Annotated in this window: 63 protein-coding genes, 1 other RNA gene and 1 pseudogene; 30 read left to right on the plus strand and 35 right to left on the minus strand. The window is 32.9% G+C overall.

Features of this window, described 5'->3' with window-relative positions:
• Positions 1–131 precede the first annotated feature (131 nt).
• Positions 132–1,049 carry an AraC family transcriptional regulator gene (locus PW52_RS13060; RefSeq protein ID WP_044633416.1) on the plus strand — a complete coding sequence of 306 codons (918 nt, stop codon included), beginning with the start codon at positions 132–134 and terminating at the stop codon, positions 1,047–1,049.
• A gap of 38 nt (positions 1,050–1,087) precedes the next feature.
• Here PW52_RS13060 and PW52_RS13065 read toward each other — a convergent pair whose 3' ends face one another.
• The 3 genes from PW52_RS13065 to PW52_RS13075 are packed head-to-tail and all read right to left on the minus strand — an operon-like array spanning position 1,088 to position 4,437.
• On the minus strand, positions 1,088–2,788 hold the full coding sequence (locus PW52_RS13065) for a sodium:solute symporter family protein (protein WP_044633472.1): 1,701 nt from the start codon (positions 2,786–2,788) through the stop codon (positions 1,088–1,090).
• A gap of 19 nt (positions 2,789–2,807) precedes the next feature.
• The gene (locus PW52_RS13070; RefSeq protein WP_044633417.1) at positions 2,808–3,062 is read right to left on the minus strand and encodes a DUF4212 domain-containing protein; all 255 of its coding nucleotides are present in this window, start codon (positions 3,060–3,062) and stop codon (positions 2,808–2,810) included.
• Complete coding sequence (locus PW52_RS13075) at positions 3,019–4,437, minus strand: alanine/glycine:cation symporter family protein (protein WP_044633418.1); 1,419 nt, start codon at positions 4,435–4,437, stop codon at positions 3,019–3,021. Before PW52_RS13075 ends, PW52_RS13070 begins: the two co-directional genes overlap by 44 nt.
• Positions 4,438–4,535: 98 nt before the next feature.
• Here PW52_RS13075 and PW52_RS13080 point away from each other — a divergent pair, with 98 nt between their 5' ends.
• Positions 4,536–5,624: a heparan-alpha-glucosaminide N-acetyltransferase domain-containing protein gene (locus PW52_RS13080; protein WP_052823506.1), complete on the plus strand. Its 1,089-nt coding sequence runs from the start codon at positions 4,536–4,538 to the stop codon at positions 5,622–5,624.
• Between the two features lie 319 nt (positions 5,625–5,943).
• On the opposite strand, the gene PW52_RS13085 is transcribed toward PW52_RS13080, so the two are convergent.
• Complete coding sequence (locus tag PW52_RS13085) at positions 5,944–6,441, minus strand: CAP domain-containing protein (RefSeq protein ID WP_044633420.1); 498 nt, start codon at positions 6,439–6,441, stop codon at positions 5,944–5,946.
• A 169-nt stretch (positions 6,442–6,610) separates the two neighbouring features.
• Positions 6,611–7,258 (minus strand): pyridoxamine 5'-phosphate oxidase, encoded by a 648-nt coding sequence (pdxH, locus tag PW52_RS13090; protein ID WP_044633421.1) that lies wholly within the window; start codon positions 7,256–7,258, stop codon positions 6,611–6,613.
• An 85-nt stretch (positions 7,259–7,343) separates the two neighbouring features.
• On the opposite strand from pdxH, the gene PW52_RS13095 reads away from it, so the two are divergent.
• Positions 7,344–7,757: a hypothetical protein gene (locus tag PW52_RS13095; RefSeq protein WP_044633422.1), complete on the plus strand. Its 414-nt coding sequence runs from the start codon at positions 7,344–7,346 to the stop codon at positions 7,755–7,757.
• A 6-nt stretch (positions 7,758–7,763) separates the two neighbouring features.
• On the opposite strand, the gene PW52_RS13100 is transcribed toward PW52_RS13095, so the two are convergent.
• From PW52_RS13100 to rpsA, 7 genes are all read right to left on the minus strand, one after another.
• Positions 7,764–8,669 (minus strand): ribonuclease Z, encoded by a 906-nt coding sequence (locus PW52_RS13100; RefSeq protein WP_044633423.1) that lies wholly within the window; start codon positions 8,667–8,669, stop codon positions 7,764–7,766.
• Positions 8,666–9,142, minus strand: a complete 477-nt coding sequence (locus PW52_RS13105; protein WP_044633424.1) for a DUF3291 domain-containing protein — start codon at positions 9,140–9,142, stop codon at positions 8,666–8,668. Before PW52_RS13105 ends, PW52_RS13100 begins: the two co-directional genes overlap by 4 nt.
• Before the next feature lie 2 nt (positions 9,143–9,144).
• On the minus strand, positions 9,145–9,477 hold the full coding sequence (locus PW52_RS13110; RefSeq protein WP_044633425.1) for a hypothetical protein: 333 nt from the start codon (positions 9,475–9,477) through the stop codon (positions 9,145–9,147).
• Between the two features lie 4 nt (positions 9,478–9,481).
• A complete protein-coding gene (locus PW52_RS13115) occupies positions 9,482–10,411 on the minus strand; it encodes an aspartate carbamoyltransferase catalytic subunit (RefSeq protein WP_044633426.1) in 930 nt (309 codons plus the stop codon).
• A gap of 50 nt (positions 10,412–10,461) precedes the next feature.
• The gene (pyrR, locus tag PW52_RS13120) at positions 10,462–11,001 is read right to left on the minus strand and encodes a bifunctional pyr operon transcriptional regulator/uracil phosphoribosyltransferase PyrR (RefSeq protein ID WP_044633473.1); all 540 of its coding nucleotides are present in this window, start codon (positions 10,999–11,001) and stop codon (positions 10,462–10,464) included.
• Between the two features lie 855 nt (positions 11,002–11,856).
• Entirely contained in the window at positions 11,857–11,964 is a 108-nt protein-coding gene (locus PW52_RS17865; RefSeq protein ID WP_394331361.1) for a hypothetical protein, read from the minus strand.
• Between the two features lie 191 nt (positions 11,965–12,155).
• Positions 12,156–13,988: a 30S ribosomal protein S1 gene (gene rpsA, locus PW52_RS13125; RefSeq protein ID WP_044633427.1), complete on the minus strand. Its 1,833-nt coding sequence runs from the start codon at positions 13,986–13,988 to the stop codon at positions 12,156–12,158.
• 329 nt (positions 13,989–14,317) lie between these two features.
• On the opposite strand from rpsA, the gene PW52_RS13130 reads away from it, so the two are divergent.
• On the plus strand, positions 14,318–14,698 hold the full coding sequence (locus tag PW52_RS13130) for a LysM peptidoglycan-binding domain-containing protein (RefSeq protein WP_044633428.1): 381 nt from the start codon (positions 14,318–14,320) through the stop codon (positions 14,696–14,698).
• A gap of 58 nt (positions 14,699–14,756) precedes the next feature.
• On the opposite strand, the gene cmk is transcribed toward PW52_RS13130, so the two are convergent.
• From cmk to PW52_RS13155, 5 genes are all read right to left on the minus strand, one after another.
• Complete coding sequence (cmk, locus tag PW52_RS13135; RefSeq protein WP_044633429.1) at positions 14,757–15,452, minus strand: (d)CMP kinase; 696 nt, start codon at positions 15,450–15,452, stop codon at positions 14,757–14,759.
• A gap of 37 nt (positions 15,453–15,489) precedes the next feature.
• Positions 15,490–16,509 carry a type IX secretion system protein PorQ gene (gene porQ, locus PW52_RS13140; protein ID WP_044633430.1) on the minus strand — a complete coding sequence of 340 codons (1,020 nt, stop codon included), beginning with the start codon at positions 16,507–16,509 and terminating at the stop codon, positions 15,490–15,492.
• Positions 16,510–16,585: 76 nt separating this feature from the next.
• Positions 16,586–17,140 (minus strand): LysM peptidoglycan-binding domain-containing protein, encoded by a 555-nt coding sequence (locus PW52_RS13145; protein WP_044633431.1) that lies wholly within the window; start codon positions 17,138–17,140, stop codon positions 16,586–16,588.
• On the minus strand, positions 17,124–19,574 hold the full coding sequence (gene lon, locus PW52_RS13150; RefSeq protein WP_044633432.1) for an endopeptidase La: 2,451 nt from the start codon (positions 19,572–19,574) through the stop codon (positions 17,124–17,126). The genes PW52_RS13145 and lon overlap by 17 nt, the downstream gene beginning before the upstream one ends.
• 177 nt (positions 19,575–19,751) lie before the next feature.
• Positions 19,752–20,402 (minus strand): rhomboid family intramembrane serine protease, encoded by a 651-nt coding sequence (locus PW52_RS13155; protein ID WP_044633433.1) that lies wholly within the window; start codon positions 20,400–20,402, stop codon positions 19,752–19,754.
• A gap of 100 nt (positions 20,403–20,502) precedes the next feature.
• On the opposite strand from PW52_RS13155, the gene PW52_RS13160 reads away from it, so the two are divergent.
• The 5 genes from PW52_RS13160 to PW52_RS13180 all read left to right on the plus strand — a co-directional run bounded on the left by PW52_RS13160 (position 20,503) and on the right by PW52_RS13180 (position 27,694).
• On the plus strand, positions 20,503–21,378 hold the full coding sequence (locus PW52_RS13160) for a lysophospholipid acyltransferase family protein (protein WP_044633434.1): 876 nt from the start codon (positions 20,503–20,505) through the stop codon (positions 21,376–21,378).
• 215 nt (positions 21,379–21,593) lie between these two features.
• On the plus strand, positions 21,594–22,196 hold the full coding sequence (locus tag PW52_RS13165) for a TetR/AcrR family transcriptional regulator (RefSeq protein ID WP_044633435.1): 603 nt from the start codon (positions 21,594–21,596) through the stop codon (positions 22,194–22,196).
• A 4-nt stretch (positions 22,197–22,200) separates the two neighbouring features.
• The gene (locus PW52_RS13170; protein WP_044633436.1) at positions 22,201–23,253 is read left to right on the plus strand and encodes an efflux RND transporter periplasmic adaptor subunit; all 1,053 of its coding nucleotides are present in this window, start codon (positions 22,201–22,203) and stop codon (positions 23,251–23,253) included.
• A 3-nt stretch (positions 23,254–23,256) separates the two neighbouring features.
• Positions 23,257–26,373: an efflux RND transporter permease subunit gene (locus PW52_RS13175; RefSeq protein WP_044633437.1), complete on the plus strand. Its 3,117-nt coding sequence runs from the start codon at positions 23,257–23,259 to the stop codon at positions 26,371–26,373.
• Positions 26,366–27,694 carry a TolC family protein gene (locus PW52_RS13180; RefSeq protein ID WP_082050916.1) on the plus strand — a complete coding sequence of 443 codons (1,329 nt, stop codon included), beginning with the start codon at positions 26,366–26,368 and terminating at the stop codon, positions 27,692–27,694. The genes PW52_RS13175 and PW52_RS13180 overlap by 8 nt, the downstream gene beginning before the upstream one ends.
• A 71-nt stretch (positions 27,695–27,765) precedes the next feature.
• Here the strand turns inward: PW52_RS13180 and glmM are convergent, their stop codons facing one another.
• Entirely contained in the window at positions 27,766–29,154 is a 1,389-nt protein-coding gene (glmM, locus tag PW52_RS13185) for a phosphoglucosamine mutase (RefSeq protein WP_044633438.1), read from the minus strand.
• 77 nt (positions 29,155–29,231) lie between these two features.
• Here glmM and PW52_RS13190 point away from each other — a divergent pair, with 77 nt between their 5' ends.
• Genes PW52_RS13190 through PW52_RS13200 form a run of 3 tightly spaced genes read left to right on the plus strand, consistent with a single transcriptional unit; the run spans position 29,232 to position 32,300 of the window.
• Positions 29,232–29,831, plus strand: a complete 600-nt coding sequence (locus PW52_RS13190) for an acyl carrier protein phosphodiesterase (protein ID WP_044633439.1) — start codon at positions 29,232–29,234, stop codon at positions 29,829–29,831.
• Entirely contained in the window at positions 29,828–31,519 is a 1,692-nt protein-coding gene (ggt, locus tag PW52_RS13195) for a gamma-glutamyltransferase (protein WP_044633440.1), read from the plus strand. The genes PW52_RS13190 and ggt overlap by 4 nt, the downstream gene beginning before the upstream one ends.
• 58 nt (positions 31,520–31,577) lie before the next feature.
• A complete protein-coding gene (locus tag PW52_RS13200) occupies positions 31,578–32,300 on the plus strand; it encodes a hypothetical protein (protein ID WP_044633441.1) in 723 nt (240 codons plus the stop codon).
• A 4-nt stretch (positions 32,301–32,304) separates the two neighbouring features.
• On the opposite strand, the gene PW52_RS13205 is transcribed toward PW52_RS13200, so the two are convergent.
• A complete protein-coding gene (locus PW52_RS13205; protein WP_044633475.1) occupies positions 32,305–32,829 on the minus strand; it encodes a hypothetical protein in 525 nt (174 codons plus the stop codon).
• Between the two features lie 97 nt (positions 32,830–32,926).
• On the opposite strand from PW52_RS13205, the gene uvrA reads away from it, so the two are divergent.
• The 12 genes from uvrA (at position 32,927) to PW52_RS13265 (ending at position 48,209) form a co-directional block, all read left to right on the plus strand.
• Complete coding sequence (gene uvrA / locus PW52_RS13210) at positions 32,927–35,758, plus strand: excinuclease ABC subunit UvrA (protein ID WP_044633442.1); 2,832 nt, start codon at positions 32,927–32,929, stop codon at positions 35,756–35,758.
• Positions 35,759–35,814: 56 nt separating this feature from the next.
• Complete coding sequence (locus tag PW52_RS13215; RefSeq protein WP_044633443.1) at positions 35,815–36,504, plus strand: LOG family protein; 690 nt, start codon at positions 35,815–35,817, stop codon at positions 36,502–36,504.
• A 171-nt stretch (positions 36,505–36,675) separates the two neighbouring features.
• Entirely contained in the window at positions 36,676–39,426 is a 2,751-nt protein-coding gene (locus PW52_RS13220; RefSeq protein ID WP_240475186.1) for a gluzincin family metallopeptidase, read from the plus strand.
• 165 nt (positions 39,427–39,591) lie between these two features.
• Positions 39,592–42,003 carry an alpha-ketoacid dehydrogenase subunit alpha/beta gene (locus PW52_RS13225; RefSeq protein ID WP_044633445.1) on the plus strand — a complete coding sequence of 804 codons (2,412 nt, stop codon included), beginning with the start codon at positions 39,592–39,594 and terminating at the stop codon, positions 42,001–42,003.
• Between the two features lie 74 nt (positions 42,004–42,077).
• Positions 42,078–42,341: a DUF202 domain-containing protein gene (locus PW52_RS13230; RefSeq protein WP_044633476.1), complete on the plus strand. Its 264-nt coding sequence runs from the start codon at positions 42,078–42,080 to the stop codon at positions 42,339–42,341.
• Positions 42,342–42,812 carry a hypothetical protein gene (locus tag PW52_RS13235; RefSeq protein ID WP_044633446.1) on the plus strand — a complete coding sequence of 157 codons (471 nt, stop codon included), beginning with the start codon at positions 42,342–42,344 and terminating at the stop codon, positions 42,810–42,812.
• 93 nt (positions 42,813–42,905) lie between these two features.
• The gene (locus PW52_RS13240; RefSeq protein WP_044633447.1) at positions 42,906–43,331 is read left to right on the plus strand and encodes a MarR family winged helix-turn-helix transcriptional regulator; all 426 of its coding nucleotides are present in this window, start codon (positions 42,906–42,908) and stop codon (positions 43,329–43,331) included.
• Positions 43,328–43,753, plus strand: a complete 426-nt coding sequence (locus PW52_RS13245) for an organic hydroperoxide resistance protein (RefSeq protein WP_044633448.1) — start codon at positions 43,328–43,330, stop codon at positions 43,751–43,753. Before PW52_RS13240 ends, PW52_RS13245 begins: the two co-directional genes overlap by 4 nt.
• 15 nt (positions 43,754–43,768) lie before the next feature.
• Positions 43,769–44,404, plus strand: coding sequence for an NAD(P)H-dependent oxidoreductase (locus PW52_RS13250; protein WP_044633449.1), 636 nt, complete (start codon positions 43,769–43,771; stop codon positions 44,402–44,404).
• A gap of 192 nt (positions 44,405–44,596) precedes the next feature.
• The gene (gene pheT, locus PW52_RS13255; RefSeq protein ID WP_044633450.1) at positions 44,597–47,023 is read left to right on the plus strand and encodes a phenylalanine--tRNA ligase subunit beta; all 2,427 of its coding nucleotides are present in this window, start codon (positions 44,597–44,599) and stop codon (positions 47,021–47,023) included.
• Between the two features lie 6 nt (positions 47,024–47,029).
• The gene (locus PW52_RS13260) at positions 47,030–47,887 is read left to right on the plus strand and encodes a phosphatase PAP2 family protein (protein WP_044633451.1); all 858 of its coding nucleotides are present in this window, start codon (positions 47,030–47,032) and stop codon (positions 47,885–47,887) included.
• Between the two features lie 88 nt (positions 47,888–47,975).
• Positions 47,976–48,209 carry a putative signal transducing protein gene (locus tag PW52_RS13265; protein ID WP_044633452.1) on the plus strand — a complete coding sequence of 78 codons (234 nt, stop codon included), beginning with the start codon at positions 47,976–47,978 and terminating at the stop codon, positions 48,207–48,209.
• 15 nt (positions 48,210–48,224) lie between these two features.
• Here PW52_RS13265 and PW52_RS13270 read toward each other — a convergent pair whose 3' ends face one another.
• Entirely contained in the window at positions 48,225–49,844 is a 1,620-nt protein-coding gene (locus PW52_RS13270; RefSeq protein WP_044633453.1) for an ABC-F family ATP-binding cassette domain-containing protein, read from the minus strand.
• Positions 49,845–50,046: 202 nt separating this feature from the next.
• On the opposite strand from PW52_RS13270, the gene PW52_RS13275 reads away from it, so the two are divergent.
• Entirely contained in the window at positions 50,047–51,462 is a 1,416-nt protein-coding gene (locus tag PW52_RS13275; protein WP_044633454.1) for a TlpA family protein disulfide reductase, read from the plus strand.
• A gap of 4 nt (positions 51,463–51,466) precedes the next feature.
• Here PW52_RS13275 and PW52_RS13280 read toward each other — a convergent pair whose 3' ends face one another.
• Positions 51,467–52,267, minus strand: a complete 801-nt coding sequence (locus tag PW52_RS13280) for an SDR family oxidoreductase (RefSeq protein WP_044633455.1) — start codon at positions 52,265–52,267, stop codon at positions 51,467–51,469.
• Between the two features lie 56 nt (positions 52,268–52,323).
• Positions 52,324–52,422, minus strand: an RNA gene (ffs, locus tag PW52_RS17405) — signal recognition particle sRNA small type.
• Positions 52,423–52,510: 88 nt separating this feature from the next.
• On the opposite strand from ffs, the gene PW52_RS13285 reads away from it, so the two are divergent.
• Both PW52_RS13285 and PW52_RS13290 read left to right on the plus strand, forming a co-directional pair.
• A complete protein-coding gene (locus PW52_RS13285) occupies positions 52,511–53,542 on the plus strand; it encodes a glutaminyl-peptide cyclotransferase (protein ID WP_044633456.1) in 1,032 nt (343 codons plus the stop codon).
• Between the two features lie 22 nt (positions 53,543–53,564).
• Complete coding sequence (locus PW52_RS13290; protein ID WP_165586778.1) at positions 53,565–54,038, plus strand: hypothetical protein; 474 nt, start codon at positions 53,565–53,567, stop codon at positions 54,036–54,038.
• On the opposite strand, the gene PW52_RS13295 is transcribed toward PW52_RS13290, so the two are convergent.
• From PW52_RS13295 to PW52_RS13340, 10 genes are all read right to left on the minus strand, one after another.
• Positions 54,028–55,527 (minus strand): aminotransferase class V-fold PLP-dependent enzyme, encoded by a 1,500-nt coding sequence (locus PW52_RS13295; protein WP_044633458.1) that lies wholly within the window; start codon positions 55,525–55,527, stop codon positions 54,028–54,030. The two genes, PW52_RS13290 and PW52_RS13295, sit on opposite strands and share 11 nt — an antisense overlap.
• Before the next feature lie 43 nt (positions 55,528–55,570).
• A complete protein-coding gene (locus PW52_RS13300; RefSeq protein WP_044633459.1) occupies positions 55,571–57,577 on the minus strand; it encodes a protein-disulfide reductase DsbD family protein in 2,007 nt (668 codons plus the stop codon).
• A 12-nt stretch (positions 57,578–57,589) separates the two neighbouring features.
• A complete protein-coding gene (locus PW52_RS13305; RefSeq protein ID WP_044633460.1) occupies positions 57,590–58,051 on the minus strand; it encodes a protein-disulfide reductase DsbD domain-containing protein in 462 nt (153 codons plus the stop codon).
• Positions 58,052–58,146: 95 nt separating this feature from the next.
• A complete protein-coding gene (locus PW52_RS13310; protein ID WP_044633461.1) occupies positions 58,147–60,948 on the minus strand; it encodes a M16 family metallopeptidase in 2,802 nt (933 codons plus the stop codon).
• 263 nt (positions 60,949–61,211) lie between these two features.
• On the minus strand, positions 61,212–62,417 hold the full coding sequence (locus PW52_RS13315) for a TlpA disulfide reductase family protein (RefSeq protein ID WP_082050917.1): 1,206 nt from the start codon (positions 62,415–62,417) through the stop codon (positions 61,212–61,214).
• A 98-nt stretch (positions 62,418–62,515) separates the two neighbouring features.
• Complete coding sequence (locus PW52_RS17725; RefSeq protein WP_052823507.1) at positions 62,516–63,898, minus strand: TlpA family protein disulfide reductase; 1,383 nt, start codon at positions 63,896–63,898, stop codon at positions 62,516–62,518.
• 169 nt (positions 63,899–64,067) lie between these two features.
• On the minus strand, positions 64,068–65,594 hold the full coding sequence (locus PW52_RS13325) for a RagB/SusD family nutrient uptake outer membrane protein (protein ID WP_044633463.1): 1,527 nt from the start codon (positions 65,592–65,594) through the stop codon (positions 64,068–64,070).
• Between the two features lie 9 nt (positions 65,595–65,603).
• Positions 65,604–69,137, minus strand: coding sequence for a SusC/RagA family TonB-linked outer membrane protein (locus PW52_RS13330; protein ID WP_240475187.1), 3,534 nt, complete (start codon positions 69,135–69,137; stop codon positions 65,604–65,606).
• A 158-nt stretch (positions 69,138–69,295) separates the two neighbouring features.
• Entirely contained in the window at positions 69,296–70,456 is a 1,161-nt protein-coding gene (locus PW52_RS13335; protein WP_052823508.1) for a FecR family protein, read from the minus strand.
• 184 nt (positions 70,457–70,640) lie between these two features.
• Positions 70,641–71,207 (minus strand): RNA polymerase sigma factor, encoded by a 567-nt coding sequence (locus tag PW52_RS13340; protein ID WP_044633465.1) that lies wholly within the window; start codon positions 71,205–71,207, stop codon positions 70,641–70,643.
• Positions 71,208–71,439: 232 nt separating this feature from the next.
• Here PW52_RS13340 and PW52_RS13345 point away from each other — a divergent pair, with 232 nt between their 5' ends.
• The 3 genes from PW52_RS13345 to PW52_RS13355 all read left to right on the plus strand — a co-directional run bounded on the left by PW52_RS13345 (position 71,440) and on the right by PW52_RS13355 (position 73,995).
• Positions 71,440–72,018, plus strand: a complete 579-nt coding sequence (locus PW52_RS13345; protein WP_044633466.1) for a YceI family protein — start codon at positions 71,440–71,442, stop codon at positions 72,016–72,018.
• A gap of 39 nt (positions 72,019–72,057) precedes the next feature.
• The gene (locus tag PW52_RS13350) at positions 72,058–73,323 is read left to right on the plus strand and encodes a porin family protein (RefSeq protein ID WP_044633467.1); all 1,266 of its coding nucleotides are present in this window, start codon (positions 72,058–72,060) and stop codon (positions 73,321–73,323) included.
• Between the two features lie 93 nt (positions 73,324–73,416).
• Complete coding sequence (locus PW52_RS13355) at positions 73,417–73,995, plus strand: YceI family protein (protein WP_044633468.1); 579 nt, start codon at positions 73,417–73,419, stop codon at positions 73,993–73,995.
• Here PW52_RS13355 and PW52_RS13360 read toward each other — a convergent pair whose 3' ends face one another.
• The 3 genes and pseudogenes from PW52_RS13360 to PW52_RS17560 all read right to left on the minus strand — a co-directional run.
• Positions 73,996–74,973 (minus strand): PorP/SprF family type IX secretion system membrane protein, encoded by a 978-nt coding sequence (locus tag PW52_RS13360; RefSeq protein ID WP_044633469.1) that lies wholly within the window; start codon positions 74,971–74,973, stop codon positions 73,996–73,998.
• A gap of 6 nt (positions 74,974–74,979) precedes the next feature.
• Complete coding sequence (locus tag PW52_RS13365; RefSeq protein ID WP_044633470.1) at positions 74,980–88,860, minus strand: T9SS type B sorting domain-containing protein; 13,881 nt, start codon at positions 88,858–88,860, stop codon at positions 74,980–74,982.
• Between the two features lie 243 nt (positions 88,861–89,103).
• A pseudogene (locus tag PW52_RS17560) lies at positions 89,104–90,168 on the minus strand (hypothetical protein); the annotation flags it as partial.

Consider the following 90,168-nt stretch of genomic DNA (forward strand, 5'->3'; position numbering starts at 1 on the left):
AGGATTATGACTAATAACGGATATGCAAAAAGGTATTTTATTAAATTGTAAAAAATTTGAACAGAATTATTATTGAATTGAACATATCTATTATTTAAAAATAAGACCATACTAAAACTTGCACATTAGTTATGAACCAATTACTAAACCACCACATTAGCAACCGAAAAATAACCACACTTGTAGAAAATAAAACCACGTACAACGCCGATTATGCGGAGTTAAATATTTACGAAACCCATAAATATGCCGAAAAAATATCGTTAACGTTTGACTTTCCTGTAATTGCTAGTATGTTAACAGGAAAAAAAGTAATGCATTTAGAAAACATGGCTTCGTTTGATTTCTTTCCTGGTGAATCGGTTGTTATGCCAACAAATAAAGAAATAGTAATCGATTTTCCGGTGGCAACCTTAAAAAACCCAACACAATGTTTAGCACTAGGAATAGACAGTACAAAAATTGACGAAGTTGTCGATAAATTTAATAACCACGTTGCCATTGAACGTGAAAACAATAACTGGAAACTTAGTAATAATGCCTCGCATTTAATAAACAACACCGATGTTAATCATCTTGTGGAGCGTTTAGTTTATACGTTTACAAAAAACACAAGTTCTAAAGATGTTTTATTAGACTTAATGATCCAGGAACTTATTGTGCGCTTATTGCAAACCAAAGCGAAAGCGTTTTTACTTAACGACACCGATGGCGTTTTTAACGATACGCGCATTGGATATGTTATTAAATACATAAAACAAAACTTAACCAATAAAGACATAACGGTTGATTTGCTTGCTAAAAAAGCATGTATGAGTGCATCACATTTTCACAAAAAATTTAAAAACACCCTTGGCGTTTCGCCTATAGATTATATAAATTCTGAAAAAATTAAATTTTCGAAAAAGCTTATAAAAGAAACTAAAAATTTACGCATTTCTGAAATTGCATACAAATCTGGTTTTAATAATACAAGTTATTTTAACAGACAGTTTAAAAAAATGGAATTGATGACCCCTCAACAATTTAAAGCATCTGTCTCGAAATAACAGATGCTTTTTAATTTTAAAGTGAAGCTTAATTAATGTTAATGGTTCACTGCCTCTCCTGCTCCACTTGGTATTCGAATATTTTCTACAATCTCTTGAACATCCTCTGGTGGACTTTTGGTAAATTTCATAACAACAAATGAAACCACAAAGTTTAACACCATAGCTACGGTGCCAAAACCTTCAGGCGAAATACCAAACCACCATGCGCTTTTATCTGGTAATTCAGCATCAAACCAACCCAGTTTATATTTTATCATATATAACAACATTGCAGTAATACCTACAATCATTCCTGCTATGGCGCCTTCTTTATTCATTCGTTTATAAAATATTCCTAAAATAATGGCTGGAAAAAACGATGCTGCCGCCAAACCAAAAGCTAGTGCAACAACAGCCGCAACAAACCCAGGCGGATTAATACCAAAATACCCAGAAACACAAACTGCACCAACGGCAGATAAACGTGCAGCTATAAGTTCGCCTTTTTCGCTAATATCTGGTTTTATTATTTTCTTTACTAAATCGTGAGATACCGATGCCGAAATTACCAACAATAAACCGGCAGCTGTAGACAATGCAGCTGCTAAACCTCCAGCGGCAACCAATGCAATAACCCAATTTGGTAATTTAGCAATTTCGGGGTTGGCTAAAACCATAATATCTCGATCTACAATTAATTCGTTTTGAGATTCGTTGGCTACATATTTTATGAGTCCGTCGTTATTTTTATCGGTAAACGAAATTAACCCAGTAGTTTCCCATTTTTTAAACCATTCGGGAGCGTCTGCATAGGGCTGATTTGAAACCGTTTCAATTAAATTTGTTCTTGCAAAAACCGAGACAGCTGGTGCCGTTGTATACAGAATGACAATAAGTAATAAAGCTAATCCTGCCGATTTTCTGGCATCCTTTACCCGTTTCACTGTAAAAAACCTCACAATAACATGAGGTAAGCCTGCGGTTCCAACCATTAAAGCCAAGGTAATTGCAAATACATCGATGGTTGTTTTTGAGCCTTCGGTGTATTCGTTAAAACCAAGCTGAGTACTTAAGCCATCTAATTTATCTAATAAATACGTACCAGAACCATCGGCCAAAGTACTACCAAATCCTAATTGCGGAATAGGATTACCCGTCATTTGAATAGAAATAAAAATAGCGGGAACCATAAAGGCAAAAATGAGCACACAATATTGCGCCACTTGGGTATAAGTAATCCCTTTCATACCACCTAAAACGGCATAAAATAGTACAATAATCATCCCAATGATTACACCTGTATTAATATCGACCTCTAAAAATCTAGAAAAAACAATGCCAACGCCACGCATTTGTCCTGCTACATAGGTAAACGACACTAAAAGTGCACAAAATACAGCAACTAAACGTGCGGTTTTAGAGTAGTAACGATCGCCAATAAAATCGGGTACAGTAAACTTGCCAAATTTGCGCAAATAAGGCGCTAAAAGTAAAGCGAGTAGCACGTAACCACCAGTCCATCCCATTAAATACACAGCGCCATCGTAACCCGAAAAGGAAATAATACCCGCCATTGAAATAAAGGAAGCTGCACTCATCCAATCGGCTGCAGTTGCCATACCATTGGCCAATGGTGAAACACCACCACCAGCAACATAAAACTCTTTTGTAGAACCTGCTCTAGACCAAATGGCAATACCAATGTACAACGCAAAGGTAATGCCTACTAAAATATACGTCCAGTTTTGCACGTCGATGCCTTCTGCAAATAAGAAACTATTCATCATAGCCGTATTTTTTATCAAGCTTGTTCATAAGGCGTACGTATACAAATATCAATATTACAAACACGTACATTGACCCTTGTTGTGCAAACCAAAACCCGAGTTTAAATCCGCCAAGGCGAATTTGGTTGAGTTCATCTTTAAATAAAATTCCGGCGCCATAAGACACAATAAACCATATGGCTAATAAAATAATGAGATACCTAATGTTTTCTTTCCAATAGGCTTTTGCTTTTTGTTTTGTCATGATTATTTAGTTGTTGTTGGTTGATGGTTTTTATGTAGCGTTTAAACTCCTGAACTACTTTTGGAGTAAGTATAATAGTCGCTAACATGGTTGGTATAGCCATGAGCGCAAAAACACCATCGATTAAATTTAACATGGTGGCAAACGGTGTTGTTGCTGCTAAAATGATACTTAAAATATAAATGTAATTATAAAAATGTTTTTTGTTGGCTCCAATTAAAAATGATAAACATTTAGAGCCATAATAAGCGTAGGAAAACAAAGAAGACACACTAAACACCAAAACGCAAATCATTAGCAAATATTTACCATAAACAGGAATCGCATAATCGAAAGCATTGGCTGTTAAACTAACGCCATTACTTTCTGTCGTTTCCCAAACTCCTGTTACTAAAATCGCTAATGCAGTTAAGGTACAAACAATTAAAGTGTCTATTGCTGGTCCAAGCATAGCGACTAAACCTTCGCGAATAGGCTCGCTTGTTTTTGCAGCGCCATGTGCTAACGGTGCAGTACCAATACCGGCTTCGTTAGAAAAAGCTCCACGACGAATACCTAACAGAATTAATCCGCCTAAAACTCCTCCATAAAAAGCATCGCCATTATAATTTTTTCCCGAAAAGGCATTTTCAAAAATCATGAGGAAATATTTTGGTACTTCTTGGTAATTCGATATTAAAATAAAAAGTACAAATGCAAAATAAAGTAGCACCATACTCGGCACCATTTTGGATGCAGCATTACTAATGCGCTGTAAACCACCAAGAATAATTAAAGATGTAAAAACCACCAAAATTATAGCTAAAATTAAATTTGATTTTAAACCTACTTCTACGCCATTAGGAGTTAAAACAATATCGTTTATAGCTTGTGTTAACTGATTTACATTTACAACAGGTAATGCGCCTAACATTCCGAAAAGACAAAACATAACAGCCAAGGGTTTCCAGTTTTTCCCTAAACCTTCTGTAATAAAATACATGGGGCCACCTTGAACAGTTCCGTTAGAATCTTTTCCTCTGTACATTACAGCTAAAGTACAAGTGAAAAACTTGGTAGACATTCCAACAATAGCACTTACCCACATCCAAAACATGGCTCCAGGTCCGCCCACAGAAATAGCGACTGCAACACCTGCAATATTACCCATGCCAATTGTAGAAGCCAAAGCGGTTGTTAATGCTTTAAAATGGCTAATTTCTCCAGCATCTTCAGGGTTATCGTACTTACCTCTTAATACTTGAATCGCATGTCCTAAATATCGAAAAGGTAGAAGCTTTGAACGAATAATTAAATACAAACCACCACCAATAAGTAAAATTATTAGAGGTAATCCCCAAGCATAATTAGAGAATGCTCTTATGATATTATCCATGTAAAAAATCTAAATTCGTAAAAAAAAGCATTTTGTAGTACCAATATAAAGTTTTTAATTTTTAAAAAGTATATTTAGAGTTAATAAACTAACTAACTTTGCAAACTACTCGGTTATATTTTATTGATGCTGTGCGCGCATTCGCAATTATTATGATGTTGCAAGGGCATTTTATAGACACACTGTTAAACCCAATTTATAGAAACGCCAATAACATTTATTATAACACCTGGAGTTATTTTAGAGGTATAACAGCTCCTGTATTTTTTACAATTTCGGGTTTAGTTTTTGCATATTTATTACTTCTAGCTTATCAAAAGGGAGATGACAAGCCTCGAATAAAAAAAGGACTTTTTAGAGGATTACTTTTAATTGTAATTGGTTATAGTTTAAGAATAAATGTTTTAAACTGGCTTAGCGGTAATTTTAATTCATATGTGTTAGTTATTGATGTCTTGCAATGTATAGGCTTGTCTTTAATTATACTTGTACTTTTACACATTCTATTCAAACGGTTTCAATTAATATATGCCTTTGTTTTACTGCTTTTAGGAATATCAATTTTTGTTACAGAACCACTGTACAGAACCTTAGAATTGAACAACGTCCCTCTTATATTTTCAAATTACTTATCAAAATCAAACGGATCGGTTTTTACTATGCTTCCCTGGTTTGGTTATACGGCTTTTGGAGCATTTTTATCGGTAATATTCTTTAATTATGCACATAAAAGAAAGTTTAAAACAATTGCTACTATAGCCTTTTTTATTATTGGTTTTGCCCTTATTTATTTATCGACTTTTGTTCTATTAAAAGTGAGTTATTTTACTGGTATTGAAATTTTTAAAAGAAGTGCTAATTACAACTATTTATTTACGCGTTTAGGCGATGTATTTATACTTTTTGGATTGCTTTATACACTAGAAAAATACCTAAAGCAATCTTTAATTACTAATATTGGAAAAAAAACATTATCCATTTACGTTATTCATTTTATAATATTGTACGGTAGTTTTACTGGCTATGGATTAAAACGTTATTTATATAAAAGTTTAGATCCAGTTGAAGTAGTTTGTGGTGCTTTAATTTTTATAGTTTGTGTATGTTTTATTGCTTTTTACTACGTGAGAACCAATACATTTATTTACACCTTAATAAGAAAATTGGTAGACAAACTAAAAGGTTAATAGTTATTAATAATACTCTTAATTGGTAAGCCATGGTACAAACAATAGATTTATAAGGAAATGTAACCTTAACAAATCAATTAATTTTAAACCATCGGAAAACAGAAACAAAAATATCCCTAAAAAAACCACCATAAAACTGAGTGTTAGCAAAATATTTTCGTAAAAAAACTCTCTCAAATAATTATGAGAGAGTTTTTAATCCCAAAGCTAAATTTGTAATAACTTAAAAAGCTATTAACTAAATAACCTTCTAATTCCCTAATTATTAAAAATTAGTTAATCAAAAAGGTTATGCTGCTATACTGCAAAGGCAATATTATTTTTTTATGAAAATATTTGTAAAATACCAACGACCATCTGCATTAGCTTCGGCCGAAACATCGAAGTCTGTAAAATCTCCTTCTAAATTTTCCTTATGAGATTCGCTATTTAACCAAGCTCTAACAACAGCCGCTGCAGAACTATACCCGTAGGCCACATTTTCGGTTACTTTTGTAGCTCCGGCATGTTGTTTTAAATAGTTACTTCTGGTATAGAAATTAGCGTGAGAAACCACATCGTTAACAATCATATAATCGGTATGGCTATATGCCACCGATTTTACAAGTTCCATTTCATTTAAGGTATTTAGCCCTAAAGAAACGCGATGATCGTTAATTAAATTTAAAATTTCAATTTCAATATCTTTCGCATCAAGAGCGGTTTGGGGTAACTCTAGTGACACGTTTTCGGAATCCATACTATCTGTTGTACAAGACGACAACGTAATAATAGCCATAAACACCAAAACTGGTAGTTTGTTAAACAATTTCATTTCTAGGTTAAGTTTGTAGGTTTGGGATTATAAAACTACAAGCCTTTCGTAAAAGAAAACGTTAACAAAATGTTAAAATCGACAACAAACATGCATTTAAACGATAATTTGTGTTTTTAATCGTTAAAAAGCATTTAAAATACAATTAAAAAAGTGTTTCATCGATGATTTAAGGAGATAATCGATTTTTAACCCAATTATAATCTGGTTGTAGTTTATAGCAAACACGATCGTGTAATCGGTTTGGGCGACCTTGCCAAAATTCAATTTCAACTGGTTTTACAATGTACCCACCCCAATGCTTAGGTCTTGGTATTTCTTTTCCTTCAAAATCTTTTTCCAATGTTTCGAGTTTTCTTTCTATGAAATTTCTACTTTCGATAATTTCACTTTGATTAGACACCACAGCACCTAACTGACTTCCTCTTGGTCTCGACTCGAAATAACCATCGCTTAAGTTTTCTGAAATTTTTTCTGCTTTTCCTTTAATTATAACTTGCCGTTCGGCCCCATGCCAAAAAAAAGACAGACAAACATGAGGATTTTTAGCAATAGATTTTCCTTTTTCACTATTATAATTCGTGTAAAATATAAAACCTTCATAAGTGTATTTTTTTAATAACACGACTCTATTTTTTGGAAAACCATCTAAACCAATAGTTGAAACAGTCATGGCATTAGTTTCATCTTCAGAAAAAAATTTGTCAACCTCATAAAACCACTTTTGAAATAACTCCATAGGGTTTTCTGGAGTATCTGATAATAATAAAGCCCCTTTTTCGTATGATTTTCTGTAATTGCTTAAATCTTTATTCATACTACAAAATAAATAAAATTATAAGATAAAGCGTTTTATTTAATGAACAGAATTTCTATTTTTAACACCCCTAAGAAAATTATATATGAAATTTGAAGATTCCTCCATTTATAAAGAGTTGAATCCAGAAAAACTTGTTTTACCTTTCGGTGAATTTTATTTAACGGATAAATTTATAGTCGCAGAAATTTATGATGGAGAGCATGTAGATTGGAGTAAAATTGAACTTCTTCTTACTAAAATTGAATCATTCTATAAAAAAAACACTAAACTAGCCTACATTTCACATAGAATAAATGACTACTCTGTAAACCCACAAATTTGGTCACATTGGGAAAATACATTTGATTTTATTGTTGCGAGTGCCATTGTTATTTACAAAAGTACAACCTTAATGAATGCATCTATTGAAAAAGTTTTTGCAAACAAAAGCTTGAAGCGTTGCAGAAGTTTAGAAGAAGGTATAAACTGGGTTAATAATTTAAAAGAGTTTGCTTAATATAGATTAAAAGTTAAATACCTTACCGTCTTTGGCTAATTTAACATTGTTAAACACTTCACTTGCTTCATTTTTAAACAAAGATAAATCGTCGTACCTCGTAGAATAATGTCCTAATATTAAAGTTTTAACTTCAGCCTGTCTAGCTATGTTTGCTGCTTGTTTTGCCGTTGCATGTTTTGTTTTTTCGGCATAGTGTGCATGCTTTTCTAAAAAAGTAGACTCATGATATAGCACATTAACATTCTTGATTAAGGGTATAATATCTTCTTTGTATTTAGTATCACTGCAAAAAGCATAGCTTTTTGGGGTTTCGGAAGGAAAAGTTACCGCTTTATTATCTATAAGAACACCATCTTCATTTTCAACATCATACCCTTGCTTTAATTTACGGTAGTAAGCAACATCTATATTTGCTTCATGCGCTGCTTCTATATTTAATTTACGTTCGCCTTCCTTTTCTTTAAACAAGTATCCATTGGTATAAATTCTATGATCCAACGGAATAGTATAAACTTCTACTTTATCATCATGGAAAATTAATTCTGATTTTTTTGAAGTTAATTCATGGAAACATAACTTATAATTAGTCCAAGAATCTGATAATTTAAGTTGCAACGTAATAGCTTCTTTTATGCCTTTTGGACCATAAATATGTAAATCAGCTTCTCGTGTTAACAACCTAAAGGTCGAAATTAAACCAACCAGACCAAAAAAATGATCGCCATGTAAATGTGAAATAAAAATATGTTTAATTCTATTAAACTTTATTTTGTGTTTTCGCAATTGTACTTGTGTACCTTCACCGCAATCTATTAAAAACATATGATTGTTTATTTCTAATACCTGCGAGGTGGTATTATTTAAAGTTCGTGGTGTTGCGCTATAACAGCCTAAAATGGTTAACCTCATAATTGTTTTAGAGGTTTATAGTTAAGAAAATCGCTTACCGAAAATTTATCTTTAAACGTAAAAGCATATGGCGAACTCCCAAATTCGTTTAAATAATCTAGTTTATGTTTTGCTTCTTGTAAGGTTGGTAACGCACTTTCAGGAATATACCAAAATGCCATATGACTTAATTCTATTTTAGAAAACCACTCCTTCTTTCGTTTAAAAATATCGACATGAGCTGATTTGTAGATATAATTGAATAAACTTTCTAGATTTTTCCAAAGCGATATATTTACAATTAAAGATGCATCTTGAAAAATTTGAGCTACTTCATTTTTTTCTTCACCTTCTAAACGCCAAATAAATCCTTCGCTTTGATCGGCAATAGCATTAATTCTATTAACATTATTTACAAAATCTTGCATAATGGGATCGTCCAATGGTGCTTTACATTTAGCTACATTAACTTGCGCCAGATAAAATTGTTGCATGCTTAAAACCCTAAATCACGTTCCATTTCTTCCATATCAATAATATCGTAAGCTTCTTGAAGGGTTGGAACAATAACTATTTCGTCTGGGGTTTTATCGACATCAATCCCTTGATTTACAATTACAAATGAATGTTTAGCTCTACGATGCTTATTAGAAAGCTGTAAAAATTCAATAATTTGTCCTAAAGGAATTGTTTTTAACGTATTTAAATTAACAATTATATTATCGTTTTTAAATTTGGGGTACAAACTTTCTATTTTTTTTACCAATTCTATAACCGACGCATTTTCTTGGGTTATTAAAGTAGTATTTTCATTTTTATCTATAATCATTGTCTTATTGTTTAATTTTTGAAGCTAACAAATAAATAACAGCCATCCTAACTGCTACACCATTTTGTACTTGGTCTAAAATTATAGATTGACTAGAATCAGCCACATCGCTGGTAATTTCCACTCCACGATTTATTGGCCCTGGATGCATAATAGTTATCTCTTTATCTAAACTATCTAGCAACGCTTTATTAACTCCAAATTGTTGGGTATATTCTCTAGTTGTTGGAAAATAACTAATATCCATGCGCTCATTTTGTACACGAAGCATATTCGCTACGTCACACCAATTTAAAGCTTTTCGTAAATTGGTTTCTACTTTTACACCTAATTTATCGATGTATTTTGGTATTAATGTTTTAGGCCCGCAGACCATAACTTCGGCTCCTTGTAATTGTAACGCAAAAATATTTGATAAAGCTACCCGACTATGTAAAATATCGCCTACAATTACTACCTTTTTACCTTTTACGTTTCCTAATTTTTCACGAATAGAATATGAATCGAGTAAGGCTTGAGTTGGATGTTCATGAGCACCATCGCCTGCATTTACAATACTTGCACTAACATGCTTGGATAAAAAAACGCCTGCTCCGGGGTTTGGATGTCTCATTACTACCATATCGACTTTCATTGATAAAATATTGTTTACCGTATCGATTAAAGTTTCTCCTTTTTTAACAGACGATTGCGCAGATGAAAAGTTTATTACATCAGCAGATAACCGTTTCTGTGCCAGCTCAAACGATAATTTTGTTCGGGTAGAATTTTCGAAAAACAAATTAGCAATGGTAATATCGCGAAGCGAAGGGACTTTTTTAATTGGCCGATTTATGACTTCTTTAAAATGATCGGCAGTTTCAAAAATAAGTTTTATATCTTCTTTGTTAAGATATTTTATTCCTAATAAGTGATTTACACTTAATTCGCTCATTTTTATTATTTAAGTTTTAAGTTATTTAATCTCTATATCTTGATTAAATTTTATTTTTCAATTAGGTAAACCGAATCTTCTTTATCACGTTCTTTCCAGTTTACTCGAACTTTTTCATCGTTAATTACATCTACTTGCCTTCCTCTATAATTAGGTTGAATTGGTAAATGCCTACTAAAACGCCTATCGATTAATGTTAACAGTTCTATTTCGTTTGGTCTACCAAAAGATTGAATTGCAGTTAATGCGGCACGAATACTGCGCCCAGTGTATAAAACATCGTCAATAAACACAATATTTTTATCTTCAACAATAAAATTAATTTTAGTTTTATTAGCTTCTAGTGGTTTATCTCCACGGCGAAAATCGTCTCTAAAAAACGTAATATCTAAATAACCTAATTGAATGTTTTTAATTTTATAATGCTCTGATAAAATTTTAGCCAATCTATCGGCTAAAAAAACACCTCTAGGTTGTAAACCTATTAAAACAGTATTCTGAAATTTATGATGTTTTTCAATAAGTTGACAAGCCAATCGATGAAGAATGATGTTTACCTCTTTTTCGTTAAGTAACACTTTTTGACTCATAATATTTCCAAACATATTTGGACAACAAAGGTAATGTAAAAATTAAAAAATTAAAGCATTAAATTAAGTTTCCTAAAACTTCCATCCTCTTATTTATTTTGCTTTAAAATTTTAAATATTTCAAAACTACCATCAAATCCTTCTATTTTTTAAAAAAATAAACAAAATTTAATTTTGAGATATCAAGTTTATTAACTTTTAGATTACTCAGAATTAATTGACTTAATTTAGAATACAAATTTATATGTAATATTGGTTTATCTGTTTTAATATTAATTTCTTTCTTTGCTGGATTAGGATATACAATTAAGTTCCATTTTTATTCTTTGCTGCATCTAATTCTGAATCTAAAATAAAAGTATAAGATGCTCCAACTAAACCCATACCTGAGATTCTTGTAAATCAACACCCCTTGCTCCTACCATTATTTGAGATGAATGAATTGCTGCCGAGTCTCCCCAAAAAACCACTTGAAGTTCTATCAGAAGGAACGATTTTTTGTACCTCACTCCATTGACATTTTCTTTAAATACATAAATTGCCCCAGCACTAGTTAATGTATTACTCCCATTTTCATCATCATCTTGTCCGGTACCAACAACAATCTAATTATTATCCATGTCTATGGTAGAGCCCAAAAAGCCATTTACACTTCTTTGCGATGATACTATCTTTTAATTTTGAGTCCATGCTCCACTAACTTCTTTTTTGGAAATTTAACAGGAACCAGCATTGCTAATAGTATTATCAAGGTTATTACCCTCATCTTCTTGCACAGCACCAATAACGGTATAAGAACCATTAATAGCTACATCTGACCTCAAAAATGATTATTCTCGGATCTATATGTTGCCACTACTTTTTGTTGATTTCGTCAATTCCCTTTAGTATAATGGACAAATCACCACCTAAATCAACTGACCAACCAAATAAATCACCAATATTAAAATCTTGAGCTATAATATTATTTCATTCTATCCAATTTTGAGCATCGGTAGAAATAAGTATATAAAAAACAATAAATGTAAGATAGACTTTTCTCATTTTGAAGTAAACAACTAAAATTCTTGTACAAATGAATATAAAAAAAGCCTCGCAAATTGCGAGGCTTTAAAATTTTACCAAACGCATTTAAGCGCTTAGTGAGACAAAAATTATTTCTTTCCGTCCATTTTATCTTTTAATGCTTGTAAAGCATCGTTAGCATCACCTAAAGTTGGTTTAGCTTCTGCAGCTGCAGCTTCGGCTTTTCTTACCGCTTGCTTAACTATTTTAGCTTCTTCAGCTTTGAATACAGCTGTGTGAGATGCTACAACACGTTTAAATTCTTTGTTAAATTCAATGATTTTAAACTCTGCGCTTTCACCCTTTTTAAGTTTGCTTCCGTCTTCTTTTTCTAAGTGACGAGAAGGAATAAATGCAACAATATCTTCGTTAAACTCAACAGTTGCTCCTTTGTCTACTATTTCAGAGATTTCAGCAGTATGAATCGATTCTAAAGCGAATTCAGTTTCATACTTATCCCAAGGGTTTTCAGTTGTTTGTTTGTGACCTAAACTTAATTTACGTCCTTCAACATCTAACTCAAGTACCACAACGTCTAATTTATCACCTACAGAACAGAATTCTGATGGATGCTTAATTTTCTTAGTCCAAGATAAATCAGAGATGTAAATTAATCCATCAATACCTTCTTCTAATTCAACAAAAACACCAAAGTTTGTAAAGTTACGTACAACACCTGTGTGCTTAGAACCTAGTGGGTATTTAGTTGTAATATCTGTCCATGGGTCTGGGTGTAATTGCTTAATACCTAAAGACATTTTACGATCTTCTCTATCTAAAGTTAAGATTACCGCTTCAACCTCATCACCAACAGCTACGAAATCTTGAGCAGAACGTAAGTGTGTAGACCAAGACATTTCAGAAACGTGAATTAATCCTTCAACACCATCAGCAACTTCAATAAATGCACCGTAATCTGCGATTACAACGACTTTACCTTTTACTTTATCGCCAACAGCAACAGTATCAGCTAAAGCTTCCCAAGGGTGTTTACTTAATTGTTTTAAACCTAACTGGATTCTTGATTTATCTTCATCAAAATCAAGGATTACAACGTTAAGTTTTTGATCTAATTCTACGATTTCGTTAGGGTGGTTAATACGAGACCATGAAAGATCTGTAATATGTACTAAACCATCTACGCCACCAAGGTCGATAAATACACCGTAAGAAGTAATGTTTTTAACAATACCTTCTAATACTTGACCTTTTTCTAACTGACCAATAATTTCTTTCTTTTGCTCTTCAATATCAGCCTCAATAAGTGCTTTATGAGAAACAACAACGTTTTTAAATTCGTGGTTAATTTTAACAACTTTGAATTCCATTGTTTTATTTACGTACTGGTCGTAATCTCTAATTGGTTTAACATCAATTTGAGAACCTGGTAAGAATGCTTCGATACCGAAAACATCTACAATCATACCACCTTTAGTTCTACATTTAACAAAACCATTAACGATTTCGCCAGTTTCGTGTGCTTTATTAACTCTATCCCAAGCCTTAATTACACGAGCCTTACGGTGAGATAATACTAATTGTCCTGTAGCATCTTCACGTACATCTATTAATACTTCTACCTTATCACCAACTGCTAAGCCAGGGTTGTAACGAAATTCGTTTAATGAAATTACACCTTCAGATTTTGCGTTAATATCAATAATAGCATCGCGATCTGTAATGTGAATTACTGTACCTTCAACAACTTCATCATCTAAAGTGTCTACAAAGTTTTCAGCAACTAACTTTTCGAATTCTTTTAATTGTAAATCATCAACCTCATCAATACCTTCTTGGTAATTGTGCCAGTTAAACTCTTTTAAGAATTTTTCTGGGTTTGCTTGAGCTTCAGATACAACAGGAGTTTCTTCTTTTTGAGCTTCAGTAGATTCTACTTGAGCTTCTTGTGCTTTTTCAGCCATTTAATTAAATTTTGCAAGTTTTACTTTTAACTTTAAAATATAACTTACATTTTGTATTCTGCATGCTACGGAAGATTTAAGCGACTGACACACAGAAGTGTTATTACTTATTTTTCATCTAAATTCCTTTTATCTTTTCCGTTGATTCGCTAAAAGGAGTGCAAAAATACAAACATTTAACTTAAATACCTAATTATGAGGCTTTAAATTAAATGTGACTTTTTCTGTCTTTTTGTATCTTAATAATGAAGATATTCTTAATATATATTTTAAGATGTTCTTTTAAAAAATCATTATATTTAAACATAAATTAATTAAAAACTTTCACAATGGCAGTTAAACAAAAATACCAACCTGTACTAGATTTAGGAGAAGAATTAAGCATTAAAAATGGAGACGTTTCTGTTGAAGGAGATGTATTAAAAATTAAAGGTACAGCGAATACGCAATACGAAAAAAACCTACTTTGGGATAAAATTAAAGAAATTGGCGGGCAAGAACCATCCGATATTATGGCTAACATTAGTGTTGCAGATGATAGCATTTACCATAAGCACACTGTAAAAAGCGGTGAGACTTTAGGTAAAATTGCGAAGCATTACTATGGAGATGCCATGAAGTACAAAGCTATTTTTGAAGCTAACACGTCTATTTTAAGCAACCCAGATGTTATTCATCCAGATCAAGAGTTAGTAATTCCTAACTTATAATAAAGTTTTATATTACAAAAAAAGCGAACCTAATTGGTTCGCTTTTTTTATATCTTTTTTACTTAAAACGTTTCATCGTTCTTTCTACTAATTTTAAAATTTCGTCAAACTGTTCGGTTAATGTCATATTAGAGTTATCAAATTCAATGGCTTCGTCTGCTTTTACTAATGGAGAATCTTTTCTATTAGAATCGATATAATCACGGTCTTGCACATTTTTTAACACCTCTACATACTCAATTTTATCCCCACGTTCTATAAGTTCGTCATATCGTCTTTGCGCTCTTGTTTCGGCCGAAGCTGTCATAAACAACTTTAATTCTGCATCTGGAAAAACAACGGTTCCAATATCGCGACCATCCATAACCACGCCTTTATCTTTCCCCATGTTTTGCTGTTGTTCTACTAACTTTTTTCGAACTTGAGACACAGCCGCTACTTGGCTAACAAAACTTGAAACTTGGAGTGTTCTAATTTGCTTTTCAACATTTTCATTATTTAAATAAACCTCTGCAAAACCTTTGCTTTCGCTAAACTTAAAACTAATTGTAATTTTAGGTAAATCGTTTATTAAAGCTTCGGTATCAAAACCTGCTTTATTTATAAACCCCTTTTGCATGGCATAATAAGTTACCGCACGATACATGGCTCCTGTATCTACATACACATAACCTAAATGTTTTGCTAATTGTTTTGCAACTGTACTTTTTCCTGTAGATGAAAACCCGTCGATTGCAATTGTAATTTTTTTCATAATGATTAATAGTAAGACAAAAATACAATAAGATATTTTATTGTAAATCTATTTGAAGTCCAAAAAAGTTAGCATTCGCCTCTCCGGTATATTTGGCATGTGTATAGTTAAAACGCATTCTATTCATTTTCAAACCAAAACCTACAGCAATACCCGAAAAGTTGCGTTGTTCCACAACACGAAGCTCCTCGCCTCTTCTAAAATTATAACCAACACGAATATTAAAACCACCTTCTGGAAAAATTTCGGCTCCTACAATAGTATGACGAATAACCTCGGCTAAAAATCCAACTTTTTCTTTGGTTTCATTTCCATTTAAATCGCTAGATGTTCTAGAAGGATTAGAAAAAGCAATAGGCCATTGTTGCAAATTCTCGAAAGTAACATGCCAACGAATAGGCACATTTTCTAGTTTTTGAGACAGCCCCAAGGCAACCTCAAATGGCAAAGATTCTTGCAAGCCTGCATAAGTTGTAATTTGCGAACCTAAATTTCTAACTACTAGTGCCGCATTAAAATCTAAATTATGGTCAATATAAATTAAACCTAAATCTACCGCGGCCCCAAACGATGTATATTCTTCGAGTTTAGAGGTAATTAATTTTAAATTTCCACCAAAATAAAAATCGGAATAACCAATTTGAGTGGCATAACCTAAAGACAAAGCTGTTTCGCCTCCCGAAAAGGCTCCTGTGGAATTACCATCTTCGTCGTAACCATCAAATTTTCCGTAATTAATATAAGTTACACCGGCATGAAATGTTTGCGTTCGCCTATCTACTGTGTAAGCATAAGCAGCAGTACCGTAACCAATACCGCCTAAATAACTCACGTAGTTTAAAGCTAATTGATTATCCATATCGGCATTAATAGTTGCCGGATTATAAAGCGCTTGGGTAACATCGTAATCTACATTTGTTAAAACCTTACCTCCTAAAGCCGCTTGACGTGGCGCAGAAATTAAATTTAAAAATTCATAGGTATGCTCGCCTCCTATTTGAGAATAAGACACCGCACTAACAACTAACAAACAATGTAGAACTACTTTTTTAAGCATATTAAGGTCGCAAAGTAACTAAAACTATACTAAAACGTTGTTATGCTTTTTTTATTTTTTTTGAAGACTACTAAAACTAATTTAACTTTAACTTTTGACCAACAAAAATATTATTGTCCTTTAAATTATTTAAGCGTTTTAACTCTTTTACACTAACACCAGAGTTAACCGAAATTCGATATAATGTTTCTCCCGGTTTAACTACCCAAACATCACTTTTAATATTTGTTTTAACTGAAGGCTTCGAAGTTTCAACCTGGTTTTGTTGCTCAAAATTACGAACGCGTAGTTTTTGCCCTGGTTGCACAAGTGTTGTTTCTAATTGGTTAGCTACTTTTATTTCTTGTAAGCTTAACCCATATTGGTTTGCAATATCCAACAACTTCTCTCCAGATGCGACAACATGATAATTCAAGCTTTCTAAAGAAAAATCTTTGTTTTTTAATTTCGCATCAACTATTGAATCTTGCCCTTTTGAACCTACTAAAGTAAACTCGCCAGTTGCTAAATTAAGTCGTGCTGGTTTTCCGTTTAGTAGCACATCTTTATACGATGTTCTTGTTTGTGCTTGTAAACAAACACAAGCACAAACAAGAACAATAAAAATTTGAAACCTACAGTTTTTTAGCATTTTTTACTTTTTGATTTGTTAATGCTAATTTAATAACATCGCTCATATCTGTAACATAATGGAAGGTTAAACCTTTTAAATATTCTGGTTTTATTTCTTCTATATCTCTTCGGTTATCTTCACAAAGTAAAATTTCTTTTATTCTGGCACGTTTAGCCGCTAGAATTTTTTCTTTAATTCCTCCAACTGGCAATACCTTTCCGCGAAGCGTAATTTCGCCTGTCATAGCTAAGCTTTTCTTCACCTTTCGCTGTGTATACAACGATACTAGAGATGTTAACATGGTAACTCCTGCGCTTGGTCCGTCTTTTGGGGTAGCTCCTTCTGGCACGTGAATATGCACATTATATTTATCGAAAACTGTTGGATCTATCCCAAACGTTTCGGCATTTGCTTTAATGTATTCCATCGCGATGGTAGACGACTCTTTCATTACCTTACCAAGGTTTCCTGTAATTGTTAAAGCGCCTTTTCCTTTTGATAGAATAGATTCTATAAATAAAATATCGCCACCAACACGTGTCCAAGCTAATCCTGTAACAACACCGGCAACATTATTATTTTCATATTTATCGCGCTCTAATTTTGGTCCGCCTAAAACTTCAATAACGTCTTCGTTTGTAACTTTTACGTTATAATCTTCTTCCATAGCAATATTTTTGGCCGCAAAACGCACCATTTTTGCTATTTGCTTATCTAAACCTCGAACACCAGATTCGCGTGTATATCCTTCAACAATTTTTTCTAATTGCGATTTCCCAATTTTTAAATCTTTAGAAGATAAACCGTGTTCTTTTAACTGCTTTGGTAACAAATGGCGTTTAGCTATTTCCACCTTTTCTTCAATAGTATAACCCGTTACGTTTATAATTTCCATACGGTCTAACAACGCTGGTTGAATGGTTGACAAACTGTTTGAAGTTGCGATAAACATAACTTTAGAAAGGTCGTAACCCATTTCTAAAAAGTTATCGTAAAACTCGCTATTTTGCTCAGGATCTAAAACTTCTAACATAGCAGAAGATGGATCGCCTTGATGTGAATTTGATAATTTATCTATCTCATCTAAAACAAAAACTGGGTTTGATGTTCCTGCCTTTTTTAAACTTTGAATAATACGCCCTGGCATAGCTCCAATATAGGTTTTTCTATGTCCACGAATTTCTGCTTCGTCACGCAAACCGCCAAGCGATATACGTACATACTCACGCCCTAAAGCTTCCGCTATAGATTTTCCTAAAGAGGTTTTACCAACTCCTGGAGGGCCGTAAAGACATAATATTGGCGATTTCATATCGTTTCGCAGTTTTAAAACAGCTAAATATTCAATTATTCTGCGCTTCACATCTTCTAAACCAAAATGATCGCGATCTAGAATTTTCATAGCGCGTTTTAAATCGAATTTATCTTTGCTAAACTCATTCCAAGGTAAATCTAAAAAGAGTTCTAAATAATTTCTTTGAATAGAATATTCGGCAACTTGCGGATTCATACGTTGCATTTTTGCAATTTCTTTTTCGAAATGCTTTTCAATTTTTTCGTCCCATTGCTTTTCTTTAGCCTTTGCCTTCATTTCATCAATTTCTTGATCGTGGCTAACGCCTCCCAATTCTTCTTGAATGGTTTTCATTTGCTGATGCAAGAAATACTCGCGCTGTTGCTGGTTCATATCCATTTGAACCTTAGATTGAATATCGTTTTTCAATTCTAATTTTTGAAACTCAACATTCATATATTTTAAAGTAGCTAATGCACGACGCTTAAGATCGTCCATTTCTAGCAACGACTGTTTTTCCTCGACCGATAAATTCATGTTAGACGATACAAAATTTACTAAAAACGAATTGCTTTCAATATTTTTAATAGCAAATGATGCTTCGCTAGGTATGTTCGGGCTTTCCTTTATAATTTCTAAAGCTAAATCTTTAATAGAATCTATTATTGCCGTAAATTCCTTGTTTTTTACTGCAGGTTTAGCCTCAGGTAAATCGCGAATGGTAGCATTCATGTATGGTTCTTCGGTTAAAACCTCGGCTACTTTAAATCGTTTTTTACCTTGAATAATAACTGTAACGTTACCATCAGGCATTTTTAAAACGCGCAATATTCTGGCAACAGTACCTGTTTCGTGGATTTCTTTTGCTGATGGGTTTTCAACAGCTTCATCTTTTTGAGCTACAACACCAATAACTTTTCCGCCTTTATTGGCATCATTTATTAGTTTTATAGATTTATCGCGTCCTGCAGTAATTGGAATAACCACACCTGGAAATAACACCGTATTTCTTAACGAAAGAATAGGTAAAGTTTCAGGTAATTCCTCATTATTTATTGCTTCCTCATCTTCTGGGGTCATTAAAGGAATTAATTCTGAATTTTCATCGAATTCCTGAAGTGACAAACTGTCAAGGGTTGTAAATTTAGATTTTTTCATATATTCATAGTAGGTCAATCTGTCATTAAAAACTAAATTGATCGTAAATTTTATTTCTTATAAAACAATTAAAATTACTGAATTTCAAGCACTTAAGCAGCGCTATTTGTTCAATATTAGAACTATAAAGTCAATTGCTGTGCCAATTTTAAGAATAGGTAACAAAATTCGCATCTACTACATGTTCCCTGTTTTCTTTAAAAGAAATAAAATAAGAATAGGGATAGCCAAAAGAACAACCATAAATAGATTAGTGCTAAAAAGCCATGGTGATAAAATTAAGGTAATTAAATAACCACCAACAGCGCCACCAAAATGCGCGTCGTGACCAATATTACCTAATTGTTTTTTCATACCGTAAATTGAATACAACAAATACCCAACACCAAAAATGTACGCAGGAATAGGTATAGGAACTAGAAAAAACATCAGCTTCATTCCTGGTTGCAATAAAATTGCAGAATAAATAATACCAGAAACCGCACCACTGGCTCCAACGGCACTATAATTATATTCGTTTTTATGAAAATAAACCGACAGTAAACTACCTAAAACTAAACTCCCGAAATAAATAATTAAAAATTTTATGCTACCTAAATTTCCTAAAACCACATCGGCAAAAAAGTACAACGACAACATATTAAACAATAAATGCTGAGTATTGGCATGTAAAAAACCAGAACTTACTAATCGGAGTTTCTCTCCGCGGTTAATAGGCCCTACTTGAAGTTTATACTTCTCAAAAAAACTATAATCGTTAAAACCTTTATATGATATTAATGCGTTTGCACCTATTAAAATTATCGTGATTAAATCTATATTCCCCATGTTTTGTTATGGTTTTATGTTATAAGTTTTCGTTAGAATAAAGCACAATTCAAATAAAAAAATTGCTGTACTTTTGCATTCACAAATCTAAAACTAATTCATGCACTTTTTAGCATATATTTTTATTTATCCGTTTTTATGGCTAACTTCTATTTTACCATTTAGACTTCTTTATTTATTTTCAGACGGATTATATATTTTACTTTTTCGCGTTTTTGGATATAGAAAAAAGGTAGTTTCTTCTAATTTAAAACTTGTTTTTCCTGAAAAAACCGAAAAAGAAATTAAAAGAATTACCAAGGTGTTTTATCACCATTTGTGTGATATGATTGTAGAATCGATAAAATCTCTAACAATTTCTGAAGCTGAGATGAAAAAGCGATTTAAATTTACAAATGTAGAATTAATTCAAGATATAGAATCTAACAACCGTAGTATAATTTTAATGTGTGCGCATTACGGAAGCTGGGAATGGATTTTTATATTGCAAACCTATATTAAAGCTAGAGGAAATGCCGTTTACAAACAGCTAGCTAATAAGTATTTCGACAAACTAGTAAAACGAATAAGAGCAAAATATAATAGTTATTTAATAACTACAAAAGATATTATACCTACCTTAATTGAACAAAAAAAGCAAGGCATTTTATCTGTTAACGGTTTTGTTTCAGATCAATCTCCAAGACGAAATAAAGCTTACCACTGGCAGGATTTTATGGGTATTCATGTTCCTGTCCATACAGGAGCAGAAATGCTTGCTAAAAAATTAAATATGGCTGTAGTTTTTTTTAAAGTAAAAAAAGTTAAACGCGGTTTTTACGAATGCACTTTTGAAACCATTACAGAAACACCTGCTGATTTTAAGAACTACGAAATTACTGATATCTTCCTAAAACTTGTTGAACAACAAATACATGAAGCTCCAGAATATTATTTATGGACACATAAACGCTGGAAGCACGCGCGTAAACACTAATATCCTTCAATGTAATTACTCTTCTACTTTAATTACAAAATAACATTAAAATACAAATAATCAGATAATTACAAAATTTAGTATGAGCTAAAATTAAACTTAACAAAAGTATTAAGGCTCTATTAAAAAAATATTTTTTTGTTAAATAAACTATTTATGTCTCATATTTAGACAAATTCTATATTTTTGTCGAAAATTAAACACTTTTAAATAAAATGTCGAAAAATCAAAAAGACGAATTTGTAAAAAGTCAAATTATGGAAGCCTCTAAAACTGTGTTTCAAAAACATGGCTTTCGTAAAGCTAACATGGGGCTTATTGCGAAAGCATCTGGAAAAGGCAGAAGCACACTTTATTACTATTACAAAAATAAAGAAGATGTTTTTCAAGCATTCATGGAAGATTTCAATGAAACACTAATAAAAAGCTGTAAAACAAGAATTACCAAAAACAATTCAATTGAAGAAAACCTATCTATATACGCTAATGAGCATATAACACATTTAAAAAATGCTGCAAAAACTTATGAAGCCATTTTAAACGATTTAAAACAAGGTGAAGATTTTGTATCTGCAATTGCAATTAAATTAAGAAAACAAGATATAGAAATTATAAAAACATGTTTAAAATGGGCTATAGAAAAAGAAGAAATAATTGCTATCGATGAAGAAAATTTAAACTTTTTAGCAACCGTAATTGTTACAACAAGCGACAATACAAAAAGAGAGTTTTTCATATATGAAACGTTTAAAGGAGATATGGAAACAAAAATAAACTGGATAAATCAACTTTTAATAAAATCGTTAAAAACCAAATAACAAAATGATAAATAAACCATTTTTATACACTATTCTTTTGGGGCTTATTCTAACCTCTTGTAAAGAAGAAAAAACAACTAACACCATAAACCCAATTGGGGTTAGCATAATTACAATTACACCCGGAACTAATAGTAATAACACCGAAAAGTACCCAGGAATTATAAAACCCATTAAAACATCAAACGTTAGTTTTCAAGTTGCTGGAGATATAACTAAACTAAATGTTAACCTAGGCGACTATGTAAAAAAGGGACAACTTTTAGCGACTATAGATCCATCAATTTATAAAGCTCAATTTGAAGCGAATAAAGCACAAGCTAACTTAGCTAAAGAAAACTTTACACGTATAAATAGTGTGTATCAAAAAGGAAGTATTGCAGAAATACGAATGATTGAAGCAAAATCTAATTACGAGCAAGCACAATCTGCTTTAAACGCTTCAAGTAAAAACCTAAGCCACACAAGTTTAGTAGCTCCTTTTAGTGGCTATATAACCAAAAAGGAAATGGAAACTGGAGATATAGCTTCTCCAGGAATGCCTGTTCTTGAATTAGTTGATCTATCTAAGGTTCAAGCCATAATTTCATTATCAGATAAAGAAATAAACTTATATAAAACAGGTAGCGAAGCAAAAATTTATGTACCTAACCTTAACAAAGAATTTACGGGTAAACTTACAGAAATTGCTGTACAAGCAGAAACCTCAACTCCTGTATACACAGCAAAAATAACTATTAATAATCCTAATAGCATCTTAAAGCCTGGAATGACATGTACTAACGTAATTCAAAATTTATCTAAAGATATTGATAACGCTGTAAATCAATTCATCAAACTACCTGTAGATGTAGTTTCTATAACCAACGAAGGCAAAAATTTTGTATATGTTGTAAATAATGAAAATAATTCTGCAGAACGCAAATTGGTTGAAGTTGGCAAATTATATAATGATGGTATTGAAATTAAAAAGGGCCTAAAATTAGGCGATAAAGTAATTACTTCTGGCTACCATAAATTAACCAACAACACTCCTATTAAAATTTTAACGCAATAAAAAATGAAACAAAAAGGTTCACTTATTGAATGGGGAATGAAAAACACGGCTTTCCCCATAGCGCTTGCTTTGGTGTTTTTATTTATAGGTATTCTTGGACTAGCCAACATGTCTAGAAATGAGTTTCCAGATTTTACTATTAGAACAGGGCTTGTTGTTGGTATATATCCGGGAGCCAGTGCCGAAGAAGTAGAAGAACAACTTACCACTAAGTTAGAAGAATATTTATTTAGCTACAACCAAATTGATAAAGCAAAAACCTACTCGTATTCGCAAGAAGGCAGAAGCTATGTTTATGTTGAAGTTGCTAACAGAGTCGATAAATACGAAACACAACAGTTCTGGAACAGATTAAAAAACGATTTATTTGTATTTCAGCAAACATCGTTACCTCCAGAAGTTCAAGGTGTTGTAGTAAATAGCGATTTTGGTAATACAGCTGCCATGATTTTGGCTGTAGAGTCTAAAGACAGACCATACAAAGACTTACAACGTCATGCCGAAGAAATTATAGACGATTTAAGAGGCATTGATGAAATGGCTAAAATTAGTTTTTCCGGAAGTATAAAGGAGCAAATAGCTGTATATGTTGACCAAAATAAATTAGCAGAATACGCCATAAGTTCTGGCATGCTAACGCAAAGTTTAAATGCTCAAGGCGCTATAAAACCTGCAGGCGATTTAGAGTCGGAAACCATAGATTACCCAATACACATTAATCCATCGTTCAATAATATTGCAGATATTGCTCAACATATTATTACTTCAGATGAAAACGGAAACGTTATAAGAATAAGCGATATTGCCGATGTAAAACGTGAGTATAACGATCCGGACTCCTACATTCAAAGCAATGGTACAAAAAGCATTATTATTACTTTAGAAATGGCTAAAGGCAATAACATTGTACAATTTGGAGATGAAATTGAAGAACATATTTCTAAACTTAAGCAAGATTTACCTCAAGACATTAAAATAAATGTAATTGCAGATCAACCTGAAGCTGTAAACCACTCCATTGCACATTTTATGAAAGAGTTTGGTTATGCCCTTATGGGGGTAATTTTAGTAAGTATGCTTTTGCTACCTTTTCGTGTGGCATCTTTAGCTGCTGCTACAATTCCTATTACCATTGCATCAACGCTTGCCGTTATGTATTTGCTAAATATGGAACTAAACACAGTTACCCTAGCCGCTTTAATTGTAGTTTTAGGTATTGTGGTAGATGATCCTATTGTGGTTATAGATAATTACATTGAAAAACTAGACGAAGGTAAAACACGCTGGGAAGCTGCCTTAGAAAGTGCTACCGAACTGTTTCCATCTGTATTTACTGCTACCCTAGCAATTTCAGCTACCTTTTTCCCGCTTATGTTTTTTATGAGCGGAACAGCGAAAGACTTTTTAAGTACATTTCCATGGACAATATCTATAGCGCTATTCCTTTCATTAACCATATCTATTTTATTAGTACCGCATTTAAATACTGTTTTTATTAAAAAAGGACTTCATGCCGATAAAAAAGAAGGCGAAGAACATAAAAAATCGATGCTAGATCGTATTCAAACTTTCTTCAACAATAGCGTTAATAAAGCTATGGAGCATTACAGAATTACGGTTTTAGCTGGTGTTCTTTCTATTGTTTTAGGATTAGTATTATTTTCTAACGTAAGCCAAGAATTATTTCCCATAGTTGAAAGAAATCAATTCGCTGTAGAAGTTAATTTAAATAAAGCTAGCAACTTAGAAGAAACAGCTAAAGTTGTAAATGAATTCGAAAAAGTACTCGCTAAAGATGAACGTGTGGTTAACTACACAAGTTTTATAGGCGAAAGTTCTCCAAGATTCCACATGGTTTATGCACCTAATTTACCAGCAAAAAACTATGCACAAATTTTGGTAACAACTACCTCTGATGATGCTACAGAAGAAGTTTTAAAAGAATACGACCAAAAATATGCAAACATGTTCCCGAATGCATATTTACGAATGAAACAATTAAACATGGTTGGTAAACCTGCACCTATTGAAATTAAACTATATGGTGATAACATTGCGGAAATTAAAAAGTATGGCGATTCCATAATAAACTTAGCAAGACAAACACCACAAACCATTTGGTCTAGAACCGATTTTGGAGAAGTGTACAATAAAGTTGGTATAAAAATAAAAGAACAACAATTAGCACAAGCCGGATTAACCAAAACCGATATAGCAAATACTATTGCTATGAATACCGAAGGTTTACAGGCTACACAAATTTACGATGATAATTACGCTATAAATGTAAAAGTAAAATCTAAAACAGATAAAGCGCAAACTATATCAGAGTTAGATCAACTTTCTGTTATTGTACCTTCTACTGGTAAAAACATTCCGTTAACTCAAGTAGCAGAAATAAAAGCAGACTGGGGACAAGAGCAAATTGTAAGGCAAAATGGTATGCGCTGCTTAACCGTAAGAGTAGACATTGAAAAAGGTGCCGTTGCTAACGTAGTATTAGAAAAAATTAAACCAAAATTAGAAGAACTTAACATTCCAGACCACATTACTGTAGAATATGGTGGAGAATTCGAGATGTCTCAAGAAAATCTTGTACCAATGGGAATTTCTCTACTAGTTAGCGTTGTGCTAATTGTACTTATACTTATCTGGCATTTTAAATCGTTTAAACACGCTATTTTAAGTTTTATAACTATGCCATTAAGTATTTTAGGAGCCGCTTTAGGGTTACTGCTTATGCAATATCCATTTGGTTTCACTTCATTCTTAGGCATCTTAGCGTTATGTGGTATTGTAGTACGAAACGGTATTATTTTAATAGATTATGCCGATGAGCTTCACCTCCACCATGGTAAAACGTTTAAAGAAGCTGCTATTTTATCTGCAGAACGCAGAATGCGTCCAATATTTTTAACATCGGCTGCCGCTGCGGTTGGTGTAACACCAATGATAATTAGTCGCTCTAGTCTTTGGGGCCCACTTGGTACTGTAATTGCCTTTGGTTTATTAGTATCTATGGTATTAACATTATATGTATTACCAATTTTATATTGGATATTTTTTAGAGGAGATGAAGACAAAACTGAACAAGAACAAAATATTGAAAACCATGAGTAACACATATAAAATAGCATATTTATCTACTAGCGTTTTTATTGTCTTTCTATTATTTAACACAGTTACTGTTAATGCACAAGAGAAACAATTAAAACTAGACGATTTAAAAAAGAAAGCGCTACAATACAGTAGAAGTATAAAAAACGATTCACTTTTAATAAAAAAAGCAGAATTTGTTAAGCAAGAAGCTTTTGACAATTATTTTCCAGAAGTTTCAGCAAATGCATTTGCTGTTCAAGCTTTTGATTATTTAGTACCTGAAATACCAACCTATTTGCCCGACGGTATTGAGAATATATATTCTGTAGGCGCTACAGCAACACAAGCCGTTTATGCAGGAGGCAAAGTAAGACTTGGCAATAAGTTAGCTGAATTACAATTAGAAGCCAGAAAAATTGGTCATGAAACTACTATAGATTCTGTTATGCTTAATACAGAATTAAAGTTTTGGCAGCTAATACAGTTACAAGAGCAACAAAAAGTATTACAAGCAGGTAAAACGTATGTTAACGAGCTTTTAAAACAACAACAGGACTTACTAGATGCTGGATTAATATCTGAAAGCCAAATGCTACAAGTAAATGTTGAAAAAAGTAATATTCTGGTTAACGAATTAGAACTTGCCAATTTTAGAAAAATTGCACTTTTAGATTTAGCTTTATATGTAGGAATACCTTTTGACACTACTATGGTAGCTACAAGCAGCATTAATAAAGAGGCTTTTTCATCGGCAATTTTAGATAACAATTTAACTATTGATTTAGCTGGCAACAATCTATATCAACTTTCTCAAAAACAAGTAAGTGCTGCCGAATTGCAAGTTAAAAATGAAAAATCGAATTTATTACCACAAGTTGCCGTGGGCGTAAACGCAGTAAAAGTAGGTACTTTTAACAATGCTTTTGATATGGATATACAACCCATTGCTTTTGGTACAGTAACTATACCTATTTCTGCATTCTGGGGAAAAGAAAAAAAGAAAATTCGCCAAAAAGAAGTGGATTTACAAATTGCTGAAAATAATTTACATGATGTTGAAGATCAATTAACAAAATACATTACCAAAAATTGGTACGATTTACAAACAGCAAACAAACAAATTCAATATGCAAAAGACAAACTTACTTTTGCCAATAAAAACCTTGAAGCTCAACGTGATAATTACAATAGCGGTTTAAATAATTTAACCGATTTATTAAACGCAAGACAAACTCAAGAAGAAGCCGAAGCTAGCTTAATAAGCGCTATTGCTAATTTTAAACAAAAAGAAGCGACTTACTTATACAGCACAAACCAAATTGAAATTCCGGTTTTAGATTAATAGCAAATAATCGTTCCAAAAAAAGGCTATAAACAATGTTTATAGCCTTTTTATTTTGTTTTAAATCAATCTTATTTTTTGGCTATTTCACCTAATTCTTCAATAAATTTATCAGCTAAATTATCTGCAACATCTTGCGATGTAGCTTCAGTATAAATTCTAATAATAGGTTCTGTATTACTTTTTCGTAAGTGTACCCAATTCTCCGGGAAATCTATTTTTACACCATCAATAGTGGTTAATTGTTCGTTTTGGTAACGGGCTTCTATTTCTTTTAAAATAGCATCAACATCTAATTCTGGTGTTAATTCTATTTTCTTTTTACTCATAAAATAACTTGGGTAGGTTTTTTTAAGCTCACTAACACTCATTTTTTTATCGGCTAATAAACTTAAAAATAGAGCTACTCCAACTAAGGCATCTCTACCGTAATGTGCTGGAGGATAAATTATTCCACCGTTACCTTCACCTCCAATAACCACGTTATTTTTCTTCATTAAATTCACAACATTTACTTCGCCTACAGCGCTAGCTTCATATGTTCCGCCATGTTTTTCGGTTACATCGCGCAATGCTCTAGTAGAACTCATATTGCTTACTGTATTACCTGGTGTTTTACTTAACACATAATCGGCACAAGCCACTAACGTATATTCTTCACCAAACATTTCTCCATTTTCATCCATAAAGGCTAATCGATCTACATCTGGATCTACCACAATTCCAAAGTCGGCATTGTGTTTTTTTACAGCTTCAGACAAATCGGTTAAATGTTCTTTTAAAGGTTCGGGGTTATGCGGAAAATGCCCATTTGGTTCGCAATATAACTTAATAACATTTACACCTAAACGTTCTAAAAGCAAAGGTATAGCAATACCTCCGGTAGAATTCACACCATCAAAAACTACTGTAAAATTAGCATCTTCAATAGCCTTTACATTTACTAAATCTAAATCCAGTACTTCAATAATATGTAAATCTATATACGCTTTATTTTTAGTAATTTCCCCCAGACTATCCACATCGGCAAAATCTATAGTATTGCTTTCTGCTATTTCTAAAATTTCGGCACCTGCTTTGGCATCAACAAACTCGCCCTTGCTATTTAATAATTTTAAAGCATTCCATTGCTTTGGATTGTGGCTTGCAGTTAAAATGATACCGCCATCGGCATGTTCCATAGGTACAGCAACCTCAACAGTTGGTGTAGTAGAAAGACCTACATCTACCACATCTATACCTAAACCAATTAGTGTATTCATAACTAAATTCTGTATCATTTTTCCAGAAATACGCGCATCTCGTCCAACTACAACTTTGTAATTTGTTTTGTTGCGTTGCGCTTTAACCCAAACACCATAAGCCGAAGCGAACTTAACCGCATCAATTGGCGTTAAATTATCGCCTACTTGCCCTCCAATGGTTCCTCTAATTCCCGATATAGATTTTATTAATGTCATAAATTTTTTAATTAGTTGTTCACAAATATAGTATTTCAAAGTCGGAATTTTTACTAAGGAATTTGTAAATTTCCAAAATGAATTACTTGGCGCATATTTATCTTTCTGGCGAAAACAACATGGTTACTATTGGCAATTTTATGGCCGATGGCATAAAAGGTAAAAGCTATAAAAAATACCAACGCGACCTTCAAATTGGCATTCTTTTACACCGGCATATCGACACCTTTACCGATGCACACCCAGTAGTAAGGCAAAGCACCAAAAGACTTCACAAAAAATACGGACATTATTCTGGGGTTATTGTAGATATTTTATACGACCATTTTTTAGCTAAAAATTGGCAAAATTACTCGAATAAACCTTTACCGGATTATGTAAATGATTTTTACAATTCTTTAAAAACGCATTACAACATTTTACCAAGTCGAATACAAAAAATGATGCCTTATATGATTGCCGATAATTGGTTGTTAAGCTACGCTAATACTGAAGGTATTTCGCGCGTATTAAATGGGATGAATAAACGCACGCAAAATCGATCGGGCATGAACGAAGCTGTAAAAGAACTTGAAGATTTTTATGAAGATTTTGAAGCTGAATTCACTACTTTTTTTGAAGCTTTACAGCAATCATCTAAAGAAAAATTAAACGAATTAAACCAATCTGTTATATGAAGCAATTTGCTTACCTATTTACTGTTTTACTATTTTTATCGTGTAAAGAAACTGCCGTAAAAAAAACACCTACGCGAGGTTTAATTACTGAAAACGCCATGGTGGTAACGGCTCGTGTTGAAGCCTCAAAAATAGGAAGCAATATTTTAAAACAAGGCGGCAATGCTTTTGATGCCATGGTAGCAACAGAACTGGCTCTTGCTGTAGCTTATCCTTACGCCGGAAACCTTGGCGGAGGCGGCTTTATGGTTTACCGAAAAAATAATGGTGACGTCGGCGCACTGGACTATCGTGAAAAAGCACCACTTGCTGCTACGAAAAACATGTATTTAGATAGTTTAGGTAATATTATACCAGAAAAAAGCACGCTTGGCGCGATGGCCGTTGGAGTTCCTGGTACAGTTGCAGGTGTTTTCGAAGTACATAAAAAATTAGGTTCACTACCTATTGAAACCATTTTACAACCAGTAATTGATTTAGCTAAAAATGGCGTAATTGTTACCCACAAGCAAGAAATTCGCATTAAAAAGTATCAACCTTTATTTAAGAGGGCAAATAAAGATTCTATAATTTTAGATAAGCCTTGGAAACAAAACGATACCATAAAATATCCTGCATTAGCCCAAACCCTGGAACGTATAATGATTGGTGGTCGTGATGAGTTTTATAAAGGTGAAACTGCCAAAACTTTGGCTAAATTTATTCAAGATAATGGAGGCATTATTACTGAAGAAGATTTAGCCCTTTACGAAGCCAAATGGCGCAAACCAATTACCTTTAACTACGACGATTTAAAAGTAATTTCTATCGCACCACCATCAAGTGGCGGTGTGTGTTTAGCACAGATAATGAAATCGATTGAACCGTTTAACTTAAACGAATACGGCCATAACTCGCTAAAATCGATACAAGTAATTACCGAAGCCGAAAGACGAACTTATGCCGATAGAAGTCATTTTTTAGGCGATCCAGATTTTGTGAGTATTCCAACCGATTCACTTTTAAACACAGATTATTTAAACCAACGAATGGCAGACTTTACGTTTAATAAAGCTACTTTATCGAGCGACGTATCTCATGGCAATATTGAAGTAATTGAAAGCGATGAAACAACCCACTACTCTATTGTAGACCAGTTTGGAAATGCTGTGGCTGTTACAACTACAATTAATGGTGCCTATGGTTCGAAATTATACTGCCAAGAATTAGGTTTCTTTTTAAACAACGAAATGGACGATTTTAGCAGTAAACCAGGTGAACCAAACATGTTTGGTTTAATTGGAGCCGAAGCCAATAGTATTGCACCGCAAAAACGCATGCTTAGCGCCATGACACCAACTATTGTTGAAAAAAATGGTGAATTATATATGGTTGTTGGAACGCCTGGTGGTTCTACAATTATAACATCGGTGTTACAAACTATATTAAATGTTCACGAGTTTGGCATGACCATACAAGACGCTGTAAATGCACCAAGGTTTCACCACCAATGGCTACCAGATGAAATTAGACTTGAAAAAAACGGATTTGATGAAAGCCTCAAAACTCAACTTAAAAATTTAGGGTATTCAATAAACGAAAAGCGCTCACCTATTCTTGGTAAAGTCGATGCTATATTGGTTTTAAACGATAAAACTTACGAAGCCGGTGCCGATTATCGAGGTGACGATACGGCTATCGGATTTTAATCACTTTTTTTTAGCATCACGACAACGTTTAATATTTTAGAGCAGATTAAATTAATTAATGTCTAAAAAAGCAAAAAAAACTTTTAAAATCGTAGTCGGGGTAATCGTATTTTTAACCTTGCCTAGTTTGTTGTTTTTTGGTTTTTTATTCTTTAAGTATAACGAAGACTTACCGTCTGGCAAACAAGGAGAACAAGCCGATGCTTTGGCTACAAAAATGCTGGAAACCTTAAATTACGACGCCTATACCAATACCGATTATATTGAATGGACTTTTAAAAAACGTCATCATTATAATTGGCATAAAAAAAATAATATTTGCGATGTGTTTTGGGGAAATAACAAAGTAATTTTAAACTTTAATAACCTTTCCAAAAGTCGTGCATTCACAAATAATTTACCACAAACTGGCGACAATGCAGCCAAATTAATTAAAAAAGCGACTATGCTTTTTAATAATGATTCTTTTTGGCTAGTAGCACCATTTAAAGTCTTTGATACTGGGGTTGAGCGGCGTTTAGTAAAAACCGATACTAACGGCGATGCCTTGTTAGTTTCTTATACTTCTGGTGGCAGCACTCCAAGAGATTCTTATTTATGGATTTTTGATGAAAACGGTAAACCAAAAGCCTTTAAAATTTGGGCTTCAATATTACCAATTAAAGGTTTAGAAGCTTCTTGGACCCATTGGAAAACAACCGAAACAGGCGCAGAATTGCCAACCTTCCACAAGTTATTAGTTCTAGGCCTAGAGTTAGACAATATTCGTGCTTTTAATTAAAAACCTATTTACTTTTTTGCCCTACAAATTTGTGGCTATCCGATTTAAAAAGTATATTAAAACTAGTTAAACTACCGTAAATTCTAGTAATATATTGCTGTAAATCTACTTTTTGTTGCTCATCTAAATCACTCGCATTTACACGTTGCTCCATAACTCTTAAACGGTCTCTAACCATAATAATTTTATGAAAAAACTTATCAATAGGTATTTCGTATGGTTTTAAATTATCGTCGGCTGGCTTTAAAACTAATGTACCGCCTTTATACTTATCTGCAATAGGCACAATTTCGCTAGCGTCGCTCCACTTCTTCAAAATTTCAACTAAACTCGATTCAACATCATATAAACTAACGGTATCAACTTCATCGTGCGAAGCTTCAATAATATCAAAATCGCTATCTAAATCAATGGTTTCTAACCCGTTTTCAATAAAAGTTACCCAGTAATGTTGAGCGGTTACATTTGTAACTACACCTTTACCATATTCGGCATGATTTATTCTTGAACCAATTCCTAATAATTTCATTTTTACTTTTTTTAGTTGTTTACAAGTATAATAAATCCCATTATAAACTTCACAAGAAATTAACAACTAAAATTGTAAATTAGCCGTTTTGTAATTTATGAGTCATTTCGAAGATTTTATTGAAGTAAAAGGAGCACGTGTACACAATCTTAAAAATATTGATGTATCTATTCCGCGTGAAAAACTTGTGGTAATTACAGGTTTATCGGGAAGTGGGAAATCATCCTTAGCTTTCGATACGATTTATGCAGAAGGACAACGTCGTTACATTGAAACCTTTTCGGCTTACGCCAGACAATTTTTAGGTGGTTTAGAACGGCCAGATGTAGATAAAATTGATGGGCTTTCGCCTGTTATCGCCATAGAACAAAAAACAACAAGTAAGTCGCCACGCTCTACTGTTGGTACCATTACCGAGATTTACGATTTTTTACGTTTACTTTTTGCCCGTGCCAGTGATGCTTACAGTTACAACACAGGCGAAAAAATGATAAGTTATAGTGACGAGCAAATTAAAGAGCTTATTATTAAAGATTTTAATGGTAAACGCATTAATATTTTAGCTCCAGTGGTTCGGTCTAGAAAAGGCCATTATCGCGAATTATTCGAGCAAATTGCAAAACAAGGATTTGTAAAAGTGCGCACCGATGGCGAAATACGCGACATTGTAAAAGGCATGAAACTCGACCGTTACAAAACGCACGACATTGAAATTGTAATAGACCGTTTAAAGGTTGACGAGCATGTAGATAACGATAAACGCCTTAGCGAAACTATAAACACCGCGATGTATCATGGCGACGATGTGCTTTTAGTAATCGACCAAGATACCCAGGAAGCACGTTATTTTAGTAGAAGTTTAATGTGCCCATCTTCTGGGATTTCGTATCCTAATCCCGAACCTAATAACTTTTCGTTTAACTCTCCAAAAGGCGCATGTAGCCATTGTAACGGTATTGGAGATTTATACCAAGTTAACGAACAAAAAATAATTCCAGACCCATCCTTATCAATTAATAATGGCGCTTTAGCACCTCATGGTCCCGAAAAAAAGAGTTGGATTTTTAAACAGTTCGAAACCATTGCACAGCGTTTCGATTTTAAATTAACCGATGCTTATAAAGATATTCCAGAGGAAGCTAAGCAAATGATTTTATATGGTGGAAATGAAAAATTTTCAATAGAAAGTAAAACTTTAGGTGTTACCAGAAATTATAATATAGATTTTGAAGGCGTTGCTAATTTTATTGAAAACCAATATAAAACCGCCGAATCGACCTCGCTTAAACGATGGGCAAAAGATTATATGGACAAAGTTAAATGTCCAGTTTGCGAAGGTTCTCGATTAAAAAAAGAATCGCTTTATTTTAAACTTAACGGCAAAAACATAGCCGAATTAGCAAATACCGATATTGTTGATTTAGCTGATTGGTTTAACGATTTAGACAAGCACCTCTCAAAAAAACAACTAAAAATCGCAGAAGAAGTTGTAAAAGAAATTAAAGCTCGTTTACAGTTTTTACTCGATGTTGGTCTTAATTACTTATCACTAAACCGCAGCTCTAAATCGCTTTCTGGTGGCGAAGCGCAACGCATTCGTTTAGCAACCCAAATAGGATCGCAATTAGTTGGGGTTTTATATATTTTAGACGAACCAAGTATTGGTTTACACCAGCGAGATAACGAAAAACTAATTAACTCATTAGTTTCATTGCGCGATATAGGAAACTCGGTAATTGTAGTTGAACATGATAAAGACATGATTGAACGTGCCGATTTTGTTATAGATATTGGCCCAAAAGCAGGAAAACATGGTGGTGAAATTATTAGTTTAGGCACACCCGACGAACTTAAAACACACCACACGCTAACTGCCGATTATTTAAATGGCTCGTTAGAAATTGAGATTCCTAAAAAACGTCGCGATGGCAATGGTAATTTTCTAGAACTTAAAGGCTGTACTGGTAATAACTTAAAAAATATCTCGGTTAAATTCCCATTAGGAAAAATGATTGGAGTTACTGGTGTTTCTGGCAGCGGAAAATCGACCTTAATTAACGAAACACTCTACCCTATTTTAAACGCTTATTATTTTAACGGTGTAAAAAAGCCAATGCCTTACAAAAGCATTAAAGGTTTAGAGCATATAGATAAAGTTATAGATATTAACCAATCGCCAATTGGGCGCACACCACGAAGTAACCCAGCAACTTACACCGGTACATTTAACGAAATTCGCAGCTTATTTGCCAAAACACCAGAAGCTATGATTCGTGGTTACAAACCTGGTCGTTTTAGCTTTAATGTAAAAGGTGGACGTTGCGAAACTTGCCAAGGTGGTGGTTTACGCGTTATAGAAATGAATTTTTTACCAGATGTTTATGTAGAATGCGAAACTTGCCAAGGTAAACGCTTTAATCGTGAAACTTTAGAAATTCGCTATAAAGGAAAAAACATTAGCGATGTTTTAAACATGACGATAAATGAAGCGGTCGATTTTTTTGAGCATATTCCTAAAATATATAAAAAACTAAAAACTATAAAGGATGTTGGTTTAGGCTATATTACTTTAGGACAACAAAGCACAACACTTTCTGGCGGTGAAGCCCAACGTATTAAATTAGCTACCGAACTATCTAAACGCGATACAGGTAATACATTTTATATTTTAGATGAACCCACTACCGGATTACATTTTGAAGATATTAGGGTACTTATGCAAGTTTTAAATAAATTAGCAGACAAAGGAAATACGGTCTTAATTATTGAACACAATTTAGATGTTATAAAAACCGTTGACCATATTATAGATATTGGCTACGAAGGTGGTAAAGGCGGCGGACAAGTTATTGTTGAGGGTACACCAGAAAAAGTTGCAAAACACCCTAAAAGTTACACCGCAAAATTTTTAAAGAAAGAATTAAATTAAACTAAAACTATTAAAAAATACTATTGTTAAATTAAACGATAGATCAAAAATATATTATGAGAAAAGAACAACACCATAAAGGTTGGAACGAAATAAAAACAAACGATTCTTGGGCCATTTTTAAAATAATGGGCGAATTTGTAAATGGTTACGAAAAATTAAGTAAAATAGGGCCATGTGTTTCTATTTTTGGTTCCGCACGGACAAAACCTGACCATAAATATTATAAATTAGCAGAAAAAGTAGCTACAAAAATTGTTGAAGCAGGCTATGGCGTTATTACTGGTGGCGGACCTGGAATTATGGAAGCGGGTAACAAAGGCGCTCATTTAGGTGGTGGTACATCGGTTGGATTAAATATTGATTTACCTTTCGAGCAACATGATAATCCTTATATAGATTCTGATAAAAATTTAGATTTTGATTACTTTTTTGTACGTAAAGTAATGTTTGTAAAATACTCACAAGGTTTTGTAGTAATGCCTGGAGGTTTTGGTACGTTAGATGAACTTTTTGAAGCCATCACGCTTATTCAAACTCATAAAATCGGGAAATTCCCTATTATTTTAGTGGGCACCGAATTTTGGGAAGGTCTTATGGACTGGATTAAAAAAACACTTTTAGATAGCTTCGGAAACATAAGTGAAAAAGATCTTGATTTAATTCATTTAGTAGACACCGAAGATGAAGTTATTACTATTTTAGATAATTTTTACAAAGAATCTGGTTTAAGCCCAAATTTTTAATCATTTAATACTCTATAAACAAAACAAAACAGCATCCTAATTTTGCTATATTGCAATGCCTTAAATAATGTATTCACTTTTAATAGTTTTTATAAGTTGAAAATTCGCCTATTTATTTCTTTTATTCTCTTGTCGTTATATTTTTCGGCGTACAGCCAAAATAAAATCGATTTGACGGCTAGTTTCAACTTACAAGAAAAACAAATTAAAATTTCGCAAACCATTACGTATTTTAACACATCTAAAACCGTGTTAGATACGATTTATTTAAGTAATTGGGCTAACAGTTTTTCATCTAAAAAAACCCCGTTAGCTAAACGCATTGCCGAAGAGTATAAAAACGATTTTCATTTAGCAAAAAACGAAGATCGTGGATATTCTGTGATAACATCAATCAGGCAACATAATACAGATGTATTTTTTTCTGAGCTAAAAAACCAGCCAGACATTGTAAAAGTGGCACTTAATAAGCCTCTAAAACCCAATGAAGCTTATACCCTTAAATTAGATTACCTAGTACAAGTGCCACATGCTAAATTCACAAGTTATGGTGTTACTAATGGAGGTGATTACAATTTAAAATACTGGTATATTACACCAGCCGTTTATAATACCGATTGGCAATATTACAGCAACAAAAACTTAAATGATTTATTTATACCTAAGGCTGATTTAAATTTTATCCTTCAAATTCCTAAAGGTTATACTTTAATTTCAGAATTAGATACAAACAAAATTGAAGAAACAACCGACGGGCAAACCATAATTTTGGAAGGAAAAAATCGGATTAATTCAAGTCTATTTCTTTCTAAAAAATCAACATTTAATACTATACAAGATGGTGATTTAGCTTTGGTTTCAAATCTTCCTGATAAGAATTTGGAAGTGATTGAAAAGGTGTTAATTACAGAAAAAATAAAAAAATATTTAACTAAAAAATTTGGAAATTATCCACACAAACGACTTTTAATTTCTGAAACAGACTACAATAAAGATCCGCTTTACGGGTTAAATTTTCTGCCTAATTTTTTACGTGCTTATCCAAACAGTTTTGAGTACGAAATAAAACTTCTTAAAGTTGCTATTCGTAATTATTTAGAAAATACTTTACTAATAAACCCTCGAAAAGAACAGTGGTTGCTAGACGGTATTCAAACCTACTATTTAATAACTTATGTTGAAGAGCATTACCCCAACATGAAATTTTTAGGCAATTTTGCAGATATTTGGGGCATTCGTACTTTTCATGCTGCCGATATGCATTTTAATGATAAGTATAATATTGCTTTTATGCTTATGGCACGAACCAACCGAGACCAACCATTAAGCATGCAAAAAGACTCACTGTTAAAATTTAACAGCAATATTGCTAACAAATATAAGGCGGGCTTAGGTTTAAAATATCTCGACGACTTTGTAAATAGTAATATAGTTGAAAATAGCATTGAAGAATTTATAAAAAATAAAAAGCTTAAGCCAACATCTTCAAGTGAATTCGAGTATTTTATTAAATCACAGACTAATAAAAATATAGATTGGTTTTTCAGTGATTATTTAACCACTAGAAAAAAGATAGATTTTAAAATAAAAAAGGTAACCAAAACGGAAGATTCAATTACGGTTAGTATAAAAAACAAGCGAAATAATAGTATGCCCGTTTCGCTCTACAGCATTAAAAACGACACCATTGTTTCAAAAATATGGGTTGAAAACATTAGTGATGTAAAAACATTAACTATTCCGAGAAATGAAACCAATAAACTGGTTTTAAATTATAATAACAAAATTCCAGAAGTTAACGTTCGCGACAACTGGAAATCTTTAAAAGGATTAAGTAACAAACCCTTACAATTTAGGCTGTTTCAAGATGTAGAAGACCCGTATTACAGTCAGGTATTTTTTATGCCCATTGTAGAATTCGACAATATTTACGACGGCTTCACATTAGGTTTAAAAGCTTATAATAAAACGGTTTTACGCAAACTATTCAATTACAAAATTCAGCCTCAATATGCATTTAAATCGAAATCTTTAACAGGCTCTCTATCGCTTTCAAAAACACATTATTTACAAAATAGCAACTTATATTACATAAATTATGGTGTTGGTAGTAGTTACACCTCTTATGCCGAAGATTTATTTGTACGCAAAATAACGCCATCGGTTGCCTTTGGTTTTAGAGAAGACGACGATTTCAGATCGAATAAACGCAAGTTGCTCCAATTTAGATATATTGATATTCATCGGGATAAAGTTGATACTAATTTACAATCATCAGAAGAGCCAAATTATAGTGTTTTTAATGCCCGATTTACACATTCCAATGATAATTTAATTAACTACAACCGCTGGTACGCCGATTTTCAATTAGGGGCAAAATTCAGCAAGCTTTCATTTAACTACGAATACAGAAAACTTTTTGAAAGCAATAGGCAATTAAATATTCGCTTTTTTGCAGGTACATTTTTAAAAAACAATACCGATTTAGCATCAATCTATTTTAGTTTTGCACTCGATCGTCCAACCGATTATTTATTCGATTATTCCTATTTAGGTCGCTCGGAACAATCTGGTTTATTTAGTCAACAATACATCGATGCCGAAGGTGGTTTTAAATCGAAACTCAACACACCATTTGCCAACCAATGGATAACCACACTTAATACAAGTACTACACTTTGGAATTATATTTTAGCATATGGAGATGTTGGCTTAGTTAAAAGCAAATACAATACTTCAAAGTTTGTGTACGATTCTGGAATTCGAGTTAACCTAGTAACCGATTATTTCGAAATATACTTCCCTATTTACTCCAACTTAGGCTGGGAAGTAAGTCATGCCCATTATGCCGAAAAAATACGCTTCAAAATCACATTAGCACCTCAAGCACTACTCGGTCTATTTAGACGTCGTTGGTTCTAATGAAATTGAAAAATATTCATCAAATTTAAATTTTGTTAAATATTATTCAACAAAAACTCATAATTACTCAATTTTTTATGATATTTATAAAATATCAGATTAAGTTTTAATTGTAAAATAGTTCTGTTTTCACTATTTTTGCAAAACCAAAAAAGCATATACCGCATGCAAACCATACCCGATTTACAAAACAATATTTCTTTCGACGATTTTAAAATAGAAGTTCTTGCAGACTACAAAATTGCTGTAGAGAGTCGAGAATGTAGTTTACTTGGTCGTAGAGAGGTGCTTACTGGAAAAGCTAAATTTGGAATTTTTGGCGATGGAAAAGAAGTGCCTCAATTAGCAATGGCTAAAGCTTTTCAAAAAGGAGATTGGCGCTCTGGCTATTACCGTGATCAAACATTCATGATGGCTATTGGAGAATTTACTAAAGAACACTTTTTTGCAGGCTTGTACGCCGATACCGATATTAAAAATGAACCAATGTCGGCAGGTCGCCAAATGGGCGGCCATTTTGTCACTCATAGTTTAGACGATAATGGCAATTGGAAAAATTTAACAAAACAATACAATTCTAGCGCAGATATTTCGCCTACAGCAGCACAAATGCCACGTTTATTAGGATTAGCACAAGCCTCAAAAATTTTTAGAAATGTTGATGGTATAAATAAATCTAAATTTTCTAATAATGGAAACGAGGTAGCTTGGGGAACCATTGGTAACGCTAGTACCAGCGAAGGCTTGTTTTTTGAAACGGTTAATGCTGCTGGTGTTTTACAAGTACCCATGGTTATCAGTATTTGGGACGACGAATATGGTATTTCAGTTCATGCAAAACATCAAACTACAAAAGAAAATATTTCTGAAATTTTAAAAGGATTTCAACGTGACAAAAATCATAAAGGCTACGAAATTTTCCGTGTAAAAGGATGGGATTATGCAAATTTGGTAGAGACATACCAAGAGGCTGGTGCTATAGCACGCGAAGAACATGTACCTGTAATTATACACGTTACAGAGCTAACGCAACCGCAAGGTCACTCTACATCTGGATCTCATGAACGCTACAAAAGCCCAGAGAGATTAACCTGGGAAAAAGAACACGATTGTATCCTAAAAATGCGTGAATGGATTATTGAAAGTGGTATCGCCACCGAAGAAGACCTGGTTAAAATAGAACGCAATGCAAAGCGTGAAGTAAGAGAAGCAAAAAAAAATACATGGAATACGTTTCTACAACCTATTGCTAAAGAACGTATTGAACTTATTTCAATTTTAAAATCTATTGAAACTAAAAGTACAAACGGGGTATTTATTGGCAAACTCAAAAACAGCCTTGAAGCTATTGATGAGCCAACAAGAAAAGATATTTTATCACATGGAAGAAAAGCATTGCGCTATGTTTTAAATGAAACTTTCGATGAAAAAACGAAGCTTCAGCTGTGGATTAATCAAATTTTTGAAAATGTACAACCAAAATTTAGTTCTCATCTTTTTTCTGAAACAGAACGTGCTAATAGCCGCATTAAAGAAATAAAACCAACATACAACGAAGATGCTGAATTAGTTGACGGTCGTATTATTTTACGTGATAATTTCGATGCCATTTTTAGTAACATTCCAGAAGCTCTGGTTTTTGGTGAAGATTCTGGAAATATAGGTGATGTTAATCAAGGTTTAGAAGGATTACAAGAAAAATACGGTGAACTTCGAATTGCCGATGCAGGTATTCGTGAAGCCACAATAATTGGACAAGGAATTGGTATGTCGCTACGTGGTTTAAGACCAATCGCCGAAATTCAATATTTAGACTATATTCTTTACGCTATTCAAATAATAAGCGACGATTTAGCAACAACGCACTACCGTACGGTTGGAAAGCAAAAGGCTCCATTAATTATAAGAACAAGAGGTCATAGATTAGAAGGTATATGGCATTCAGGTTCTCCTATGGGTGGAATTTTGCATTTAACACGTGGGGTAAATGTTTTAGTTCCACGAAACATGACTAAAGCTGCTGGTTTTTATAACACGCTAATGCAAGGAAACGACCCAGCAATTATTATAGAATGTTTAAATGGATATCGCTTAAAAGAAAAAATGCCAAACAATTTAGGAGCCTTAAAAACGCCAATTGGTGTTGTTGAAACCGTTCGAGAAGGAAAAGACATTACCGTAGTTTCTTATGGTTCTACACTTCGTATTGTAGAACAAGTAGCAAAAGAATTGATAGCAGTAGGTATTAATATTGAAATTATTGATGTGCAATCTTTATTTCCATTCGATCTTAATCATGACATTGTTAAAAGTGTTGAAAAAACAAACCGATTAATAATTGTTGATGAAGACGTTCCTGGAGGTGCATCGGCTTATATTTTAAATGAAGTATTAAATGTTCAAAACGCATATCAATTTTTAGATAGTGCACCAAAAACCTTGAGCGCTAAAGAACATCGTCCTGCATATGGAAATGATGGTGATTATTTCTCGAAACCTTCTGCCGAAGATATTTTTGAGGCTATTTATAACATAATGCATGAGTCTAACCCTAATAATTATCCAAAATTACGTTAATATAGCATGAGATAATAAAACATATAACCATCGCATTTGCCGATGGTTTTTTATATTTATAAAAAATGAAATTTATGAAAGACGATTCTCCTTTAATTACCCGAGATTGGTTGGCCATTGAGCGTACCAAACTCGCCAATGAACGTACATTTTTAGCATACTTTAGAACCTTTATTGTATTTTTAGGAACAGGAATTACAGTATTAAAACTAGAATTTTTTGCCGAATTAAAACCCTTCGGTATTATTTTACTTTTAACCTCACCAATCATTTTAATAATTGGTTTAGTTCGTTTGTTTGCCGTAAAACGTACCATTAAAAAACATTATCAGGTATAAATGAAGGCAGCTAGTGTAAAAGAAATTAAAACAGAACTTAATGAGCTATCTACTAAAGAATTACAAGATTTATGCTTACGACTTTCACGTTTTAAAATAGAAAATAAAGAGCTCCTTACCTATTTACTTTTTGAGTCGCACAACGAAGACCAATACATTGAAAGTGTCAAAAATTATATGGACGGTGAATTCGAAATCATTAACACCAAAAATATTTTTTACATAAAAAAAAGCGTTCGTAAAATTTTAAAAAACATAAAAAAGTACATTCGTTATTCACAAAATAAAGCTACAGAAGCCGAATTACTTATCTATTTCTGTAAAAAATTAAAACAATTTAAACCAAGTATTTCACGAAGTACTCAGCTTCAAAACTTATACAACCGCCAATTACTCCAAGCTAAAAAACGTATTGAAACACTTCATCCAGATTTACAATACGATTTTCACAGCCTTCTCGAAGAACTTTAGTTTGTTAAAATAACGTCTCAAACTTAACATCTATTCACAAAAATATAACACAATTAAATTGCGCACAATTTAATTGTGTTATATTTTTGTACCATGAACGATAAGTTAAACATAAACGAGCAAATATGTTTCCCTATTTATCTTTTAGCTAAAGATATTATAGCGCTTTACAAACCATTGTTAAATGCATTAAACCTAACCTATCCTCAATATTTAGTGATGTTAGTTTTATGGGAAAACGAAACGCGAACTGTAAATACTATTGGTAAAACATTAAACTTAGATAGTGGCACTCTAACCCCATTATTAAAACGTTTACAACAAAAAGAACTTGTTACCAGAACACGAAGTGTTACAGACGAACGTGTAGTTAATATCAGTTTAACAACTAAAGGCGCTCAATTAAAAAACGAGGCCCAATGTATTCCTGAACAGATGATGGAAGCCATGAATGTTTCGGTGGAAGACTTAACGACATTAAAAGAATTAGTAATTAAAATTTTAAACAGTAAAAAATGAAAACAATATATACCATAGGTGCAACAGCCACCGGAGGGAGAAACGGACATGTAAAAAGTGAAAATGGTATTCTAGATATCGAAGTAAAACATCCAAAAGCATTAGGAGGTAGCAGCAACGATTATGCAAACCCCGAAATGTTATTTGCCGCAGGCTACGCCGCTTGTTTTGATAGCGCACTTAATTTAGTTATTAACCAAAACAACGTAAAATCAGGAACTACAACCGTAACTGCAAACATTAGTATTGGAAAATTAAACGAGGGTGGTTTTGGTTTAGAGGCAGAACTATCGATAAATGTACCGGATGTTTCTTTAGAAGAAGCTCAGGATTTAGCCGAAAAAGCACATCAAGTTTGTCCTTATTCTAACGCAACAAGAGGTAATATCGATGTAAAATTAACAGTAACAAATAATAGTTAAAAAATTAATAGTAAAATGAACTTAATAGAAAATTTAAACTGGAGACATGCCGTAAAAGCGTATAATCCAGAAAAAAAAGTAAGTCAAGAACATATAGACAAAATAGTTGAAGCTGCCCGTTTAGCACCTTCATCGTCTGGTTTACAACCATTTCAAGTATTAGTTGTTTCTAACCCAAAGGTAAAAGAAAAGCTTGCTGAAGGTGCATTAAACCCCGAATGTATGCGAGATTGCTCTCATGTTATTGTTTTCGCCGCTTGGGATAGATATACCGAAGAACGCATAGATCATGTTTACAACTTTACAACAGACGAACGCGGTTTACCTCGCGGCCGTTTTAGTAGTTATACCGATAAATTAAAGGCCATTTATTTAAACCAACCCGCTAGCGAAAACTTTGCGCACATTGCAAGACAAACCTACATATCGTTAGGCTTAGCCTTAGCCCAAGCTGCCGAATTAAAGGTTGATACAACTCCTGCAGAAGGATTTAGTAATGCTGTTGTTGATGATGTTCTAAATCTAGATAAATTAGGACTTAAAAGTGTGTCGTTAATGTATGTTGGTTATGCTGATAACGAAAACGACTGGATTGCTTCAATGAAGAAAGTAAGAACACCAAAAGAAAACTTTGTTATAGAATACAAGTAAATTCAATTTAAAATTTAAATCAATAAACCAGTTAATTTAGTTTAGCTGGTTTTTGTTTTTTATAATCGTAAGGATAATATCTCACATTTAATTTATAATTACATAAAAATTATACTTAAACAATTTAAATGCATTGTTTGAATGCTTGCAGCAATATTTTATCTTTACACGCTCAAAATAGGAAATGATTTTATGAAGATCTCGTATAATTGGTTAAAACAATTTTTAAAAATTGATTGGACTACAGAACAAACAGGAGAATTACTTACAGATTTAGGACTTGAAGTTGAAGGTATAAATGCTTATCAATCTGTAAAAGGCGGACTAGAAGGCGTTGTAATTGGCGAAGTACTTACTTGTGAAAAACATCCAAATGCTGATAAATTAAAAGTAACAACAGTAAACATTGGTGCAGATGCGCCTGTACAAATTGTTTGCGGCGCTCCAAACGTTGCTGCTGGACAAAAAGTTCCGGTAGCCACTATTGGAACCACCTTATATACCGAAGAAGGCGAAGCTTGGACCATTAAAAAAGGTAAAATTAGAGGCGAAGAAAGTTTTGGAATGATTTGCGCCGAAGACGAACTAGGTTTAGGCAAATCGCACGATGGTATTATGGTTTTAAGCGACGATTTAATTCCTGGAACTCCTGCTGCAGAATTATTTGAAATTGAAAACGACCAAGTATTTGAAATTGGGCTAACTCCTAACCGAGCCGATGCTATGAGCCATTGGGGAACAGCTCGTGATTTAAAAGCTGGTTTACTACAAAAAGACATTAATTTAGAATTAATTACACCTTCAATAAGTGCCTTTCATGTTGATAGCCGTATTTTAAAAATTGACATTGATGTTATTGATAAAGAATTAGCGCCAAGATACTGCGGTGTAACGCTTTCTGGTATAAAAGTAAAAGAATCTCCTACCTGGTTACAACACCGTTTAAAAGCCATTGGTTTAAGCCCAATTAACAATGTTGTAGATGCTACAAATTATGTTTTACATGAATTAGGACAGCCACTACATGCATTTGATGCTTCAAAAATTTCTGGTAATAAAATTGAGGTTAAAACTCTACCTAGTGGAACTAAATTTACAACATTAGATGGTGTAGAACGTGAACTTCATGAAGATGATTTGATGATTTGTGATGCCGAAAAACCTCTTTGTATTGCCGGTGTTTTTGGCGGATTAAACTCTGGTGTTTCAGAAACGACAACCAATATATTTTTAGAAAGTGCTTATTTTAATCCTGTTAGTATTCGTAAAACAGCTAAACGACATGGTTTAAACACAGATGCTTCATTTAGATTTGAGCGCGGAATTGACCCTAACACAACACAGTATGTTTTAAAACGTGCAGCCCTTTTAATTAAAGAATTAGCAGGTGGCGAAATTACAAGCGATGTATTGGATTTTTATCCAAAAAAAATAAAAGATTTTGAGGTACGTTTAAGCTTTGAAAATGCTAAAAAACTTATTGGAGAAGCCATTCCTGAAGAAACCATAAAACACATCTTATCCTCATTAGAAATCAAAGTAAATAACGTTACCGAAGCTGGTTTGGGATTAACAGTTCCAGCCTACCGTAACGATGTACAGCGTGAAGCAGATATTATTGAAGAAATTTTACGAGTTTACGGCTATAATAATGTAGGTATTACAAAGAAATTAAATGCTTCTATTGCGAGTACTTCTAAGTTCGAAGATTATAAAATTCAAAATATTGTTGGCTCACAATTAGCATCTAAAGGCTTTTTTGAAATTATGTGTAATTCTTTAACCTCTCCCGGTTATGTTAATCTGGTCGATCAATTAAAAGAAGAACACAATGTGACTATGCTTAATCCATTAAGTAGTGATTTATCGGTAATGCGTCAATCTATGCTATTTTCTGGATTAGAATCTGTTGCTTTTAATATTAACAGAAAACGAGCTGATTTAAAACTATTTGAATTTGGCAAAACATATCATAGCTATAACGGTAAACGTGAAGAAATTAAACACTTAGCCCTTTTTGCTACAGGTAATCAATCTTATGAAAGTTGGTTATCATCAAACAGAAAAAGTGAATTCTTTTTCTTAAAAGGTACTATTGCCACTATTTTATCGCGTTTAGGTATAAATAGATTTAACGAATCGGCTAATAAAAATGATATTTTTAGTGAAGGCTTGAGTCTTGGTTTAGGTAAAAATACATTTGTAGACTTTGGCTTGGTTAAAAAATCTATTTTAAAACACTTCGATATTTCTCAAGATGTTGTTTATGCTGATTTTAATTGGGATACTATTTTAGAATTTGTAAAACATAATAAAATCACATTTAAATCAATTACTAAATTCCCAGAAGTAAAGCGTGATTTCGCATTATTATTAGATGACAACGTAACCTTCGAGTCTATTTATAATATAGCGAAGAAAACTGAGAAACAGCTTCTAAAAAATGTCAATTTATTTGATGTTTACCAAGGTAAAAATTTACCAGCTGGTAAAAAAAGTTATGCTATTAGTTTTACTTTACAAGATGAAAATAAAACTTTAACCGATAAGCAAATAGATAAAATAATGCATAAGCTTCAGCAAAACTTTGAAAACCAATTAGGTGCAGAACTTAGATAGTTTTACATGAAAAAACATTTTCCCTTTATTATTACCGTTTGTTTTGTTTTTTTATCAAACTACTTATATGCACAAAATAAACTTTATGAAATAGACCAAGATTCATCTTCGGTTTGGAATTTATTTAAATACGACGTTAATACTACGTGGCATGGTGTTAAACATGCGTTTACAAAACCGGTAACTTGGAAAGGTAACGATTTTGCTAAGCTTGGTGCCTTAGTTGCTGGAACCGCTGCTTTATCTTTAGCAGATGAAAGCGTAAATGAATTTGCACAGAGGCAAGTATCAGACTTTCCTAGTGTAGTTCGAGATTTTGGTTGGTATTTTGGTAGCCCACAAAATTACTTTATGGCCAATGCTGGCTTATACGGATTTGGACTATTAACAAAAAACGAAAAAATACGATATACTAGTGTTTTAATTATTTCGTCGTCGGTTACAACTGGTTTTTTACAATCATTGGCAAAAAATGCCTTTGGTAGAGCACGACCAGGTACAGATTTAGGACCATATAACTTCAAGCTATTTTCAAGTGAAGGTGGACAACACTCTTTTCCTTCTGGACATACTGTTTTATCTATCACTATGGCTCATGCTATTGCTAAACAATTTAAAAATCCGTGGGTAAAATCTGGAATATATACCATAGGCGCAATTCCTCCTATTTCTAGATTAATTGATAATGCCCATTGGCTAACAGATATTGCTTTTAGTGCAGTAGTAAGTATTATTGTAGTAGACAGCATTGACGCGTTTTTAAAGCGAAATAATGCCTATAATTTACATCATCAAAAACCAAAAAACATAAGTTGGAATGTTACTTTTAGTGGTAATAAAATTGGCTTAGTAGGAACTTTCTAATAAAAAAAAATGTTAATCCTTATTTTTTGTTATAAAAATCAGGATTTTTTGCTTAAATTTAAAGGAAACCCAATTAAAACTAAACGTCATGTCAAACTACATTAAAGTATTTTCCGGAAATTTTATCGATGTGCAACGCATTTTTAGCGAATTAGAAAAAGAAAACATTTGTGCCGTAATTAAAGATGAATCAGAATCTGGTCGATTAGCCGGTTTTGGTTCCTCAATACTTGGTTTTCAAGAAATTCATGTACACAAAGATGAATTAGATCGTGCAGTTTTAACCGTTGAAAAAATTGCTTCAGAAGAATTTCAAGATTAAATTTTAAACGCTACGCTATACGCTATACATTTTATCGCGTAATTCTTTTATTTTTTTGTCCTGCATATACTCATCAAAAGTAGTGTAACGATCTATAATACCACTTGGTGTTAATTCAATTACACGGTTTGCTACTGTTTGTGCAAACTCATGATCGTGTGTGGTAAATAAAACAGTGCCTTTAAAGTTTTTTAATGAGTTATTAAAGGCGGTTATACTTTCAAGATCAAGGTGGTTAGTTGGTTCATCTAACATCAAAACATTAGCTCTTACCATCATCATTCTACTTAGCATACAACGTACTTTTTCTCCACCGGAAAGTACGTTTGATTTTTTTAGGGCTTCTTCTCCACTAAAAATCATTTTACCTAAAAATCCACGAATATAAACTTCTTCTCGTTCTTCTTCGGTTTTTGCCCATTGGCGTAACCAATCTACTAAACTTAAGTCATTTTCAAAATATTCACTATTATCTAAAGGTAAATACGATTGGGTAGTTGTTACACCCCAAGCAAATTTTCCAGAATCGGCTTTTTCCTTATCATTTATAATTTGATAAAATGCCGTAGTTGCTCTGGAATCTCTAGAAAACACCACTACTTTATCTCCTTTTTGAAGGTTTAAATCTATGTTCTTAAATAGTAATTCACCATCAATTGATGCTTCTAATCCTTCAATATTTAAAATTTGATCTCCTGCTTCCCGCTCACGTTCAAAAATAATAGCTGGGTAACGGCGACTAGTTGGCCTTATATCTTCAATATTAAGCTTATCAATCATCTTTTTTCTACTAGTTGCTTGTTTACTTTTTGCAACGTTAGCAGAGAAACGACGAATAAATTCTTCTAATTCTTTCTTTTTCTCTTCGGCTTTTTTGTTTTGCTGTGCACGTTGGCGAGCTGCTAATTGCGAAGATTCGTACCAAAATGTATAATTACCAGAGTAATGATTGATTTTTCCAAAATCAATATCAGAAATATGTGTACAAACGGCATCTAAAAAGTGACGGTCATGCGACACTACTATAACACATTTGTCGTAGTTTGCTAAAAAATTTTCTAGCCATGAAATAGTTTCATAATCTAAATCGTTGGTAGGCTCATCCATAATTAATACATCTGGACTACCAAATAAGGCTTGAGCTAATAATACTCTTACTTTTTGCTTCCCATCTAAATCGTTCATTAAAGCATAATGAGATTCTTCCTTTATACCTAAATTAGATAACATAGCTGCAGCATCACTATCGGCATTCCAACCATTCATTTCTTCAAATTCTACCTGAAGCTCTCCTATTCTATCGGCATTTTCATCCGAGTAATCGGCATAAAGAGCATCAATTTCAGTTTTAATTTTAAAGAGCGGCTTATTTCCCATTAAAACAGTTTCTAATACAGTATGCTCATCGTATAAGTTATGGTTTTGCTCTAAAACCGACATACGTTTACCAGCCTCTAAATGCACCTGCCCAGAAGTGGCCTCCATTTTTCCTGAAAGAATTTTTAAAAAGGTAGATTTCCCAGAACCATTAGCTCCAATAATACCATAACAATTACCGCTTGTAAAAGTTGTATTTACTTCATCGAAAAGAATGCGCTTACCAAATTGAACTGAAAGATTAGAAACTGATAACATATACTTATTTAATTTTTTGCAAAAGTAGAAAAATGTATTGGTTTGTTGAAACTTAGTTTCATCTAATTTTAGCAGATTCTAACTAAATACCAATATTTTAATTGGCTAATATTTAACAACGCATTAACAAGAGTTTTTAATTACATACTATATTTTTGTTAGCAAATTAATTTTAAAAACAAATTACTCTCGAAGTGGATTTATGAAGTGGTTTCTCTCAATAATAATTTTAACTTTTACTTTTTTAAGCTGTAAGAACATCAATAAAGATGTCAATTACGCTTATATTGGAGGTGAAATTATAAACCCAAATACCAACTTTATAGTTTTAGAAAAAGATGAAAAATTAATTGATACTATTAAACTTGACGGTAGAAACCGTTTTATTTATAAAATAGATAACCTCGATCCTGGTTTTTACTCGTTTACTCATGGTGGCGAGTTTCAAATGATATTATTGGAACCTCAGGATAGTTTGCTTTTAAGACTAAATACTATTGAGTTCGACGAATCGTTAGTTTTCTCTGGCATAGGCAAGAAAAAAAACAACTATTTTATTAACGAGTTTTTAGAGCACGAAAAGCAAGAAAAGTATATCTTTAAAATTTGCCAATTAAAACCAGAAAACTACATTAAACATATCGATTCTATAAAAGCATTAAAAACTAACCATTTAGAGCTTTTTAAGAAAAAACACAAGCCCTCAAAATTATTCTCGAAAATTGCACAGGCTAATATTGATTTTGATTACTATTCGCATAAAGAAATGTACCCGTTTATACATTATGGCCGCGATAAAGTTGCCATACTAAATTCGTTACCTGAGCATTTTTACGACTATAGAAAAAACATAAATTATAACGACGAGTTTTTTAGTAAATACCATAACTACAAAGCATTTTTAAGAAAAAATGTAAGTAATTTGGCTTTACAAGCACATGCAAAACACAGCCAAGACAAACCCTTTAAACATAAAGAACTTTGCTATAATTTAGCACGATTAAACATTATTGATAGTTTAGTAAGCGACCCAACAATAAAAGACGAATTGCTATACCATTTTGCTATTGATTATCTTTCGAAAAATCAAAATATTGAAGATAATGAAGTTTTGCTAAAATCGTATTTAAATAAAAGTAAAGACGATAAAGGTAAAGTTATTATGGAGCGAATTAACGCATCTATTAATCGTTTAAAAACGGGTGAAAAAATACCAGAATTTACGGTAACAGATTACAAGCAACATAATCACGATATTTCATCTATAATTAAAAAAAATACTGTGATATGTTTTTGGTCGCAAGCGTATTATAAACATTTTAACGATAGTTATAAAAGAATAAAAGAGCTTAAATTAAAATATCCTGAAATTAATTTTATTCGAATTAATATTGATGATTATAATTTACAGCGTTCAAAAAATATACTTGAAAACCACAATTACATTTCGAATAACGAATACAAATTACAAAACCCTGGGTCTGCTAAAGAAAGTTTGGCTATTTACCCGGTTACAAAAACCTTTATAGTTGATAAAAACAACACCATTGTAAGCAGCAACTCTAACTTGTTTTCTTTTAGATTCGAAAAAGAGTTATTAGGGTTAATTAACAGGTAAAACCTTATAATTTATAATGCTTAATTAAAAGCTTTTCGTAAGCTTTATCTGGAAGTAAAAATTTAAGTACTATTGAAAATTTCTGCATAAAGGCTCCTACTTTATAATGAATTTTTGGAGATTTATTCTCAATAATTTGTTTAACAGCTTTAGCTACTTCAATAGGATCGTCGCTATTATCTACATCATCATCAATATTTTGTAAAACTGATGGATATAATTTATAAGGCGAAGTTTTTAAAGCTGGTGCATGATAACGCCCTGCAGCTATATTTGTAGCAAAATCTCCAGGAGCCAAATTGGCCATTTTTATATTAAAATCTTTTAGTTCTATTCTAAAAGCTTCAGTAATTAAAGAAAAAGCTCCTTTACTTGCACTATAAACGCCCCTGTAAGGCAATCCCATATAACCAGCAATCGATGTCACATTTATAATTAAACCCGAATTCTGCTCTCGCATTTGTGGTAAAACCGCTTTAATAACGTTTATTGGTCCAAAAAAGTTAGTATCAAAATTATTTCGTATTTCAGCTTCAGGTACTTCTTCTATGGGTCCCGTAATACCAACACCCGCATTGTTGATTAGAACATCAATTTTATTTTCTTTCTCAATTACTTGGGCTATACAACTGTTAATAGTACTCAAACTTTTAACGTCTAGCTGCAAAATAGGAAACTTACTTTTTTTGTATTTTTCTGGGCTTCTACTGGTTCCGTAAACCACGTAATTATTTTCTAATAAAAACTCGCCAATGGCTTTTCCAATTCCAGAAGAACCACCTGTAATTAAAACAACTTTAGACATTTAATAAAAATTTATAGCTTAAAGATAAGAAAGAAATACTTACAATTGGGCATAAAAAAAGGCAAGCTACCTACATCACACCGCTACGACCATTTACCTTTGCTTCGTTCCCGACCTGGAGGATTCAACAGGAGCTGGTTGTGTAGGACTTGCCGGCTGCAAATATACAATGTTTTAAAATTATCACAATGATTTTTTTAACCGATTTTAAATAAATATCTTGCTTTAAATTTAAAGAGAAACATGATGCGCTTCAATCACCTAACAATCATTATTTTATGCCTTATTTTATCGTCTTGCGGATCGAATTCTGGCAATAAAAAAAGGTACTTTTCTATTGAAACCAATGCTAAAAAAGGCAATATTTCGAATAATGAAACGCTAAAATTATCACTAGAAAACAAAAAAAACATCAATATTGATTCGGTAAGCTATACTTTAAATGGCACAAAAATTACTGCGAGTACCCTTTTAAAAGATTTTAAATTAGGAAAACAAACTATTGAGGGTACCGTTTATTTTGATGGTGAAAAACAAAGCATAACCTCGCCCCTAACTATTTTAAATAGTGAATTACCAAAAGTTTACAAGTACAAAATAGTTAACGAGTATCCGCATGATATTACCTCATACACTCAAGGTTTAGAGTTTTTTAATGATACACTTTATGAAAGTACAGGGCAATACAAAGAATCGAAGCTACGTAAAGTTGACTATAAAACTGGTGAAGTTATAAAGAATATAAACTTAGCTAACGAATACTTTGGTGAAGGCTTAACCATATTAAACAATAAAGTGTACCAACTTACGTGGCAAAAAGGCACTGGTTTTGTTTATAATGTTGATACTTTTGAAAAACTAAGCAGCTTTAAATACGGAAATAGTAAAGAAGGTTGGGGTTTATGCAACAACGATACTACTTTATATAAAAGTGATGGAAGCGAAAAAATTTGGTTACTAAACCCAGAAACCCTTGAGGAAGAAAGTTTTATACAAGTATACACCAACAAAGGTAAAATTGTTGGAATTAATGAAATGGAATGGATAAACGGTAAAATTTATGCCAATCGTTACCAAAAAGATGGTGTTGCCATTATTAATCCTGTAAACGGTGCTATTGAAGCTGTTATTGACTTTTCTCCGTTAAAAAAACTAGTAACCCAACACGATGGTTTAGATGTTTTAAACGGTATTGCCTATAACCCTAAAACCAATACTATTTTTGTAACAGGAAAACGTTGGGATAAATTATTTGAAGTTGAAATTATAGAATAGTTAAAACCGAATAACTTAACTCATGCTTCAAACCAGACATTGCAATTTATGCGAGCATAGTAAAAGGAGTTTGAAACATGGAATTACTTGTGGATTAACTAATAAAAAGCCGGATTTTATAGAATTTTGTCCGAATATAAAATTTACTGAAGCTTTTAATAATTCCTATAAATCCTTAAATAGTGACATAAAAATAGCTCGAAAAGGTAAAATAGTAGCCTACATAAAATTTGCACTATTAATTATTATCGGTCTATTTGTAATTTTAAAAAGTTACTATTTATTAATTGAAGCAAACACCCGAGATTATTCCAGATCTGGTTATCATTATTTTAAGTTAGCTATTTTAGTTTTACTTTTCGGTTCTGCATTTGTAAAACTAGGATTTATAAGTCTTTCGAATTATACAAAACCACTTAAATCACTTGAATCTGAAAAGAAAGAAATAGATTTAATTCTTAGAAAATACAATAAATATAAAAGCACTAAACTTTAAACCAATTTTCGGTAATTTTTTGTTCAGTATTTAAATTACTGTTGTGTATATACTCGTTTTTAGTAGCGTTATAAGTATAATCTTCACCCCAAATTTTATAATTTTCGGCAACTTGTTTAATAGCATCGCAAATAAACTCTATTTCGGCATTCGTCATGGTTGGGTGTACAGACATTCTAATCCAACCTGGACGTTCAATTAAACAACCTTCTAATATTTTTTGTTCTATAGCTTTTGATGTGTTTTGGTCTACATGCAACAAATAATGTCCGTAAGTTCCAGCACAAGAACAACCACCACGCGTTTGCACTCCAAAACGATCGTTTAAAAGCTTCACTATTAAATTAAAATGTACATCTTCTAAATAAAACGAAAATACTCCGAGTCTTTCTTTATTGTTAGGAGCAAGAATATTTAGGTTATTAATTTTAGACAATTTCTGAAAAACCAAATCGTTAATTTCGTGCTCTCTGGCTAAAATATTTTCTACACCCATCGCCTCTTTTAATTGAATAGAAAGTGCAATTTTTATAGCTTGTAAAAATCCTGGTGTACCGCCATCTTCTCGCGTTTCAATATCATCAATATAATCATGATCGCCCCAAGGGTTGGTGTAATTTACAGTGCCTCCTCCCGGATTATCGGGCACAAGATTTTTATATAATTTTTTATTGAATATTAATACGCCTGAAGTACCTGGTCCGCCTAAAAATTTATGTGGAGAAAACGTAACAGCGTCTATATATTCCTCTTCATTTTCTGGATGCATATTGATGTTAACATAAGGTGCAGAACATGCAAAATCCACAAAACACAACCCGTTATTTTGATGCATTATTTTCGCGACTTCATGATAATTAGTTTGAATACCAGTAACATTAGAACAAGCCGTTATAGCAGCTATTTTAATTGGTGTATTTTGATGCTCAACTAATAATCGTTCAAGATTATCTATGCAAGGTAAACCTTCGTCGTTACAAGGTATTACTTTAACTCTAGCAATGGTTTCTAGCCAACTTGTTTGGTTGGAATGATGCTCCATATGCGACACAAAAATAATAGGGCGTTTTTCTTCTGGGACTTCGGTATTATCTTTTAAATTTTCATTTAATTTTATCCCTAATATACGTTGAAACTTGTTGATTGCTCCCGTCATTCCAGTACCAACAGTTATTAAAACATCGTCTTTAGATGCATTAACGTGTTTCTTAATTATGTTTCTAGCGTCATGATAAGCCAAAGTCATGGTAGAACCCGTTATTGAAGTTTCGGTGTGCGTATTTGCAACAAACGGCCCTATATCGTTTACCAATTTATCTTCTATTGGGCGATACAGTCTTCCGCTTGCGGTCCAATCAGCATAAATTATTTTTTTTCTTCCGTAAGGCGAATCAAAAAAAGAATCTACACCAATAACATGTTCTCTAAATTTCGAGAAATATTGTTCTAAACTCAATGTTTCGGCTTTTTTATTTTTTTTTAAAAACATAATAGATTAATCATTAAAAAAATCATTTAAATAAAGTTAGATATTATTTATCTGATTTCGAACTAAATACATTTAGCCCCGTTTCCAACCAATTTTTATAAGCTTCAACATCTGGTGTATAGCCTACCGGATCGACTAAATTTTCCTCGTCATGATCCATAAGCACATAGAACGGTTGTGAGTTTGCCTTATACTTTATAGTTTGTAATTCACTCCATTTTTGCCCTATATACTTCAATTGTTTTCCAGGACGTAATTTAGATTCGGTAACCTCATTGGCCTCCAACGGACGTTTATCATCTACATACAACGAAATTAAAACTACATCGTTTTTAAGTATGTTTAAAACCTCTGGTTTAGGCCATACATTTTGTTCCATTTTTCTGCAATTTACACAAGCCCAACCTGTAAAATCTATCATAACAGGTTTACCTACTTCTTTTGCATAAGCCAATCCTTTATCGTAATCATTAAAGGCCAAAATATCGTGCGGTGCTAATAAATGAGCACCATCTGGTAACTCACTATGAGCTGCGACCATAGCGCCTCCGCCTACTTTTGTGTAACCAACACCATAAGGCGATTCGCTATACTCTAACGGTGGCGGAAACGCACTAATTAAATTTAAAGGTGCGCCCCATAAACCAGGAATCATATAAATGGTAAATGATAGAACTATTAAACCGAGTCCTAATCTGCCAACAGAAATATGGGTTAATGGTGAATCGTGAGGTAATTGAATTTTACCAAAAAGATAAAAAGCTAATGCGCCAAAAATAGCAATCCAAATAGCTAAAAACACCTCACGTTCTAATAAATGAGCTTGCAAAACTAAATCGGCTTGCGATAAAAATTTAAAGGCTAAGGCTAACTCTAAAAATCCTAAAACAACTTTAACAGTATTTAACCAGCCACCAGACTTTGGTAATGAGTTTAACCAACCTGGGAAAGCAGCAAATAATGCAAATGGTAACGCTATTGCTAATGAGAAACCTAGCATACCAATAATTGGCGCTAAACCTCCTTTTGATGCTGCTTCAACCAACAATGTACCAACTATTGGTCCTGTACATGAAAACGATACAATAGCCAAAGCTAAGGCCATAAAAAAGATGCCTACTAAACCGCCTCTATCTGCTTGCGAATCGACTTTATTTGCCCATGAATTAGGTAACATAATTTCGAATGCTCCTAAAAATGAAACTGCAAATATTACAAGTAGTAAAAAGAAAATAATATTAAACCAAACATTTGTTGCTAAGGCGTTTAATGCGTCGGCTCCAAAAATTCCAGTTACGGCAGTACCTAATAACACATAGATTACAATGATGCAAATACCATAAATAATTGCATTTTTAATACCAACGGCTTTGTTTTTACTTTGTTTTGTAAAGAAACTCACCGTCATAGGAATCATTGGAAAAACACATGGTGTAAGCAAAGCTGCAAAACCTGATAAAAAAGCCACAAAGAAAATGGTCCAGAGTCCTTTTTTAGGTTCAGCATTATTATTTGTTACTGATGAAGCTACTGACGTCGCAATAGATGTGGCTGCTGTTTTAGCTCCTGAAATTGACGCTGAATCGCTTGCCGCCGAAGCATTATTTAAATTAAAAACCAAATCAACTTCGGTCGGTGGTAAACAACGGGTGTCATCGCAGACCATAAATTCAACAAAACCTTCAATAGTTTCTACTGTCTCTTTTACCTCTATTTTTTGTTTGAAGGTTGCTGTGTTTTCGAAAAACTTAATTTTCATTTCAAAAACAGGATCATCAACCGTATGCCCTTCTTCTTCTGAAGTATTCCCAATAATTTGAATAGCTCCTGCGCCGTCATCATAAATAAACGATGTTGGAATTGGCCCGTTTTCTGGAACATTTTGTGAGTATAAATGCCAACCACTTTCTATGGTAGCTTTCGACACTAAAACATATTCTTGATCTGATATTTTTTCAACAGAAGTTGACCATTTAACAGGCTCTAAAACTTGTGCAAATAAAGTTGATGAAAAAATGAGCACTGTAACGGCAAGTAAAATTCTCTTCATTATTAAAGGAAACTATTTGATATTAAAAATTAAATCTACTTCTGTTGGAGGTAAGCATCGACGGTCGTCGCAAACCATAAATTCTACAGTCGCATTTATTTTAAATGGTGCTTTCGATTTTAGTTTAACGCGTTGTTTAAAGTCTGCTTGTGTCTCGAAAAATTTTATTTCCATATCGAAAATTTTATCGTGAACGGTATGGCCTTTTTCTTCTGAAGTATTTCCTTTTTTTAAATAATCTTTTGAACTATTAAATGTAAAAGTTGTAGCTATTGGACCTCCTTCTGGCACATTTTGAGAATATAAATGCCAATTTTGATCAATAGTTGCTGTTGCTATTAATTCGTACTCAGAATCTGATATTTTTTTAACACTTGTAGACCATTTTACGGGTTCTAATATTTGTGCATTTCCTATTGAGCAAAATGCAATACTTAAAATTAGTATTACGTTTTTAATTGAAATATGTTTCATAATATATGCTTTAACCTATTATAATTCTTTTTACAAGTGGCAACAAACTTATACATTTCACCACTTTTTTAATGTCTATTTTTAGGAAATTTAACTTATTGCTCTGGTTTAAAAACAATTTCGTACCATTGACCGTCTTCTAATATTATTTTTGCAATTTTTTGAATATGCTTTTTATTGATTCCATTAACTATATTTTCAAAGTTTTTAGGATTATTAATATTGCTACCGTGTCTAAAATAATTAAATAAAACACTCATATCGTATGCATTTCTATCTTTAGCTTGCTCGCGCTCTTTTATAAAGTTCGTTTTGGTTTTATTTAAATCTTCATCTTTAATAATTCCATTCGCAATATTTTCAAGCTCACCCTTTGCTATGTTTACTAAGTTATCGGCCATTTCTGGATTACAATCGAATGCAAAAGACACATGAGCTCGAGATTTTGGTTCTCTTGAAAAATTAGCACTCACTCTTGGGCTATAAGCACCTCCTTCGGCCTCACGAATACTTTCTGTAATTCGTAATTGCAAAATATCACCTAAAACACTAGTGTAAATTTGGTTGCTTTTTGAATAAGGCATTTCTTTTTTATAGACAATATTTACGGACGCCTTTGGGTCTTCCATTTTTAAATAAATATCTTCATCTATTTTATTTGACAACCATTCTGAGTCGTTATCCTTGTAAGTTTCTTTAATGTTTTTGGTAGGAAGACTTGCTAAATATTGTGCTAACAATGGTTTTAATTGCGTTTCTTTAACATCGCCTACAATAAAAAATTCAAAATCTGAAGCATCGGCAAAACGTGAATTATAAATTTCTTTTATTTTTTCGAAGCTAATATCGTTTGCATAAGCTTGGTTAAAAATGCGCTCTTTCGGATTGGTTTTTCCGTAAAGTGCCACCGTTAAACTATCTCGCATTTTTTCACCAATATCTTTACTTCTTTTTACTAAATAATTATCGATATTACTTTGTAAAACTTTAAAAGCTTCTTCATCAAATCTAGGTTTCACAAAATAAACATGAGCCAATTGAAGCATCGTTTCTACATCTTTAGTGTTTGAGCTGCCCGATACGTTTTCACTAATATCATTTAAACGTACACGCACACTTGCTGTTTTACCCGCCAACACCTTTTGTAAGTCTGTTGCATTAAAATCGCCCAGCCCCGACATACTAATTAAATCACCTAACACATTAGCCGATGGCAAATCGTCGTTATTTAATAATGATTTCCCGCCGTAACTATAAGCGTTTAATGCCACTTTATCTTTCTGTTTATCAACAAACTTATAATGTACTTTAATACCATTACTTAATACAAAAGAAGTAGCGCCTATTTCTTTGTTTTCAACAGTTTTTGTTATCGTTCCAGAAATGATATTTAAATCGGAAACTAAGGTTTTTCCATCTAACGCTTCACTATATGGTTGCAATGCATTATTATTTTCTACTTGATTAATAATTTCTGCAACTTGAGCCTCGGTTAAATTGTTATGAGATTCTACTCCGGTAATATTTACAAATCTATTTTTCTTAGCGTACAATCGTTTTATAGTATTATGAACATCGGTTGGAGTAACTGAAGCTAATATTTCCTGCGTTATTTCATACTCTTTTTCAACATCACTAATTGTTGAATTATTTAAAAAGTTATTTTGAATATCGCGCTCTATTTGCCTATGACTTCTATCGTTCAATTTAGCTATTTGATTTTGATAAACGGTATTTATTTTAACAATAGATCTGTCGATTTCCGATTGTAAATAACCGAATTTTACAGCACGCACAACTTCGGTAAGCACTTCTTGAAAAGCCTTTTGTTGCTCGTTTGGTTTAGGATAAACAGTAACGCTAAATGAGTTACTCGTGCGCGACATTTGCCCATACCCTAATCTACCTGCCAAAAAATTAGCTTCTGGCTTTTGCGATTTCTCGGATACGCGCTCGGATAATAAACTAACCGCCATAGATTCTAATAAACTGCGTTTTAAATGCGCTATAGTTTGGCTTTCACTTGATTTTTTATGACGAATACCGAAACTAATTTTTGCTGTTGAAACTTCTGGATCTGTACCCAAACTGTACAACATATTATCATGTTCTGGAATATCAACTACGTAACGCTCTATTGGGTTTTCTACAGCTGGTATATTAGAAAACTTTTCTATTATTTTTTGCTCAACGTCATTTACATCTACATCTCCAATTATAGCAATAGCCTGTAAATCGGTTCTGTACCAGTCGTGATAAAAATCTCTTAAGGCCTTATAATCAAACCCTTCAACAATACTCATTAAACCAATAGGCATTCTATCGGCATATTTAGAGTGGTTAAAAGTAATTGGCAAACTCGTATTAAACAAACGCATTTGCCCGTTTTGGCGTGTACGCCATTCTTCTTTTATTACGCCGCGTTCGGCATCAATTTCTTCTTCGGTTAACAATAAGTAGTTAGACCAATCGTGTAAAATTGTTAAACAAGTATCTACTAAACCATCTTTAGTTGGAATGTTGTTTAGGTTGTAAACAGTTTCATCGAAACTTGTATATGCGTTAATATCTTTACCAAAAACTGCACCATGCTTCTGCAATGTATTTAAAACACCTTTACCTGGAAAACTCTCGGTACCGTTAAACGCCATATGCTCTAAAAAATGCGCTAACCCTTGTTGGTTGTCGTTTTCTAATATTGAGCCTACATTTTGAATAATATAATAACTCGCGGCATCTTTAACTACATCGGTAGTTTTTATGTAATAGGTTAAACCGTTTGGTAATACGCCTTTTTTTACTGAAGCATCAATTGGCAACGGATCGTTTAAATTAATGTTCTGTGAAGTAACCGTAAAAGTTAGTAAAAAGCTTAGAGCAATAGTTAAGAGTTTCATGAAAATTTTATGTTTTATATTTTTGTTATTCTTTATAGCTTAAAAGAGCTGTAAAAACACAGCTCTTTTTTAAGCTTTTAATTAGAGCGACTAATTCTAATTCTGTGTAATTCTATTTTGTGTTCTATTTTATAAGACGCTTAAATTAACATATTCCACTATTAATGAAATGTTAAAATTAAAACTAATCTAAAACTCGCTAATTTATATGCTAATTCTAGTCAATTAAATGAGGGCTTTTGTTTAACCCTTTGGTATTATAATTAATGACCAAACAATTCTATTAGTTTAGCGTCTAATTCGTTTTTGGTTGGGTTTCGTAGGATAATCTTATCTTGACTATCCATTAAAAAAGTTGTTGGTAAAAATGTAACGCCATAATTTTTAGAAACGTCTCCTTTTTTCACAGCTAAATCTCCATTAATTATACCATTTTTATCTAGCACATGTATCCATGGTGTTTTATCTTCATTAATTGCTTTCAGCCATTTATCTTCAGCATCAGCAGTACCAATGCCTATAATCTCAAAACCATCATTGTTATATTTATTTCGTAACTCTATTAAATGAGGAAAAGCTTTTCTACAAGGAATACACCAACTCGCCCAAAAATCTACTAATTTATATTTAGCTTTAACTTTAGAAAGACTAACTGGCTCGCCATTAATATTATTTAAAGTAAAGTCTGGAGCAATGCTTCCAACCCCTAGTTTTTCAAAATAATCTTTATAAACTTTAGTTATATACGATGTAAAAAAAACTGTTTTACGGGCATCGCCTTTAAAGAGGTTATAGAATTCTTTTAATTCTTTTTCCGACATTCTAACTTCACTATAAAAATACCCTAAAATATATACAGCAGATGGATCGCTTGGATTATTTCGCACAAAATCATATTTTTTATTTTTATAACTTTCAGACCTTTCTTTAGACAAAGGACTAAGTTCTACTTTTAATTTTTGTGCTTTTGCTAAGTAGGACGTATCTTTTTTTGCTTTTGCCAATAGAGCTTTTAAACTGTCTAATTGTTTATACTTAGGACTATTAAACACGGCCATACATTCTGCGTCCCCTTTTTGATATAAATCGTGACTTTTTGAACCTGTAACTATAAATTTAAAATATGGACTTCGTTCTTGTTTCTGGGTAAGATCTATATCTATTTTTATATTACTATTTTCGATTATGAAATTAGTTCTAAATTTAGATTCTACAACTAAATTAACCATATCTGGATGGTTAACTTTTCCGTTAAATTCGAATTTACCATTTACAATTTTAGTACTATCTAAAACTACTATTTTCGATTTGTCTTTAAATCCAGCCTTTGTTAGTTTAATATAAACATTGCTAAGCCCCTTTATATTTCCTGAAATAGTATAACCATCTGCGTTAATTATTGTATTGGGTTGTTTTTTACAAGAACAAACAGTTACCATTAACACTATTATAAAGAATAATTTATTCATTAGTTTTAATATTTATTTATTGATGTTGTGCGACGGCACATAAGTTATTGTGTTAGAAACACCATACAGCAAAATTTCTGGTTATCATTTTACTTTAATTAAACGCCTAATTCCTCGAACAAGCTTATCAATTTATCATCAGACGGTCTTGGCGCTTTGGCTTCTACTATATTTCCTTCTGGATCTAATAAAATAAATTGTGGAATACCTGTTATTTTAAAGTCTTTAATAAACGATGTATTAAAACCATTATCTGTAATTAACTGTATACCGGATAGATTTTCGTCGCTTACCATTTTTACCCATTTTTCTTTATCTTTTTGCTTATCTGCAGATATACTTACAAAATGAATATTTCTGTCCTTATATTTTTCTTCTATTTTTTTTAAAAACGGAATTTCGTATTTACAAGGTGCACACCAAGTTGCCCATACATCGATATAAACATATTTACCTTTTAAATCTGCCAACGATGTTTTGCCGCCTTTATGGTTTTGATAATCTACAAATACAGGTGAAGGATTCCCAGGGTTCAACGATTGAAGTTCATCAAAAAGAAGATTTATTTTTTCTTTGTGCAATTTATTAGTAGACAACTTCATGTACATATCTACCAACTGATTTTTTTCCTTAACACGAGGCAAATAAGTCTTTAAACCATTATACATTACTTGGTTAGAAATATTTTCTTCTAATTTCGAAGCTACAAGTAAATGAGCTTCAGGATAAGTTATTGAATCTTTTTTTACCTTTTTTTCTGCTTCTTCTTGAATTAAATAACTCACCAAACTACTATAATCTGAAGAATAGAAAAAATCATCAACATTATTTAAAGGCAATTCAAAAACTTCTTTATTAAAGCTTTCGGTTGATTTAAATTCATCATTTTTTGTATAATAGGCACGGTAGTTATCGTAGAAACTTTTTCTGTTTATTCTTAGATAATTTAGTGCTCGTTTTTCTTTTTCTCGAAGTGCTTCAGATATACCTTCAACAGCCTCAAGTTTTGCTTCTGCATTTAATTGAAGCTCGTTCACTAGGTTTACGAAATCATTTTCATTTAAAGAATAATGTGCTTCGTGCTCAACTTTAAAAGCATATATATCTAAAAATTTATTGGCATAATAGTTATTTATACTGGCATTATCGCCTGCAAAAAATGGAGCTTTACCATGTTGTTGAATGTCTGAAACAAAAGAAATGACATGTCCTGGCTTTAAGTAAACTGGCGAATATCCTTTATCGAAACGAATATAATATAAACCTTCTTTTACAGCTAGAGTATCTGTAAACGGAACGGAATCTTTAAAATTTATTGTTTTAGAAAAACCGCTACTCGAACTAATTTTTAATGAACCGTTACTTTTATTACTTATTATGCCCTTTAAAATTACATTATTTGTTTGAGGAACTTTTTTATTACATGATACTGACAATACCACTACGAATATAAGAAGTAGTACTAATTTTATTTTTTTCATTTTTAAGCTAAAATTTATTTGAAAATTAAGTTGGCGCAAAAAGACATATTTAGCCACACACCTCACCTATTCAAAACAATTAAAACAAGTGTATATGTGTAACTTTTTAAGCCATAAGAATATTAGAAAGACTTAAAAAAAGAATTTTAAGTCTTTCTAATAATGTAAACTAATATTGATTTTGCTCTAAAGCACCTTTAGAAATTAATATTTCTTCATTAGGAATTGGGTAAGCAAATTTTCGAGAATTAATATCTAAAGTAGTGGTAACAGGTTCTTCATCGCTTAAAATAATATTTGCATTAAAAGGATAAAATGTTCTAGACATTATTACATCGTCTGTAGCATCTGAATTATTATTGTAACGTCTAATATCATACCATCTATGAACGAAAGGCAATTCTCTTCGGCGTTCTTCCAATATTTGTATTAACGCTTCTTGTTGACTCGATGCACTTAAATTAATTTCGGTTACATCTGCTGTTGCATTCATTCTTGCTGCTCTTAAAATATTAGCTGTTTCTAAACCTTCTGCCCAAACACCTTGTCTTATTTGGCATTCTGCTTTTATAAGTAACATTTCTGAAACCGATGGACCACTAGGAAGGTCGCTTCTAAAAAAGAACACATAACCCGGATAACTATACGGTGGGTTTGTTGCTCCACGATCGTAGGAGTAGTCTTCTACCACATGATACTTATATCTTAAATCATTAGTTTGATCGTAAAGGTCAAGTAATTCTTGTGATGGCCAATAAGCCCAATTACCATTATACATCATTCTATAATAATACATTTCTCCAAACTCAAGTCTATCGTCATGTGCACTCTGCAATTCGCGCGTATACGGATAAAGTATTTCTACCTGAGTAGCATCTGGGTTAAAAATGGTTACGTTGTAAGTGATATCTGAATATCGCATATCTGTATTATAATTTCTTAAGAAACTATATTCATCGAGTGATTTTTGCGCGTAAGATTGAGCCGTTTCGTAATCGTTTAAAGACAAATAATATCGGGCAGCAAAACCGTTAACCGCTGCAGTATTAGCTCTCCAAGAATATTTCAAGTCGTTAACGTCACCAAATTCGCTAGTTATTTCTAAGGCTTTTTGAAGATCGGACTCTATTAATTTATAAGTATCCTCGAGATTAGCTCTTTGAATGCTTTCATCGAAACTTGTTGTTTCTTTAACAGGTAAACCTAATTCTTGACTATTTGCTTCTGTATTTGGTAAACAAAAAACATTGGCTAAAACAAAATAACTATATGCTCTAATAAAGTGACATTCGGCTATAATATTTGCCTTATCCTCTTCCGATCCTTCAACGTCTTCAATACCAGCAAGAACCAAATTAGCCATGAAAATTTTTCGCCATTCACCAGACCAACCAGAGTTTATGGCATCGGCAGCAAGTTCACTATCCCAAGTTGCATAAATTGGATGGTATGTATTGTATAAACCGCCATTATCATGCAGCTCTGTCATTAATCCAAAATCATCGGTACCAAAAATTGCGGGATAAACACCTTCTCTATAAAACTGTGTGTAATTATTTAAGATTGCTTCATAATCTTCCAGAGAATCTGGGCTAATAGCCGATGTTTTAGATGGACTTTCTTCTAAAAACTCATCGCAACTATTAAATAAAGTTCCTATCGCAATCACTAATATATATATAAATGCTTTTTTCATTTTGCTTTTTTAAAAGTTTAAATTTATTCCAAATGTGTAGGTCGCTTGTGGCCTTATACTTTCCTTCGGGTATTCTGGGTCTTCACCATATTCGTTAAATAAAATAACACCCAAGTTATTTGCTTGCGCAAATAAGCTCAACGAGTTTATTCCAAGTTTATTTGTAATTTGATTTGGCAACGTATAAGTAAGATTTACCTCTTGAAATCTTATATGCGAAGCATCTGCCGTTAAGTAAGACAAATAAGGATAATAAACTGAATAGAAATAATACCTTTGTACTCCTGTTGTTGGGTAAGGTAAAATTTCGTTAGGATCGCCATTAGCCACTTCGGTAAATTTTTCGTTTACATAGGTATTTCCTCCAGAAAGGTCATTATAATTAAACCCTTGTCTTCTAAAAACATGGCCAAATTTAGCCGTTAAAATAAACGACAAATCAAAATCGTAAATTTTAAAAGCATTTCTAAATCCTAAAATTGTTGGTGCATTTGTTGTACCATCTGCAACCATAAAATTTAACGCATTACCACTTGCTCCTAAATTAAGATCTATATTGGCTTGATCTTCTCCATAAACACTTGGTGCTAAAACGCCTCCTCCAAAATCGTATAAACCTGCATATTCATAAGACCAAAGCTCGTTTGCATTATAACCTTCAACATACGACGATGTTGGGCCTATTGATAACTCGGTAGAACCATAAACTAGTTTATTAAATTCTGTTATTTCATTTTCATTATGAGAAAAATTAAAAGTTCCAGACCAAACAATCTCATTATTTTTAATTGGAATAGAAGCACCAATACTTAACTCGATACCTTTATTTACCATTTGTCCTTTATTCAATCTTTGGGATGTTGTTCCAAAAACTCCAGAAATATCTTGATCTACAATTAAATCTGTTCCTTTTTTGTTATAAACATCAATACTACCGTACAACTTTCCTTTAAAGGTTGAAAAATCGGCACCAATATTAAAACTGTTAGTTCTTTCCCATCTAAGATCTGGATTTCCTTCATCGGTAATTGTTGCAGTAAGTTGATCGGTAACCAAATCTAAACTAGTTCCTAAACTTATTATAGGTGTAAATGATGATCTTGGAATAATATTTCCGCCCGAGCCATACGTTGTTCGTAAATACAATTTATCTAGCCAAGAAACATGCTCCATAAATTTCTCTTTACCAACATGCCATCCAAAACCTCCCGACCAAAATGGGTCATATCTTAAGGCTGGATTTTCCGATATTATGTTAGCAGCATCTGTTCTATAACTTCCTGTAAACACATATTTATCGTCAAAAGTATAAGCTAAATTTCCGTATATAGAAAAAAGTCTAGTGGTAGTTTCGCTATAAAAATGCTGATATGATAAACCAAAAGAATGAAAGTACCCTGCATAAATAGCTGGTAAATTATTCCATAAACGATGTGTATCTCTATCCTCTAAAAGATCTGAGCTCACCAAAGTTTCTGGATCATAACCAAAAGAAGCTGGGTTAATTGTAGATTTAGCTGTTCTATTACTTATCTCGCTACCTAACAAAAGATCGACATGATGTTTTTGATTAAATGTTCGATTAAAGTTTAATTGATTTCTCCAATTATAGGCATTTACTTCACTTGAACTCTGGTTTAATATACCTCCATTTGGAACAAGTTGAGTAGGCTCTTCACCAATTCTCCATTCTGGTCCCGAAGTTTCATTTATAAATTTTCTAACGGCAAATGTTTTATCGTTATAATAATCTCTATTTGATGTATTAAATAACTCATATTGAATTTTAGATGATATTTTTAAACCTTCTATAATATCTACTGTTAATCCTGCATTAACACGAGCGTTTATTTGTTTAGTACTTAAATCTCTATTTTCAACTTCGGTAATAGGGTTATAAGACCAATCGGAATATGGAAAAAGCTCTGCAGGGACAAATTCGTTAAAATTGGGCATATAATAATTTAAGTACGACATATCTGTTAATGTACCATCGTCGTTTTTAAGCATATCCCAGGGCGCTAAACTTTTAATAACGCTTAGCATATTACCTCCCGAATTGGTTGTAGCATCGGAGTATTGTAACATTGTTGCAAAATCAAGCTTTACCCTTTTTGCTAATTGTGTTTGATTTTTAAAATTAATTTGATATTCCTGCGTATCATCTCCAATAAACATGCTGTTTTTGTCTTCAAATAATAACGAAACACTGTTGGTCATTTTTTCGTTACCACCAGAAATATTAATATTATGTTGTGTAGTTAAAGGTGTTGCTAATAAATAATCTTTTATTTGTTTAGAATTATCTAAACCAGCTAAAGTTGCCAAAGTAGCATCTCGTTCTGCCTCTGTAATTCTACCTAATCTTGCCTCGTTCATGGCTACAATAGCTTGAGAGAAAGGTGACGACACTTGTGTTGCAGCAATACTAGGAGGTCCAAAAAAATCACCAAAAAAATTGGTATCGAACCCAGCTTGCTCATATGCTATAAAATCGGAACTCGAACCTCGTGCTAAAACATAATCTAAATCAAGTTTCTTAGATGTACGCAGAAAAGACGACACCGTTACATTCATGCCTTTTTTCTTTCCTTTTTTTGTTGCTACTACAATAACACCATTGGAAGCTCGCGCTCCCCAAATAGAAGCAGCTGCAGCATCTTTTAACACTGTAATACTTTCTACATCGTTGGGATTTATAGTTTCAAACCCACCTTCAACAGGAAATCCGTCGAGAACAATTAACGGGTCGGCATCGGCTACTAAACTAGATAAACCTCTAATTTGGAAATTAACTGTACCGTCTGCATCAACAGTACTTTGTACACCAGCAACAGCTCCAATTAGTCTTTCTGAAATACTTGACGCTGGTTTATTAATTTGATCTTTTTTAACTCCTACATAAGCTCCTGTTGCTCTTTCTTTAGAAATTTCCTGGTAACCAGATGACACAACAACAACCTCATCTAAAGCATTTACATTCTCTTTTAATGTTACATTTACATTTGAAAAATATGTTAAGTCTGAAACAAGAATAGTTTTCTTTTTAAAGCCAACATATGAAAACTCTAAAACAGCGTTACTTTTTACTGCTATTTCGTATTTACCAGAAAAATCTGTTGCTACACCATTATTAGTTCCCTGTTCAATAATAGTAACCCCCGCTAGCGGCAAACCACTTTCGTCTGTAACCATACCAGAAACTTTGACTTTTTGTTGTCTTCTTTTGTATTGGGGCTCTACTTTGTTTATTAAAATAGTGTTATTATCGTCAACTGTAAACTTCAAATTACTATTGTCTAAGACTTTTTTCAACAAATTAATCACCAAAATCTCACCTTTTTTAAGTGTGATTTTTGGTGCATTTTTAAAAAGTTTTTTAGGAATAACAAAATGATAATTGGTTTGTTGCTGAATGACATTGAATACTTCATCAACCGAAACTGACTTGTCTTGATTTATAATTACTTTTTCTTGCGAAAGCGACGTTTTAGGCGTTAAACCAAAAACCGCTGTACACAAAAGGAAAGTAATCATTCTCATAATGAATAGATGTAACCGTTTTCGGAGGAGAAAACGAAAGTTAGTTAATTTAATTTTCATAAATTTGCTTTGTGTTAGTTAGACATACATTTAATTAATACATATAAGAGGGATAAGGTGTAACACGGCCAAATGTTTGTAACCTATTCCCTTTTTTTTTATTCTATAATTATTTTTTTATTTTGGAATTCGAAACCATTAATTATTTCTAAACCTTTTAAATTTTCCAGGAGGTTCTCTATTTTATCATTTTTACCTAAAGCCCCAATAAACACCTCTTTTTCAACCTCTTTGTTTTTAAACTCAACATCAAAATCATACCATCTTGAAAGTACTGTCATAATTTCCTTTAAATTTTTATTATCAAAAGTAAAAACACCTCTTTTCCATGAAATTTCCTTATAAACATCAACCTCATTAAATTCTAAAATATTAGAAGTTCTATTTAAAACAGATTGTTGGTTTGGTAATAACAAGTGTTTTTTTCCTTGATAGTTAATACTTACCTTTCCTTCTACTAATGTTGTTGAAACGATAGACTCATTACTGTAAGCTTTAATATTAAATTCGGTCCCCAACACTTCTATTTCATGGTTATTGTTATTTACAATAAATTTTGCACCATTGTGCTCTGTACTTGGTGATACATCAAAATAAGCCTCACCATAAAGCAATTCTACTTTACGAGGACTTTCTTCTGCAAAAGAAACTGGATATTTTAACTTAGTTTCTGAGTTTAACCAAACTTGCGTACCATCAGCTAGCTTTATAAAAAATTGTCCCCCTCTCGGAATAGTTAAATAATTGTATACAATTTCATTATTTGTTTTATTTTCAGCATAGACTAATTCCTCTCCATTACAAATGACATGGTTATTTTTATAATTTGTACCTTTCACTAGCGTTATACTTGATCCATCCTCGGTTGTTAATGTAGCTTTATTGGTACCACTAGAAATACTAGTATTTACTACATTATTAGTAACCTTAGAGCTTGATTTGTTATTATTCAGAAATAAATACAACATCATAAAAACAGCCATTGAAGCAGCGACCCCATATTTAATTTTATTACTCTTAAATAATGTTATAATTTTTAGCGGCTTATTTTCTTCATCTTTTATAGCATCCAAAATATTTATCAGCATTCGCTTTTTTATAATATTTTCTGGTCCTAAAGCCTCAACCCATTCGTTATCTTTTTGAAAACTCTCATAATAATTTACAAGTAATTTCAATTCGTCGGCAGTTGTTTTTCCTTCTAAATATCTTTCAATTAATTTTTGAAAAAACTTATTATTTATAGCGTTGTTATCCATGTTTTTTAACGTTAAACTTTAGTGGTATACCTATATAGTGTCTATATCGTTATATACCCCCTAAAAAAAATCAATAATAATTTAATATTTTTTTAAAAATGATTAAAAATCAATAACAATAAGAAGAAATACTAGCATTAAAATAACCAGTAAAGCGAAAGTCTTAAAAGATATATAATAGCTACTATAAGAAAAGAAAAATTAATTCCATACTAATTAAACCACCTAAATTAGCCCTTAAAATTCTTAAAGCCAACGTTATATGATTTTCCACTGTTTTAGTTGATATACCTAATTTATTAGCAATTTCTTTATGCGATAATTGTTTATTTCTACTTAATAAATAGACTTCTTGACATTTTTTAGGTAGCGTTTTTACGACAATATTTATTTGCTCAACTAATTCTGCATGCATTAATTTAGTTTCAGGTGTAGAATATTGAAACCTTTCATTTAAATTTTCAAACAATTCTACTCTTTGTATTTTTTTCTTCCTAAACTCGTTAAAAACTTTGTATCGAACACATGCGTATAAATATGATTTTATAGAAATTTTAATTTGAAGTTTGTGTCGTGCATTCCAAAAATCGACAAATACATCTTGTATAATTTCTTCACATTGTTCCTTATCTTTTAATAAGTTATAAGAAGATATATAAAGAGGTTTCCAATAGCTTTCATAAAGCTCGGTGAATGCCCTTTTATCGCTCTTTTTAAGCCGTTTTAATATTTCTTTATCATTATTAGTCATAACTAAAAAGCCAAAACTAACAATTTATTCGAAATATAAAACAATTAGATAAAATTACAGAGCCTTTCTACAAACAAAGAAAATAGCATTAAACTTTAAGATAATTCATTTTAAGCACTTTTAAATGTTAAAGGTGTTTATAAGAGGCCATTTTTTATCAGATATGACAAATATCATAATTCAACTTTTATTTAATACTGACCTTTGAACCATAATTAAAAAACAATCCAATATGACCTATTTAGCATCATCGAAAATAAAATTCACAGTATGTATTTTATTTTCATTTATTTCCAGTTTAACGTTCTCTCAAGAATACCAATTAGATAGTGCATCTACCTTAAGCGTTTATGGTACTTCTAGCCTACACGACTGGCATATTACTACAACATCGTATAGTGGCAGTATTAGTTTTACTGATATAAATGCTGGCAAAATAAAAACTTGTAGTGTTACAATACCTGCAGAAACTTTAAAAAGTGGTAAATCTTCAATGGATAAAAACACTTATAAAGCTTTAAAGACTAATAAATATAAAAACATAAGTTTCACACTTACAAAAGCAGATAATATTACAGCAAAATCTAAAGGAAATTTTAATATAGAAGCAACGGGCTATTTAACCATAGCCGGTACAAAAAAATTAACAACTCTAAATTTAAACCTAAGCACCTCAACTAATGAAGTAAAACTAACTGGTGAAAAAACGTTTAAAATGAGTGATTTTAATATTGAGCCACCTACTGCATTATTTGGTACAGTTACCACTGGCGATGAAATTACCATAAAGTTTAATTCAATTTTCAAATAAAATAAATAGTAAAAGAAATAACCTTAAAATTATACAATCATGATAACAAAATTTAAAACATCAATCACATTATTAGTTGTGCTACTAAGTTTTAGTTTATTTGCACAAAACAGACAATTAGATAATTACAGACAACCAGATAAAAACGGTGTAAACGTTTTTGAAGCTCCTAAAGACAGTGTTTCAACATTTAACGGGGTTAAAGTACGTATTGGAGGCTCTTCTACACTACAATTTCAAGCTATAGACCAAGAAAACTCAGGCGATACAGAACTTGCTGCAATAGGCTCAAATTTTAATTTAGCAACTGCTAATTTAGATTTAGATGTAGCATTATACGATGGAGTTAGAATGCACTTAAGAACTTATTTATCTTCTAGACATCACCACGAACCATACGTAAAAGGTGGATATTTTCAAATTGACAAGCTTGACTTTATTAGCGAAGGTTTTTTAGAAGATTTTATGAAAAATGTAACCATTAAAATTGGACACATGGAAACTAACTATGGTGATGCACACTTTAGAAGAACCGATAATGCACAAGCTATTTTCAATCCTTTTGTTGGTAACTTAATTATGGATGCCTTTACAACAGAAGTAGGTGCCGAATTATATTATAACACAAACAAAGGTTTATTTGCAATGGTTGGTTTTACAAATGGTAAATTAAATCAATCTGTAACAGAGTCTAATGGTTCTACAGGTGGAGCTTCATTTATTGCCAAATTAGGATACGACAAGCAATTAAACGACGATTTAAGACTTAGATTAACAGGATCTGTTTACAACACGGGATATGTGCCTAACTCTTACTTATATGCTGCAGACAGAGGTGGCTCTAGATATTATAGCGTTTTACAAGATGCCGATGCAACAGGCGATAATTTTAGATCTGGACGTTATAACCCGGCATTTGGTAACAAAATCTCTGCTATAATGATTAATCCCTTTGTAAAATATAAAGGTTTAGAATTCTTTGGTACGTTTGAGACTGCAAGTGGAAACGCAATAGGTGCAGAAGAAAGAACAGCAACTCAGTTGGCTGGAGAGTTAATTTACAGATTTGGTAAAAACGAAAACCTATTTGTTGGTGCAAGATATAATACTGTTGATGCAGACGATACAAGTGGTGAAGATATTACCATTAATAGAACTCAACTTGGTGCCGGTTGGTTTATGACAAAAAATATTTTAATAAAGGCTGAATATGTAAACCAAACTTATGATGGTTTTACAGCAGGAAGTCTTTACGACGATGCCAAATTTAACGGCTTAATGTTAGAAGCTGTTATTAGCTTTTAAACACAACCGTTTAAATAAAACCTTACTATTAAAATGGTTGTGTTTAACAAACCATTTTAATAGTAAGGTTTTTAATTTTTTAAACTTTAAATTATGAAAGTTATTATATTATTAATTACAGTCATTCTTCAGTTTAGCTTTATAAACGACCCCATAAATAAAACTAACGTGAAAATTAATCCTGAAAGCACTTTAGTGATTGAAGGTAAAACCAATGTTAACCAGTTTTATTGTAACTACAACACCTCTCTGTTAAACCATGCAATTCCAGTAGATTTTTTATTATTAGATAATCGAAAAATGGTATTTAATAACGCTGAATTAAAACTAAAAAATGCTTTTTTTGATTGTGGAAACCAAATAATGAATAAGGATTTTAGAACACTTTTAAAATCGAAAACTCATCCTAATATTTACATTAATATACTTGAAGTTGAAAAACAATCTGATAAAAAATTATCAGCAGAACTTAAAATAGAATTAGCTGGTGTTAGTAAACAATTTAGAATCCCTGTAACTATTGAACATACTGACAATAAGTTAAGCGTAAAGGGCAATATTGAAATTGATATTTTACAATATAATTTGGAGCCTCCAAAAAAATTACTTGGAATGGTAAAAGTCGATAATACTATTAATGTTTTGTTTAATTTATCCCTATCAACATTGTAATTACTTATGCACTGCACTCTGCACACATGGGCAATTACTAATGCCTTGTAAAAAGTCTAAACCAATAGTAACCACGTGCGTACCAGAGTTATAACTTGCCAAATCGTTCATAGTAACTTGATAAGCATAACCAAAATATAAAACCGATTTTTTAAATCCAAGCATAGGTCCAATATTAAGTGGTTTTAAAAACTGATCGTTTAAGTAACGGTACGATATGCCGCCCCAAATATAATCTTCGTTGCGATTATATTTTCTAACCTTAAAATTAACATCGGTGCTCGAACGACGATCACTTGCAAAAAATTGATAAAATACCGAAGGTTCAAATTCCAATCCACTTTTATTAGGTCCTGGAATTGTATACCCTGAGTACACTTGAAAATTCAAAAGTAAATTCGGTTCCAATTCGGTAATTTCATCTTCTAAATCTTTACTAAGAATGTTGTTCGCATTAAAACTTAAGAAGAAACCTTTTAATCTAAACAATGCACCAACATCAAAATTATTATTTCCTCGTCGTCTATCATCCATTAAAGCTGGCAAACCGGTTGGGTTTTGGTTAGCCGCATTAATTTTTTCTACTGCAATTCTAAAACTATTAAAATTATAAGATATACCTAAAGACAAATACATTTTACGGTAATAATCTAAAGTAAGGTGATGTGCAAACGAAAATTTTGCACCAGTTTGTAAGGTATAGCCGTTTTTATCGTTGTAAAACGACAACCCTAAACCCGAACGATTAGAAATTCTAAAATCACCATAAATAGATTGGTTATCGGGTGCATCTTTAATTCCAACCCATTGAGTTAAAGCGTTAGCCCTAATTTTTAAATTATCGCCAATACCAGCATACGTAGGCGAAACCACAAAGTTATTATCTGCCAGATATTGTGTAAATACTGGTAAATTTAATTCTTGTGCATAGCCTTTAATTAAGACTATAAAAAGTAAATATGCTATTAATTTTTTCATAACCTATTATCTGTATAAGGTAAAATGTCCAACAAAACTTCTGTTATCCTTACTATCGTTAAGCTTTACAACATACCAATAATCACCTGTTGGTAATGGTTTGCCTTTGTAATTACCATCCCATGTGTCATTTGCACCTAAGGTTGCTACTTTTCGCCCATATCTATCAAAAATATCGAAAGTAATATTTGGATATTGTCCTACACAACCTGGTCCCCATGTATCTAAATCATTATCATTATTTGGAGTAAAGTAATTAGGGATACAAACATCTATAAACTCAAAATATGCAGTAGCACTAACTACGCAACCATTACTATCGGTTACAGTTACAGTATAATCGCCAGAAGCTCTTATAAAGTAAGTATTATCGCTTCCTTGGTTATCACCATTTAATGAAAACTCATAATTTCCAGAACCGCCAGTTGCAGTTGCAACAATTTCGTTCATATCGCCTTGAGCGAGTGAAACCGCTAATGGGTTGTAGTTTTCAATTTCGAAATCTATGATCTCTTCACAGGTGTTTGAATGTCTTACCGTAATAAAATGTATACCTGCTGCAAGATCAGTAAATAAGTTATCTGTTTGATAAGTACCGCCATCTAAAGAATAATCTATTTCTGTTAAATCAATTTCTGTATCATCTACATTTACTATAACCATGTTACTTGTAGCATCTATACCATTAGTACAGTACTCTATTTCAAGATCGGCTATGATTTCTACAGATTCAGGGAATGTTATATTCCATTCTGATTCACATCCATTAGAATCAATAACATATACAATATGATCGCCTCCTGATAAACCTGTAAAATCAAATTGAGTTTGAGTAGCTGTCCCTGTAAAGTAACTTCCGTTTACATCATCTAGAGTAACGCTATATGGCATTTCTCCCCCTGTGATTTCTATACTAAATTCACCATCTTGATCTCCTGTACACGCTTCTGGATAAATTGAATCTGGTACAATACTTATAAATACTACTGCTGGTTCGGTAACGGTAAAATCGTACAGTACAAAACATCCTAGTTCATCTTGAACAATAGCCTGATATGTGCCTGGTGATAAATCTGTAAAGATTGGTGTATCGAAAAACTGGTCTAATCTTGGCGAAATAGCATATTTTATTTGTCCTGTTCCGCCAGAGGCCATAATCTCTAACATACCATCATTACCGCCTGCGCAAAGTACATTGGTAACATCAAAAACTGCTGTTAATGCTTCATCTGGTTCAGTAATTTCAACTAATGCGCTTGTTTCTAAACAATCTCCACTATTTACTCTTACTTGATAAATCCCTGCTGGTAATTCTGTAAAAACACCTGGACTATCTTGGGTTACTGGAGTTATTGCATTTCCAGAGCTATCTTCTAAAGTATAAATATAATTTCCTAGACCACCTTGTGCTGTTGCTATTATAACACCTGTTTGGTCTCCATTACAGTTAATAGTAGCATTTTCGACATCAATATCAATTTCTAAATCTGGTAAAGGATCTATTGTAATTTCATTGGAAACATTCGAGGTACACGCATTAGCATCGCGCACATAATACTGATAGGTTCCTGGGGTTACAGCAAATGTCGTTGACGTTGCAAATGTGCCTAAAATTATTGCAAAATCTGATGTTTCACTGTATTCATAACTTCCTGTTCCACCCGTTGCATTTAATGTTAACGTGGCATCGGTTGTACATGTTTGTGTAGTTGTTGTTACTAAACTTGCCATAACTTCATCCGGCTGTGTTATGATTATATCTGCTGATGTGCCTACACAATTATAACCATCGGTAACAGTTATATTGTATGTACCAGCAGCTAAACCATCAAACACTGGAGTGATTTGAGGTCCAGAACTACTTACTGTTGGCGATAACATATTTAATGTATAACTATAATTACTGCCTTGGCCTCCAATGGCTGATACAGTAATTCTACCATCTGAGTCTCCATAACAATCTAGCATGGTTGCATCTGCTGTAGCAGTTACTACAATTGGATCTGGATTTACTAAGACAACATTAACTGAAGCAATACAACCCGAAGCATCTCTCACACTAACTATATAATCGTTAGCTACTAAATCTTCAAAAGTGGTTTCACTTCCGTAAGGTACTATTATGGTTCCTGTTAAAGTTTCTAACTGATATTCATAATCTAACCAACCTCCTGAAGCTACTACAGAAATTGAACCGTCGTTATTTCCAGAAACACAAGTTATTTCAGTATGTGTTTCAGTAATTGTTAATGCCTCTGTTGGTGCATCAATTGTAAAGTTTTGCGAAACTGTACAATAAGGCGCATTTGTTAGATTAGCTGTTATTGTGTATGTACCAGATGCCAATCCGCTAATTGTTGTTGGACCTGCATTTGCAACAGTTCCTGTAGTTACAGTTGCTCCTGTACTATCGAAAACTGTGTAGCTAAAGGCTCCAGATTCATCTGTAGGCGTTGGTACTCTATCTATAAATGTAACATCTACACTTCCATCGGCATCGCTAAAACAAGTTACGTTAACAACAGAATCCACTTCTAAATCAAAAGTATTAGGGTCATTTACATAATGTATAGTTTCTAAAGTACAATTAGTATCTAAGTTTATAACAGTTATGGAATAATTACCTATTGGTAAACCTGTAAACACGCCTGTTGTATTTGTTTGATTATAAACACCACCATATACGCCTGCTGCATCAATATCCTGAACTGTAAACTCTAAATTTGTTGGTGCTGGCCCTGTTGAGTTAACAGTTACAGTAATATCTTCATCGTTAGTACAAGTAATTGCATTATCAACAGTTACATCTATACTTTCTAAAGATGTAAAAGGAGAAATTGTAGCTGTAGTACTTCCTACACAACCATTATCGTCATATACATTAATAGTGTAAGTACCACCTGAGAAATCAGATTCAGTATAAGAAGTATTAGCTCCATATTGTACAACATTACCTGATTTTATGAATTCGTAAATTGTATAGTTTGAAGACCCTCCTGTTACATTTGTTACAGTTATTGAAGCATAATTAACCGCATTTACACCTATATTACATGCATACTCTACAACTGTTGGTGCAGCTACCGTTATGGTGTTAGGTTCGTTAACTACTACATTTGCAGTTTCAACACAACCTCTACCTGAATTAACTTGTACTGTATAAGTTCCTGCACTTAAACCTGTAAATACATTTGATGTTTGAGCTGCCACAACAATTGGTGCTGTTATTTCATATGTATAAATTGGGTTATCATTACTTGCTGGTAAATCTACAGTAATAGTACCATCGCTACCACCATTACAACTTACATCGGTAGATGAAGCATTAAAGGTTACTGGAGTTGCTGCTTCTACTGTAATAGACGCACTATTTGTACACGTGGTAACATCATCTGTAACTGTAATAGTATAGGTTCCTGATGGCACACCAGAAAACACGTTTCCACTCAAACTTATAGTCGCTGGACTTGGACTAATTGTGTAACTATAGGTTCCTGAACCACCAGTTGCATTTACTGTAATTACACCATCATCATCAGTACAAGAAGGTACTGTTGTTAATTCTGGAGTAATACCTAGAGCATTATAAATTTCTATAGTGTTTGTACTTGTAGCTGTACACCCATTAGCATCTTTTACAGTAACAGCATATGTTCCTGGCGCATTTACTGTAAACGTATCGCTTGTTTGATAAGAATTCCCACCATCAATACTATATTCAAAAGGAGCTATTCCTGTTGTATTTGAAACTGTAAATGTATATGGATCTCCTGTTAAGTTACATTGATTAGATGCAAAACTTGGTAAGGTAACCGTTGGCAGTGGATCTGTTGTAATAGTAACATCAATCATTGCCGGACAATTATTCACATCCAATGCATAAACATCCCAGTTCAAGTTTACAAAAGCATCTAAAATAGCTGAATCACTATTAGTGTAATCTCCAGATACAGGAGTAACGCCATCTTCTACAAAAGCATAGGTATAAGGAGCTGTTCCTCCACTTGCACTTACAGTTACTTGAGCTCCTGTGTTACAAGTTGCATTTATATTACTTGTTTCTGCTAACGAAACTGTTGTTGGTTCTGATACTGTTATAGATGACGTTGCTGTACAACCTGTAACTTCATCTGTAATATCAATAGTATTTGTTCCGGTTAGCAAGCCTGTTAATACAATATCACTTATTGTTTGAGCTGTAATTACGGTTGTTCCTCCATCTAAAGAATAACTATAAGTACTGCTAAAGTTTGAAACTGTAAAAGTAACTTCTCCATCGGTACTTCCGTTACAACTTACATCTGATACTAATAAGCCAGAAACAGTAATATTTGTAACAGGATTAACTGTATATGATTCTTGATAAGTACAACCATTGGCATCGGTTACTTCGAACAAATAGGTATCTGGTAAAAGACCTGTGTATGTTCCTGTAGAATCGCCGGTTGTATTAGAGGTTGCACTTGCTGGCTCTAAAATAGCATAACTTACTGGCATTACTCCTCCTGTAGTTGTAAGTGTAACATCACTTGTAGTATTAATACACGTAATATCGGTTGAAGAAAAGTTCAAATCCGTTGGTGGATTTAATGCTGGTACATTTTGAGTTTCAGTTGCACTTAAACATCCATTACTGTCCATTACAACTAAAAACACATCACCTGGTGTGTTGGTAGTATAAATATTGTTTGATGAAAATGATGTACCTCCATCAAAGCTATACGTATATGGCGATGTACCTCCACTAGCCGTTACGGTAATTGTAGCTGCCTGAGATGCATTTGAAGCATCACAAGTTAAACCTTGAGTTAAAGTAGGACTAGCGACGACTATAGTTGGCTCAATTAATGTAACAGAAACTGGTGATGACACACAAGATTTATTGTCTCTTACAATAACACTATATGTATTTGGTGCTAAACCAGTAAATACATTAGAAGTTAAAAATGTTGTACCGCCATCAATACTATATTCATAAGGACCTTCAGTTCCTGAAGCTGTTACTGTAATAGTACCATCACTTCCACCGTTACAACTTATATCTGTATGAATTTCTGTTGCTACTGGTGTCCCTAAAGGGTCTAAAGTTATTATATTAGATGTAGCTTGACATGATTGACTATTTGTAACTCTAAATTCGTAAGTTCCAGATGTTGTAACAGTATAAGTATTACTAGCTATAACCGCGAATGTTCCACCATTTATACTTACCTCATAAGTATATGGGCCTACACCAGTGCCTCCACTTGGTGTTAAAACTATAGTTCCGTCTGGTGTTATAGTACAGTCTAAATCTTTAGTTAAATCTGCATCCAATTGTAATTGAGGCTCTACCGTATATGTTGTAGAGGCAATACAACCATTGTCATCTTGAATACTCAAAGTATATGTTCCAGGAGTATTTAATGTAAAATTCGGATCGTTTTGGTAAGCACCACCTATACTATAGGTTGCATTACCATTATAAGTTGTACCCGTTATTGTAATTGATATTGGGCTACCAACATAACATTGTGAAGCTAACGTATTAATAGTTGGCTCTGCATCTCTTGGTAAGTATATAGTATCAAATTGTACACAACCATAAGCATCGCGAACATAAATATCGTAAGTTTCATCACCAGCCAAGTTAAAAGCATTAGTCGTTGACCAGTTTCCTGGAACAACAGCATTTCCTGTGACTACAGCTTGATATTCGTAAGGCCCAGTTCCGTTACTAGCCGTAGCAACGATTGTTCCTAAATCGTTACAATTAGCATTTTCTGAAACCATAGCTGTTACCGATAATAAAATAGCAGATTCTGTAATATTAAATTCAGTACTAACTACACTACAACCTGCATTAGTCGCTCCTGCATCTTCTGTAATTACAATAATATAATTTCCAAAATCCAATGCACCTATATTAGTCACCGAAAAAGTACCATTAGCAGGAACCGTTCCAGTCCCAGAAATACCTGTAGAATTTAGAGATAATGATTCCCTAATTTCATAAGTTACATCTGTTGGCACTCCATAGATACTGGAAATATCAAAACTTACTGTTCCATCTGCACTACCTGTACATGTTATATTGTTAGGCACTACATTTGTTGCTGTTAAAGTTGAATTAGTTGGAATAGGAATATCTGCCTGTTCATAATAGTAGCACATAGTCGCTTCATCATAAACCACGAAAGTATACGTTGCACCAGGTACTAAATTGGTGAAAGTTGTTTGTCCAGGTGCATGTTCATCTTGCCATGGTGCAGTCGTTGGCGCAGTGTATACCATACCACTACCAGTATAAATAGCGAAATGGAATGGTCCAGAACCTGTTAACGGTGTTCCTATTGCTACTGTAGCAGAACCACCTGTTGAACAATCTGCTGGAGGCGCAATTACAGAAATATCTAAATCGTCTGGAGGAGAGGCAACAAGTATATTTTGTACCATGGCAGTACACCCATTTGTATCTGTTATAATAATTTCATATAATCCAAAGTCAACTACTTCAAAAACTACAGAAGAACCCGTTTGATTGGTAATAGCATTGTCATAACCATTTACACCAGTTACGTGATAAGTGTAATTAGGTGTGCCTCCAGAAACTGAATTAATAGTAATAGTTCCTAAAGAAACACCCCCTGCCCCACAAGTAATAGGTGTAACGGTATAAGACAAACTAACTGGTGCTGGCTCAGTAATAGTAATGGTGTCAGTATCAGTACACCCTTTAGAATCTGTAACTGTTATCGTGTAATTACCTGCTGCTAAACCAGCTGTTTGAGTTCCATAATCGGTTCCTGTAGTATTATTAAAAACATTAATTACATAAGGAGGTGTTCCTAAAGTGGAATTAATGGTTACATCGATAGCAGCGTTCGACTCACCGCTACAAGTAATAAATGCTGTTTGAGTTACTAAAGTAATATCTGGGTTAATAGGATTAGTAACTGTAACATCGTTAGTTTCAACAGAACAATTGTTTGAATCTGTTATTCTAAATCTGTATGTACCAGCAACCGATGTATTATATGTAAATGAATTACCTACTGGAGTTGGTGTTAAAACTGTATAAGTTGTACCACCATCTACAGATATTTCATAAGTAGTATATGAAGCTGAACCACCTGAAATATTTACATCAATTGTGGCATCTGTTGGAACTACACATGTTATATCTTTTGTTAATAAAGCATCTGCTTGTAGCTGTGGGTTTACTACTAAAGTTTGTGATGCTGTACAACCATTTCCATCTTGTATGGTAAAGGTATATGTTCCTGGTGACGTTATTGTAAATGATGGACTTACTTGAAAGCCAGAGCCCATGCTATACATTGCTGTACCTACTGATACAGTTCCAATTAAGTTAACAGTTAAATCGTTACCAACATAACATTGTGGAGTTATCGGGTCTAAAGTTGGTTGAGCATCTGCTATAATTGTAACTGTTGTAAATGTAATACAATCATTGTTGTCTTTTACATAAACATCCCAAGTTAAATCTGCGGCAGAATTAGTATCTACTGTTACAACATTATTACTAGAATAAGATGCTAATGCTGGTGCTGATGCTCCTGAAATAACTGCTGCATATGTATAATTTGGTGTTCCTCCTGAAGCTGATACCGTAATTTGAGATGTATCATCATCACAATAAACATTTGTGGTTGTTGCCGATAAAGTTAGAGCATTAGCTGGTTGTGAAACAATAACGGAAGCTGTATCTGTACATCCCGTAGCGTCATCAGTCACTTCAATTGTATAAGTACCTGACGCTAATCCTGTTAAAGGTATTGAATTTGCGGTTTGTCCTGTTATAACAGTTGTACCACCATCTAGTGTGTAGCTATAAGAACCTCCAAAATTAGATATGCTAAATGTAACTGCTCCAGTTGAGTCTCCAAAACAAGCCACATCGGTATTTAAATTTCCTGTTGCAACAATATTTGTTACCGGTGAAACAGTAAATGATTCTTCGTAATAACAATTATTTTCGTCAGTTACTCTAAATATATAAGTATCTGGCGCTAAACCTGTAAAAGTACCTGTTGCAGCTCCTGTGGTATTTGAAGTTGCACTTGCAGGAGATTGTATAGAGTAAGTTAACACACCAACTCCATCTGTTGCTGTTAATGTAACATCGCTTGTTGTAGCTAAACATGTTACTGTTGTTGCAGAAAATGCAATATCTGAAGGAGGATTTAATGCGGTTAGCGTAACACTATCGCTAAACACACATCCGTTTGCATCTCTTACAGAATAAGTTATAGTTTGATCGCTACCATTATCATTAATAGTTAAGGTATTTGTTGCAGAATAGTTAGATCCATTAAAACTATATGAATATGGTGAAGTTCCTGTAGTCGGAATATTAATAGTTATTTGAGCAGATTCAAAAGTATTAGAAACACTACATGAAAACTCTGTAACAGTATGCGTTGTTGTTAATGTTACTGGTGCTGTTAATGTTACAGAACCATCATAAATACAACCATTAGCATCTCTTACTTGATAAGCATATGTTCCTTCTGATAAATTTTCGTATAACGAGGTTGTTGTAAAACCTGCTGAATCAAAATTATATTCATATGGTGCAGTTCCACTTGATGCTACAATTTGTACAGAACCATTAGAATCACCATTACATAAAGGATTAACTGTTGTTTCAGTAGCCGTAGGATTTGTTATCGGGTTAATAACAACTGAAGCCTCTGCTATACAATTCTCTGCATCTGTAATTCTAAAATAATATGTTCCATCGGCAGAGACAGAGTAAGTAAATGGACTTGCAGACGGTGTTGGAGTTATTGCTGTATAAGTTGTTCCGTCTGTAGAAACTTCATAACTAGCATAAGGTGTGTAACCTCCTGTATAACTAATCTCGATTTCTGCATCTGGTGACGTTGTACAATCTAATCCTTTTGTTACAGCAGCATTTAATTGTAATTCTGGTTCAATTGTTTCTGTACCTAAAGCGAAAGTACAACCGTTAGAATCTCTAACAATTATATCGTAATTACCTGGTGTTAAATTACTAAACACATTATTTGATGTAAACGCACCACCGTTTATATTATACTCATAAGGCGATAAACCTCCTGAAGCATTCACCTCTAGGGTAACACCTGTGTTGGCATCATAACAATAACCTGTTGTAACATCTATTGTAGCAGTTGGCCCCGTTGGATCAGTTATGTTTACTGGTGTTGTAGTTGTACAGCCGTGTGCATCTGTTACTCTTACTACATAATTCCCTGCAACTACATCTGTTAAAATACCGTTTGCTGCGAATGTAGCTACTAAATTTAATGTGGTATCTTCTAATAATTCATATGAGTATGCTGCTGTTCCTCCTGTAGAAGAAGCTTCAAGTGTTGCTCCATTTAAACAAGTTGGAGATGTAACATCTATATTTAATGTTATTGGTGTAGGCTCTGAAATTTCTTGAGTAAAAGCGAATTCACATGTATCTGAAGCATCATCATATCTAATTTGAACATCATAAACTGCTGCAGACAAACCTGTTATTGTATATGGAGATGTCGTTTCTGTTACCCAAGTTACTCCACCATCTATGGAATACTGATAACCATTGGTAGTATCAAAATTTTCAGCGGCTATTGTTATTTCTCCATCTGAAGCACCAGAACATGAAACATCACTAAACCCTGTTAAATCTGCGGTAAACGCATTTCCCGAATCTACTACAAAAGGGAAATCTACTTCTGTTGTACAAGAAACAGGTAATTGATATACACTAATATCATCAATTGCTAAATCGTTACCACTCACTCCAAAGATATTCGTTCTAATTACAAAATCTAACGTTGTATTTGCACCAGGGTTTAATTCTAAATTAAACTCATTCCATTGTTCATTATTATCAATATTACCAGTGGTTACCGAAGACACTATATTTCCTGTAGAAGGATCTAAAACTGCTAACAATAAATCCGGCTCAATAATATTACTATTAGATTTTACAACATTAGCAACATATAACCTCACCCTAACAGGCTGATTAGGAATAATATCTGTAATTTCTTTTTTATAAAAATTATCATCTAAAGAAATTCCTGCAGTTGTAGAAGGGTCTCCTATATTTACCAATAAATATCTACCAAAATTAGAGCGATCTCCTGAGGTATGATCTACTGGATTCCACCAAGCTCCAAAAGGGCTTTCAATATTATAAGTAACCGAATATTCTCCATCATTCACGCTAATATTACCTCGACCGTCTCCAGGTCTTTGCTGTGATTCGAAAAGATAAAAATCTATTCCAGGTGATTCGACGTTTAATTGACCAAAACCAAAATCTTCTGTTAATAAATTACTATATGTTGGCACATTATTTAATTCGTAACCAACAGTAATAACGTGTGATCCTTCAGAAACATCTAAAAAAGTTTTTGGATCTGCAAGATTAGTATTTTCAACACCGTCAAGATAATAAGTGTATTTGAAATTATTACTACCTTCATTAGTAACCGTTACAGTTGCATTAGCAGAACCATCACAATTAAAATCTGGAGTACTAATAGAAATGGTTGGTTCAACAGGTTCTGAATCTAAAACTATTTCCGGCATAGCAGTTATACATCCAGCACTATCCCTAACATATAATGTATACGTTCCTGGAATTACATAAGATTCATTAGTACTTACCCATGTCGCTTGGTTATCAAAACTATACTCGTATGGTGGTGTTCCTCCTTGCGGATTAGTAATACGAACTCGACCTTCTCCTGAAGGTCCACAACCTGCTAATTCCGATACACCACTTGAGGCTGTTAACGCATTATCTGGTTGTGTTATAGTTATATCTTGACTATCACTTAAACATTCTACACCATTTAAAGTATACCTAACCAATGCTGTATAATCACCTGCAATTAAATTTGAAAAAGTAGACGATGCGCTATAAGTAGCTCCATTATCTATACTATACTCAACTGCAAAACCATTGGCATCTGCCACGTTAAAAACAATTTCCCCAGTATTATCGTTATAACATAGTATGTTACTTGATGACACTGTATATGAAGGAACATCTATAGCATCAACAGTTATGCTAGTTTCTGCTGAACAGTTGTTATAATCTACTACTGTAATATTATAAGTTCCAGCACTAGTTACAGGATAAGTTGCAGTTCCTTGAAAAACAGTTGTACTATTTATAAAATATGCATATGGTGGTGTTCCTCCAACAGGATAAATTGTTATTTCCCCATCGGTACAAGTTAAAGGCGTGGTTAATGCTGCTGTTACTGTTAACTCTTCAGGATTAATAATCTCAATATCTTCCGAATGGAAACAACCATCATCAGAAGATATATTTACGGTATAATTTCCAGGATTTAAATCACTAAAGGTGTGGTCATTATCGTTTATTGGTCCAACACTATTAACTAATGTAGCACCTTCATATATAGAAAAGTAATATTGAGGACGCACATCGTTTGCAGCTAACACAACAGTACCTAAATCACCATAACATAATGGCTGTTCAATAATTATAGAAGCTGTAAAATCGCGTTCGCGAACTTGAACATCTGGAACTGTAAAAATACATGGATTTGGAGTTACACCTATTTGTCTTATATAAACCTCATATAAGGCAGCTGTTGTTACAGTAAACACATTACTTTCTTGGTAGTTAACACCATCAATACTATACTCATAACCACTTGGTACACCGCCTACTCTAATTTCGCCTGGGGTTGTACAATAAATATCTCTAGCTGTTACATTTGGATCTAAAATATTGGTATAAACATTAAAATAGAATTGATTAAAACAACCACCGTCATAATTTAATGTTAATCGATATTGTCCGTCGGTATTGATAGTAAAATCTGTACCAGAGGCTACCTGGTTCCATGTACAAGCTGCATCTTCGTTAGCACAATCTTGATTTGCTACGGCAGTACAACTACTTTCGTCTAACTTTTCCCAAATTATAGAAGTAGTATCTGTAATTCCTGTTTCTATAAGTCTAGTATCGTTTGCTCCACATAGGTAAAAATTTGGTAATTCTTTACCATCATTAGGGCATACTACCACTTCGTCAGCAAAAGGAATTAAAGGATTGGTAACTCCAGCTCCAAAGGTAATAACTTCAAAAACTTGATCAATCGATTGACAAGGAGCAACTGCTGTATTATGAACATAATAGGTTCCAGTTTCTGTAACAGTTAACGATTGCTCTGTTCCTATTTCTGGTGTTCCAGACGGACTTGTAGACCATGAATATGAATCGTATCCATCGCCCGCTGTTAAAGTAGTACTTGCTCCACAAAGAATAACTTCTTCTTCGAAAGTACAATTAATATCTGCTAAAAAATTGGTCGCGCCAGGCGTTAACAAACAACCAGTATTTGTAGCAAAACTTGGATCATCTGAAATTGTAAACTCCGTGTTTATAGTTCCTTGATAAGTAGAAAAAGCCTGATTACTGATAACGTTAGAACATGCATCGTTAAGTAAACTACAAGACGAAACAACGGTAACCATAAATCTAATTTCTGTAACTGGGTCGTTTTCTTCTACTATAGATTCGTCAACATCAAAAACAATTTCTCGAGTAACAGAGTCATAACTTTGTATGGAAACACCTGATGGCAAAACCCCTAAATCTGTTGGGTAATTAAAAATAACATTTTCAGGTAATATGTCTCGAATAATTAAGTTTGTAGCATCATCGTTACCTGTATTTTGAAAACCAATTGTATAATATAATTCGTCACCTAAATTTACTTCTTGGTCTCTAATATCATTACCAAATTCATCTTCAACAATTTTAGTTAAAACTATGTTTGGAGCAATAATCTCGATGGCAAATGCACTAAAGTAGTAATAATAAATATCTTGATTACTACCCAAACTAATTGTAGCGCTAGTAGCATTATTTGCAATTATAGAATTCCCTGCATTTGGAATACTAATAATTCCAGCATCGAAACCTAAAGTGTTAGATCCGTTAGGGTTTCTGGTTGTAAACAACTCTGGGGTATTAGTTACGGGATCGATGTATGATACAGTACTATTAAAAAAATTATTGCCAGGTCTAATTACTGTTCCCGCATTATTCGTTGCATCAATAGTACTTCCATTAAGTCTTAAGTAATCACCAGAATATCTCCTATCCCCCTCAATGGTACTGAAGGCAAATTCTGCACGTACTGGACCGGTAGGAATTGTTCTAAAACCTGAAACAGGAAACGTTTCGCTAATAGTACTAGTAATTCGTGTAAAACCATCAAAAGATGTAATGTACTTACTTGGTAATAAAGGATCTTCATAAACTACAAAAAGCGACCAACCTGCTGAAAGTCCTTCAGAATTTGGTTTCCTTCCTACCATTGAAGAAATATTAGCCACCGAATATGTTCCTTCCGGATCTGTTAGCGCGGTAACCATATCTGTTACATCATAATAATACACATATGTATTAGAATTATTGTTGTTTGCGGCATTCTTAAAATATACTTCAGAACCTGTAATATCAACATAACTGCCTCCAGGAACTTTAAACTTAATATCGGAAATAGGATCATCTCCGTTTACAACCGCACTCCAATATAAACCAGCATAAACTACCTGATAACAAGTAACATCGTCTGGAACATTTAAATCAGCACTACTGGAATTAAAGGTTGAAGAGTCTCCATCAATATCAACATGGACCGCAGCGTTAATTCTATCGTTTGCATCATTTCCATTATAAGGATCGGTAGGGTGTATACCAACATTACTATTACCTATTAGGAGCATATCTCCCTTAATGGCCTGATCGTATCTCGGTGAAAATGGAACCAAATTTTGCCCAAAAACACCATTAAAACAAAACAAGGTAAATAGTATTACCAAAAAAATCTTAAGAAAGTAATTCTTTTTCATAAGCAGGAAAATTATATTTTGGTTTTGCTTGGGACACAAAAAATTTGCTTTAGCCTGAATGATAAAAAAGATTATTCGTACAAAACTATTTTATAATCTTATTTTTATTCATCTTAAGCGATGTAAATATCGCATTTTTTTATAGAAAAAGGTAATTTCAGCAGGAAAAAATGGTGTTTTATCGAATAAATTTAACTAAACACCCGATAAAAGTATTTTTCATGAAGTATTTTGACTACAAATTTAATTTTGTACATTAACAATTGAAGATTTACTTAAATATAAAGTAGTTTTATTATTTTGCATTGCAGATCTTGCCTCTGTTAAACTACCATAAACCTTACTATAAATATAATACTTACTACTGTTAACATCGTAGAAGAAATCTACCGATTTATTACCAGATTGAATCACTTTACGAACAAAATTATCTCGCTTATTTGTATCTGAATGTACAGCTAACACCAAATAGTAACCAGCTTCAACATTTGTTACACGGTTAATAATTAAAATATTATTCGGTATAACTTCTCCAAAATCAATATCATTTATTTCAGGTGTATTTTCGGTAATAGTGGTATTTTCCTTTATTGCTTTTAAGGCCGCTCGATCTTTGTTATAACGTTCCTGTTCGTTGTCGAAAGCTGCTCGTTTTATTCGACGTTTTCTTTCAAAATCGGTTGCTTCTTTAATTTCAACTAATTGTTCTAATAAATTTTGTTTAGTTTTTAAAATTTCTGCCTGTTCCGATTTTAATTTTACAATTTCATCCGCAAAATAAGAATTCACCTCATCTTTTGTATTTCTAGTCTTTTTAAGTCTAGTTTTATACAAGCTTTCTAATTCAGAAATTCGTGCATTTTGAGACTTTAAAACATCATCAATTTCCGATTTAATGGCTTCTAAGTTGGCATTTTCGGCAGAAACACTTTTAAACGGTTTAGGCTCCTTATAAATACCCTGTTCACTTAAATCGTTTTCCTCTTTTAAATCTGCTAAATCTTTTTGTCTGCTAGATACGGCATCTCTTAAACGATTCATTAAATTTTGTTGATCGATTCGGGTATTTACCGTTAACTCGGTTAAACGCTTCATCTCCAGCGATTCTTTGTCTTTAGAAACAGGAATTAACACGCCATCTAGCATCACTGTATCCAACGCTTTTTCGGCTTCTTGGGCTAAACGTTGCTTTTCAGCTTCAACTTTGGCTTTAGCTTCCTCAGCTAAACGTTCTTGTTCTAATTTCGCTACTGCTTCAGCTTCTGCTTGTTTTTTAGCTTCTTCTGCTAAACGTTGCTTTTCTGCCTC

The organism is Neotamlana sedimentorum, assembly GCF_000943565.1.
Taxonomy (GTDB): domain Bacteria; phylum Bacteroidota; class Bacteroidia; order Flavobacteriales; family Flavobacteriaceae; genus Neotamlana; species Neotamlana sedimentorum.

Excerpts from the sequence above, each read along its gene's own strand:
- PW52_RS13060 (WP_044633416.1), top strand. The coding sequence starts at position 132 with ATGAACCAATTACTAAACCACCACATTAGCAACCGAAAAATAACCACA.
- PW52_RS13070 (WP_044633417.1), bottom strand. The coding sequence starts at position 3,062 with ATGACAAAACAAAAAGCAAAAGCCTATTGGAAAGAAAACATTAGGTAT.
- PW52_RS13075 (WP_044633418.1), bottom strand. The coding sequence starts at position 4,437 with ATGGATAATATCATAAGAGCATTCTCTAATTATGCTTGGGGATTACCT.
- PW52_RS13085 (WP_044633420.1), bottom strand. The coding sequence starts at position 6,441 with ATGAAATTGTTTAACAAACTACCAGTTTTGGTGTTTATGGCTATTATT.
- pdxH (WP_044633421.1), bottom strand. The coding sequence starts at position 7,258 with ATGAATAAAGATTTAAGCAATTACAGAAAATCATACGAAAAAGGGGCT.
- PW52_RS13095 (WP_044633422.1), top strand. The coding sequence starts at position 7,344 with ATGAAATTTGAAGATTCCTCCATTTATAAAGAGTTGAATCCAGAAAAA.
- PW52_RS13100 (WP_044633423.1), bottom strand. The coding sequence starts at position 8,669 with ATGAGGTTAACCATTTTAGGCTGTTATAGCGCAACACCACGAACTTTA.
- PW52_RS13105 (WP_044633424.1), bottom strand. The coding sequence starts at position 9,142 with ATGCAACAATTTTATCTGGCGCAAGTTAATGTAGCTAAATGTAAAGCA.
- PW52_RS13110 (WP_044633425.1), bottom strand. The coding sequence starts at position 9,477 with ATGATTATAGATAAAAATGAAAATACTACTTTAATAACCCAAGAAAAT.
- PW52_RS13115 (WP_044633426.1), bottom strand. The coding sequence starts at position 10,411 with ATGAGCGAATTAAGTGTAAATCACTTATTAGGAATAAAATATCTTAAC.
- pyrR (WP_044633473.1), bottom strand. The coding sequence starts at position 11,001 with ATGAGTCAAAAAGTGTTACTTAACGAAAAAGAGGTAAACATCATTCTT.
- rpsA (WP_044633427.1), bottom strand. The coding sequence starts at position 13,988 with ATGGCTGAAAAAGCACAAGAAGCTCAAGTAGAATCTACTGAAGCTCAA.
- PW52_RS13130 (WP_044633428.1), top strand. The coding sequence starts at position 14,318 with ATGGCAGTTAAACAAAAATACCAACCTGTACTAGATTTAGGAGAAGAA.
- cmk (WP_044633429.1), bottom strand. The coding sequence starts at position 15,452 with ATGAAAAAAATTACAATTGCAATCGACGGGTTTTCATCTACAGGAAAA.
- porQ (WP_044633430.1), bottom strand. The coding sequence starts at position 16,509 with ATGCTTAAAAAAGTAGTTCTACATTGTTTGTTAGTTGTTAGTGCGGTG.
- PW52_RS13145 (WP_044633431.1), bottom strand. The coding sequence starts at position 17,140 with ATGCTAAAAAACTGTAGGTTTCAAATTTTTATTGTTCTTGTTTGTGCT.
- lon (WP_044633432.1), bottom strand. The coding sequence starts at position 19,574 with ATGAAAAAATCTAAATTTACAACCCTTGACAGTTTGTCACTTCAGGAA.
- PW52_RS13155 (WP_044633433.1), bottom strand. The coding sequence starts at position 20,402 with ATGGGGAATATAGATTTAATCACGATAATTTTAATAGGTGCAAACGCA.
- PW52_RS13160 (WP_044633434.1), top strand. The coding sequence starts at position 20,503 with ATGCACTTTTTAGCATATATTTTTATTTATCCGTTTTTATGGCTAACT.
- PW52_RS13165 (WP_044633435.1), top strand. The coding sequence starts at position 21,594 with ATGTCGAAAAATCAAAAAGACGAATTTGTAAAAAGTCAAATTATGGAA.
- PW52_RS13170 (WP_044633436.1), top strand. The coding sequence starts at position 22,201 with ATGATAAATAAACCATTTTTATACACTATTCTTTTGGGGCTTATTCTA.
- PW52_RS13175 (WP_044633437.1), top strand. The coding sequence starts at position 23,257 with ATGAAACAAAAAGGTTCACTTATTGAATGGGGAATGAAAAACACGGCT.
- PW52_RS13180 (WP_082050916.1), top strand. The coding sequence starts at position 26,366 with ATGAGTAACACATATAAAATAGCATATTTATCTACTAGCGTTTTTATT.
- glmM (WP_044633438.1), bottom strand. The coding sequence starts at position 29,154 with ATGACATTAATAAAATCTATATCGGGAATTAGAGGAACCATTGGAGGG.
- PW52_RS13190 (WP_044633439.1), top strand. The coding sequence starts at position 29,232 with ATGAATTACTTGGCGCATATTTATCTTTCTGGCGAAAACAACATGGTT.
- ggt (WP_044633440.1), top strand. The coding sequence starts at position 29,828 with ATGAAGCAATTTGCTTACCTATTTACTGTTTTACTATTTTTATCGTGT.
- PW52_RS13200 (WP_044633441.1), top strand. The coding sequence starts at position 31,578 with ATGTCTAAAAAAGCAAAAAAAACTTTTAAAATCGTAGTCGGGGTAATC.
- PW52_RS13205 (WP_044633475.1), bottom strand. The coding sequence starts at position 32,829 with ATGAAATTATTAGGAATTGGTTCAAGAATAAATCATGCCGAATATGGT.
- uvrA (WP_044633442.1), top strand. The coding sequence starts at position 32,927 with ATGAGTCATTTCGAAGATTTTATTGAAGTAAAAGGAGCACGTGTACAC.
- PW52_RS13215 (WP_044633443.1), top strand. The coding sequence starts at position 35,815 with ATGAGAAAAGAACAACACCATAAAGGTTGGAACGAAATAAAAACAAAC.
- PW52_RS13225 (WP_044633445.1), top strand. The coding sequence starts at position 39,592 with ATGCAAACCATACCCGATTTACAAAACAATATTTCTTTCGACGATTTT.
- PW52_RS13230 (WP_044633476.1), top strand. The coding sequence starts at position 42,078 with ATGAAAGACGATTCTCCTTTAATTACCCGAGATTGGTTGGCCATTGAG.
- PW52_RS13235 (WP_044633446.1), top strand. The coding sequence starts at position 42,342 with ATGAAGGCAGCTAGTGTAAAAGAAATTAAAACAGAACTTAATGAGCTA.
- PW52_RS13240 (WP_044633447.1), top strand. The coding sequence starts at position 42,906 with ATGAACGATAAGTTAAACATAAACGAGCAAATATGTTTCCCTATTTAT.
- PW52_RS13245 (WP_044633448.1), top strand. The coding sequence starts at position 43,328 with ATGAAAACAATATATACCATAGGTGCAACAGCCACCGGAGGGAGAAAC.
- PW52_RS13250 (WP_044633449.1), top strand. The coding sequence starts at position 43,769 with ATGAACTTAATAGAAAATTTAAACTGGAGACATGCCGTAAAAGCGTAT.
- pheT (WP_044633450.1), top strand. The coding sequence starts at position 44,597 with ATGAAGATCTCGTATAATTGGTTAAAACAATTTTTAAAAATTGATTGG.
- PW52_RS13260 (WP_044633451.1), top strand. The coding sequence starts at position 47,030 with ATGAAAAAACATTTTCCCTTTATTATTACCGTTTGTTTTGTTTTTTTA.
- PW52_RS13265 (WP_044633452.1), top strand. The coding sequence starts at position 47,976 with ATGTCAAACTACATTAAAGTATTTTCCGGAAATTTTATCGATGTGCAA.
- PW52_RS13270 (WP_044633453.1), bottom strand. The coding sequence starts at position 49,844 with ATGTTATCAGTTTCTAATCTTTCAGTTCAATTTGGTAAGCGCATTCTT.
- PW52_RS13275 (WP_044633454.1), top strand. The coding sequence starts at position 50,047 with ATGAAGTGGTTTCTCTCAATAATAATTTTAACTTTTACTTTTTTAAGC.
- PW52_RS13280 (WP_044633455.1), bottom strand. The coding sequence starts at position 52,267 with ATGTCTAAAGTTGTTTTAATTACAGGTGGTTCTTCTGGAATTGGAAAA.
- PW52_RS13285 (WP_044633456.1), top strand. The coding sequence starts at position 52,511 with ATGATGCGCTTCAATCACCTAACAATCATTATTTTATGCCTTATTTTA.
- PW52_RS13290 (WP_165586778.1), top strand. The coding sequence starts at position 53,565 with ATGCTTCAAACCAGACATTGCAATTTATGCGAGCATAGTAAAAGGAGT.
- PW52_RS13295 (WP_044633458.1), bottom strand. The coding sequence starts at position 55,527 with ATGTTTTTAAAAAAAAATAAAAAAGCCGAAACATTGAGTTTAGAACAA.
- PW52_RS13300 (WP_044633459.1), bottom strand. The coding sequence starts at position 57,577 with ATGAAGAGAATTTTACTTGCCGTTACAGTGCTCATTTTTTCATCAACT.
- PW52_RS13305 (WP_044633460.1), bottom strand. The coding sequence starts at position 58,051 with ATGAAACATATTTCAATTAAAAACGTAATACTAATTTTAAGTATTGCA.
- PW52_RS13310 (WP_044633461.1), bottom strand. The coding sequence starts at position 60,948 with ATGAAACTCTTAACTATTGCTCTAAGCTTTTTACTAACTTTTACGGTT.
- PW52_RS13315 (WP_082050917.1), bottom strand. The coding sequence starts at position 62,417 with ATGAATAAATTATTCTTTATAATAGTGTTAATGGTAACTGTTTGTTCT.
- PW52_RS17725 (WP_052823507.1), bottom strand. The coding sequence starts at position 63,898 with ATGAAAAAAATAAAATTAGTACTACTTCTTATATTCGTAGTGGTATTG.
- PW52_RS13325 (WP_044633463.1), bottom strand. The coding sequence starts at position 65,594 with ATGAAAAAAGCATTTATATATATATTAGTGATTGCGATAGGAACTTTA.
- PW52_RS13330 (WP_240475187.1), bottom strand. The coding sequence starts at position 69,137 with ATGAGAATGATTACTTTCCTTTTGTGTACAGCGGTTTTTGGTTTAACG.
- PW52_RS13335 (WP_052823508.1), bottom strand. The coding sequence starts at position 70,456 with ATGGATAACAACGCTATAAATAATAAGTTTTTTCAAAAATTAATTGAA.
- PW52_RS13340 (WP_044633465.1), bottom strand. The coding sequence starts at position 71,207 with ATGACTAATAATGATAAAGAAATATTAAAACGGCTTAAAAAGAGCGAT.
- PW52_RS13345 (WP_044633466.1), top strand. The coding sequence starts at position 71,440 with ATGACCTATTTAGCATCATCGAAAATAAAATTCACAGTATGTATTTTA.
- PW52_RS13350 (WP_044633467.1), top strand. The coding sequence starts at position 72,058 with ATGATAACAAAATTTAAAACATCAATCACATTATTAGTTGTGCTACTA.
- PW52_RS13355 (WP_044633468.1), top strand. The coding sequence starts at position 73,417 with ATGAAAGTTATTATATTATTAATTACAGTCATTCTTCAGTTTAGCTTT.
- PW52_RS13360 (WP_044633469.1), bottom strand. The coding sequence starts at position 74,973 with ATGAAAAAATTAATAGCATATTTACTTTTTATAGTCTTAATTAAAGGC.
- PW52_RS13365 (WP_044633470.1), bottom strand. The coding sequence starts at position 88,860 with ATGAAAAAGAATTACTTTCTTAAGATTTTTTTGGTAATACTATTTACC.